Annotated in this window: 98 protein-coding genes, 1 pseudogene and 1 riboswitch (1 of these 100 running past the window's edge); of the genes and pseudogenes, 64 read left to right on the top strand and 35 right to left on the bottom strand. The window is 70.8% G+C overall.

The window, feature by feature from the left end; translation table 11 throughout:
- Positions 1–46 precede the first annotated feature (46 nt).
- Complete coding sequence (locus tag ACIQI8_RS09305; protein WP_402346472.1) at positions 47–1,108, top strand: ABC transporter substrate-binding protein; 1,062 nt, start codon at positions 47–49, stop codon at positions 1,106–1,108.
- A 54-nt stretch (positions 1,109–1,162) separates the two neighbouring features.
- Here ACIQI8_RS09305 and ACIQI8_RS09300 read toward each other — a convergent pair whose 3' ends face one another.
- The 4 genes from ACIQI8_RS09300 to ACIQI8_RS09285 form a co-directional block, all read right to left on the bottom strand.
- Positions 1,163–1,843, bottom strand: a complete 681-nt coding sequence (locus ACIQI8_RS09300) for a response regulator (protein WP_402346470.1) — start codon at positions 1,841–1,843, stop codon at positions 1,163–1,165.
- Positions 1,840–3,504, bottom strand: coding sequence for an ATP-binding protein (locus ACIQI8_RS09295; protein WP_402346468.1), 1,665 nt, complete (start codon positions 3,502–3,504; stop codon positions 1,840–1,842). The genes ACIQI8_RS09300 and ACIQI8_RS09295 overlap by 4 nt, the downstream gene beginning before the upstream one ends.
- Before the next feature lie 119 nt (positions 3,505–3,623).
- Entirely contained in the window at positions 3,624–4,565 is a 942-nt protein-coding gene (locus ACIQI8_RS09290) for a sucrase ferredoxin (protein WP_402346466.1), read from the bottom strand.
- Positions 4,566–4,618: 53 nt separating this feature from the next.
- Entirely contained in the window at positions 4,619–5,875 is a 1,257-nt protein-coding gene (locus ACIQI8_RS09285; RefSeq protein WP_402346464.1) for a citrate synthase, read from the bottom strand.
- A gap of 109 nt (positions 5,876–5,984) precedes the next feature.
- Between ACIQI8_RS09285 and ACIQI8_RS09280 the strand changes: the two genes are divergently transcribed.
- Complete coding sequence (locus ACIQI8_RS09280; RefSeq protein WP_402346462.1) at positions 5,985–7,184, top strand: citrate synthase/methylcitrate synthase; 1,200 nt, start codon at positions 5,985–5,987, stop codon at positions 7,182–7,184.
- Between the two features lie 80 nt (positions 7,185–7,264).
- Here ACIQI8_RS09280 and ACIQI8_RS09275 read toward each other — a convergent pair whose 3' ends face one another.
- Together ACIQI8_RS09275 and ACIQI8_RS09270 are read right to left on the bottom strand one after the other, a co-directional pair.
- On the bottom strand, positions 7,265–7,504 hold the full coding sequence (locus ACIQI8_RS09275) for a hypothetical protein (protein WP_402346460.1): 240 nt from the start codon (positions 7,502–7,504) through the stop codon (positions 7,265–7,267).
- A 271-nt stretch (positions 7,505–7,775) separates the two neighbouring features.
- Positions 7,776–8,327, bottom strand: coding sequence for a DUF6082 family protein (locus ACIQI8_RS09270; RefSeq protein ID WP_402346458.1), 552 nt, complete (start codon positions 8,325–8,327; stop codon positions 7,776–7,778).
- 323 nt (positions 8,328–8,650) lie between these two features.
- Here ACIQI8_RS09270 and ACIQI8_RS09265 point away from each other — a divergent pair, with 323 nt between their 5' ends.
- Positions 8,651–9,796, top strand: a complete 1,146-nt coding sequence (locus tag ACIQI8_RS09265) for a CobW family GTP-binding protein (protein WP_402346456.1) — start codon at positions 8,651–8,653, stop codon at positions 9,794–9,796.
- Between the two features lie 24 nt (positions 9,797–9,820).
- Here ACIQI8_RS09265 and ACIQI8_RS09260 read toward each other — a convergent pair whose 3' ends face one another.
- Positions 9,821–12,277, bottom strand: a complete 2,457-nt coding sequence (locus ACIQI8_RS09260; RefSeq protein ID WP_402346454.1) for a DNA topoisomerase (ATP-hydrolyzing) subunit A — start codon at positions 12,275–12,277, stop codon at positions 9,821–9,823.
- A 305-nt stretch (positions 12,278–12,582) separates the two neighbouring features.
- Here ACIQI8_RS09260 and ACIQI8_RS09255 point away from each other — a divergent pair, with 305 nt between their 5' ends.
- The 4 genes from ACIQI8_RS09255 (at position 12,583) to ACIQI8_RS09240 (ending at position 17,399) form a co-directional block, all read left to right on the top strand.
- Positions 12,583–13,956 carry a M16 family metallopeptidase gene (locus ACIQI8_RS09255; RefSeq protein ID WP_402346452.1) on the top strand — a complete coding sequence of 458 codons (1,374 nt, stop codon included), beginning with the start codon at positions 12,583–12,585 and terminating at the stop codon, positions 13,954–13,956.
- Positions 13,953–15,341: a M16 family metallopeptidase gene (locus tag ACIQI8_RS09250; RefSeq protein WP_402346450.1), complete on the top strand. Its 1,389-nt coding sequence runs from the start codon at positions 13,953–13,955 to the stop codon at positions 15,339–15,341. The genes ACIQI8_RS09255 and ACIQI8_RS09250 overlap by 4 nt, the downstream gene beginning before the upstream one ends.
- A gap of 213 nt (positions 15,342–15,554) precedes the next feature.
- A riboswitch (cyclic di-AMP (ydaO/yuaA leader) is annotated at positions 15,555–15,720 on the top strand.
- A gap of 12 nt (positions 15,721–15,732) precedes the next feature.
- Complete coding sequence (locus ACIQI8_RS09245) at positions 15,733–16,518, top strand: M23 family metallopeptidase (RefSeq protein WP_402346448.1); 786 nt, start codon at positions 15,733–15,735, stop codon at positions 16,516–16,518.
- A gap of 188 nt (positions 16,519–16,706) precedes the next feature.
- Positions 16,707–17,399, top strand: a complete 693-nt coding sequence (locus ACIQI8_RS09240; RefSeq protein ID WP_402346446.1) for a GntR family transcriptional regulator — start codon at positions 16,707–16,709, stop codon at positions 17,397–17,399.
- A gap of 160 nt (positions 17,400–17,559) precedes the next feature.
- On the opposite strand, the gene ACIQI8_RS09235 is transcribed toward ACIQI8_RS09240, so the two are convergent.
- Positions 17,560–17,841, bottom strand: coding sequence for an HPr family phosphocarrier protein (locus ACIQI8_RS09235; protein WP_123997208.1), 282 nt, complete (start codon positions 17,839–17,841; stop codon positions 17,560–17,562).
- Positions 17,842–18,023: 182 nt separating this feature from the next.
- Between ACIQI8_RS09235 and ACIQI8_RS09230 the strand changes: the two genes are divergently transcribed.
- The 4 genes and pseudogenes from ACIQI8_RS09230 to ACIQI8_RS09215 form a co-directional block, all read left to right on the top strand.
- Positions 18,024–20,861, top strand: a complete 2,838-nt coding sequence (locus ACIQI8_RS09230) for a GNAT family N-acetyltransferase (RefSeq protein ID WP_402346444.1) — start codon at positions 18,024–18,026, stop codon at positions 20,859–20,861.
- 64 nt (positions 20,862–20,925) lie between these two features.
- On the top strand, positions 20,926–21,513 hold the full coding sequence (locus ACIQI8_RS09225; RefSeq protein ID WP_402346442.1) for a DUF5998 family protein: 588 nt from the start codon (positions 20,926–20,928) through the stop codon (positions 21,511–21,513).
- Positions 21,513–22,706, top strand: a complete 1,194-nt coding sequence (locus ACIQI8_RS09220; protein ID WP_402346440.1) for an alkaline phosphatase family protein — start codon at positions 21,513–21,515, stop codon at positions 22,704–22,706. The genes ACIQI8_RS09225 and ACIQI8_RS09220 overlap by 1 nt, the downstream gene beginning before the upstream one ends.
- Before the next feature lie 42 nt (positions 22,707–22,748).
- Positions 22,749–23,393, top strand: a pseudogene (locus ACIQI8_RS09215) (thymidine kinase); the annotation flags it as partial.
- On the opposite strand, the gene ACIQI8_RS09210 reads toward ACIQI8_RS09215, so the two are convergent.
- Positions 23,393–23,878 (bottom strand): DUF4352 domain-containing protein, encoded by a 486-nt coding sequence (locus tag ACIQI8_RS09210; RefSeq protein ID WP_402346438.1) that lies wholly within the window; start codon positions 23,876–23,878, stop codon positions 23,393–23,395. The pseudogene ACIQI8_RS09215 and the gene ACIQI8_RS09210 overlap by 1 nt on opposite strands.
- Positions 23,879–23,951: 73 nt before the next feature.
- Positions 23,952–24,755, bottom strand: coding sequence for a VOC family protein (locus ACIQI8_RS09205; RefSeq protein WP_402346436.1), 804 nt, complete (start codon positions 24,753–24,755; stop codon positions 23,952–23,954).
- Positions 24,756–25,051: 296 nt separating this feature from the next.
- On the opposite strand from ACIQI8_RS09205, the gene ACIQI8_RS09200 reads away from it, so the two are divergent.
- A complete protein-coding gene (locus ACIQI8_RS09200) occupies positions 25,052–25,903 on the top strand; it encodes a sulfurtransferase (RefSeq protein WP_402346434.1) in 852 nt (283 codons plus the stop codon).
- Between the two features lie 115 nt (positions 25,904–26,018).
- Here the strand turns inward: ACIQI8_RS09200 and sepH are convergent, their stop codons facing one another.
- A complete protein-coding gene (gene sepH, locus ACIQI8_RS09195; RefSeq protein ID WP_402346432.1) occupies positions 26,019–27,056 on the bottom strand; it encodes a septation protein SepH in 1,038 nt (345 codons plus the stop codon).
- Between the two features lie 508 nt (positions 27,057–27,564).
- On the opposite strand from sepH, the gene ACIQI8_RS09190 reads away from it, so the two are divergent.
- Positions 27,565–28,344: a hypothetical protein gene (locus ACIQI8_RS09190; protein ID WP_402346430.1), complete on the top strand. Its 780-nt coding sequence runs from the start codon at positions 27,565–27,567 to the stop codon at positions 28,342–28,344.
- Here the strand turns inward: ACIQI8_RS09190 and ACIQI8_RS09185 are convergent.
- Together ACIQI8_RS09185 and ACIQI8_RS09180 are read right to left on the bottom strand one after the other, a co-directional pair.
- Complete coding sequence (locus ACIQI8_RS09185) at positions 28,268–29,587, bottom strand: D-arabinono-1,4-lactone oxidase (RefSeq protein WP_402346428.1); 1,320 nt, start codon at positions 29,585–29,587, stop codon at positions 28,268–28,270. The two genes, ACIQI8_RS09190 and ACIQI8_RS09185, sit on opposite strands and share 77 nt — an antisense overlap.
- The gene (locus tag ACIQI8_RS09180) at positions 29,547–30,794 is read right to left on the bottom strand and encodes an MFS transporter (RefSeq protein WP_402346426.1); all 1,248 of its coding nucleotides are present in this window, start codon (positions 30,792–30,794) and stop codon (positions 29,547–29,549) included. The genes ACIQI8_RS09185 and ACIQI8_RS09180 overlap by 41 nt, the downstream gene beginning before the upstream one ends.
- 243 nt (positions 30,795–31,037) lie before the next feature.
- Here ACIQI8_RS09180 and ACIQI8_RS09175 point away from each other — a divergent pair, with 243 nt between their 5' ends.
- Both ACIQI8_RS09175 and ACIQI8_RS09170 read left to right on the top strand, forming a co-directional pair.
- Complete coding sequence (locus ACIQI8_RS09175; protein WP_402346425.1) at positions 31,038–32,165, top strand: ferrochelatase; 1,128 nt, start codon at positions 31,038–31,040, stop codon at positions 32,163–32,165.
- 8 nt (positions 32,166–32,173) lie between these two features.
- Positions 32,174–32,989 carry an inositol monophosphatase family protein gene (locus ACIQI8_RS09170; protein WP_402346423.1) on the top strand — a complete coding sequence of 272 codons (816 nt, stop codon included), beginning with the start codon at positions 32,174–32,176 and terminating at the stop codon, positions 32,987–32,989.
- Positions 32,990–33,098: 109 nt separating this feature from the next.
- Here ACIQI8_RS09170 and ACIQI8_RS09165 read toward each other — a convergent pair whose 3' ends face one another.
- Positions 33,099–33,263: a hypothetical protein gene (locus ACIQI8_RS09165; RefSeq protein ID WP_185146023.1), complete on the bottom strand. Its 165-nt coding sequence runs from the start codon at positions 33,261–33,263 to the stop codon at positions 33,099–33,101.
- 450 nt (positions 33,264–33,713) lie between these two features.
- Between ACIQI8_RS09165 and ACIQI8_RS09160 the strand changes: the two genes are divergently transcribed.
- The 4 genes from ACIQI8_RS09160 to ACIQI8_RS09145 all read left to right on the top strand — a co-directional run bounded on the left by ACIQI8_RS09160 (position 33,714) and on the right by ACIQI8_RS09145 (position 37,246).
- The gene (locus tag ACIQI8_RS09160; RefSeq protein ID WP_003993508.1) at positions 33,714–34,367 is read left to right on the top strand and encodes a response regulator transcription factor; all 654 of its coding nucleotides are present in this window, start codon (positions 33,714–33,716) and stop codon (positions 34,365–34,367) included.
- A 6-nt stretch (positions 34,368–34,373) separates the two neighbouring features.
- The gene (locus tag ACIQI8_RS09155; protein ID WP_402346421.1) at positions 34,374–35,615 is read left to right on the top strand and encodes a sensor histidine kinase; all 1,242 of its coding nucleotides are present in this window, start codon (positions 34,374–34,376) and stop codon (positions 35,613–35,615) included.
- A 394-nt stretch (positions 35,616–36,009) separates the two neighbouring features.
- Positions 36,010–36,306 (top strand): DUF4193 domain-containing protein, encoded by a 297-nt coding sequence (locus ACIQI8_RS09150; RefSeq protein WP_005481602.1) that lies wholly within the window; start codon positions 36,010–36,012, stop codon positions 36,304–36,306.
- Positions 36,307–36,319: 13 nt separating this feature from the next.
- Positions 36,320–37,246 carry a hypothetical protein gene (locus ACIQI8_RS09145; RefSeq protein ID WP_402346419.1) on the top strand — a complete coding sequence of 309 codons (927 nt, stop codon included), beginning with the start codon at positions 36,320–36,322 and terminating at the stop codon, positions 37,244–37,246.
- A 42-nt stretch (positions 37,247–37,288) separates the two neighbouring features.
- Here the strand turns inward: ACIQI8_RS09145 and ACIQI8_RS09140 are convergent, their stop codons facing one another.
- Positions 37,289–37,753 carry a DUF3093 domain-containing protein gene (locus ACIQI8_RS09140; RefSeq protein ID WP_123997192.1) on the bottom strand — a complete coding sequence of 155 codons (465 nt, stop codon included), beginning with the start codon at positions 37,751–37,753 and terminating at the stop codon, positions 37,289–37,291.
- A 58-nt stretch (positions 37,754–37,811) separates the two neighbouring features.
- On the opposite strand from ACIQI8_RS09140, the gene ACIQI8_RS09135 reads away from it, so the two are divergent.
- The 9 genes from ACIQI8_RS09135 to ACIQI8_RS09095 all read left to right on the top strand — a co-directional run bounded on the left by ACIQI8_RS09135 (position 37,812) and on the right by ACIQI8_RS09095 (position 46,468).
- Positions 37,812–38,396, top strand: a complete 585-nt coding sequence (locus ACIQI8_RS09135; protein WP_402346417.1) for a PaaI family thioesterase — start codon at positions 37,812–37,814, stop codon at positions 38,394–38,396.
- A gap of 5 nt (positions 38,397–38,401) precedes the next feature.
- A complete protein-coding gene (gene dut / locus ACIQI8_RS09130) occupies positions 38,402–38,953 on the top strand; it encodes a dUTP diphosphatase (RefSeq protein WP_402346415.1) in 552 nt (183 codons plus the stop codon).
- A 1-nt stretch (position 38,954) separates the two neighbouring features.
- Positions 38,955–39,719, top strand: a complete 765-nt coding sequence (locus tag ACIQI8_RS09125; protein ID WP_123997189.1) for a DUF3710 domain-containing protein — start codon at positions 38,955–38,957, stop codon at positions 39,717–39,719.
- A gap of 180 nt (positions 39,720–39,899) precedes the next feature.
- Complete coding sequence (locus ACIQI8_RS09120) at positions 39,900–41,069, top strand: alginate lyase family protein (RefSeq protein WP_402346412.1); 1,170 nt, start codon at positions 39,900–39,902, stop codon at positions 41,067–41,069.
- A gap of 74 nt (positions 41,070–41,143) precedes the next feature.
- Positions 41,144–41,839 carry an ABC transporter ATP-binding protein gene (locus tag ACIQI8_RS09115; RefSeq protein WP_402346410.1) on the top strand — a complete coding sequence of 232 codons (696 nt, stop codon included), beginning with the start codon at positions 41,144–41,146 and terminating at the stop codon, positions 41,837–41,839.
- 135 nt (positions 41,840–41,974) lie between these two features.
- Positions 41,975–44,521, top strand: a complete 2,547-nt coding sequence (locus ACIQI8_RS09110) for an ATP-binding protein (RefSeq protein ID WP_402346409.1) — start codon at positions 41,975–41,977, stop codon at positions 44,519–44,521.
- Entirely contained in the window at positions 44,518–45,204 is a 687-nt protein-coding gene (locus ACIQI8_RS09105) for a response regulator (RefSeq protein ID WP_280879670.1), read from the top strand. The genes ACIQI8_RS09110 and ACIQI8_RS09105 overlap by 4 nt, the downstream gene beginning before the upstream one ends.
- Before the next feature lie 106 nt (positions 45,205–45,310).
- Positions 45,311–45,709: an OB-fold nucleic acid binding domain-containing protein gene (locus tag ACIQI8_RS09100; RefSeq protein WP_401721977.1), complete on the top strand. Its 399-nt coding sequence runs from the start codon at positions 45,311–45,313 to the stop codon at positions 45,707–45,709.
- 3 nt (positions 45,710–45,712) lie between these two features.
- The gene (locus ACIQI8_RS09095; protein ID WP_402346407.1) at positions 45,713–46,468 is read left to right on the top strand and encodes a DUF3159 domain-containing protein; all 756 of its coding nucleotides are present in this window, start codon (positions 45,713–45,715) and stop codon (positions 46,466–46,468) included.
- Between the two features lie 154 nt (positions 46,469–46,622).
- Here ACIQI8_RS09095 and ACIQI8_RS09090 read toward each other — a convergent pair whose 3' ends face one another.
- Together ACIQI8_RS09090 and ACIQI8_RS09085 are read right to left on the bottom strand one after the other, a co-directional pair.
- Positions 46,623–47,300, bottom strand: coding sequence for a potassium channel family protein (locus ACIQI8_RS09090; protein ID WP_402346405.1), 678 nt, complete (start codon positions 47,298–47,300; stop codon positions 46,623–46,625).
- Positions 47,300–47,971, bottom strand: a complete 672-nt coding sequence (locus ACIQI8_RS09085) for a TrkA family potassium uptake protein (protein WP_280879668.1) — start codon at positions 47,969–47,971, stop codon at positions 47,300–47,302. Before ACIQI8_RS09085 ends, ACIQI8_RS09090 begins: the two co-directional genes overlap by 1 nt.
- 400 nt (positions 47,972–48,371) lie before the next feature.
- Between ACIQI8_RS09085 and ACIQI8_RS09080 the strand changes: the two genes are divergently transcribed.
- Entirely contained in the window at positions 48,372–50,447 is a 2,076-nt protein-coding gene (locus ACIQI8_RS09080) for an APC family permease (RefSeq protein WP_402346403.1), read from the top strand.
- A 92-nt stretch (positions 50,448–50,539) separates the two neighbouring features.
- Positions 50,540–51,871, top strand: a complete 1,332-nt coding sequence (locus ACIQI8_RS09075; RefSeq protein WP_402346401.1) for a class I SAM-dependent RNA methyltransferase — start codon at positions 50,540–50,542, stop codon at positions 51,869–51,871.
- Here ACIQI8_RS09075 and ACIQI8_RS09070 read toward each other — a convergent pair.
- Positions 51,862–52,521, bottom strand: coding sequence for an SDR family NAD(P)-dependent oxidoreductase (locus ACIQI8_RS09070; RefSeq protein WP_402346400.1), 660 nt, complete (start codon positions 52,519–52,521; stop codon positions 51,862–51,864). The two genes, ACIQI8_RS09075 and ACIQI8_RS09070, sit on opposite strands and share 10 nt — an antisense overlap.
- Before the next feature lie 308 nt (positions 52,522–52,829).
- Here ACIQI8_RS09070 and ACIQI8_RS09065 point away from each other — a divergent pair, with 308 nt between their 5' ends.
- Complete coding sequence (locus tag ACIQI8_RS09065) at positions 52,830–54,191, top strand: beta-1,3-glucanase family protein (RefSeq protein ID WP_402346397.1); 1,362 nt, start codon at positions 52,830–52,832, stop codon at positions 54,189–54,191.
- 84 nt (positions 54,192–54,275) lie between these two features.
- Here the strand turns inward: ACIQI8_RS09065 and ACIQI8_RS09060 are convergent, their stop codons facing one another.
- Positions 54,276–58,547, bottom strand: a complete 4,272-nt coding sequence (locus ACIQI8_RS09060; RefSeq protein WP_402346395.1) for a discoidin domain-containing protein — start codon at positions 58,545–58,547, stop codon at positions 54,276–54,278.
- A gap of 387 nt (positions 58,548–58,934) precedes the next feature.
- Positions 58,935–59,612 (bottom strand): NAD(P)-dependent oxidoreductase, encoded by a 678-nt coding sequence (locus tag ACIQI8_RS09055; RefSeq protein ID WP_402346393.1) that lies wholly within the window; start codon positions 59,610–59,612, stop codon positions 58,935–58,937.
- Between ACIQI8_RS09055 and ACIQI8_RS09050 the strand changes: the two genes are divergently transcribed.
- The 7 genes from ACIQI8_RS09050 to ACIQI8_RS09020 all read left to right on the top strand — a co-directional run bounded on the left by ACIQI8_RS09050 (position 59,611) and on the right by ACIQI8_RS09020 (position 69,410).
- The gene (locus ACIQI8_RS09050) at positions 59,611–59,883 is read left to right on the top strand and encodes an MFS transporter (RefSeq protein WP_402346391.1); all 273 of its coding nucleotides are present in this window, start codon (positions 59,611–59,613) and stop codon (positions 59,881–59,883) included. The genes ACIQI8_RS09055 and ACIQI8_RS09050 overlap by 2 nt on opposite strands.
- A 104-nt stretch (positions 59,884–59,987) precedes the next feature.
- Positions 59,988–60,731 carry an SDR family oxidoreductase gene (locus ACIQI8_RS09045; RefSeq protein WP_402346388.1) on the top strand — a complete coding sequence of 248 codons (744 nt, stop codon included), beginning with the start codon at positions 59,988–59,990 and terminating at the stop codon, positions 60,729–60,731.
- Positions 60,732–60,735: 4 nt separating this feature from the next.
- Positions 60,736–61,953 (top strand): aspartate transaminase, encoded by a 1,218-nt coding sequence (locus tag ACIQI8_RS09040; RefSeq protein ID WP_402346386.1) that lies wholly within the window; start codon positions 60,736–60,738, stop codon positions 61,951–61,953.
- Entirely contained in the window at positions 61,950–62,624 is a 675-nt protein-coding gene (locus ACIQI8_RS09035; RefSeq protein WP_402346384.1) for a 4-carboxy-4-hydroxy-2-oxoadipate aldolase/oxaloacetate decarboxylase, read from the top strand. The genes ACIQI8_RS09040 and ACIQI8_RS09035 overlap by 4 nt, the downstream gene beginning before the upstream one ends.
- Before the next feature lie 171 nt (positions 62,625–62,795).
- On the top strand, positions 62,796–66,998 hold the full coding sequence (locus ACIQI8_RS09030; RefSeq protein ID WP_402346382.1) for a molybdopterin-dependent oxidoreductase: 4,203 nt from the start codon (positions 62,796–62,798) through the stop codon (positions 66,996–66,998).
- 216 nt (positions 66,999–67,214) lie between these two features.
- Positions 67,215–68,150: a LysR substrate-binding domain-containing protein gene (locus ACIQI8_RS09025; protein ID WP_402346380.1), complete on the top strand. Its 936-nt coding sequence runs from the start codon at positions 67,215–67,217 to the stop codon at positions 68,148–68,150.
- 105 nt (positions 68,151–68,255) lie between these two features.
- A complete protein-coding gene (locus ACIQI8_RS09020) occupies positions 68,256–69,410 on the top strand; it encodes an NAD-dependent formate dehydrogenase (RefSeq protein ID WP_402346378.1) in 1,155 nt (384 codons plus the stop codon).
- A 55-nt stretch (positions 69,411–69,465) separates the two neighbouring features.
- Here the strand turns inward: ACIQI8_RS09020 and ACIQI8_RS09015 are convergent, their stop codons facing one another.
- The 3 genes from ACIQI8_RS09015 to ACIQI8_RS09005 form a co-directional block, all read right to left on the bottom strand.
- The gene (locus ACIQI8_RS09015; RefSeq protein ID WP_402346376.1) at positions 69,466–70,077 is read right to left on the bottom strand and encodes a DUF305 domain-containing protein; all 612 of its coding nucleotides are present in this window, start codon (positions 70,075–70,077) and stop codon (positions 69,466–69,468) included.
- A 99-nt stretch (positions 70,078–70,176) separates the two neighbouring features.
- Positions 70,177–70,569: a DUF6153 family protein gene (locus tag ACIQI8_RS09010; protein WP_402346776.1), complete on the bottom strand. Its 393-nt coding sequence runs from the start codon at positions 70,567–70,569 to the stop codon at positions 70,177–70,179.
- 54 nt (positions 70,570–70,623) lie between these two features.
- Positions 70,624–71,109 carry a DUF5990 family protein gene (locus tag ACIQI8_RS09005; RefSeq protein WP_402346375.1) on the bottom strand — a complete coding sequence of 162 codons (486 nt, stop codon included), beginning with the start codon at positions 71,107–71,109 and terminating at the stop codon, positions 70,624–70,626.
- Between the two features lie 105 nt (positions 71,110–71,214).
- On the opposite strand from ACIQI8_RS09005, the gene ACIQI8_RS09000 reads away from it, so the two are divergent.
- From ACIQI8_RS09000 to ACIQI8_RS08985, 4 genes are all read left to right on the top strand, one after another.
- The gene (locus tag ACIQI8_RS09000; RefSeq protein WP_402346373.1) at positions 71,215–71,910 is read left to right on the top strand and encodes a hypothetical protein; all 696 of its coding nucleotides are present in this window, start codon (positions 71,215–71,217) and stop codon (positions 71,908–71,910) included.
- Positions 71,911–71,948: 38 nt separating this feature from the next.
- Complete coding sequence (locus ACIQI8_RS08995) at positions 71,949–72,701, top strand: YcnI family protein (protein WP_402346371.1); 753 nt, start codon at positions 71,949–71,951, stop codon at positions 72,699–72,701.
- A gap of 116 nt (positions 72,702–72,817) precedes the next feature.
- Complete coding sequence (locus ACIQI8_RS08990) at positions 72,818–73,513, top strand: hypothetical protein (RefSeq protein ID WP_402346370.1); 696 nt, start codon at positions 72,818–72,820, stop codon at positions 73,511–73,513.
- A gap of 241 nt (positions 73,514–73,754) precedes the next feature.
- Positions 73,755–74,348, top strand: a complete 594-nt coding sequence (locus ACIQI8_RS08985) for a sigma-70 family RNA polymerase sigma factor (RefSeq protein ID WP_402346774.1) — start codon at positions 73,755–73,757, stop codon at positions 74,346–74,348.
- 327 nt (positions 74,349–74,675) lie between these two features.
- On the opposite strand, the gene ACIQI8_RS08980 is transcribed toward ACIQI8_RS08985, so the two are convergent.
- The gene (locus ACIQI8_RS08980) at positions 74,676–75,194 is read right to left on the bottom strand and encodes a MarR family winged helix-turn-helix transcriptional regulator (RefSeq protein WP_402346368.1); all 519 of its coding nucleotides are present in this window, start codon (positions 75,192–75,194) and stop codon (positions 74,676–74,678) included.
- Between the two features lie 171 nt (positions 75,195–75,365).
- On the opposite strand from ACIQI8_RS08980, the gene ACIQI8_RS08975 reads away from it, so the two are divergent.
- On the top strand, positions 75,366–75,881 hold the full coding sequence (locus tag ACIQI8_RS08975; protein WP_402346366.1) for a YceI family protein: 516 nt from the start codon (positions 75,366–75,368) through the stop codon (positions 75,879–75,881).
- A 42-nt stretch (positions 75,882–75,923) separates the two neighbouring features.
- On the opposite strand, the gene ACIQI8_RS08970 is transcribed toward ACIQI8_RS08975, so the two are convergent.
- Positions 75,924–77,696, bottom strand: coding sequence for a hypothetical protein (locus tag ACIQI8_RS08970; protein WP_402346364.1), 1,773 nt, complete (start codon positions 77,694–77,696; stop codon positions 75,924–75,926).
- Positions 77,697–77,853: 157 nt separating this feature from the next.
- Between ACIQI8_RS08970 and ACIQI8_RS08965 the strand changes: the two genes are divergently transcribed.
- From ACIQI8_RS08965 to ACIQI8_RS08950, 4 genes are all read left to right on the top strand, one after another.
- On the top strand, positions 77,854–78,288 hold the full coding sequence (locus ACIQI8_RS08965; RefSeq protein ID WP_402346362.1) for a cell division protein SepF: 435 nt from the start codon (positions 77,854–77,856) through the stop codon (positions 78,286–78,288).
- A gap of 89 nt (positions 78,289–78,377) precedes the next feature.
- The gene (locus tag ACIQI8_RS08960) at positions 78,378–79,598 is read left to right on the top strand and encodes an AAA family ATPase (RefSeq protein ID WP_402346360.1); all 1,221 of its coding nucleotides are present in this window, start codon (positions 78,378–78,380) and stop codon (positions 79,596–79,598) included.
- Positions 79,595–79,936 (top strand): nucleotide pyrophosphohydrolase, encoded by a 342-nt coding sequence (locus tag ACIQI8_RS08955; RefSeq protein ID WP_402346358.1) that lies wholly within the window; start codon positions 79,595–79,597, stop codon positions 79,934–79,936. Before ACIQI8_RS08960 ends, ACIQI8_RS08955 begins: the two co-directional genes overlap by 4 nt.
- A gap of 177 nt (positions 79,937–80,113) precedes the next feature.
- A complete protein-coding gene (locus tag ACIQI8_RS08950; protein ID WP_401721892.1) occupies positions 80,114–80,584 on the top strand; it encodes a DUF6099 family protein in 471 nt (156 codons plus the stop codon).
- Between the two features lie 57 nt (positions 80,585–80,641).
- Here the strand turns inward: ACIQI8_RS08950 and ACIQI8_RS08945 are convergent, their stop codons facing one another.
- Positions 80,642–80,806, bottom strand: coding sequence for a hypothetical protein (locus tag ACIQI8_RS08945; protein WP_402346356.1), 165 nt, complete (start codon positions 80,804–80,806; stop codon positions 80,642–80,644).
- Between the two features lie 243 nt (positions 80,807–81,049).
- Between ACIQI8_RS08945 and ACIQI8_RS08940 the strand changes: the two genes are divergently transcribed.
- From ACIQI8_RS08940 to ACIQI8_RS08895, 10 genes are all read left to right on the top strand, one after another.
- Positions 81,050–81,973: an LLM class F420-dependent oxidoreductase gene (locus ACIQI8_RS08940; protein ID WP_402346354.1), complete on the top strand. Its 924-nt coding sequence runs from the start codon at positions 81,050–81,052 to the stop codon at positions 81,971–81,973.
- Positions 81,974–82,148: 175 nt separating this feature from the next.
- The gene (locus ACIQI8_RS08935) at positions 82,149–83,663 is read left to right on the top strand and encodes a 3' terminal RNA ribose 2'-O-methyltransferase Hen1 (RefSeq protein WP_402346352.1); all 1,515 of its coding nucleotides are present in this window, start codon (positions 82,149–82,151) and stop codon (positions 83,661–83,663) included.
- Entirely contained in the window at positions 83,660–86,221 is a 2,562-nt protein-coding gene (locus ACIQI8_RS08930; RefSeq protein ID WP_402346350.1) for a polynucleotide kinase-phosphatase, read from the top strand. Before ACIQI8_RS08935 ends, ACIQI8_RS08930 begins: the two co-directional genes overlap by 4 nt.
- A gap of 147 nt (positions 86,222–86,368) precedes the next feature.
- Positions 86,369–87,922 (top strand): hypothetical protein, encoded by a 1,554-nt coding sequence (locus tag ACIQI8_RS08925; protein ID WP_402346348.1) that lies wholly within the window; start codon positions 86,369–86,371, stop codon positions 87,920–87,922.
- Complete coding sequence (locus ACIQI8_RS08920; RefSeq protein ID WP_402346346.1) at positions 87,919–89,004, top strand: MoxR family ATPase; 1,086 nt, start codon at positions 87,919–87,921, stop codon at positions 89,002–89,004. The genes ACIQI8_RS08925 and ACIQI8_RS08920 overlap by 4 nt, the downstream gene beginning before the upstream one ends.
- Before the next feature lies 1 nt (position 89,005).
- A complete protein-coding gene (gene fxsT, locus ACIQI8_RS08915) occupies positions 89,006–93,451 on the top strand; it encodes an FxSxx-COOH system tetratricopeptide repeat protein (RefSeq protein WP_402346344.1) in 4,446 nt (1,481 codons plus the stop codon).
- Between the two features lie 108 nt (positions 93,452–93,559).
- Positions 93,560–94,732, top strand: coding sequence for a hypothetical protein (locus ACIQI8_RS08910; protein WP_402346342.1), 1,173 nt, complete (start codon positions 93,560–93,562; stop codon positions 94,730–94,732).
- A complete protein-coding gene (locus tag ACIQI8_RS08905) occupies positions 94,729–95,853 on the top strand; it encodes a caspase family protein (protein WP_402346340.1) in 1,125 nt (374 codons plus the stop codon). The genes ACIQI8_RS08910 and ACIQI8_RS08905 overlap by 4 nt, the downstream gene beginning before the upstream one ends.
- A 101-nt stretch (positions 95,854–95,954) precedes the next feature.
- Positions 95,955–96,179, top strand: coding sequence for a hypothetical protein (locus tag ACIQI8_RS08900; RefSeq protein WP_402346338.1), 225 nt, complete (start codon positions 95,955–95,957; stop codon positions 96,177–96,179).
- Positions 96,180–96,243: 64 nt separating this feature from the next.
- Positions 96,244–97,953: an HEXXH motif domain-containing protein gene (locus tag ACIQI8_RS08895; RefSeq protein ID WP_402346336.1), complete on the top strand. Its 1,710-nt coding sequence runs from the start codon at positions 96,244–96,246 to the stop codon at positions 97,951–97,953.
- A gap of 5 nt (positions 97,954–97,958) precedes the next feature.
- Here ACIQI8_RS08895 and ACIQI8_RS08890 read toward each other — a convergent pair whose 3' ends face one another.
- Together ACIQI8_RS08890 and ACIQI8_RS08885 are read right to left on the bottom strand one after the other, a co-directional pair.
- The gene (locus ACIQI8_RS08890) at positions 97,959–98,858 is read right to left on the bottom strand and encodes a hypothetical protein (protein ID WP_402346334.1); all 900 of its coding nucleotides are present in this window, start codon (positions 98,856–98,858) and stop codon (positions 97,959–97,961) included.
- On the bottom strand, positions 98,855–99,958 hold the full coding sequence (locus tag ACIQI8_RS08885) for an SPFH domain-containing protein (RefSeq protein ID WP_402346332.1): 1,104 nt from the start codon (positions 99,956–99,958) through the stop codon (positions 98,855–98,857). Before ACIQI8_RS08885 ends, ACIQI8_RS08890 begins: the two co-directional genes overlap by 4 nt.
- A 165-nt stretch (positions 99,959–100,123) precedes the next feature.
- Here ACIQI8_RS08885 and ACIQI8_RS08880 point away from each other — a divergent pair, with 165 nt between their 5' ends.
- Together ACIQI8_RS08880 and argF are read left to right on the top strand one after the other, a co-directional pair.
- Positions 100,124–101,347 carry an arginine deiminase gene (locus ACIQI8_RS08880; RefSeq protein ID WP_402346330.1) on the top strand — a complete coding sequence of 408 codons (1,224 nt, stop codon included), beginning with the start codon at positions 100,124–100,126 and terminating at the stop codon, positions 101,345–101,347.
- A 123-nt stretch (positions 101,348–101,470) separates the two neighbouring features.
- Entirely contained in the window at positions 101,471–102,478 is a 1,008-nt protein-coding gene (argF, locus tag ACIQI8_RS08875) for an ornithine carbamoyltransferase (RefSeq protein ID WP_402346328.1), read from the top strand.
- A 24-nt stretch (positions 102,479–102,502) separates the two neighbouring features.
- On the opposite strand, the gene ACIQI8_RS08870 is transcribed toward argF, so the two are convergent.
- The 7 genes from ACIQI8_RS08870 to ACIQI8_RS08840 form a co-directional block, all read right to left on the bottom strand.
- Positions 102,503–102,958 (bottom strand): ATP-binding protein, encoded by a 456-nt coding sequence (locus ACIQI8_RS08870; RefSeq protein ID WP_402346327.1) that lies wholly within the window; start codon positions 102,956–102,958, stop codon positions 102,503–102,505.
- Between the two features lie 253 nt (positions 102,959–103,211).
- Positions 103,212–104,411 carry a sulfate adenylyltransferase subunit 1 gene (locus tag ACIQI8_RS08865; RefSeq protein ID WP_402346325.1) on the bottom strand — a complete coding sequence of 400 codons (1,200 nt, stop codon included), beginning with the start codon at positions 104,409–104,411 and terminating at the stop codon, positions 103,212–103,214.
- A gap of 2 nt (positions 104,412–104,413) precedes the next feature.
- Positions 104,414–105,334 carry a sulfate adenylyltransferase subunit CysD gene (gene cysD / locus ACIQI8_RS08860; RefSeq protein ID WP_402346323.1) on the bottom strand — a complete coding sequence of 307 codons (921 nt, stop codon included), beginning with the start codon at positions 105,332–105,334 and terminating at the stop codon, positions 104,414–104,416.
- Entirely contained in the window at positions 105,331–105,882 is a 552-nt protein-coding gene (cysC, locus tag ACIQI8_RS08855; protein WP_402346321.1) for an adenylyl-sulfate kinase, read from the bottom strand. The genes cysD and cysC overlap by 4 nt, the downstream gene beginning before the upstream one ends.
- A gap of 149 nt (positions 105,883–106,031) precedes the next feature.
- Positions 106,032–106,850: a PaaX family transcriptional regulator C-terminal domain-containing protein gene (locus tag ACIQI8_RS08850; protein WP_402346319.1), complete on the bottom strand. Its 819-nt coding sequence runs from the start codon at positions 106,848–106,850 to the stop codon at positions 106,032–106,034.
- A gap of 15 nt (positions 106,851–106,865) precedes the next feature.
- A complete protein-coding gene (locus tag ACIQI8_RS08845) occupies positions 106,866–108,494 on the bottom strand; it encodes an AMP-binding protein (protein WP_402346317.1) in 1,629 nt (542 codons plus the stop codon).
- A 305-nt stretch (positions 108,495–108,799) separates the two neighbouring features.
- Positions 108,800–108,988: a DUF5999 family protein gene (locus tag ACIQI8_RS08840; protein WP_402346315.1), complete on the bottom strand. Its 189-nt coding sequence runs from the start codon at positions 108,986–108,988 to the stop codon at positions 108,800–108,802.
- A 272-nt stretch (positions 108,989–109,260) separates the two neighbouring features.
- Here ACIQI8_RS08840 and ACIQI8_RS08835 point away from each other — a divergent pair, with 272 nt between their 5' ends.
- The 5 genes from ACIQI8_RS08835 to ACIQI8_RS08815 form a co-directional block, all read left to right on the top strand.
- The gene (locus ACIQI8_RS08835; protein ID WP_402346313.1) at positions 109,261–109,704 is read left to right on the top strand and encodes a DUF6299 family protein; all 444 of its coding nucleotides are present in this window, start codon (positions 109,261–109,263) and stop codon (positions 109,702–109,704) included.
- Positions 109,705–109,846: 142 nt separating this feature from the next.
- Positions 109,847–111,013, top strand: a complete 1,167-nt coding sequence (locus ACIQI8_RS08830; RefSeq protein WP_402346311.1) for an NAD(P)/FAD-dependent oxidoreductase — start codon at positions 109,847–109,849, stop codon at positions 111,011–111,013.
- Positions 111,014–111,057: 44 nt separating this feature from the next.
- Positions 111,058–111,390: a (2Fe-2S)-binding protein gene (locus tag ACIQI8_RS08825; protein WP_402346309.1), complete on the top strand. Its 333-nt coding sequence runs from the start codon at positions 111,058–111,060 to the stop codon at positions 111,388–111,390.
- Complete coding sequence (locus ACIQI8_RS08820) at positions 111,353–112,786, top strand: FAD-dependent oxidoreductase (protein ID WP_402346307.1); 1,434 nt, start codon at positions 111,353–111,355, stop codon at positions 112,784–112,786. Before ACIQI8_RS08825 ends, ACIQI8_RS08820 begins: the two co-directional genes overlap by 38 nt.
- Before the next feature lie 91 nt (positions 112,787–112,877).
- Positions 112,878–113,736 carry the 5' portion of a dihydrodipicolinate synthase family protein gene (locus tag ACIQI8_RS08815; protein ID WP_402346305.1) on the top strand. It continues 59 nt past the right edge of the window, so only the first 859 of its 918 coding nucleotides appear in the window; the start codon lies at positions 112,878–112,880; its stop codon lies beyond the right edge, outside the window.

Raw genomic sequence — 113,736 nt, 5'->3', positions numbered from 1 at the left:
GCGGCTGCCTCCCTCGTACCGCCCTCTCACAAGGACGTGAACCCTCATGCGCACAACCGCCAGATACGCCGCCCTGGCCGCCGCCGGCCTGCTCGCCCTCTCCTCCCTCACCGCCTGTGCCAATGACGCGTCCAGCACCGAGTCCACGGGCTCCGGGAGCAAGGGGGACGGCAAGGGTACGAAGGTCAAGATCATGGTCGGCGGTCTCGACAAGGTCATCTACCTGCCCGCGATGCTCACCCAGCGGCTCGGCTACTTCGATGCCGAGGGCCTCGACGTGGAGCTGCTGAGCGAGCCCGCCGGCGTGCAGGCCGAGACCGCGCTCGTCTCCGGCCAGGTGCAGGGGGCCGTCGGGTTCTACGACCACACCCTCGACCTGCAGACCAAAGGCAAGGCCGTGGAGTCCGTCGTGCAGTTCTCGCACGCGCCCGGCGAGGTGGAGATCGTCTCCAACAAGGCGGCGGACGACATCAGTTCACCCAAGGACTTCAAGGGGAAGAAGCTCGGCGTCACGGGCCTCGGCTCCTCGACCGACTTCCTCAGCAAGTACCTCGCCGTCAAGAACGGCGTGAAGGTCAGCGACTTCACCCCGGTGGCCGTCGGCGCGGGACCGACCTTCATCGCGGCGCTCCAACAGGGCTCCATCGACGCCGGCATGACGACCGATCCGACCGTCGCCACGATCCTGGACAAGAAGGTCGGCAAGGTCCTCATCGACATGCGGACGCCCGAGGGATCCCAGGAGGCGCTCGGCGGTCCGTACCCGTCGTCAAGTCTGTACATGCAGACGGACTGGGTGAACGGCCACAAGGACACCGTCCAGAAGATGGTCAATGCATTCGTCAAGACGCTCAAGTGGATGTCCACACACAGCGCGTCCCAGATCGCCGACAAGATGCCCGCCGACTACTCCCAGGGCAACAGCGTCCTGTACGCCAAGGCCATCCAGAGCACGCTGCCCATGTTCACCAAGGACGGCGTGATGCCCGAGAACGGCCCGGAGACCGTCGAGAAGGTCCTCAAGGCGTTCAACCCCAACATCAAGAACGCCAAGGTGGATCTCGCCAAGACATTCACTACGGAGTTCGTGGAGAAGGCGACGGGCTGACATCCGTATGTATGGAGGGCACGGTCCCTTCCCCCGCCCCCACCCGACCGTGTCCTAGGCGCGGGCCGCCCACACGTAACGGTGTTCCGGGCGGCCCGCGTCGCCGTACTTGAGCGTGAGCCGGGCCCGTCCCGTGCGCTCCAGGAGCTTCAGATAGCGCTGGGCGGTCTGCCGGCTCACCCCGGTCCGGTCGGCGATCTCCTGGGCGGACAACGGCCCTTCGGCGTTCATCAGGGACCGGCGCACCAGTTCCGCCGTGTTCGGGGAGTGCCCTTTGGGCAGCCCCGGCTCCGACGGGGCCGACAGCGCACCGAAGATGCGGTCCACCTCGGCTTGTTCCGCCTCGCCGCCGCCGTCGAGCGTGCGGCGCAGTTCCGCGTAGGCCTCCAGCTTGGCGCGCAGGCCCGCGAAGGCGAACGGCTTGACCAGGTACTGCAGCGCGCCGTGCCGCATCGCCGCCTGCACGGTCGACACGTCCCGGGCCGCCGTCACCATGATCACGTCGGTCTGGTGGCCGCGCCTGCGCATCTCCTGGACGACTGCCAGACCCGTCTCGTCGGGCAGGTAGTGGTCCATGAGGACGAGGTCCAGCCGAGGCAGCGCCTCCAGCTGACGCAGCGCCTCGGCCGCGCTGTGCGCCTCGCCGGCGACGCGGAAGCCCGGCACCTTCTCGACGTAGGCGGCGTTGACCTGCGCGACCCTCATGTCGTCGTCCACGACCAGGACATCGATCATCGCGACTCCTCCTCGGCGGACGTGTCCGCGGTTGCCGTCAGGGCCGGTTCCGGCTCGGCCAGCGCCTCCGGCAGAACGACGGTGAACTCCGCGCCGCCGCCGTCCGCCATGCCCACCGTCGCGCTCCCGCCCTGCCGTTCGGCGAGCCTGCGGACCATGGAGAGCCCGATCCCGCGCCTGCGGTGCGCGGGCGGCTCCTTGGTGGACCATCCGTCGGTGAAGATCAACTCGTGGTTCTCGGCGGGGATCCCGGGCCCGGTGTCGCGCACCCGGAGCACGGCGGTACGTCCCTCCGCGCGCAACTCGACCTCCACGCGTGCGTGCGGAGTGCCCGCGACGGCGTCGAGCGCGTTGTCGACCAGGTTGCCGACGATCGTGACCAGGCCCCTGGGGTCGATCAGCCGGTCGGGCAGCCGGGTCCGGTCGGAGACCCACAGGGCGACGCCCCGCTCGGCCGCGACGGTCGCCTTGCCGACCAACAGGGCGGCCAGCAGCGGGTCCTGGATCTTCTCGGTGACCTGCTCGGCGGTGGTCCGGTGGTCGCCGACCACCTCCCCGACGAACTCCACGGCGTCGTCGAACATCTCCAGTTCGAGCAGCCCCAGGAGCGTGTGCATGCGGTTGGCGTGTTCGTGGTCCTGCGCGCGCAGGGCGTCGATCAGACCGAGCGTCGAGTCGAGCTCCCGGCCGAGCTGTTCCAGCTCCGTGCGGTCGCGCAGGGTGGCGACGGCGCCACCGTCGTCGGTGGGCATCCGGTTGGCGACCAGGACGCGCTGGCCGCGCACGGTGAGCAGGTCGGTGCCGGTCACCCGGCCGGCCAGGATGTCGGCCGTACGTCCGCCGCCGAGGGCCTCGTCGGGGAGCCGGCCGACGGCTTGGGCGTCGATGCTCAGCAGGCGGTGCGCCTCGTCGTTCAGGAGCCGTATGCGGCCGGTGCGGTCCAGGGCGACGACGCCCTCCCGGATGCCGTGCAGCATCGCCTCACGCTCCGCCAGCAGCCCCGAGATGTCGGAGAAGGCCAGGTCGCGGGTCTGCCGCTGGACCCGCCGGGAGACCAGCCAGGCGGCCAGCGCGCCGACGGCCAGGGCGCCGCCGGCGTAGGCGAGCAGTCCCGGTATGGCGCTGAGCAGCCGGGCGCGCACGCTGTCGTAGGCGATGCCGACCGAGACCGCCCCGATGATCCGGCCGTCGGTGTCCCGCAGGGGCACCTTGCCGCGGGCCGAGCGGCCCAGGGTGCCGCTGTCGATCTCCATGACCTGCCGACCGGCCAGAGCCTGGCTGGGGTCGGTCGAGACGGTCCTGCCGATCTGCTTCAGGTCCGTGTGCGACCAGCGCACCCCGCGCCAGTCCAGCACCACGATGTACTCCGCGTTAGTGGCCTTGCGGATCCGCTCCGCCTCCGTCTGGACCGGTCCGTCGACGGTGGGGGCGGTGTTCTGCACGTCCTCCGCGATCTGCGGCTGCTCCGCGGTCGTCTGCGCGATGGCCAGCGCGCGGTGCATCGCCTCGTTGTCGAGCTGATCGCTCAGCGGCGCGAGAAACAGCCCGGTCGCGAGCACCGCGACCCCCGCGGCGATCGCCACCTGCATCAGCAGCACCTGCGAGAACACCCGCTTCGGCAGACCGAGGCGCAGGCGTCGTGCGGGGGGCGTGGGGCTCATACCCACGACGGTACGTGGACGTGTACGGACTGCCGTAGGGGGATGTGGTGTGGATCTCTTGATCAATACGTACGGCGACCGACTCGTCCGTACGGGACCGGCCCGTGTCCGCTACCGCCTCAACCCGCGAGCGCCGACGCCGTCATCTCGCGCACCGCCACCACATCCATCCGCGCGGGCGAGCCGAGGGCCGACGTGCCGCAGGTCTCCGGCCGCGGCGGCAGGGACGCGCCCTGGGCCACCAGCACCCGCCAGTGCCGCCCGTCCGTGTGCGCGACGGTCACCTCCCAGCGCGGCGCCGCGCCCGCCGTCCCCACGACACGCAGCACGTCCGCCGCGTCTTCGCGCGCGGCTCGGCGCACGGCCAGTTCGGCCGCCTGAGCGGGCCGCTCCCACGCGGAGCGCCCGCGGCATCCCTCCGTGACGATCCGGCCCTCCTGGGTGCTGTGCAGGATCTCCTTGACGGCATGGGCCTCGGCGCGGCCGTAGGCATAGCCGTACGGCAGGACGAGCAGCGTCGGCGAGAAGCGATGTCCACCCAGATGGGTGACCTCCCAGACGCCCTCCACCCCGGAGGCGGCGAGCTCGGCGGCCAGCGGACGGCCGAGCAGCGCGCAGCAGCGGTCGCGCTTGCCGTTGGTGCAGACGAGCGCGAGCGGGTCACCCTCATGAGGCCGCGCATCGAGCACGGAGTCGAACGTGCGCTGCTCGCCCCGGCCGAGCGCGGCGAAGTCGAGGTCCAGCAGCTCCTGCGGATCGCAGGTCGTCGCGGAGTGCAGCCAGGTGCGGCCGGGCACGGTGTGGGCCGCGTAGACCTGCCGCTCCGACGGCGTTCCGCAGTCCGCGTGCCGTCCGGGTCGGCGGATGAGCGCGACGCGGACGCCCGTGCCCTGGGCGGCCGTCTCCAACGCGCGGCCCAGTGCCGGATCCAGGTGGCTCGATGTGAGCGCCTTGGCGCCCCATGGGCCGGGCTGTTCCAGCAGCAGCCAGGTGCTCGCGGTCGCGGCGGTGCCCGAAATGGGCTCGTCGAGATCCCGGGAGACTGTTGAGCACGTACTCACAGAGGTGAGCCTAACCTGACTTGAACCAGGACGACTTCGGGCCCGCCTGTCGGCTACTCCGGTAGGGGTTGGGGCGGTTTCGGACCGACGTAGTGGCCGCTCGGGCGCATGCGCAGCGGGCGCTCGCCGTACTCCTCCAGGGCGTGCGCGATCCAGCCCGCCGTGCGGGCCACGGCGAAGATCGTCTCGCCCGCGGTGGCGGGCATGCCGGCGGACGCGGTGAGCACGGCGAGGGCCAGATCGACGTTGGCGTGCAGCGGGGTGTGCCGGGCGGTGACGGTCACGATGTCGCGGGCCGCGGCGAGGGCGGGCGCGGCCTTGGGGATGTCCTCCAGGAGGTCGAACAGGACACGCGCGCGTGGGTCCTCGCCGGGGTAGAGCCGGTGCCCGAGCCCCGGGATGCGGCGGCCGGCCCGCAGTTCGTCGGCGATCACGGGGGCCGCGTCGCCTTGGTCGAGGACGTCGAGCAGCAGCCGGTGGGCGAGCCCGCTGGCCGCTCCGTGCAGCGGGCCTTCGAGCACGCCGAGCCCGGCGGAGACGGCCGCGTAGGCGTGCGCGCGGGCCGACGCGGCGACACGCACGGCGAGGGTCGAGGCGGCGAGGTCGTGGTCGACGAGCAGGGCGAGCGCGGTGTCCAGCGCCCGCAGGGAGGCCTCGTCCGGGTCCCGCCCGCTCAGCCGTGCCCAGAGGCGGTCGGCCAGTGGCCCCTTGTCGCGGTGGCCGCGCCGGGCCGGTGGGAGGGCCGTGACGAGCGTCGGGATGAGGGTGCGCGCGGTGCCGAGCACGGCGTCCTCGGAGAGGTCGAAGCGCAGCGGGTCCGCGGTCGCGGCGGCGATCGCCGCGACCCTCAACCGGTCGGTGGGGCCCGCGTGTTCGGGCAGCGCGTCGACGGCACGGCGGGCCACGGCGACGGAGGCGTCGGGTGCCGTGAACTCGACGCCGGGGCGCAGTCGGCCCGTCCACAGCCACTCCGCGACCTCTTCGTAGGAGTGGCGCGTGGCCATCAGGGTGGCGTCGACGCCACGGAAGTAGTACCGGTCCGTCTCGATCAGCGTGATGCGCGTCCGGACGGAAAGCTCGCCTCCGGAACCCGAACTCCCCGCGCTCTCCCGTCTGTTGCGCCGGGCGAGCGTCTCCACCTCCTTGGCGTCGAAGGTGCTGCCCCGGCCGCCGGGCACGCGTCGGCTGCTGAGCTGACCGCGGCTCACGTACGCGTACACGGTCTCGGACTTCACGCCCAGCACTTCGGCGGCTTCCTTGGTGGTCAGTCGCCGTTCGGCGGGACCGGCGGCGGGTTCTTGATCGCGCATGGGGTCACCGTATCGGCACAAGGACACATGGACTGGATGTATTGACTGAATCAATATTGACAGAATTTCTGTCAAGCATGGACAGTCGAATCAAGTCCAGGGAGGAATCATGTCCGTCAACAGGTCAGCAGCCACCCCCGTCGTCCCCGTCAAGCCCGTCGAGTCCGCCGCGGCCATCAACGTGCCGCGGGGACTCGCCGGCGTCGTCGTCACCGACACCGAGATCGGGGACGTCCGGGGGATCGAAGGCTTCTACCACTACCGCCAGTACTCGGCCGTCGACCTCGCGAAGACCCGCGGCTTCGAAGACGTCTGGCACCTCCTCGTGCACGGTGAACTCCCGGACGCGGCACGGCGGACCGCCTTCACCGCCGAGACCGCGGCCCTGCGCCGGCTCCCGGACGAGGTGCGCGCGGCCCTGCCCGCCATCGCGGCGGCGAGCGGCCGGTCCGGACCGCTGGCCGGCCTGCGCACCGCGCTCTCCCTGCTCGGCGCGGCGAAGGGATTCCGGCCGGTGTACGACATCGACGCGGACGAACGCCGTCGGGACGCCGTGGTCGCCGCGGCGGCCGTGCCGACGTTGCTCACGGCGTTGCACCGGCTGGGTCGGGGACTCGATCCGGTGGAGCCGCGCGAGGATCTTCCCTACGCCGCCAACTACCTCTACATGCTCACGGGTTCGGAGCCGGATCCGGAGCGGGCCAGGGCGATCGAGCAATACTTGATCTCAACCATTGATCACGGCTTCAACGCATCAACCTTCACGGCACGTGTCATCGCGTCGACGGGTGCGGACGTGGCCGCGTGTCTCGTCGGGGCCGTGGGGGCGCTCTCCGGGCCGCTGCACGGTGGTGCGCCCAGTCGCGCGCTGGACACCCTGGACGCGATCGGCACCCCCGAGCGCATCGACGCGTGGATCCGCGACCGCGTTCTCGCCGGTGACCGCATCATGGGCTTCGGGCATCCCGTCTACCGCACGGAGGACCCCCGTTCGCGCATGCTGCGCGAGCTGGCCGAGAGCTTCGGGGGCCCGCGGGTCGAGTTCGCCGTACAGGTCGAACGGCAGGTCGAGGCGATCCTCGCGGAGCTGAAGCCCGGTCGAGAGCTCCACACCAACGTCGAGTTCTACGCGGGCGTGGTCATGGAACTCTGCGGCCTGCCCCGCGAGATGTTCACGCCGACCTTCGCGGCGGCCCGGGCGGTGGGCTGGAGCGCGAACATCCTGGAACAGGCGGCGGACTCGAAGATCATCAGGCCGGTGGCGCGGTATGTGGGGCCGGGGGCGCCGGTGGCGGTGCCGGCCGCCTGACGCATGGCAGGGGGCGACTCCACGTCGTGCCATGACAAAGGCCGGCCCGGAGCGGCACCGGACCGGCCTGTTGCGCATGATCAGGCGTCAGGGATGTCGGCCTTGGCCTTGAGCAGGGTCTCGCGCGTGATCACGACGATGCGTTCGTAGTCGGCGCGCGAGGCATCCGCGGGGAGTTCGGCGTCCAGTGAGTCCGTGACATCCGTCCCGATGATGGCGAAGCGACCGTCGGACAACTCGAAGATGTCCGGGCAATTGGCTCCGCCTGCGCTGCCTCGGTCGCGTGGAGATGCCCCAAGGCGACGGATGATCTGACTCACTGTTCTGTTTCCTTTGATCTCACGGTCCTGGGCCCGTGCGCTGCGGTCGTGCGGGCCGATGCCCCCTGAAGGCGGCTTCGACCAGTGAACCCCGCGCTGAGGGGCCCGCCGCACGGCCTGGAGAGGGTGCTGCAGCAGTTAAACCTGTGACATCTGCGAAAACAGAAGGTTTGCCACTTCGTTATTACTTGAACTGACTCACTCTTGTGGGGCTTGGTGCGGAGCGGGCGGGGTTGACGTATGAGAGGCGCTCGCACCAGTGCCGACCGTGTCACTCGGCGGGCGGCTCTCCCACGACCCACCACTCGTCTATGTCCGCCTCCTCCAGTTGGCGCAGCAGATCGTCGACCAGCCGTCCGAGCCTGGCCTCGTCGGAGTCGTCCGCGATGGTGGCACGTTGGTGCTGGCCCGCGTACCAGTACTCCCGGACGATCGGGTTCTGGAGCAGGCCGCGCACGAATCCGAAGAACTCCTCGCGGGTGATGTTGCCGACCCGGTAGGCGAAGACCTGATTCGTGTACAGGGCATTGGCGAAGAGGAACTGGCGCCTGCGCTCCGGGGACATGGACCCTTTGAAGACGTCGAGCACCTCGGCCAGTTCGGGATTGTCGATCGCCTTGCTCAACAGCTCCCAGTGGAGGCGCTGTTGGGTCGCGAGGTCGGAGCGGTGCTGCGCCTGTGCCGCTTGCTCCAGGTGGTCGAGTCGCATGCGCAGGGCATCGATCCTGCGGCGCTGTGCGACCAGGGCGGCGAAGGCGCCGGCCAGCAGACCGAGGCCTGCCGCGGTACCCAGTCCACCGGTCCTGGACTTCTGTGTGGCCATGTCAACCCCCGAATCAGGCGGCCGTTCCGCCGGTCGTCGGGTTGCGGGTCGACGGATGGGGACCGGCGAGCGGTGGGCGGCGCTTGCCGTCTCCCAGGGTGCCGAGCGGCTCTGATCGGCGGGGGAGGCGGAGAGGAGGCGCACGGAGGGAAGCGAGGGTCGCACGAACCGGCGCCTTCCCCAACGTCTGCCCCGCAAGTGCTGCTAACAATCGTTCACTTCGTAGTGATTGTTCCGGCTCGTATCCTGTCTCCGCAGTCAATCTTCGTACGCGCGCCGGGACCGCGATCCGGCGTGCGCACAGGCGTGAGAGAGGTACGACGGTGAGCCGCAGCCAGCAGCAGATCCCGGTCCTCGTCCTGGCCGGCTTCCTCGGTTCGGGCAAGACCACTCTGCTCAACCACCTCCTCCACCGCAGCGGCGGCAGCCGGATCGGCGCGATCGTCAACGACTTCGGGGCCATCGAGATCGACGCCATGGCGGTGGCCGGCGCGCTCGGCGACTCCACCGTCTCCCTGGGGAACGGCTGCCTCTGCTGCGCCGTCGACGTCAGCGAACTCGATCAGTACCTCGACCGGCTGGCTCGCCCCTCCGCCGGTATCGACGTCATCGTCATCGAGGCCAGCGGACTCGCCGAACCCCAGGAACTCGTCCGCATGGTGCTCGCCAGTGAACTTCCAGGGATCGTGTACGGAGGGCTCGTCGAGGTCGTCGACGCGGCCGAGTTCGACGACACGCGCGCGAAGCATCCCGAACTCGACCGGCATCTCGCTCTCGCCGACCTCGTGGTGGTCAACAAGCTCGACCGCGCGCCCGACGGCGGCGAGCGTGTCCTCGGGCTCGTCCGGTCCCTCGTGGACCGCGCCGCCGTGATTCCTGCCTTTTACGGCCGCGTCGACCCCGAGTTCCTCTTCGACTGCCGGCCGAGCGAGGAGCGTATCGGGCAACTCTCCTTCGACGACCTCCACGCGCGCGCAGAGCACGGCGAGCACAGTGAGCACGGGGCGGACGACCACTCCGGTCACCTTCATGCCGCGTACGACAGCCTCTCCGTCAGCTCCGAAGTCCCCATGGACCCGCGCCGGTTGATGGCGCTCCTCGACAGCCGGCCCGAGGGGCTGTACCGCATCAAGGGGTACGTCGATTTCGGCGGCCACGACGCACTCAACCGGTATGCCGTGCACGCCGTCGGGCCGTTCCTGCGCTTCTACCCCGAGCCCTGGCCCGCGGGCGACGCACCACGCCTCACGCAGCTCGTCCTGATCGGCTCCGGCATCGACGCGGCCGCCCTGCGCAAGGAGTTGGAGGCCTGTACGAGCGACGCCCCGCACACCGCCGACGAGCACGGTATGTGGGGCGTCCTGCGCTACGTACAAGAACCGGAGGCCGTACAGGAACCGGACGTACAGGAACCGTACGCACAGGATCCGGGAGAGGACCCCGTAGAGCCCTCCCAGGATCTCTCCTGAACCGGTCCCTCTAGACCGGTCGCTCTACACCGGTCCCGCCACCACCGCCACCGTCTTCGCGAGCGACACGCCCGAGCCGTCGCGGCGCGGGTCGATCTCGGGGAGGTCGGCCGGGGTGCCGTTCTTCTGGGCCGCCTTGGCCGGGTTGGGGCCCGCCCAGGCCAGGGAGAGGCAGTCCTCACCCTTGAGGAACCGCTGGCAGCGGACGCCTCCGGTGGCGCGGCCCTTGCGCGGGTACTGGTCGAACGGGGTCAGCTTGGCCGTCGTCTGGACGGAGTCGTCGAGCGTGCCGCGCGAGCCCGCGACCGTGAAGACGATCGCGTCGGCGGCCGGGTCCACGGCCGTGAACGAGATGACCTTTGCGCCGTCCGTGAGCTTGATGCCCGCCATGCCACCCGCCGGACGGCCCTGGGGCCGGACGTGCGCGGCCTGGAAACGCAGCAACTGGGCGTCGTCCGTGATGAAGACCAGGTCCTCCTCGCCGGTGCGCAGCTCGACCGCGCCGACGATGCGGTCGCCGTCCTTGAGCGTGATGACCTCCAACTCCTCCTTGTTCGAGGGATAGTCGGGGACCACGCGCTTGACCACGCCCTGCTCGGTGCCGAGCGCCAGGCCGGGGGAGGACTCGTCGAGCGTGGTCAGGCAGACCACCGTCTCGTCGCCCTCCAGGGTGACGAACTCCGTCAGGAGCGCCCCGCCGGACAGGTTCGGGGCCGCCGCCGTCTCCGGGAGCTGGGGAAGGTCGACCACGTTGATGCGCAGGAGCCGGCCGCTCGACGTGACCGCGCCGATCTCCCCGCGCGCGGTGGCGGGCACCGCCGAGATGATCACGTCGTGCTTGGTGCGCCTGTCGTCGGCGTCCTCCGGGAAGGGCTCGCCGTTCGCCGTGCGGGCCAGCAGGCCCGTCGAGGAGAGCAGCACCCGGCACGGGTCGTCGGCGACCTGGAGCGGGACGGTGGCCGCGGGGGTGCCCGAGGACTCCAGCAGGACCGTACGCCGCTCGGTGCCGAACTTCTTGGCCACCGCGGCCAGTTCGGTGGAGACCAGCTTGCGCAGCTCCGCGTCCGAGTCGAGGATCCGGGTCAGCTCCGCGATCTCCGCGATGAGGCGGTCCTTCTCCGACTCCAGCTCGATGCGGTCGAACCGGGTGAGGCGGCGCAGCGGGGTGTCCAGGATGTACTGCGTCTGGATCTCCGACAGCGAGAAGCGCTCCATCAGGCGCTCCTTCGCCTGCGCGGAGTTGTCGCTGGAGCGGATCAGCCGGATGACCTCGTCGATGTCGACGAGCGCCGTCAACAGGCCTTCCACCAGGTGCAGTCGGTCACGGCGCTTGGTGCGCCGGAACTCGCTGCGGCGCCGTACGACCTCGAAGCGGTGGTCGAGGTAGACCTCCAGGAGCTCCTTGAGGCCCAGGGTGAGGGGCTGACCGTCCACCAGCGCCACGTTGTTGATGCCGAAGGACTCTTCCATCGGCGTCAGCTTGTAGAGCTGCTCCAGGACGGCCTCCGGCACGAAACCGTTCTTGATCTCGATGACCAGGCGCAGGCCGTGGGCGCGGTCGGTGAGGTCCTTGACGTCGGCGATGCCCTGGATCTTCTTCGCGCCGACCAGGTCCTTGATCTTGGCGATCACCTTCTCCGGGCCGACGGTGAAGGGCAGTTCGGTGACGATCAGGCCCTTGCGGCGGGCGGTCACGGTGTCGATCTCGACCGTGGCGCGGATCTTGAAGGTGCCGCGGCCGGTCTCGTACGCGTCCCGGACGCCGGCGAGGCCGACGATGCGGCCGCCGGTGGGCAGGTCGGGGCCGGGGACGTGCTTCATCAGGGTGTCCAGATCCGCGTTCGGGTAGCGGATCAGGTGGCGGGCGGCCGAGATGACCTCGGCGAGGTTGTGCGGCGGCATGTTCGTCGCCATACCGACGGCGATGCCCGAGGAGCCGTTCACCAGCAGGTTCGGGAAGGCGGCGGGCAGGGCGACCGGTTCCCGCTCCTGGCCGTCGTAGTTGGGGCTGAAGTCGACCGTGTCCTCGTCGATCGACTCCGTCATGAGGCTGGTGGCCTCGGCCTGCCGGCACTCCGTGTACCGCATGGCGGCCGGCGGGTCGTCGTTGCCGAGCGAGCCGAAGTTACCGTGGCCGTCGACGAGCGGCACGCGCATGGAGAACGGCTGGGCCATGCGCACCAGGGCGTCGTAGATCGACGCGTCGCCGTGCGGGTGCAGCTTGCCCATGACCTCGCCGACCACGCGCGCGCACTTCACGTAGCCGCGGTCGGGGCGCAGTCCCATCTCGTTCATCTGGTAGACGATGCGGCGGTGCACCGGCTTGAGACCGTCCCGGGCGTCCGGCAGGGCTCGTGAGTAGATGACCGAGTACGCGTACTCGAGGAAGGAGCCCTGCATTTCGTCGACGACGTCGATGTCGAGGATCTTCTCCTCGTACGAGTCGTCGGGCGGCGGGGTCTTCGTACTACGGCGGGCCATCGCTGCCGGCTCCTCTTTTCTGGTAGCTCGCCTACGGGTCGCTCACATGGGTGCCGCGCCCCTCCGGCTCACTCTTGCTGAAGCGTGAACGGTATCTGACGCGACCATTGTGGACCGAGGCACTGACAACCCGGACGAGGACCCGACATCGACCCGTGTGCCCGGCGTGCCCGCAGGCTACGCGATCCGCTCAGGGCGTACGTCCACCGGGAACTTCGCCGACCGTCCGCGCGCTTGCATACAGTGGCAGGACCGGCAGGAAAACCCCGTTTCCCACCGCAGCATTCGCGATCGAAGGGACGTACATGCCCATGGGTCACACGGCCACGGACCAGGCAGACACCGGCGGCCTGACAGCGACCGAGCACCGCCTGGCCAACGGCCTGCGCGTGGTGCTCTCGGAGGACCACCTGACCCCGGTCGCGGCGGTGTGCCTCTGGTACGACGTCGGCTCGCGCCACGAAGTCAAGGGGCGCACGGGTCTTGCTCACCTTTTCGAGCACCTCATGTTCCAGGGCTCGAAGCAGGTCAAGGGCAACGGACACTTCGAACTGGTGCAGGGTGCGGGCGGTTCGCTCAACGGCACCACCAGCTTCGAGCGCACCAACTACTTCGAGACCATGCCCACCCACCAGTTGGAGCTCGCCCTCTGGCTGGAGGCCGACCGCATGGGCTCCCTGCTCGCCGCCCTGGACGAGGAGTCCATGGAGAACCAGCGGGACGTGGTGAAGAACGAGCGCAGGCAGCGCTACGACAACGTCCCCTACGGCACGGCGTTCGAGAAGCTGACCGCGCTCGCCTACCCGGAGGGCCACCCCTACCACCACACGCCGATCGGTTCGATGGCCGACCTGGACGCGGCGACCCTGGAGGACGCGCGCGCGTTCTTCCGCACGTACTACGCGCCCAACAACGCGGTTCTGTCGGTCGTCGGCGACATCGACCCGGAGCAGACGCTCGCCTGGATCGAGCGGTACTTCGGGTCCATCCCGGCGCACGACGGCAAGCCCGTCCCCCGTGACGGCGCGCTGCCCGACGTCATGGGCGGGCAGTTGCGCGAGGTCGTCGAGGAGGAGGTGCCGGCGCGCGCGCTGATGGCGGCGTACCGGCTGCCCGAGGACGGCACGCGCGCGAGCGACGCGGCCGACCTCGCGCTCACCATCCTCGGCGGCGGCGAGTCGTCCCGTCTCTACAACCGCCTTGTGCGGCGCGACCGTACGGCCGTCGCGGCCGGCTTCGGTCTGCTGCGGCTGGCCGGCGCGCCCTCGCTCGGTTGGCTGGACGTGAAGACGTCCGCCGAGCACGAGGTGCCGGAGATCGAGGCCGCCATCGACGAGGAGCTCGCCCGGTTCGCCGAGGAGGGCCCCACCGCCGAGGAAATGGAGCGCGCCCAGGCCCAGTTGGAGCGCGAGTGGCTGGACCGGCTCGGCACGGTCGCGGGCCGCGCCGACGAACTGTGCCGGTACGCCGTCCTGTTCGGCGACCCGCAGCTGGCTCTGACCGCCGTGCAGCGCGTCCTGGAGGTGACCCCGGAAGAGGTCCAGGAGATCGCCAAGGCCCGACTGCGCCCCGACAACCGCGCGGTGCTCGTCTACGAACCCGTCGCCCCCGAGTCCGCCGAGCCCGCCGAGCCCGCCGAGCGCACCGAGCCCACCGAGAACGAGGAGGCGGCCAAGTGACCGAGCTCGCCGCGATGGAATTCCACCCGCAGCCCCAGGCCGGCGAGGCCAGGCCGTGGGCGTTCCCGGCCCCCGAGCGCGGGACGCTCGACAACGGCCTGACGGTCCTGCGCTGCCAGCGCCCCGGCCAGCAGGTCGTCGCCGTGGAGGTCCTCCTTGACGCGCCCCTGGAGGCCGAGCCGGCCGGTCTGGACGGCGTCGGCACGATCATGGCGCGGGCCTTCTCCGAGGGCACGGACAAGTACTCCGCCGAGGAGTTCGCCGCCGAACTGGAGCGCTGCGGCGCGACGCTCGACGCGCACGCCGACCACCCCGGCGTCCGGATCAGCCTCGAAGTGCCCGCCTCGCGCCTGACCAAGGCCCTCGGCCTGCTGGCCGATGCCCTGAGGGCGCCTGCGTTCGCGGACAGCGAGATCGAGCGCCTGGTGCGCAATCGCCTCGACGAGATCCCGCACGAGCTGGCCAACCCCTCCCGGCGCGCCGCCAAGGAGCTCTCCAAGGAGCTCTTCCCGGCCTCCTCGCGCATGTCGCGCCCGCGTCAGGGCACCGAGGAGACCGTCAAGAACATCGACTCGGCGGCCGTACGCGCCTTCTACGAGAAGCACGTTCGTCCGGCGACCGCCACCGCCGTGGTCGTCGGCGACCTCACCGGCATCGACCTCGACGAGCTGCTCGGCGACACCCTCGGCGCCTGGACCGGCTCCTCGGCCGAGCCGCGTCCCGTGCCGCCGGTGACCGCCGACGACACCGGGCGCGTGATCATCGTGGACCGCCCCGGCGCCGTACAGACGCAGCTGCTCATCGGCCGCGTGGGCCCCGACCGGCACGACCGCGTGTGGCCCGCGCAGGTGCTCGGCACGTACTGCCTGGGCGGCACCCTCACCTCGCGCCTCGACCGCGTCCTGCGCGAGGAGAAGGGCTACACCTACGGCGTACGGGCGTTCGGGCAGGTCCTGCGGTCCGCCCCGGACGGCACCGGGGCCGCGATGCTCGCCATCAGCGGCTCCTTCGACACCCCGAACACCGGTCCGGCGCTGCAGGACCTGTGGACGGTGCTGCGCACGCTCGCCGAGGGCGGTCTGACCGACGCCGAGCGCGATGTCGCCGTGCAGAACCTGGTGGGCGTGGCGCCGCTGAAGTACGAGACCGCGGCGGCCGTCGCGAGCACGCTGGCCGACCAGGTCGAGCAGCACCTGCCCGACGACTACCAGGCGACGCTGTACCGGCAGCTCGCCGCAACCGGCACCGTGGAGGCCACCGCGGCCGCCGTGAGCGCCTTCCCGGTGGACCGTCTGGTGACCGTGCTGGTCGGTGACGCGGCGCAGATCAAGGAGCCCGTGGCGGCTCTCGGCATCGGCGAAGTCACCGTCGTGGCGGCCGAGTAGGGCCGGGCGGAGGCGGAGCGAGCGCCACGCGCGCGTGGGGGCCCTGGTGACGGAAGCGTCACCAGGGCCCCTGTATGTCCGAATTGAGGGAGAGGTTGCCTGTCTGCCCTGTGGCATGCGCTACAAAAGCCGTGATCCGTTTGGGGATTGAAAGTTGTCCCGTTTAGCGTCATCCGGGCTGTCCGTCAGGCACCGCGCCGCATCCGCGGCACCGGGCAGTCATCGCCGAGTCCCCGTACGGCGCGAGCCAGGGGAGCCGGGGACCCATATCGAGAGTCCCTGGGGTGAATCGGACGCCCGCGCTTCGCGAGGGGGTCCGTAGGAGACCTTCCTGCTCCGAACCCGTCAGCTAACCCGGTAGGCGAGAAGGAAGGAAAGGACCACCCAGTACATGGCGTTCACCTGCGCCACCGGGAAGCACCGACGTCCCAGCCGGATGAAGCGCACCACCGCCCGTGCGGCGGGCGTCGCGGCACTCGCCACCACCGGCGTCGTCGGCACCCTGGCCGCTCCGGCGCTCGCCGCGGACAACTCCGCGGAGCACGTGGAGAGCGCGGCCGAGCAGACCGGTTTCACCCCCGTCATCACCATCGGCGACACGATCGCCGACAAGATCGACGCCCAGGCAGACGCCCAGAAGGAGGCGGCCCAGGAGGCCGCTCTCAAGAAGGCCGCGGCCGAGGCGGCACGCAAGAAGGCCGCCGCGCGGGCCAAGGAGGAACGCGAGGCCAAGGAGCGCGCCGCCCGCGCCGCCGAGCGCAAGCGCCTCAACACCTTCGTCGCGCCGATCTCGAACTCGTACGTCTCGACGGGTTACAAGAGCGGTGGCTCGCTGTGGTCCTCCGGCAGCCACACCGGCATCGACTTCCACGCGGCCAGCGGCACGACCGTCCACGCGGTCGGCTCCGGCACGGTCGTGGAGACCGGCTGGGGCGGTTCCTACGGCAACCAGGTAGTGATCAAGATGAACGACGGCACGTACACCCAGTACGGTCACCTGTCGTCCATCGGGGTCTCGGTGGGCCAGACGGTCACCCCCGGGCAGCAGATAGGCCTCTCCGGCGCGACCGGCAACGTCACCGGGCCGCATCTTCACTTCGAGGCCCGCACGACCCCCGAGTACGGCTCGGACATCGACCCCGTCGCCTACCTGCGTTCGCATGGTGTGAACGTCTGACGACGGACCGCGAGATCTTCTTCAGCCCCGGCTCCCCGAGCCGGGGCTTTCGGTCTTTCTGTCCGCTCTCTGTCCAAAAAATATCCCTCGATTCCGGCCCCCCGTCGGAAATTCCCGCTGATTGCAATAGAGTCACTGAACACACGTCAACCGGCGACGTTTCACGGGGATTAAGACGGAGGTCGGACATGCGTATTCCGGCGCACTCGGTGTGCACGGCCATCCGGGACGACATCGTCGCCGGTGTCTACGAGCGCGGCGGCCGGCTCACCGAGGAACTCCTGGCGCGCCGCTACGGCGTCTCGCGTGTCCCCGTCCGGGAGGCCCTGCGCACGCTGGAGGCCGAGGGCTTCGTCGTGACCCGGCGGCACGCGGGCGCGTGCGTCGCGGAACCGACCGAGCAGGAGGCCGCCGACCTGCTGGAGATGCGCATGCTGCTGGAGCCGCTCGGCGCGTCCCGGGCCGCCCAGCGGCGCACCGAGGCCCACCTCAAGGTGCTGCGCGGCCTGGTCAGGCTGGGCCAGGAGCGCGCCAGGAGGGGCAACAGCGAGGATCTGCGCTCCCTGGGGGGCTGGTTCCACGAGACGCTCGCGCAGGCCTCCGGCAGCCAGGCGCTGACCTCGACGCTGACCCAGCTGCGTCACAAGATCGCCTGGATGTACGCCGTGGAGGCGCCGGCCAACCCCGTGGAGTCCTGGGCGGAGCACGGCGCGATCGTCGACGCCGTGGCGCGCGGGGACGCCGAGCGCGCGCGGGCGATCACCGCCCTGCACACCGAGCACTCGACGAGTGCGCACCGGCTGCGCTTCGGCGGCGGGGAGCGCGCCGAGCGTGTGAGGAACTCGCAACATCCCGTAAACATGTCGGGTGTGCGGCATTAACACGGGCGCCGTATACAAAGAGAAGGTAATTCCAGGGGGATTATTCCTGCTGCCCGAATTCGGGAAATTCGAAGGGCTCGCCCGGTAATTCGGGCGAGCCCTTCGGAGTTGCGGGACGGCGGCGTCCAAGTGACGCGTACCGCATCCCTCAATTCGATTTTCAGACGGTCTCGGGAAGCTCCTCGAGCCCCTCGGCGACCAGCTTCGCAAGCCGGTCGAGCGCGGCGTCCGCGCCCTCGGCCTCGGAAGCGAGGACGATCTCCTCGCCGCCCTGGGCGCCCAGGCCCAGCACGGCGAGCATGGAGGCCGCGTTGACGGGGTTGCCGTCGGACTTGGCGATCGTCACCGGGACGCCTGTGGCCGTGGCGGCTCGGACGAAGATGGAAGCGGGGCGGGCGTGGAGGCCCTCGGCCCAGCCGACGTTGACGCGGCGCTCAGCCATGTGATGCTGCCCTTCAGTGTCTCAGGTTGTCTAGACCATATTGTCTAGACCAGTTTTCCATAGCGTGTCGTCGGGCCGCGGCCTCGGCCCCACTCACACCCTCCCACCGTCCCCGGCGGGCAGGCGTGTTCCCCACAGACTGCCTCGCGCCGTTGTCATACGCGAGCCGTACGCTGGGGCCCATGCAGACCTCGTCGGACCGGCACGAGTACCCCGCCCACTGGGAAGCCGACGTCGTGCTGCGCGACGGCGGTACCGCGCGCATCCGCCCCATCACCGTCGACGACGCGGACCGCCTGGTCAGCTTCTACGAGCAGGTGTCGGACGAGTCGAAGTACTACCGCTTCTTCGCGCCCTACCCGCGCCTGTCCGCGAAGGACGTCCACCGCTTCACGCACCACGACTTCGTGGACCGGGTGGGTCTCGCGGCCACGATCGGCGGCGAGTTCATCGCCACCGTACGCTATGACCGCATTGGTCCCGAGGGTACGCCCGCCTCCGCCCCCGCCGACGAGGCCGAGGTCGCCTTCCTCGTCCAGGACGCCCATCAAGGACGCGGCGTGGCCTCCGCGCTCCTCGAGCACATCGCCGCCGTCGCCCGTGAGCGCGGCATCCGCCGCTTCGCCGCCGAGGTGCTGCCCGCCAACAACAAGATGATCAAAGTCTTCATGGACGCCGGCTACACCCAGAAGCGCAGCTTCGAGGACGGCGTCGTCCGCCTGGAGTTCGACCTGGAGCCCACCGACCGCTCGCTCGCGGTCCAACGCGCGCGTGAACAGCGCGCCGAGGCACGGTCCGTACGCCGGCTGCTGGTGCCCGGCTCGGTCGCCGTGATCGGGACCGGCCGCACGCCCGGGGGAGTGGGCCGCAGCATCCTCGACAACATCAAGGGCGCCGGGTTCACCGGCCGGCTGTACGCGGTGAACAGGGCCTTCCCCGAGGACCTCAAGGAGCTGGACGGGATCGCCGCCCACCGCTCGGTGCGGGACATCGACGGACCCGTCGACCTCGCGGTCGTCGCCGTACCCGCCGACCACGTCCCGGAGATCGTCACCGAGTGCGGTGAACACGGCGTACAGGGACTGGTCGTGGTCTCCGCCGGATACGCCGAGAGCGGCCCCGAGGGACGCGACCGCCAGCGCGAACTCGTCCGCCACGCGCGCACGTACGGCATGCGCATCATCGGACCGAACGCCTTCGGGGTCATCAACACCGCCGAAGAGGTACGGCTCAACGCCTCCCTCGCCCCCGAGATGCCACGCCCCGGCCGCATCGGCCTGTTCGCCCAGTCCGGCGCCATCGGCATCGCCCTCCTCTCCCGTCTGCACCGACGCGGCGGCGGCGTCACCGGGGTCACCGGCGTCTCCACCTTCGTCTCGGCCGGCAACCGCGCGGACGTGTCCGGCAACGACGTCCTGCAGTACTGGTACGACGACCCGGACACCGACGTCGTCCTCATGTACCTGGAGTCGATCGGCAACCCGCGCAAGTTCACCCGCCTCGCCCGGCGCACCGCGGCCGCCAAGCCCCTGGTCGTCGTCCAGAGCGCCGGGTCCGCCCCCCAGGGCCACGCCGTCCAGGCGACCCGGCTGCCGCACGCCACGGTGACCACGCTGCTCCGCCAGGCCGGCGTGATCCGCGTCGACACCATCACCGACCTCGTCGACAGCGGACTGCTGCTCGCCCGCCAACCCCTGCCCGCCGGACCGCGCGTGGCGATCCTCGGCAACTCCGAGTCGCTGGGCCTGCTGACCTACGACGCCTGCCTCTCCGAGGGACTGCGCCCGCTGCGCCCCCTGGACCTGACCACCGGGGCGAGTGCCGGCGACTTCCACGCGGCGCTGCTGCGCGCGCTCGGCGACGACGCGTGCGACGCGGTCGTCGTCACCGCGATACCGGCGATCGGCGAGACCTCGGTCGCCGACGCCGAACTGGCCGAGGCGCTGCGCTCCGCCGCCGAACAGGTCCCCGGCAAGCCGGTCCTCGTCGTCCACGTGGAACTGGGCGGCCTCGCCGAGGCGTTGTCGGCCGCGGTCGCCACGGCGCCCCAGGCCGAGACCAAGCCCTCCGGCGCCCGCAGGCTCCGCCCCTCGCAGCAACTGCCCCCGCCCGTACAGGCGTCGGGGACCGCGGCCCCCGACGCGCCCTCCGCCCGCCTCATCCCCGCCTACCCCGCCGCCGAGCGCGCTGTCCGCGCCCTGGGCGAGGCCGTGAAGTACGCGCAGTGGCGCCGCGAGGCGGCGGAGCCCGGCAAGGTGCCCGAGTCCATCGACGCGGACATCGACGAGAAGGGCGCGGCCCGCCTCATCGACGGCATGCTCGCGCGCGGACAGGGCCTCACCCTCGGTACCGAGGAGACCTGCGAGCTGCTCGGGCGGTACGGGATCGCCGTGCGCAGGGCGATCCCCGCCTTCACCCCGGACGACGCCGTCAAGGCAGCCGGGACCGTCGGCTACCCGGTCGCCCTCAAGGCCACCGCCCCCCACCTCAGGCACCGCGCCGACCTGGGCGGAGTCCGTCTGGACCTGGCGGACGAGGAGCAACTGCGGCGGGCGTACGCCGAGTTGACCGAGCTGTTCGGGAAGCCGGCGGAGCTGCGCCCGGTGGTGCAGGGGATGGCACCGCGCGGGGTGGACACCGTCGTGCGGGCCGTCATCGACCCGGCGGCCGGAGCCGTGCTGTCGTTCGGGCTCGCGGGAGCCGCCTCGCAGCTGCTCGACGACATGGCGCACCGGCTGATCCCGGTCACCGACCGGGAGGCGACCTCCGTGGTGCGGTCGATCCGGACGGCACCGCTCCTGTTCGGCTGGCGCGGCTCCACCCCGGTCGACACGCCTGCGCTGGAGGAACTGCTGCTGCGGGTGTCCCGGCTCGTCGACGATCACCCCGCGGTCGTCGCGGTCACCCTGGAGCCGGTCGTCGTCGCCCCCCGTGGCCTGAGCGTTCTCGGCGCCTCCGTCCGGCTGGCCCCGCCACCGGCCCGCGACGACCTCGGTCCGCGCACGCTTCCCGTCTACTGAGACGGTCACGGAGAGGGACATGACCGGTGCCTCCCAGTCAGTCCACCCCCGTAGGATGGACATCATGGCCAAGACCAGTACGACGACCCAGGGGCTGCGAGCGGCGATCGAGCGCAGCGGCTACTACCCGGCCCTCGTGGCCGAGGCGGTGGAGGCCGCCCTGGGCGGCGAGCCCATCCGGTCGTACCTGGTCCACCAGGAGACGACGTTCGACCAGAACGAGGTGCGGCGGCATGTGACGGTGCTCGTCCTCACCGGCAACCGCTTCATCGTCAGCCACACCGACGAGCAGGCCGCGGACAGCACCTCCCCGACGCCGTACGCGACGACGTCCACCGAGTCCGTGAAGCTCGGCCGGATCTCGTCGGTCGTGCTCAGTCGCGTGGTCGCCAACCCGGAGCAGTACACGCCGGGCCAGCTGCCGCGCGAGGTCGTCCTCACCATCGGCTGGGGCGCCGTCGCCCGCATCGACCTGGAGCCCGCCGCCTGCGGCGACCCCAACTGCGAGGCGGACCACGGCTACACGGGCAACTCGACGGCGGACGACCTCAGCCTGCGGGTCAGCGAGGCCGGCGACGGCCCCGACACGGTGCGGCAGACGCTGGCCTTCGCGCAGTCGCTCTCCGAGGCGACCGCGGACGTCACCCGCTGATGTCCCACCCCGCCTCCTGGGACACCCACCCGGAACCACTCGCCGTCGACTCCGCCCCGCTTCCCGAGTACGGCAGCGGCTCCCTCGCCGACCTGCTGCCCACCCTCGCCGCGGGCATGTCCGTACCGGGCACCACCGCCGCGATCACCGAGCTGACCCCCGCCGACCGGAACTGCGTGTTCCTGATCGACGGCCTCGGCTGGGAGCAGCTCAGGGCGCACCCCGACGAGGCACCCTTCCTCACCTCACTGCTCGGCAGCTCGCGCGGCGGCACCGGCCGCCCCCTGACCACCGGCTACCCGGCGACCACCGCGACCTCGCTGGCCTCCGTCGGCACCGGCCTGCCGCCCGGCGCGCACGGCCTGCCCGGCTACACCGTGCGCAATCCGGCGACCGGCGCGCTGATGAACCAGCTGCGCTGGCAGCCGTGGACCTCGCCGGGCGCCTGGCAGCCGTACCCCACGATCTTCCAGCTCGCCGACGCCGCGGGCGTGCACGCCGCGCAGGTCTCCTCGCCCACCTTCCAGAACACCCCGCTGACCAAGGTCGCGCTCAGTGGCGGAACGTTTCACGGGCGGCTGACCGGCGAGGACCGCATGGACCTCGCGGCCGAGCAACTGGCCGCCGGTGATCGTGCCCTGGTCTACACGTACTACGCCGAACTCGATGGCGCGGGCCACCGCTTCGGCGTCGCCTCCGACACCTGGCGCGGCCAGCTCATGTACGTCGACCGGCTGGTCCAGCGCCTCGCCGAGCAGCTCCCGCCGCGCAGCGCGCTGTACGTCACCGCCGACCACGGCATGGTCGACGTGCCCTTCGACGAGGACCACCGCATCGACTTCGACGCGGACTGGGAACTGCGTGCCGGGGTCGCCCTGCTGGGCGGCGAGGGCCGCGCGCGGCACGTGTACGCGGTGCCGGGCGCGGCGAACGACGTCCTGACCTGCTGGCGCGAGGTGCTCGGCGAGCAGTTCTGGGTGGCGTCGCGGGACGAGGCGATCGCGGCGGGCTGGTTCGGGCCGAAGATCGACGAGCGGGTGTACGACCGCCTCGGCGACGTGATCGCCGCCGCGCGGGACGACGTCCTGATCATCGCGACCGAGCGGGAACCGAAGGAGTCGGCGATGGTCGGCAACCACGGCTCGATGACCCCCGCCGAACAGCTGATCCCGCTCCTAGAAGTACGCTCCTGACTCGACCCCTCCGTCCTGCCGCCGAAAGGTGCTCAACCCCCCATGCCCGAGCTGGTGTTCTTCTCCGGAACGATGGACTGCGGGAAGTCGACCCTGGCGCTCCAGATCGAGCACAACCGCTCGGCACGCGGGCTGGCCGGGATGATCTTCACCCGCGACGACCGCGCGGGCGAGGGCAAACTCTCCTCCCGCCTCGGCCTGGTCACGGACGCGGTGGAGGTCGAGGACGGCCAGGACTTGTACGCGTACCTCGTCGACCACCTCTCCCAGGGCGGCCGCGCGGACTACGTGATCGCCGACGAGGCCCAGTTCCTGGTCCCCGAACAGATCGACCAACTCGCCAGCGTGGTCGACGACTTGGGCCTCGACGTCTACGCCTTCGGCATCACCACGGACTTCCGCTCGAAGCTCTTCCCAGGCTCCCAACGCCTCGTCGAACTCGCCGACCGAGTAGAGGTCCTCCAGGTCGAGGCTCTCTGCTGGTGCGGCGCCCGCGCCACCCACAACGCCCGCACGATAGGCGGCGAGATGGTGGTCGAGGGCGCCCAAGTGGTCGTCGGCGACGTCAACCAATCCGAAGACATCGGCTACGAGGTCCTCTGCCGCCGCCACCACCGCCGCCGCATGACCTCGGCGACGACACGAGCGGCGGCACTGTCACCGGATGTGCTGCCGGTGTCGTCCTCCTATGGGACGGTCCACTCCCCGACGTCGTCGGAGAAGCCGCTGTCCATGGCGAACTGGACGGTGACGACGCGGGATCCGTCGGCCACCTCGAAGGTGATGAAGCCCAGGGCCGACTTGCCGGGCCTGATGGTGACGCTGCCGGGGAGCTCCGGGCCGGCCGTGGTGTTGGCGAAGGCGGATGAGAAGCGCTGGCCCGCCTTGTCGATCACGACGGCTCCGTTGGAAGGGGAGTCCTTGTAGACGGCCGTGCCCGTGTTCTTGAGCCGGAACTGGACCGACACGTAATGCTTCCCGGCCGAGGGTGTGAAGTAGTCGGCCGGCCGAGCTGGATCGACGACCTTGCGCACTGTGACGTCGAGCGTCTCGCCCGACTTGATCCCCGAGAGACTCAACGTGTCTCCGATCCCTGGATCGGTCCCCGGCGCCAACGCCAGCGCCGGAACCGCCAACAGACACGTCAGTAACGGTGCGGTACGACCTCGCATCGCTCCTCCCGATGTGTGGAGCAGCAGATACCTCCATGCTCCGCCCGCATCGCGCCTCGCGCGAGCCGAGGGCTCAGCGGGGGATCTGGATCAAGGAGAAGCGGGCGCCCTCCGGGTCCGCGACCGTGGCCACCCGGCCGTATGGGCTGTCCGCGGGGGGTGTCAGGACGTGGCCGCCCAAGTCCGTCAGGCGGGTGACCGAGGCGTCTGTGTCGGCGACCTCGAAGTACGTCATCCAGTGGGGACCGCGGTCGCGGGGGAGGGCGTGGCCGACTCCGTGGATGCCGGCTACCGGGTGGCCGGCGAGGTTGAGGGTGACGTAGTCGAAGTCGGCGGGGCCGGTCGGTTTCGTCTCGTAGCCGAAGACCGTTTCGTAGAACTTGATGACGCTCTCGGACTCGACTGTGACGAGTTCGTTCCAGGCGGGCGTGCCGGGGACGCCCGTGATGGCGGTGCCGAGGTGGGCGGCGGCCTGCCAGATACCGAAGACCGCGCCCGCGGGGTCCGAGCCGATCGCGAGGCGGCCCGCCTCGGCCGCGTCCAGGGGGCCGACCCCGATCGTGCCGCCGCACAGCCGGACCGTCTCGGCGGTCACGTCCACGTCGTCCGAGGCGAGGTAGGGCGTCCAGGCGATGGGCAGATGACGGTCGGGCGGCAGCTGGCCGATGCCCGCCACCTCGTAGCCGTCCAGCAGCGCACGCGCGTAGGGGCCCAGTTGGTGCGGGCCCGGCCGGAACTCCCAGCCGAACAGCGCACCGTAGAACTCCTGGGTCGCGTCCATCCCGTGCACCATCAGACTCACCCAGCAGGGTGTGCCGGGCGCCCGCAGATCGTGCGTCTCGCCGTTCGGGCCGGCCGACCCCCGTGCCTCGGTCATCGTCACTCTCTCCTCGACCCCTCGCGGTGGCCGTTCGCTTCCGCTCTCCGGATACCCCGAGCCGATGCTCGCACCACCCGAACCGTCGCGCGCCCCGGGCGCGCCGTACCTCGGACTCCGTGCCCGGAGGATGCCCGACACGCGCCATCTCGCCCGTTTCCGTGCGATTGCCGAAGGATGTCGATCAGCTGTACAGCATGTGCCCGAACCCATACGCCTCGTGATCAGGTCTGCCCGGCGGAGCAGACTAGTCGGACATCGACGACGCGGCCACCCCGTACGCAAGGATGGGGACCATGAACGCCATCATCTCCGCATCCGAACTCACGAGCGACCTGGCCGGGCAGCGGCCGCCCGTCGTGCTCGACGTCCGCTGGCAGCTGAGCGTGGCCAAGGCGGCAGGTGAGCCGCCCTTCGACGGCCGAGCCGAGTACGCCCGCGGCCATATCCCGGGCGCTGTCTACGTCGACCTCGACTCGGAGCTGGCCTCCGCCCCGGGCGACCGTGGCCGGCACCCGCTGCCCGACCCGGAGATCTTCGGCGCCGCGATGCGCCGGGCGGGCGTGTCCGCGGGCACGCCGGTGGTCGTGTACGACGGCGGACAGGGCTGGGCGGCGGCCCGCGCGTGGTGGTTGCTGCGCTGGACGGGTCACCCGGACGTGCGGGTCCTCGACGGCGGGTTGCCGTCCTGGGAGGGGTCGTTGGAGACGTCCGTGCCCACCCCGGCACCGGGCGACTTCGTCCCCGCGCCGGGTGCCGAGGGACTTCTCGGTGCCGACGAGGCCGCGGCGCTGGCCCGCTCCGGGGTGCTGTTCGACGCCCGCGCGGGGGAGCGGTACCGCGGCGAGGTCGAGCCGATCGACCGGGTCGGCGGCCACATCCCGGGAGCCGTCTCCGCGCCCACCAACGAGAACGTGGCGCCCGACGGCCGCTTCCTGCCCGCCGAGGAACTCGCCGACCGCTTCAAGGCCCTTGGCGCGAGCGAGAGTTCACCGGTCGGCGTCTACTGCGGCTCGGGTGTCTCGGGCGCGCACGAGGTGCTCGCCCTCGCGGTGGCGGGCATCCCGGCCGCGCTGTACGTGGGTTCGTGGTCGGAGTGGTCGGCGGACCCGTCCCGACCGGTCGCCGTCGGCCCCGACCCGCAGTAGCCCGGGGAGACGGATCCGCGGGGCGCACCAGAAGCGGATCCCGGGGACGTACGAGGAAGAGGGCCGCACCCGACCGGCGCGGCCCTCACCCTCGTACGAACTCGAGCGGTTCTCGCTACTCCTGCTTCTTGCGTCGTGTCCCGAACACGATCTCGTCCCAGCTGGGGACCGCCGCGCGGCGGCCGGGGCGGACGCCGTCGGCCTCGGCCTGGCGGTCGGTGGCGCCGACGAGACGGTCGCGGTGGGCGCCGACCGAGCGGGGCATCAGGACGTCCGCGTAGGCGGAACCGGCCGAGGCCGCGGGGGCCGGGGGTTCCTCCTCCGTGGGTTCGGCGGCGGGCTCCTCCACCGGAGGCTCCGGCGTCGGGCGCTCCGGGACGACGAGGTCGCCACGGAAGCTCGGTACCGCCTCCAACAGGCTGGTCAGCGAGTCCCGTTCGCTCGCCGCGGTGTCCTCGTCGGACTCGACCGGCGGCGCCGGCAGGCTCGGCCGCTCCAGAGCGCGGTCCAGCGGACGGTCGCGCGGCAGCCGGGCGATACGCGGCACGAACGGAAAGCTGGGCTCCGCCGCGGCGAGGTCCTCGGACTCGCCGATCAGCGAGCGCGCCTCCTCGTCGACGGCCTGGACGAGCCGCCGGGGCGGGTCGTAGGTCCAGCTCGCCGAGTGCGGTTCGCCCGCGACCAGGTAGACCAGCAGGACTTCCCAGGTGCCGTCGTCGCGGCGCCAGGAGTCCCACTGCACGGTGTCCTTGTCGGCACCGCGCAGGGTCAGCCGTTCCTGGACGGCTTCGCCGAGTTGGGGACCGGCCGCGTTCTCGCCGGGCCGGCGGACAGGGGTCTTGCGAGCCCGCTCGGCCATGAACGCGCGCTCCGCGAGGACGGGGCCCTCGAAACGCCGTACACGGTCGACGGGGATGCCTGCGAGCTGTGCGACTTCTTCCGCGCTGGCACCGGCACGTATACGTGCCTGGATGTCGCGAGGACGGAGGTGGCTTTCGACTTCGATCTCGATCTGGCCGAGGCGGGGACGATCGCCGCGGACAGCGGCACGGAGCCGCTCATCGATCGGAAGCGTGTACTCCGTTGAGTCGGCAGCCTTCAGCACCAGCCGTGTGCCGTCATTCGAGACGGCCACGACACGCAGTTCGGGCATGGGGACCTCCCGGGTGGTGCCTGCCGACGTCACGTGCGTCGCTGCTTCCGCTAGTCGAGTGTGGCCTGCCCGGGTGCAGCCTGCCACAACCTTGCCGAGTTGCCCGGCGTGTCGGGCACAGGCCCTGGAACGCCGTTATGGCACGGTTACCTATTCGCAACGCTAAGTGACCAACTCCGTCACCCTGTGCAACAAGCCCCCTCCGGGCGGTCCAGTAAGGCCGCGGACATCCTGGCGGGAGGCCGGGCCCAGGGCTCGCAACAGTACTCCATTTGGGCCACGTGCGTGGATTGGGACGCGGTCCAACTTCTCGCGAGAGGTGCGAGTTGGCCGCCCGTCACGCGGTTTCGGGATCTTGAAAGTGGCGTACTTCACGTAAACCCCCGAAACGGAACTATCGGTTTCGTCCGTACGTCCCTTTCTCGTGCAGTTGGTCGATCGCGGTCGATCAGCGTTGATCAAGCAGTAAAAGTCGATCAAGTACGGGAAAGGCAGGCAAGAAACCGGTATGCGTGAAAGGTCGGACGCCGAGGTCGTCGAGGTCGTCGAGGTCGCGGACCCTGAACTCGCGGAAGTCGCCGAAGTCAAGAAGAAGCGGCTCGATCTGAGCGTCCCTCAAGTCGCGGGCAGTGCCGTGGCCGCCGTGGTGGCGGCCAAACTCGCCTCGTACTTCGGGGTCTACGGCACGATCCTGGGCGCCGGTCTCGTCAGCGTCGTCGCGACCTGCGGCGGCTCGGTCTTCCAGCACTTCTTCAGCCGCACCGGCGAACAGCTCCGGGAGGTCACCGTCACGGGCCGCCCGGGTGAGAGCGCGCCGCGCGCTCCCGGCGAGTTCACCGAGGGCACCGTCTACCGCGCGCGGGTGAGCAGTTGGAAGCGGCCGGTGGTCGCGGCCGCCCTGGTCTTCGGGGTCACCCTGACCGGCATCACCACCTACGAGCTGGTGTCCGGCGACAGTTTCAGCGGCGGCGGGGGCACCACCGTCAGCGACGCCGTCACCGGCCATGACCCGTCGACCTCGAAGTCCCGTGACGACGCGCCCACTTCACCCACGGCCACGCCGACTCCGTCCACCACGCCCGACGTCGGCGCTCCTTCGGGTTCGAGCGGCACCTCTTCGGACGGGGGCGGGGCCACGACGACCGATCCGACGCCGACGCCGAGCGCCTCGGACGGCGGCGGTACCCCGACCCCCACACCCAGTGCGTCCGCTACGACCCCAACACCCGACGCAAGTAGTCGTTCTGGAAGCGCCGATCCGGGTCAAGACGGTCCCGCAGCGCCGTGAACTCGCCGAAGCGCGGGTAGACCCCGGCGAAGTACTCGGCGTCCCGGGTGTTCACCTTGCCCCAGTGCGGCCGGCCCTCGTGCGCGGTGAAGATGCGCTCGGCCTCGGTGAAGTACGCCTGGTAGGGCGTGCCCCGGAACATGTGCACGGCGATGTAGGCGCTGTCCCGGCCGGAGGCGGTGGACAGGGTGATGTCGTCCGCCGGGGCGGTGCGGACCTCGACCGGGTAGCTGATCCTGAACCTCGAACGGTCGACCATCGCCTTGAGTTCCCGCAGCGTGTCCACCAGGGCGGCGCGCGGGACGGCGTACTCCATCTCGACGAAGCGGACCCGACGGGTGGAGGTGAAGACCTTGTACGGGATGTCGGTGTACGTCCGGCTGGACCAGGCCCGGGTGGAGATCTGGGCGATGGTCGGCACGGTCGCGGGCACCGCGCGGCCGACCATGTTGACCACCTGCCACAGGCCGTTGGCCACGAACTCGTCGTCGAACCAGCTCGCCAGCGGCTTCACTGGCTGCTCCGGGCCCGCGCTGCGGTTGTTGCGCTTGGTGTTGGTGGACGCCGTGTGCGGGAACCAGTAGAACTCGAAGTGCTCGTTCTCGGCCCAGAGTTCGTCAAAGCGGCTGGTGACCTCGTCGAAGGGCATCGGCTCCTCGCGGGCCGTGAGCAGGAAGACGGGCTCCACGGCGAACGTGATCGCGGTGACGATCCCGAGGGCGCCGAGGCCGATGCGGGCCGCCGCGAAGACGTCCGCGTTCTCCTTCTCGGAGCAGGTCAGCACCGAACCGTCCGCCGTGACCAGCTCGAGTCCCCTGATCTGGGCGGCGATCGAGCCCGACTCACGGCCACTGCCGTGGGTGCCGGTGCTGACGGCGCCGGAGACCGTCTGCTCCATGATGTCGCCCATGTTCGTGAGCGACAGACCCTCGCGCGCGAGGGCCACGTTGAGTCTCTTGAGCGGGGTGCCGGCCTCGACGGTGACCGTCAAGGCATCGCGATCAATGTTGCGGATGCCGGTCAACAGTTGAGGGCGGATCAACACGCCGTCGGTGGCGGCGATCGACGTGAAGGAGTGCCCGCTGCCGACGGCCTTCACCGTCAGCCCGTCCTCGGCGGCCTGCCGCACGGCCGCCGTCAGTTCCTCGACCGAGGCCGGCGTGACCTCCCGCGCGGGGCGGGCCGTGACCGTGCCGCCCCAGTTACGCCACGTGCCGTTCTTCGCGCTCGCTGTGGTGCTCAACAACGGTGCCTCCCCGCCCCGGTGCCGGTCTGCTGAGCCGGCGGTACCCGAGGAAACCGACCGCGACCGCGACGGCCCCGGCGACCACCGGGACCCCGTACCCCGCACGCGCGCCGGCCGAGTCGATCACCCAGCCGGCGACGGAGGAGCCGAGCGCGACCCCGACCGCCAGGCCGGTGCTCACCCAGGTCATGCCCTCGGTGAGCTTCGCGCGAGGTACGTGCTCTTCTATGAGGGACATCGTCGTGATCATCGTGGGTGCGATGGACAGGCCCGCAAGGAACAGCGCCACGGCCAGAAGCGACAAGTTTCCGACCAGTAGGAGGGGGATCATACTCACGGCCATCGCGCATATGCCCAGCAGCCACCTGCGCGCGGGTGCTCCCCGGAAGCGCAGCAGCCCGAACACGACGCCCGCGGAGCATGAGCCCGCCGCGTACAGGGCGAGCACCACGCTGGCGGCGCCCTTGTGACCCTGCTCCTCGGCGAACGCGACGGTGACCACGTCGACCGCCCCGAAGATCGCGCCGGTCGCCACGAACGTGGCCACCAGCACCTGGAGACCGGCCGCGCGCAGCGCCGAGCCGCCGCTGTCGGCGCCGCGCACGCGCGGGTGCGGCTCGGGCTCGGTGGCGCGCTGCGCGGTCAGCCAGAAGACGCCGAGCGCCAGGAAGCAGGCGGCGAGCAGCGGCCCGGCCTCCGGGAACCAGGCCGTGGACAGTCCGATGGAGATGATCGGCCCGAAGATGAAGCACACCTCGTCGACGACGGACTCGAAGGAGTACGCGGTGTGCAGGTGCGGAGTGCCCCGGTACACGGCCGCCCACCGCGCGCGGATCATCGGGCCGAGGCTCGGCACCGAGCCGATGCCGGCGGCGCACACGAACAGCGTCCAGTCCGGCCACTCGAAGTGCGCGGCGAGCAGCAGTCCGGCCGAGGCGACGAGCGCCGCCAGCGTCGCCGGCCGCAGCACGCGCCGCTGCCCGTACTGGTCGACCAGCCGGGAGATCTGCGGCCCGATCGCAGCGGCGGACAGCGCGATGGTGGCCGACAGGGCGCCCGCGAGCCCGTACCTCCCGGTGAGCTGGGAGATCATCGTGACCACGCCGATGCCCATCATCGACAGCGGCATCCGGCCGAGCAGGCCTGCGGCGGCGAACCCCTTGGAGCCGGGGGCGGCGAACAGAGCGCGGTAGGGGCTGGGCACGGGGTCTCCGGAGGGTACGGCCACGCGCGCGTACGGGGCGGCTCGGGCACGGCGTGGACGAAAGTGGCTCGTAAGGCGCCGATGCCGGCTCCGTAAGGTGCCAACACGGCTGATACAGCTTACGAGTGAGGTCACCCTAATGCACCCCGTGCGCCGCCCGGAATCGGCGTCGTCGCCCGACCCGCCCCCGCTGTCCCCCTGGCCGCTGCCGGGTTGTCGGAGCGGGGTGGCAGGATCGATGTCATGCCAGACGCGCTCGATGCCACCCCCTACGACGCCCTCCTTCTGCTCTCGTTCGGCGGCCCCGAAGGGCCGGACGAGGTGGTTCCGTTCCTGGAGAACGTGACGCGAGGGCGCGGCATCCCCACCGAACGCCTCAAGGAAGTCGGGCAGCACTACTTCCTGTTCGGCGGGGTCAGCCCGATCAACGACCAGAACCGTGCCCTGCTGGACGTCCTGCGCAAGGACTTCGCGGAGCACGGCCTGGACCTGCCGATCTACTGGGGCAACCGGAACTGGGCCCCGTACCTGACCGACACCCTGCGCGAGATGGTCGCCGACGGCCGCCGCCGGATCCTGGTCCTGACGACCAGCGCCTATGCCTCGTACTCGGGCTGCCGCCAATACCGCGAGAACCTCGCCGACTCGCTGGCCGCCCTCGATGCCGAGGGCCTGCCCCTGCCGAAGATCGACAAGCTCCGGCACTACTTCAACCACGAGGGCTTCCTGGAGCCCATGATCGAGGGCGTCCTGCGCTCCCTGACGGACCTCCCCGAGGACGTCCGCGACGGCGCGCACCTCGCGTTCTCGACCCACTCGATCCCCCTCGCCGCCGCCGACACCTCCGGCCCGGTCGAGGACCACGGCGACGGCGGAGCGTACGTGGCACAGCACCTGGACGTGGCCCGGCAGATCGCCGACGCGGTCCGCGACCGCACCGGCGTCGAGCACCCCTGGCAGCTCGTCTACCAGTCGCGCTCCGGCGCCCCGCACATCCCGTGGCTGGAGCCCGACATCTGCGACCACCTGGAGGAGCGCCACGCGGCCGGCGTCCCCGCGGTGGTCATCGCGCCCATCGGCTTCGTCTCCGACCACATGGAGGTCCTCTACGACCTCGACACGGAGGCCAGGGCCAGGGCCGAGGAGCTGGGCCTGCCGATGCGCCGCTCGGCGACCGTCGGGGCCGACCCGCGGTTCGCCGCCGCGGTCCGCGACCTGGTCCTGGAGCGGGTGGCCGTGGAGCGCGGCCAGGAGGTCACGCCGTGCGCCCTGGGCGCCCTCGGCCCGAGCCACAACCTCTGCCCGGCCGGCTGCTGCCCGGCCCGCGCCCCCCGCCCCGCCGCCGCGGGTGCCGACAGCCCGTACGCGTGAGGAGCCCCGTGACCGACGCCCCGCATCAGGAACTGCTGGAGCTGGCCCTGGAGGCCGCACGCCGTGCCGGAGCACTGCTGCGGGACGGCCGGCCGGCCGACCTGGCGGTGGCCGCCACCAAGTCCAGTCCCATCGACGTCGTCACCGAGATGGACATCGCCGCGGAGAAACTGATCACCGACCTGATCTCCGCCCGCCGCCCCGGCGACGGCTTCCTCGGCGAGGAGGGCGCCTCCAGCGAGGGCACGAGCGGCGTCCGCTGGGTGATCGACCCGCTCGACGGAACGGTCAACTACCTCTACGGCCTGCCCACTTGGGCGGTCTCCATCGCGGCCGAACAAGGCGGCGAGACGGTCGTGGGCGTCGTGGCCGCCCCGATGCGCGGCGAGACGTACCACGCGGTCCGCGGCGGCGGAGCGTGGGCCCGCGGTGCCTGGGAGGGCGAACGCGAGCTGGCGTGCCGCCCGGCGCCGCCCCTGGAACAGGCGCTGGTCTCCACGGGCTTCAACTACGTCACCGAGGTCCGCGCCCACCAGGCCGAGGTCGCCCAGCGCCTGATCCCCCTCCTGCGCGACATCCGCCGCAGCGGCTCGGCGGCCGTCGACCTCTGCGACGTGGCCTCCGGCCGGCTGGACGGCTACTACGAACGCGGCCTGAACGCCTGGGACTACGGCGCCGGCGACCTGATCGCCAGGGAAGCGGGCGCCCTGACCGGCGGACGGCCCTCACAGCCCCCGTCGCCGACCTTGACGATCGCGGCGACCCCGGGAGTCTTCGAACCCCTCCAACGCCTCCTGGAGGACTTCGGCGCCTGGCACGACTGACCCAGGGGGCGATGGGCGTAAAGGGCAGGAACGACGCAAAAGGCGAGGCCCGACGCTGGATTCGTCGGGCCTCGCCCTCTCATGCGAAACGCCTGGTAGCGAGCAGACGCTAAGCGCCGACCTCCACACCGTGCTCGGCGGCGAGGCGGCGCAGGTCGTCGAGTTCGCCCTGCTCCACCTCGACGAGGAAGTCGTCGCCCTCGTTGCGAGCCCGCGTCAGGTCGGACTCGGTTGTCCTTATGCGCTGCAGAAGTCCTGCGGTGAATGCGTCCATGCTGCGCCCCCTCGTCCTGGGTCGTGGGTCGATGGCACGGGGGTGTGCCGTTCGGAAGGGGCGATCACGTCTCCAACAGGTGCCCGGCACAGCCCGCGCCGGGCGGCGACGGTGCCGGACACCCACGTCCACTCTGCGGAAAGCGGATTGCGCCGTGCCGCATGGTGTTGCGGCACTAGCAGAGCGTGATCGCGGGGTATGAACGGTCCTCCCCGCGCTTCCTTCCACGGAAACCTCAACCGGCCGAGAAAATCCCGCATTCCCGAGTCTCACAACTGTCTTTCATCCACCGCTCACTCCGCCCTCACCCGCCGCTCTCCTCCCGCCCGGCCGCCTTACAGCCGACTTATGGCCGAAAAGGGCAGGATGGAGGCACACAGTCATGGAGAACTCCGCCCACGCCTGCCCTCCGGGGCGCTACGCGGGTGGACATCAGGAAGGACAAGCGACGTGCGCGTACTCGTCGTCGAGGACGAGCAACTGCTCGCCGATGCGGTGGCCACCGGACTGCGCCGAGAGGCCATGGCCGTGGACGTCGTGTACGACGGCGCGGCAGCCCTGGAGCGCATCGGTGTCAACGACTACGACGTGGTCGTCCTGGACCGCGACCTCCCGCTCGTGCACGGGGACGACGTCTGCCGCAAGATCGTCGAACTCGGCATGCCCACGCGCGTGCTGATGCTCACGGCCTCCGGCGACGTCAGCGACCGGGTCGAGGGTCTGGAGATCGGCGCCGACGACTACCTCCCCAAGCCCTTCGCGTTCAGTGAGCTCATCGCACGCGTGCGTGCCCTGGGCCGGCGCACCAGCGTCCCGCTGCCGCCGGTCCTGGAGCGCGCCGGGATCAAGCTCGACCCCAACCGCCGGGAGGTCTTCCGCGACGGCAAGGAGGTCCAGCTCGCGCCCAAGGAGTTCGCCGTCCTGGAGGTGCTGATGCGCTCCGAGGGCGCCGTCGTCTCCGCGGAGCAGCTCCTGGAGAAGGCCTGGGACGAGAACACCGACCCGTTCACCAACGTCGTGCGCGTGACCGTCATGACCCTGCGCCGCAAGCTGGGCGAGCCACCCGTCATCGTCACCGTGCCCGGCTCCGGCTACCGGATCTGATAGCCCATGGCCGCAACACCCGCTCTCCCCACGGCACCCCCCAAGCCCACCTGGGACCCCCGCAAGCCCGAGCCGCCCTTCCCCTGGCTGCGCCCGACCATCCGCATACGGCTGACGCTGCTGTACGGCGGCATGTTCCTGATCGCCGGCATCCTGCTGCTGTCGATCATCTACCTGCTCGCCGCCCAGGCCCTGCACGAGGGCGGCGGCCAGTCGTTCACGGTGCGCGGAACCAACATCGGTATCACGAGCAGCACCTGCCCCCAGCTCAACCAGGCGACCAGCAACAGCGAGATCAACTCGATCCTGGAGTCGTGCGACGCGGTCAAGCGCCAGCACGCCCTGGACGATCTCCTCAGCCGCTCCCTGCTGGCCCTGCTCGGTCTCGCCGTGATCGCCTTCGCGTTCGGCTACGCGATGGCCGGCCGGGTCCTGTCGCCGCTCGGCCGGATCACCCGCACCGCCCGCGCGGTGGCGGGCTCTGACCTGTCCCGCCGGATCGAGCTGGACGGTCCGGACGACGAGCTCAAGGAACTGGCCGACACCTTCGACGACATGCTGGAGCGGCTCCAGCGGGCCTTCACCGCCCAGCAGCGCTTCGTCGGCAACGCCTCGCACGAGCTGCGCACCCCGCTCGCGATCAACCGCACGCTCCTGGAGGTGCACCTCTCGGACCCGGGCGCCCCCGTGGAGCTCCAGCAGCTGGGCAAGACGCTGCTGGCCACCAACGAGCGCAGCGAGCAGCTCGTGGAGGGCCTGCTGCTGCTCGCCCGCAGCGACAACCAGATCGTCGAGCGCAAGCCGGTGGACCTCGCCGAGGTCGCCGGGCAGGCGGTCGACCAGGTGCTCTCGGAGGCGGACGCCAAGGGCGTGAAGATCCGCGGCGAGCAGAGACCCGCGGTGGTCCAGGGCAACGGCGTGCTCCTGGAGCGGATCGCGCTGAACCTCGTACAGAACGCGGTGCGGTACAACGTGCCCAAGGACGGCTGGGTGGAGGTCACCACCGAGGTCCAGCACGGCCAGGCGGTCCTGGTCGTGTCGAACACGGGTCCCGTCGTGCCGGCGTACGAGATCGACAATCTTTTCGAGCCCTTCCGGCGGCTGCGGACGGAGCGGACGGGCAGTGACAAGGGCGTCGGGCTCGGCTTGTCGATCGCGCGGTCGGTGGCCCGCGCGCACGGTGGCCACATCTCGGCACAGCCGCGTGAGGGGGGTGGGCTCGTGATGCGGGTCACCCTCCCCATCTGAGAGCATGTCGCCGACACGCGGGGATGTTCGCTTTGCGCGGAATTTTCTGGGCATCGAATCGACGAACCCGTGTGTGATCGATCACAAAGGCGAATTTCCGGCCATCTACTCTCGGTGATCACAGAACCTGCCGGAAAGCCGGGATAATCCGGGTTTTTAGGGGTCTTGATCACGGGAAGTACACGGTGAGACGCCTTTGAAGTGCGGCATTGGGACCGTGTACGGTCCGCATCGCCATCCAAGCCGATCACTCGTGAGGAGTCCGGTTGGGTGTCGATTGAGTAACAGACCTTGATGTGAGGCAAAATCTCCGCCTCAGGTCGGGCACAAGTCCGGCCTCTCACGCGTTACGTGCGCTGGAGACACCGATAGACACCCAGAGGGGGAGAGCGACATGGCAACGGATTACGACACCCCACGCAAGACCGACGACGACGTTGATTCGGACAGCCTTGAAGAGCTCAAGGCCAGGAGGAACGACAAGTCGACCTCCGCGGTCGACGTCGACGAGTTCGAGGCCGCAGAAGGCCTGGAACTGCCCGGAGCGGACCTCTCGAACGAGGAGCTGGCCGTCCGGGTGCTGCCGAAGCAGCAGGACGAGTTCACTTGCATGAGCTGCTTCCTGGTGCACCACCGCAGCCAGCTGGCCAGGGAGAAGAACGGCCAGCCGATCTGCCGCGACTGCGACTGAGGCGGGGTCGGCCGTGACTGGCTCGACCCCTCCTCGGAAGCGCCGCTTCCCCCTGCCGGGAGCGGACAAGGGGCCGAAGGACGGCCCGTACGGCGCGCGTGAAGACGAGCGGGGCTCATCCCGTACGAAAGGATCCACGGGATCTGCCTCGCTCGAACCGGCGGCTGACCGGGTTGACCTCCCGGTACCGGCGGAGCAGGAAAGCGCGCCCGTCGCACGGCGACGGGCCGCGGTGATCCGGGACAAGGCCAGGGAAGGCGTCCGCAAGAGCGGCAGCCGCGCCAGGGCGGGACTGGCGTACCTTGCCGACCGGATCATCGAGAGCGCCCCGAGGATCCCCGTACGGGACCTCGCGACGCTCCGCAGGCAGTTCCCGGGCCTCGGCCCCGAGGAGCTCGCCGACAAACTCGTCGTCGGCGCGGCGAGCGCCACGGCGACGGTCGGCGCGGGGATCGGTGCGGCGGCGATGCTGCCGGTGCCGCCCGCGATGCCGACCGAACTGGCGGCCGAGATCACCGGCGTCGCCGCGATCGAGCTCAAGCTCATCGCCGAGCTGTACGAGGTGTATGGCGTGCGCCCGCCAGGCAATCTCAAAGAGCGCACGACCACATATCTGAACTCGTGGTCGGGAGAGCGCGGGATCCAGGTGACGAAACCGTCGACGGTGACGTCGGCGCTGAACGGTCACATGAAGCGCGAGCTGCGCCAGCAGATCATGAAGCGCATGGTCCGCGATCTGCCGAATCTGATGCCCTTCATGGTGGGGGCCGCCGTCGGAGCGGTCATGAACCGCAAGGACACCAGAAAGCTCGCGGGGCGCATCCGCACCGACCTCCGCAAGGTCCAGGTGCCCTGGGACGCGTTGCCCGCGCTGCCGCCCCTGGAGGCTCCGGCCGAGCCGTTGGAGCTGGGGGACGGCCGCAAGGAGCTCGGGCCTTAGCGGGCCCCGCAGGCGCCTTTCCGAGCCCGGTGCGGGGCGGCCCTACGCCGCTGTTTCCCGCGCTGTCCGCAGCGCCTCGGCCAACCGCTCCGGCTCGCGCGTCGACAGGTACAGGTAGGGGGTCGGGTCCGCGGGGTCGGTGACCTCCACGCGCAGCGCCCCGGGGATGTAGGAGCGCAGCAGGAGGAACGCGCGCGTGTCCGCCTTGTGCGTGCGCCAGGCGCGGGCCTCCTCCGCGTCCAGGACCTCGGCCTCGCCCAGCGCCGCCACCGGGATCCGGGCCTCGCCCGCGATCAGCGAGTCGCCCACCACGCGGATGCGGACCGAGCCGTAGGCGCTCGCGCAGACCGCGGCCGCCGCCGTGCCGCCGACCAGACCGCCGAGCAACGGCAGGGTGCCGAACGGCAGCAGGATCAGGGCGAAGGAGACCCCGACCAGGAAGGAGATCAGCCACCAGGTCCGGGGGGCGGTGAGGCGTTCTTCGTAAGGGGCGGCGGAGAGCTGCATGGAGCCAAGCTTGGCACGGTGTCCTGATATGGCCGACGCGCGGGTAAGGTCTGCGGCTGTGAGTGGTACTTCCGCGGCTCTTCAGCCTCCCGCCTACGCGGTGAAACCTGTGCGGCACCCGGATGCTCCCGCACCCGGTGAGCTGCTCGGTTCGCACTACGAACAGTGTTTCGGGTGTGGCGGGGGACAGGCCCACGGTCTGCATCTGGCGGCGCGGGCCGGCGAGGGCGTCACCATCACCGCCGAGTTCACCGTGCAGCCCGCCCACCAGGGGGCGCCCGGGCTCGCGCACGGCGGGGTGCTGACCACCGCGCTGGACGAGACGCTGGGCTCGCTGAACTGGCTGCTGCGGACGATCGCCGTGACCGGGCGGCTGGAGACGGACTTCGTGCGGCCGGTCCCGGTGGGGACCGTGCTGTACCTGGAGGCCGAGGTGACGGCCGTGGCCCGGCGGAAGATCTACTCGACCGCCACCGGCCGGATCGGCGGCCCCGACGGGCCCGTCGCCGTCCGCGCCGACGCGCTCTTCGTCGAGGTGCTGGTCGACCACTTCATCGACAACGGCCGCCCGGAGGAGATCCGCGCCGCCATGAACGACCCGGACCAGGCCCGGCGTGCCCGTGCCTTCGAGGTGAACCCGTGACCCCCGTGAGCCGAGAACCCCTGAACGTGCTGATCCGCCGCGTCGACGCGGACGTACCGCTTCCGACGTATGCGCAACCTGGAGACGCCGGAGCGGATCTGCGGACGACCGAGAGCCGTGAACTCAAGCCCGGGGAACGGGCTGTTCTGCCCACGGGGGTGTCTATCGCCCTCCCGGAGGGGTACGCGGCCTTCGTGCACCCCAGATCCGGTCTCGCCGCCCGCTGCGGTGTCGCCCTCGTGAATGCCCCGGGGACGGTTGATGCCGGGTACCGTGGGGAGATCAAGGTGATCGTGGTGAATCTCGACCCGCACGAGTCGGTGCGGTTCGAGCGCTTCGACCGGATCGCCCAACTGGTCGTCCAGCAGGTCGAGAAGGTCCGCTTCCAGGAGGTCGCGGAGCTTCCCGACTCGGCGCGGGCCGAGGGGGGCTTCGGGTCCACCGGTGGCCATGCCGCCGTGGGCGACGCGAGCGGCACAAGCGGTCAGGTCGCCCCGGGCGGCCTGGCGGGTGGGAATCGATACGCTTCGGTCGTATCCGACCGGGAAGGACAGTGACGTGTTCGGACGTCGCAAGAAGAGGGATGCCGCCGAGGACGCGGCCGGCGAGGCCGAGCAGGTCGTCGACAGTGTCGACACTGAGGCGGACGACGAAGAGGGCCGCCGCACGCGCGTGCGGCTCGAACCGGAGCCGCGCCCCGATGGGCCCTGGGACGACACCGAGGTGAGCGATCCGGCCGAGGGCCGGGTCGACCTGGGCGGTCTGTTCGTGCCGGGTGTCGACGGCATGGAGCTGCGGGTCGAGGTCGCGGGTGACGCGATCGTCGCGGCCACGGTGGTGCTGCGTGACAGCGCCGTCCAGTTGCAGGCCTTCGCCGCTCCCAAGCGCGAGGGCATCTGGGGCGAGGTGCGCGAGGAGATCGCCACCGGCATCACCCAGCAGGGTGGCATCGTCGACGAGGTCGAGGGCCCGCTGGGCTGGGAGCTGCGTGCTCAGGTTCCGGTGCAGCTGCCGGACGGCACGGGTGGTTTCCAGGTCGTGCGCTTCATCGGCGTGGACGGTCCCCGTTGGTTCCTGCGCGGTGTGATCTCCGGTCAGGGCGCGGTGCAGCCGCAGGCGGCCGGGCTGCTGGAGCAGATCTTCCGGGACACGGTCGTGGTCCGCGGCGAGGGCCCGATGGCGCCCCGCGACCCGATCGTCCTGAAGCTGCCCAACGACGCCCAGATGGTTCCCGAGGGCGTCCAGCAGCAGGAGGAGGGCTCGCGCTTCTCCGGTGGCATGGGCCAGCTGCAGCGCGGACCCGAGATCACCGAGGTCCGCTAGCGGGACGCTCCGCGAGGAGAACGGGTTCGAGAACCGAGTGAAGAGCCGCACCCTTCGGGGTGCGGCTCTTCGGCGTGCGTGACCTCTTGACGGCTTATTGGTCTGTACCTATGGTCTCCGCTCAACGCGTCCGTTCATAAAGGCGCTTCACGTTCACATAGGAGAACGGAAGACCCCCACATGCGCAGAACCGCCTTGATCACGACCGTTGCCGCCCTGCTGCTCGGTGCCCTCTCGGCCCCCGCCGCCCACTCCGCCCCCGCCACCTTCGTCCACCCCGGAGTCACGGTCTCCGCGGCCCAGCTGGAGTTCGCCCGCACCAAGGTCAACGCCGGCGCCCAGCCCTGGAAGGGCGCCTACGACCAGATGATGGCGAGCAAGTACGCCAGCCTGACCCGCACGCCCGCGCCCCGGGCGACCGTCGAGTGCGGGTCGTACTCCAACCCCAACTACGGCTGCACCGACGAGCGCGAGGACGCGATAGCCGCGTACACCGACGCGCTCGCCTGGTACATCACCAAGGACGCGCGCTACGCCCAGAAGGCGATCCAGCTCATGGACGCCTGGTCGGGCACGATCACCAGTCACACCAACAGCAACGCGCCCCTGCAGACCGGCTGGGCCGGCTCCTCCTGGCCCAAGGCCGCCGAGATCATCAAGTACACCTACACCGGCACCTGGGCCAACTCCGCCCGCTTCTCCACCATGCTGCGCAACGTCTACCTCCCCGTCGTGATCAAGGGCTCCAACTCCAACGGCAACTGGGAGCTGTCGATGATGGAGGCCGCCGTCGGTATCTCCGTCTTCCTGGAGGACAAGGCGTCCTACGACACCGCCATGGCGAAGTTCCGCACCCGCACGGCCGCCTACGTGTACCTCGCCTCCGACGGTTCGGTGCCCAAGACCGTGCCCAGCCAGAACCTGGACACCACCGCCAAGATCGTCTCCTACTGGCAGGGCCAGTCCACCTTCGTCACCGGGCTCACCCAGGAGACCTGCCGGGACTTCGTGCACACCGGGTACGGCATCTCCGCGATCTCGCACGTCGCCGAGACCAGCCGCATCCAGGGCGCCGACCTCTACGGCACCGACGTCGGCGAACGGCTGCGCCAGGCGCTCGGCTTCCAGTCCAAGTACCAGTTGGGCGAGGCCGCCCCGAGCTGGCTGTGCGGCGGCACGCTCACCCGGGGCCTCGGCCCGATCACCGAGGTCGGCTACAACGCCCTGCACAACCGCCTCGGCATCGCCATGGCGAACACCCAGACGCTGACCCAGAACCAGCGCCCGGCCGGCAGCAACAACCTCTTCGTGGCCTGGGAGACCCTCACCCACGGCGACAACCCGAACTGAACCGTTGAACGGCCGGGCGCCCGACCGCGATACTGGCGCCCGGTCTTCGGGGGAGACGAGACGGGGGAAGCGACATGAACAGCCAGGTGGTCACCGAGACCATGGTGCGGGTCGAGGACGTGCACAAGTCCTACGGTCAGGGAGCGGCCGCGGTGCACGCGCTGCGCGGAGTCTCCTTCGAGGTCCCGCGCGGCGAACTCGTCGCCCTCAAGGGGCGCTCGGGATCCGGCAAGACCACCCTGCTCAACATCGTCGGCGGACTCGACCTGCCGGACCGGGGACGGGTCACCGTGGACGGCCTCGACCTCTCCGAACTCGGCGAGGACGGGCTGCTGGGGCTGCGCAGGGACCGTATCGGCTTCGTCTTCCAGTCCTTCGGGCTCGTCCCGATCCTGACCGCCGCCGAGAACGTCGGCGTGCCGATGCGGCTGCGCCGGGCGCCCGTGCGCGAGCGCGAGGAGCGCGTCGAACTGCTGCTGTCCCTGGTGGGTCTCGCCGACCACGCCAAGCAGCGGCCCGGCGAGCTCTCCGGCGGTCAGCAGCAGCGCGTGGCCATCGCCCGCGCCCTCGCCAACAGCCCCTCGCTGCTCGTCGCCGACGAGCCGACCGGCCAGCTGGACGCCGAGACCGGGCACGCCGTCATGGAGCTGCTGCGCGCCGTCGTGCACAGCGAGCGGGTCACCGCCCTGGTCGCCACCCACGACGCGACCCTGCTCGACCTGGCCGACCGGGTGCTGGAACTGGGCGACGGGGAGATCGTCGAGCACTGAGCCGGCACCACTGAGCGCCCCGCGTCAGAGTTCCGTCAAAGACGGCCGCCCAGCCCCTGGCCGCCCCATTTGTCGCGTTGGCCCGCCGTAATCTCGACGCTGCGCGGTCAGCGGAGAGCGGAAGACAATGGGGCCATGGGACGCGGCAAGCTTCGGATCTACCTCGGTGCGGCACCGGGCGTCGGCAAGACGTACGCGATGCTCTCCGAGGCGCACCGGCGGGTGGAGCGCGGTACCGACGTCGTCGTCGCCTTCGTGGAGCACCACGACCGGCCCCGCACCGAGGTGATGCTGCACGGCCTGGAGCAGGTGCCCCGCAAGGAGCTGGAGCACCGCGGGGCCGTCTTCTCCGAGATGGACGTCGACGCCGTGCTCGCCCGCCACCCCCAGGTGGCCCTGGTGGACGAACTCGCCCACACCAACATCCCCGGCTCGCGCAACACCAAGCGCTGGCAGGACGTCGAGGAACTGCTCGCCGCCGGCATCGACGTCGTCTCCACCGTGAACATCCAGCACCTGGAATCGCTCGGCGACGTCGTCGATTCGATCACCGGCGTACGGCAGCGCGAGACCGTGCCGGACGAGATGGTCCGGCGGGCCGACCAGATCGAGCTGGTCGACATGTCGCCCCAGGCCCTGCGCCGCCGCATGGCGCACGGCAACGTCTACAAGCCCGACAAGGTCGACGCGGCCCTGTCCAACTACTTCCGGCCCGGCAACCTCACCGCACTGCGCGAACTGGCGCTGCTGTGGGTGGCCGACCGGGTCGACGAGTACCTGAAGCAGTACCGCAGCGAGCACCGGGTGTCGAAGATCTGGGGATCCCGAGAGCGGATCGTGGTCGGCCTCACCGGCGGACCCGAGGGCCGCACCCTCATCCGACGGGCCGCCCGGCTCGCCGAGAAGGGCGCCGGCGGCGAGGTGCTGGCCGTCTACATAGCCAGCAGCGACGGCCTGACCGGAGCCTCGCCCAAGGAACTCGCCGTCCAGCGCACCCTGGTCGAGGACCTCGGCGGCACCTTCCACCACGTCGTCGGCGACGACATACCAGCCGCCCTGCTCGCCTTCGCGCGCGGGGTCAACGCCACCCAGATCGTGCTCGGCGTCTCCCGTCGCAAGACCTGGCAGTACGTCTTCGGACCGGGCGTCGGCGCCACCGTCGCCCGCGACTCGGGACCCGACCTCGACGTCCACCTGATCACCCACGGCGAGGCCGGCAAGGGCCGCGGCCTCCCGGTGGCCCGCGGCGCGCGGCTCGGCCGGTCCCGGATCATCGCCGGCTGGATCGTCGGGGTGCTCGGGCCGGTGCTCCTTGCGCTGCTGCTCAACGCCGTCGACCTCGGCCTCGCCAACGACATGCTGCTGTTCCTGGCGCTGACCGTGGCGGCCGCCCTGCTCGGCGGACTGCTGCCCTCGCTGGCCTCGGCCGCGGTGGGCTCGCTCCTGCTGAACTACTACTACACGCCGCCGCTGCACAGGTTCACCATCGCCGACCCCAAGAACATCGTCGCCATCGTGATCTTCGTGGGCGTCGGCATCTCGGTCGCCTCCGTCGTCGACCTCGCCGCCCGCCGCACCCACCAGGCGGCCCGGCTGCGCGCCGAGTCCGAGATTTTGTCGTTCCTCGCGGGCAACGTGCTGCGCGGCGAGACCGGCCTGGAGGACCTCCTGGAGCGGGTGCGCGAGACCTTCGGGATGGAGTCGGCGGCCCTGCTGGAGCGCACCGGCGAGCACGACCCGTGGACCTGCGCGGGCCGCGTCGGCACCGGACCGCCCGTCGCCCGACCCGACGAGGCGGACGTGGACGTGCCGGTCGGCGACCACATGGCGCTCGCCCTGACCGGCCGCGTGCTGCCCGCCGAGGACCGCCGCGTGCTGGCCGCGTTCGCCGCGCAGGCCGCCGTCGTCCTGGACCGCCGCCGCCTCCAGGAACAGGCCGACCGGGCCCGCACCCTGGCCGAGGGCAACCGCATCCGCACGGCCCTGCTGGCCGCCGTCAGCCACGACCTGCGCACCCCGCTGGCCGGCATCAAGGCGGCCGTCTCCTCGCTGCGCTCCCACGACGTGGCCTGGTCCGAGGAGGACAGGGCCGAGCTCCTGGAGGGCATCGAGGAGGGCGCCGACCGGCTCGACCACCTCGTCGGCAACCTCCTGGACATGTCCCGCCTGCAGACCGGCACGGTCACCCCGCTCATCCGCGAGATCGACCTCGACGAAGTGGTGCCGATGGCACTGGTCGGGGTGCCCGAGGGCAGCGTCGACCTGGACGTCCCGGAGACCCTCTCCATGGTCGCCGTCGACCCGGGGCTCCTGGAGCGGTCGGTGGCCAACCTGGTGGAGAACGCCGTCAAGTACAACCCGCACGGCAAGCAGGTCCTGGTGGCCGCCAGCGCCATCGCCGACCGGGTCGAGGTCCGCGTGGTCGACCGCGGCCCCGGCGTACCCGACGACGCCAAGGACCGTATCTTCGAGCCCTTCCAGCGCTACGGCGACGCCCCGCGCGGGGCCGGTGTGGGTCTGGGGCTCGCGGTGGCGCGCGGCTTCGCCGAGGCCATGGGGGGCACCCTCAACGCCGAGGACACGCCCGGCGGCGGCCTCACCATGGTCCTCTCCCTGCGCGCGGCAGGATCGGCCCCGCAGGAGCTTCGACAGCAGGCACAACCCGAGAGGCAGGTCCAATGACCCGGGTGCTCGTGATCGACGACGAGCCGCAGATCGTGCGCGCCCTCGTGATCAACCTCAAGGCGCGCAAGTACGAGGTCGACGCGGCGCACGACGGCGCCACCGCCCTCCAGCTGGCCGCCGCCCGCCACCCCGACGTGGTCGTCCTGGACCTGGGCCTGCCCGACATGGACGGCGTCGAGGTGATCCGGGGCCTGCGCGGCTGGACCCGGGTGCCGATCCTGGTGCTGTCCGCCCGGCACTCCTCCGACGAGAAGGTCCAGGTCCTGGACGCCGGCGCCGACGACTACGTCACCAAGCCCTTCGGCATGGACGAACTCCTCGCCCGGCTGCGGGCCGCCGTCCGCCGCGCCGAGCCGGTCGGGGTCGGCGAGGACGAGGTGACGGCGGTGGAGACCGAGGAGTTCACCGTCGACCTGGCCGCCAAGAAGGTCCACCGCGACGGCAGGGACGTACGCCTGACGCCCACCGAGTGGCATCTGCTGGAGGTGCTGGTCCGCAACACGGGCCGGCTGGTGAGCCAGCGGCAGCTGCTCCAGGAGGTGTGGGGTCCGTCGTACGGGACGGAGACCAACTACCTCCGCGTGTACATGGCCCAGCTGCGCCGGAAGCTGGAGGCGGACCCCTCGCACCCCAAGCACTTCATCACGGAGCCGGGGATGGGCTACCGCTTCGAGAAGTGACGAGTGATGACGGGACGTGACGACAAGTGACCGGACGCGGGGCGCCTGTTCGAACGCCCGGGCTCGCGGGTACGTACGTGTCAGTGCACCCCGGTACGCTTCAGATATGAGTGCTGTTCCTCGTTCCGAAAAGGCGGTGGGCCGCTTCCGGCGCATGCTCGACCGGCTCTCCTCGTCCCAGGAGGACCTGGAGTCGGAGGAGTTGCGCGAGGACGCGGAGACCGCGGGCTGCGTGCGGATCGGTGACTGCCACGACCGACAGATCGTCACGGTTACTGGTACCTTGCGCACGGTCACCCTGCGCCCGCGCGCGGGGGTCCCGGCCCTGGAGGCCGAGCTGTTCGACGGCTCCGCCGCGCTGGACGTGGTGTGGCTGGGCAGGCGCTCCATCGTGGGGATAGAGCCGGGACGCAGACTGATCGCATCGGGCCGGATCTCGATGAGCCGAGGCCGCCGGGTGCTGTTCAATCCGAAATACGAACTCAGACCCCTCGGACGGGAGTAGCCGGTGACGTCGCTCGACAAGCCGACCGAAGACACTCAAGCCGACGATGCGCGGGCGGTGACGGAGGCCGCCCTGTTCGAGGCGTTCGGTGGAGTGCGGGGCATGGTCGAGACCGTCCTGCCCGGCCTGCTGTTCGTCACCATCTTCACGATCAACAAGGACCTGCACTGGGCGGCCATCGCCGCTCTCGCCGTCTCCCTGGCGCTGGTGGTGGTCCGGCTGGTCATGCGGGACACCGTCAAGCACGCCTTCAGCGGTGTCTTCGGCGTCGCCTTCGGTGTCGTCTTCGCGATGATGACCGGCAACGCCAAGGACTTCTACCTCCCCGGCATGCTCTACACGCTGGGTCTGGCGCTGGCGTACATCATCACGACCCTGTGCGGGGTCCCGCTGATCGGCCTCATCCTGGGCCCGGTCTTCAAGGAGAACCTCTCCTGGCGCACCCGCAACCCGGGCCGCAAGAAGGCCTACGCGAAGGCCAGTTGGGCCTGGGGCCTGATCCTCCTCGCCAAGTGCGCGGTCCTCTTTCCGCTGTACTGGTGGGCCAACACCGCGCAGCTGGGCTGGGTCCTGGTCGCCCTCAAGATCCCGCCCTTCCTGCTCGCGGTCTGGCTGACCTGGGTCTTCCTCGCGAAGGCGCCCGCGCCGATCGACGTCTTCGCGGAGATGGAGGCCGAGGAGCAGGCCGAGAAGGAACGCAAGGCGGCTGCGCCGGCTGAGCAGGGTGAGGTTGCCGGAAGGCACCGTCGCGAGGCGTAGCACCCGGCGTTGGCGCGGGCCTCGCTGGGGGCTGCGCCCCCAGACCCCGCTTCGGCCTGAACGGCCTCGTCCTCAAACGCCGGACGGGCTGAAAAATGAAGGGCGCCCCGAGACATCGGGGCGCCCTTCATCGTCGTACAGGCCAAACCGGTCGCTAACCCGCCGCGTCCTCCTTGCGGACCGACAACAGATCCTCCAACTGCTCTTCCCTCGCCTGGGCCGCCACGAACAGGAGTTCGTCGCCTGCCTCCAGGGAGTCCTCGCGGGACGGGGTGAGGACCCGGGTGCCGCGGATGATGGTGACCAGGGACGTGTCCTCGGGCCACTCCACGTCGCCGACCTGGGTGCCGGCCAGGGCCGACTCCTCGGGGAGGGTCAGTTCGACGAGGTTGGCGTCGCCGTGGCTGAAGCGGAGCAGGCGGACCAGGTCGCCGACCGACACCGCCTCCTCGACCAGGGCCGACATCAGGCGCGGGGTGGAGACGGCGACGTCGACGCCCCAGGACTCGTTGAAGAGCCACTCGTTCTTCGGGTTGTTCACGCGGGCGACCACCCGCGGGACGCCGTACTCCGTCTTCGCGAGCAGGGAGACGACGAGGTTGACCTTGTCGTCGCCGGTCGCGGCGATCACGACGTTGCAGCGCTGGAGCGCGGCCTCGTCCAGGGACGTGATCTCGCAGGCGTCGGCCAGCAGCCACTCCGCCTGCGGGACGCGCTCGACCGAGATGGCGGTCGGCGCCTTGTCGACGAGCAGGACCTCGTGACCGTTCTCCAGCAGTTCGGCCGCGATCGAGCGGCCCACGGCGCCGGCGCCGGCAATGGCGACCCTCATCAGTGACCGCTCTCCTCTTCGGGACCCTTGGCGAAGGACGCCTCGACCTTGTCGACCTCGTCGGTGCGCATCATCACGTGCACCAGGTCGCCCTCCTGCAGCACCGTCTGGGAGCTGGGCAGGATGGCCTCGCCGAGCCGGGTCAGGAACGCCACGCGGACGCCCGTCTCCTCCTGCAGCGTGCTGATCTTGTGGCCGACCCAGGCCGCGGAGGCGTGCACCTCGGCGAGCTGGACCCCACCGGTGGGGTCGCGCCACAGCGGCTCCGCGCCGGAGGGGAGCAGCCGGCGCAGCATCTGGTCGGCGGTCCAGCGGACCGTGGCCACGGTGGGGATGCCCAGGCGCTGGTAGACCTCGGCGCGCCGGGGGTCGTAGATCCGGGCAGCCACGTTCTCCACGCCGAACATCTCGCGGGCCACGCGGGCCGAGATGATGTTCGAGTTGTCGCCGCTGGAGACGGCGGCGAAGGCGCCGGCCTCCTCGATGCCGGCCTCGCGCAGGGTGTCCTGGTCGAAGCCGACTCCGGTGACCCGGCGGCCGCCGAATCCGGGACCGAGACGACGGAAGGCGGTGGGGTCCTGGTCGATCACGGCGACCGTGTGCCCCTGTTGCTCCAGGGTCTGGGCAAGAGCGGAACCCACTCTTCCGCAGCCCATGATGACGATGTGCACGACCGTCCTTCCGGTGTCCTAAAACTACTGCTCAGCCAAGGGTCTCAGACCGACGCCCAAGCTACACACGCGCGGTAGGACGTCGGCACCCCTGTGCACGGTTGCCGTGCGCGTCCGTGACCTCAGCGACGGCTGATGCTGCGGACACTGGCGAGGGTGAGGAGTCCGAGGCCGACGAGAGTCACCGCGGCGCCGATCAACTCCGCTGTGGCGTGCATGGAACCTCCGGGTCATGGCAAGGGGCGGCAACGGCCGGGGAATGGGGCGGTGTTAGTCATATAGACATGGGGAGCGGGCTACCTGCGGAATCCGTCGCCGGGCCGCCTCAGAGTTCACCCGTAGAGCAGATGCGGGGTGGCGGGTGGTTGTGCACCCGTTCGAACGCCTACGATGCTCAGTTGTGTCCAAACTGACCGACGTGCCCAAGCGGATTCTGATCGGGCGCGCACTGCGCAGTGACCGGCTGGGCGAAACGCTCCTGCCGAAGCGCATCGCCCTCCCCGTCTTCGCCTCCGACCCGCTCTCCTCCGTGGCCTACGCCCCCGGCGAGGTGCTGCTGGTCCTGTCCATCGCGGGTGTGTCGGCCTACCACTTCAGCCCCTGGATCGCCCTCGCGGTCGTCGTGCTGATGTTCACCGTGGTCGCCTCCTACCGACAGAACGTGCACGCCTACCCCAGCGGCGGTGGCGACTACGAGGTGGCGACCACCAACCTGGGCGCCAAGGCCGGGCTGACCGTCGCGAGCGCCCTGCTCGTCGACTACGTCCTCACCGTCGCCGTCTCGATCGCCTCCGGCATCGAGAACCTCGGCTCCGCCATCCCCTTCGTGGTCGAGCACAAGGTCGCCTGCGCGGTCGGCGTGATCGTGCTGCTGACCCTGATGAACCTGCGCGGGGTGAAGGAGTCCGGGAAGCTCTTCGCGATCCCGACGTACGTCTTCGTCGCGGGCGTCTTCATCATGATCGCGTGGGGCGCGTTCCGCGGCCTGGTGCTCGACGACACCATGCGGGCCCCGACGGCCCACTACACGATCAAGGCCGAGCACCAGGGCCTGGCCGGATTCGCCCTCGTCTTCCTGCTGCTGCGGGCCTTCTCCTCGGGCTGCGCGGCGCTCACCGGTGTCGAGGCGATCTCCAACGGCGTGCCGGCCTTCCGCAAGCCCAAGTCGAAGAACGCGGCCACCACGCTCCTCGCGATGGGCCTGCTCGCGGTCACCATGTTCTGCGGGATCATCGTCCTGGCCCTGACCACCAAGGTCCGCATGGCCGAGAACCCGGCCACCGACCTGCTCAAAAACGGTGCCGAGGTCGGCTCCGGCTATGTCCAGAACCCGGTCATCACCCAGGTAGCCGAGGCCGTCTTCGGCAAGGGCAGCTTCCTCTTCGTCATCCTCGCCGCGGCCACCGCGCTGGTCCTCTTCCTGGCCGCCAACACCGCCTACAACGGCTTCCCGGTGCTCGGCTCGATCCTCGCCCAGGACCGCTACCTGCCCCGCCAGCTGCACACCCGCGGCGACCGCCTCGCCTTCTCCAACGGCATCGTGCTGCTGGCCGGCGCGGCAATGCTGCTCGTGGTCATCTACGGCGCCGACTCGACCCGCCTCATCCAGCTCTACATCGTCGGCGTGTTCGTGTCCTTCACGCTCAGCCAGACCGGCATGGTCCGGCACTGGAACCGCCACCTGGCCACCGAGAAGGACCCGGCCAAGCGCCGGCACATGGTCCGCTCGCGCGCCATCAACACCTTCGGCGCCTTCTTCACCGGCCTGGTGCTGGTCGTCGTCCTCGGCACCAAGTTCACCCACGGCGCCTGGGTCGCCCTGCTCGGCATGGTCATCTTCTACGCGACGATGACGGCGATCCGTAAGCACTACGACCGGGTCTCCACCGAGATCGCGGCCCCCGAGGGCCCGAGCGACGACAGCGTACGGCCCTCCCGCGTGCACTCGGTCGTGCTGATCTCCAAGATCCACCGGCCCACCCTGCGCGCCCTCGCGTACGCCAAGCTGATGCGCTCGGACACGCTGGAGGCGCTCAGCGTCAACGTCGACCCGGCCGAGACCAAGGCGCTGCGCGAGGAGTGGGAACGGCGCGGGATCGACGTACCGCTGAAGGTGCTGGACTCGCCGTACCGCGAGATCACGCGGCCGATCATCGAGTACGTGAAGGGGCTGCGGAAGGAGTCGCCGCGCGACGCGGTGTCCGTGATCATCCCCGAGTACGTGGTCGGGCACTGGTACGAGCATCTGCTGCACAACCAGAGCGCCCTGCGGCTCAAGGGCCGGCTGCTGTTCGTGCCGGGCATCATGGTGACGTCCGTGCCGTACCAGCTGCAGTCCTCGGAGGCGGCCCGCAACCGGGCGCGCAAGCGGCAGGACTGGAACGCGCCGGGTGCGGTGCGGCGGGGTCCGGCGCAGGTGCGGCCGAAGGAGCCCACCGGCACCGGCACGGGCCCGGGCACCGGCGGCAAGGGCTGACGTTCGTTGGTCGGCGGCCGGGCGGCACCCACGTAGACTGGTGGGCTGTTGTCCGGCCGTATTTTCTTTCGATGTTGTGGAGTCACCCCGCCATGCAGGCAGAACCGAAGAAGTCGCTGGTCGGGGAGGCGTACGAGGTCGAGATCGGGCCCGTCGCACACGGCGGGCACTGTATCGCCCGTACCTCCGAGGGCCAGGTGCTCTTCGTCCGGCACGCGCTGCCCGGCGAGCGGGTCGTGGCCCGGGTGACCGACGGCGAGGAGGGCGCCCGCTTCCTGCGCGCGGACGCGGTCGAGATCCTCTCGGCGTCCAAGGACCGCATCGAGGCGCCCTGTCCCTACGCCGGTCCCGGCCGCTGCGGCGGCTGCGACTGGCAGCACGCCAAGCCGGGAGCGCAGCGCCGGCTCAAGGGCGAGGTGATCGCCGAGCAGCTCCAGCGGCTCGCGGGCCTCACCCCGGAGGAGGCCGGCTGGGACGGCACGGTGGTGCCTGCCGAGGGCGACAAGCTGCCGGCCGGGCAGGTGCCGCAGTGGCGTACGCGCATGCAGTACGCGGTCGACGTGGACGGCAACGCCGGTCTGCGCAAGCACCGTTCGCACGAGGTCGAGCCGGTCGAGCACTGCATGATCGCGGCGGCGGGCGTCAGCGAACTGGGCATCGAGGAGCGGGACTGGGCCGGTATGGCGTCGGTCGAGGCGATCGCGGCGACGGGATCCCAGGACCGCATGGTGATCCTGGAGCCGAACCCGGGCGCGCGTCTGCCCCTGGTCGAGCTCGACCGCCCCGTCTCCGTCATGCGCGTCGAGGAGCACGACGGCGGTATCCACCGCGTCCACGGGCGCGGATTCGTGCGCGAGCGGGCCGACGGACGCACCTACCGCGTCGGCAGCGGCGGTTTCTGGCAGGTCCACCCGATGGCCGCCGACACCCTCGTCAAGGCGGTCATGCAGGGCCTGATGCCGCGCAAGGGCGAGATGGCGCTCGACCTCTACTGCGGCGTCGGCCTCTTCGCCGGCGCCCTCGCCGACCGCCTCGGCGACAAGGGCGCGGTCCTCGGCATCGAGTCCGGCAAGCGGGCGGTCGAGGACGCGCGGCACAACCTGGCCGGGTTCGAGCGCGTACGGATCGAACAGGGCAAGGTCGAGGCGGTCCTCCCGCGCACCGGCATCACCGAGGTCGACCTGATCGTCCTCGACCCGCCCCGTGCGGGGGCGGGAAAGCGGACGGTCGAGCACATGGCGTCGCTGGGGGCGCGGCGGATCGCCTATGTGGCATGCGATCCGGCCGCGTTGGCGCGGGACCTGGGGTACTTCCGGGACGGGGGGTACAAGGTGCGGACGCTGCGGGCGTTCGATCTGTTCCCGATGACCCATCATGTGGAGTGCGTGGCGATTCTGGAGCCGGCCTCGCGCCCTCAGACGTAGCGGAGTTCGGCCTGCCACTGGTCCCGCGGCTGGTGATGCAGGTCCAGGTAGGCCGCGGCCAGGTTCGCGGGGGAGAAGCGCGGGTCGTCGCCACCGATGAAGCCGCCGATCGTCACGGTGGTCGCGTGGACGTCGGAGCCCTGCTGCTGCTTGTGGAGCGACTGGACGTACGACCGCAGCGCCGCCTTGCCCACCGACAGGGACGTGTACGCGGGCGCGGGGTCCAGCGCCAGACCGCCACCGGTGAACAGCAGGCTCCCTCGGCCGTCACGCAGGAGCGGGAGGACCGTCCGGGCCGCGACGACCGCTCCGGTGACGTTGACCGCGAGGGTGTGCGCGAACTCCCGTGCGTCCAGCTCGGTGGGCGTGTCAGGCCTCACCAGGGCCGCGTTGTACACGAGCACGTCCGGCGCCCCGAGCTCGTCCGCGGCACGCGTGAGCGCAGCCTCCAGGGCCTCGGGATCGGCCGCGTCCACCGGGTAGGCACGCGCCGCTCGGCCCTCGGTGGCCAGCTCGGACGCGTACTTGTCCAGCCGTGCCGCGTCCCGCCCGAACAGCGCCACGGCGTGGCCGTCCGCGGCGAAGGTCTCCGCGAGGGCCAGACCGAGGCCGGGGCCGACTCCGACGATGAGTGCGGGTCCCTTGGTCATGATCGCTGCTCCTTCTGTTGAGTGTTGAGATCAACAACTCGGAGGAGGAGCTTGTTCCGGCACCCGACCTCCGCGCAGGTCCGTACCGGATGCGTCAACTGATGCATGAACCGACCCGGTTGAGGCGACGGCCGTGGTCGGGTTCTGAACGGATCCCCGGTGTCACGTGTCCGCACCGGTGAACAGCTGTGGATTCGGCTTCAGTTGTTGACGTCGGGACAGGGCGGGGCTACAACCCGGGGAGAGCGCTCTCACATCTGCTTCAGCTCCTACCCCCCGCACGCCGAACCGGCTTGAGGAGACTCTCCATGCAGACTTCCGCCGGCGTACCCGGCACACTCGGCAGACATCCGGCCCGTGTCGTACGCCCCCGTACCGCTCTCGGACTCGTCGTCATCCTGATCGTCGCCTGCTTCGTCACCCTGACCTCCTCGCCCGCCCACGCCGCCGAACAGCTGCTGTCCCAAGGAAAGCCCGCCACCGCGTCCTCGACCGAGAGCGGGGCCTTTCCCGCGAGTGCGGCCGTCGACGGGAACACCGGTACCCGCTGGTCCTCGGCCTTCTCCGACCCGCAGTGGGTGCGGGTGGATCTCGGGTCCGTGCAGCAGCTCACCCGGGTCGCCCTGAACTGGGAGGCCGCCTACGGCACCGCCTACCAGATCCAGACCTCGACCGACGCGAACGCCTGGACCACCGTCTACTCCACCACCACCTCCACGGGTGGCAACCAGAGCATCAACATCACCGGCAGCGGGCGCTATGTGCGGGTGAACGGAACCGCACGGGCCACCCAATGGGGCTACTCGCTCTGGGAGTTCCAGGTCTACGGGCCCGGGAGCACGACTCCGCCGGACTCCTTCTGGGGGAGCACCACCGACATTCCCCCGGCCGCCAACGCCGTCGAGGTGAAGATCCTCAACCGGACCAACGGCAAGTACCCGGACAGCCAGGTGTATTGGAGCTTCAACGGGCAGACGCACTCCATCGCCGAGCAGCCCTATCTGGACATGCCGGCCAACTCCGCGGGCCGTATGTACTTCTATCTCGGCTCGCCCACCAGCTCGTACTACGACTTCATCGAGTTCACGGTCGGCAACAACGTCTTCAACGGCAACACCACCCGCGTCGACGCCTTCGGGCTCAAGCTCGCCATGCGGCTGCACAGCAAGGACGGTTACGACGTCGAGGTCGGTGAGAACCGGCAGACCTTCGCCGAGGATCGTGCCACCACGTTCCAGCGGTTCACCGACGCGGTGCCCTCGCAGTTCAAGGTGCTCACCCAGACCCAGGCTCCGTACCGGATCATCGCGCCCGGCAGCGACCCGAGCTTCCGTGCGGGCGGGGTCAACGCCAACTACTTCACCTCGTACGCCCAGTCGGTCGGCGTGAACGCGGCCACCTCCGACATCTTCGGCTGCGCGGGCTCGTTGGCCGCCAACCCCGACATGTGTGCCGCACTCAACCGTCATGTGGCCACCCTGCCGGCCTCGCAGCAGTCCGACCCCGCGCAGTTCTACAAGGCCGCGCCCGCCAACTACTACGCCAAGTTCTGGCACGACAACGCCATCAACCAACTCGCCTACGGCTTCCCCTACGACGACGTGGCGGGACAGTCCTCCTTCATCTCCCACGCCAACCCGCAGTGGCTCCTGGTCGCCGTCGGCTGGTAGGCATGTGACACATGCCGAACGGGGCCGCCCCTGTCAGGAAGGGCGGCCCCGCTTCATGCGGTGATGGTCTGCGCTACTCGCTCGCTACTCGATGTTGATCGTGAAGGTGGACGTCGTGTTGCGGATGTCCTGGAAGTTGCCGCTCATCCGCAGGTTGCGGAAGGTGGCCGAGCCGACGGCGGGTCCCTGACCCGGTTCCGGCAGCTCGTTGGCCCAGATGCCCCATCCGGACTTGGCGTCGAACGCGTCTCCGCTCTTCTTGGAGTTGGTGATGGAGATGTCGGTGAAGATCGTGTCCTTCACCGGGAACTGCGGCTGGCCGCCGACGTAGTTGGTCTGGAACATCACGCCTCCGTAGGTGGAGTCGTCGATGTCGACGTCGTTGACCCGGATGCCCTGGAAGACCTTCGAGGCCGAGAACGCCCAGATCGCGGGGAAGACCTGGGAGCCCCAGAAGTGGCCGCCCGTTCGGTCCAGGGAGACGTTCTCGATCGTCGTCGGATCGGTCCCGAAGCCGTTCATCGGGTAGCCGAAGTCCAGCGAGGAGATCGTGATGCCGGAGTAGACCAGGGTGTCGGCGACCCTGATGTTGCGGAAGGTGTTGTTGAAGCCGCCATAGACGGCGATACCGGCCGCACGCCAGGTGAGCGTCGACGTCAGGTTCTCGTACAGGTTGTTCTTCTCGTCGGCGCCGCCCGCGTCGATCGCCGAGAAGAGGGCGAAGCTGTCGTCGCCCGTGGCGCGGGCGTCGTTGTTGACCACGTGGTTGTCCGTGGAGCCGTTCGTCATGTTGATGCCGTCGGCGAACGTGTCACGGATGCGGGAGTTCTTGATGGTCATGTTGTCGGTGTTGGCGCCCCAGTAGAGGCACACCATGTGCTCGACCCAGATGTCGTCGATGGTGATGCCCGAGACGTTGGAGAAGTCGAACACCTTGCCCGGACCGTCGATCCGGGACGTGTAGTTGCCGAAGTAGGAGAAGCCGGTGAACGACGAGCCGTTCGCGGTCGCCTCGGCCCGGAAGCCGACGTCGGTGTTCTCCTGCGAGGAGGGTGCGTGGAAGCGGGTGAACCACGACCCGGCTCCCAGGACCTTGACCGCCTTGCCGTAGACCTGGAACTTGCTGGAGGTCTCGTAGTCACCGGCGGGCAGGTAGACGCCCACGAGCTTGCCCGTGGTGTCCATGCGGACCTTGTCGAGCGCGTTCTGCACGTCCTGGTGCGAGAAGCCGGCCGGGACCGTGTAGGCGGCCGGGTCCGGGTTCGGGACCGCCGTCGCCTGTTCGAGGTTGATGAAGTCGACCGCGTAGGTGGAGGTGTTGGCCGCGTCCTTCTGGAGCCGGATCTTGGAGCCGGCGGGCACGGTCTTTCCAAGCTGGACGTTCGCCTCGTCGTAGATGTGGCGCGGGGCACCGGAGCCGGGCGAGTTGCCGGGCGCGGTCTCGTTGCCGTACAGCCAGGCGTACTTGGAGGTGAGGTCGATGGACTTCAGGAACTGGCCGTCGACGTAGATGTTGAGTGTGGTGTCGGTGCCGTCGGGGATCTCGAAGCGGGTGACCAGGGTGTTGGTCGCCGCCCGGGTGGTCCACTCGACGTACTGGCCGGTCGCGGAGAGGGTGACCGCCTTGCGGCCGCTGGCCTCGCCGGCGATGTCGCCGATGGTGCGGTTGGGTCCTACGACCTTGGCGCCGCCGCCGACGGTGCCGTCCTCGGCCTCGTACATGTCGTAGGGCATGTCCGCGCCGCGGCCGACGAACAGGTTCTGCGTGGTGGTGTTGTTGGTCCGCTTGACCGGCAGTTCGTTGGCGTCGTCGGCGATGACCGTGGTGACGGTGAACTTGCCGTTGGCCGCCGTCCACGAGCCGAGGGCGACCGGCGCGGTCGTCTGGCCGGACGCGATGGCGCCGTTGTAGGTGCCGGTGAGCGTCTTGACGGTGCCGCCGTTCGCGTCCTTGACCGTCAGCGTGACGCCGTGGGCGCCGGAGGCCGAGGCCACCGAACCCTGGTTCTTGATCGCCACGGTGAACGAGACGTTGTCACCCGCGGAGGCGCTGGTCGGGGTCCAGGCGACCGGTGCGGCGACCAGGTCGGAGCTGGAGACCGGCTTGACCACGAGGGCGTCGGAGCGGGTGAAGACGTTGTTCGCCTCGTTCTGCTCGATGACCTTGTTCGTCGGGTCCACCTCGGCGCCGACCGCGTAACTGCCCGCGTCCCGGGTGCCGATGCTCGCCGTGACCGTGGTGGACTGACCGGCCGTAAGAGCCGGAACGTCCGCCGTCGCGGCCTTGGTGCCGCCGAGCGTGAAGTTCAGGTCGGTGGCCTTGGACGCCTTGCTGCCGCTGTTGGTGACGGTCGCCGTCAGGCTGATGGCATCCGACTCGACAGGAGCCGCAGGGGAGTTGGTGATACCGGTGACCCTGAGGTCCGGGTTGGCGGCCGGGGTGCCGATCACCTGGAACTCGGCGACCTGCGCGCCGGGGGCGCCGGTGTTGGAGGTGAACTTGAGCTGGATGTCGGCCGCGGCTCCGGAGACCGGGATGGTCACCGTATTGCCGCTCGAAGGATTGAACGTGTAGTCCTTCGCCGCGGCGAGACTGGTGAACGCGGTCGCGTCCTGGTCGCGGCCGAGCACCTGGATGTTCTGGGTACGAGTGGACCAGGCGGCGTCCGGGTTGAGCTTGACGACGACCTGGCTGAGGTCGGCGTTGGCGCCCAGCTTGGTGGTGAGGGTGGCCGGGTAGGCGCCGCCCCCGCTCTCCCAATAGGTGCTGACCTGGCCGTCGTTGGCGTTCGCGGCGACGTAGGTGAAGGTGTACGAGGAGGCCTCGATGGGCTTGCCCTGGGCGAGGTCGGAGCCGCCCCCGCTACCGGCCCGGGTGACGCTGTTGCTCGCCACCGACACGTTCCCGGCGGCGTCCTTGGCCTTCACGGTGTAGACGACAGTGGCTGACGGCGACGGGGTGTCGGTGTAGGTCAGGACGGTGCCCGCCACGGAACCGACGACCTGCGCGCCCGCGTAGACGTCGTAGCCGGTGACACCGACATTGTCGCTCGACGCCTGCCAGGTGAGCTTCACGTCGTTGCCGGTCTGCGTGTAGGCGAGGTTGCCCGGCGCGGTGGGTGCCTGGGTGTCGCCGCCCGATCCCGTGCGGGTGACGCTGTTGCTGTTGGCGGAGACGTTGCCCGCCGCGTCCTTGGCCCGCACGAAGTACGTGACGGTGGTGCCGGCCGACTGCGTGTCGGTGTACGTCAGGACGTTCCCGGCGACGCTCGACCTCAACTGCCCGTTGGCGTAGACGTCGTAGCCGGTCACGGCCGTGTTGTCGGTGGCCGCGTTCCAGGTCAGCTTGATCTGGCCGGTGGCCGGCTCGGTGTAGGCCAGGCCCGTCGGCGCGGTGGGTGCCTGGGTGTCGCCGGTGGCCGGTCCGTAGACCTCCAGCTCGGACAACTGCCCCGCCGGCCAGCCGGTGTTGGCGGTGATCAGCACGCGGACGTACCGCGTGGTGGTCGTGTCAAGGGCGATGGTCGTCGACTGGTCGTTGGAGCTGTCGAAGGTGTACGCCTTCGACGCCGTCAGGTCGGTGAAGTTCTGGTTGTCGGTCGAGCCCTGGACCTTGAGGGTCTGGCTGCGGCTCGGCCAGCCGCTGGGCAGCCGCAGGGTCACCTGGTTGATCTGGACCGACGAGCCGAGGTCGACCTTGACCCACTGCGGGAAGGCGTTGTTGGTGCTCTCCCAGTAGGTGTTGCGGTTGCCGTCACCGGCGTTGGCCGCGCCGTAGACGTCGGCGTGCCCGCTCTCGGTGAAGGGCTTGCCCTGGGCGAGGTTGGGGGTCGCGGCGGCAGCCGTGAGGACCTGCAGCTCCGCCAACTGGGCGGTGCCGGCTATCGAGTTGGCGCTGAAGTCGGCCCGTACGAACCGGGCGAGGGTCGCGGGGAAGGAGACCTTCACCGTGTTGTCGTTGCCGGGGCTGAAGACGTACTGCGCCGACGACTTGAGCGTGGCGAAGCTCTTTCCGTCGGCGCTGGCCTGGAGGGCGAGCGTCTGCTTGCGGGTCTGCCAGTCCTCGGGCAGCCGCAGCACGACCTGGCGGACGCGCTCGGTTCTGCCGAGGTCGGTCTGCACCCACTGGGCCGACTTCTTTCCGGCCTGCCAGTAGGTGTCGGTGTCGCCGTCGGTGATGTTGCCGGCCTTGTGCGCGCCGCGGGTGCTGCCCGCGGTGGTCCTGGCGTCCGCGGCGGCGTTGGGGCCGCCGGCCGCGTGCGCGCCGACGGCGGGCAGGCCCAGAACCATGACGGCGGAGGCGAGCGCGGCGGTCGCCGCGCGGCGCCTGGTGGATCTCTGCTTGTGTCGAATCATGCGGGGTCGCTTCCTGCGGAGGCTCGCGCGCCGGTGGGGGCGGCGAGGGCGGCTCATTCCTGGCGGAGTGGTGCAGAAAGGTGCAGGACGATCAGAGAGGTGCGATGGGGGGCGGCTCAGGCGAGAATTTGCATTGTTTCATCGAAATATTGCAGAGCGAAGTGGATGGGTCTACAGCCCGAACAGCACAATTTTCACCAGAAGCACTCACCCCTCGGGGTCGGCGGCGGCGCGGAAGCCCCTCGCGGGCCGCTGAAGTGGCTGAACGGCGGGGCGCAGGGCGCTCCTTGTGGGCCCGCGTAGCCCGATCTGCGACTGAAGAGCAGTGGGGAACTTGCGTTCCGAGAGCGCAAGCGAACGCAAGCAATGCAAATTCTTGCGTGATTCCTACGTCCTCGCACTCCCGGGAAGCGGGGTCCGCGCGGGCCTGCCGGCCAGGACGTCGAGGATGTTGTCGACCGCCAGATCGACCATCGCGGCGCGGGTGGCCTCGGTCGCCGAGCCGATGTGGGGGAGGGTGACGACGTACGGCTCCGCGACCAGCGGGGACAACTCCCGTCCCATCGGCTCGTGTTCGTAGACATCGAGGCCCGCGGAGTGCAGCCGGCCCTCGCGGACGGCGTGGAGCAGGGCGTCCTCGTCCACGACGCCGCCGCGGGAGGTGCTGACGAGGGTGGCGGTGGGCTTCATCACGGCCAGTTCGCGGGCACCGATCAGGTGCCGCGTCTCCTCCGTGAGGGGGACGTGCAGCGACACGACGTCGGACTCGGTCAGCAGCGTGGGCAGATCCACCGCGGTCGAGAGGTCGTCGTCGGGGGCGTACGGGTCGTGGTGGAGTACGCGCATGCCGAAGCCGTGGGCCCGGCGCGCGACCGCGCGGCCGATCTGGCCGTAGCCGATCAGGCCGAGGCAGGCGCCGTGGACGTCCTGGCCGAGGTGGTCGTGCATCCGGAACAGGTCCCAGGAGCCGTCCGCGAGACTCGCGGACGCGGCGCCGAGCCTGCGGCGGGCGCTCCTGATCGGCACCGGCAACGTGGCCCTCGCCGTCATCGGCGCCTGCGTCATGGCAGTTGTGTTTGCCGGCCACACAGGGGTCATCCACATCCTGCTCGTCGAACTCTTCCCGACGCGCGTGCGCTACTCCGCCTACGGCCTGGGCTACAACGTCTCCTCCGCCCTCTTCGGCGGCACCGCCCCGCTGCTCATGACCTACCTGATCGACCGCACGGGCAACGTCAACATGCCTGCCTTCTACGCCGTCGTCACCGCACTCGGCACGCTCATCGCCGTCTCCCGAGTGACGGACCGGGCGCATCTGCCCCTGCGCGACGCCTGACCGCGCCAGGCATTCAGGCCCCGGGCACCCGCACGCCCGCACCCACGCACGCCCGCACCCGCACGGCCCGTACACCCCACCCCGCACAGCAAGGAGCCCTCAGCATGCCCATCTCCGACTACAGGACGGCCCTCGTCACCGGAGCGTCGACCGGCATCGGAGCCGTGGTCGTCGAGCGCCTCGCCAAGCGCGGCCTCGAAGTCCACGCCGTGGCCCGCAACGCCGACCGGCTCAACACCCTTGCCGACGAGACCGGTTGCGTCCCCCACGCGGTCGACATCACCGACACCGAGGCGCTCACCGCCGTCCTCGACGGCCTGGAGATCGACGTCCTCGTCAACAACGCGGGCGTCTCCCGTACCGGCAACATCCTGACCGCCGACGAGTTCGCCGTCGACGAGCAGATCGCCGTCAACATCCAGTCCGTGCTGCACCTGGTCCGGCTGCTCATGCCCGGCATGGTCGAGCGCGACCTCGGCCACATCGTCAACATCAGCTCCATCGCCGGTGTCTACAACTTCGGCGGCAACACGATCTACCACGCCACCAAGGCCGCCGTGCACACCCTCTCCCGCCAACTCCGGGTCGACGGCTACGGCCGCCGGGTCCGCGTCAGCGAGATCTGCCCCGGCCGCGTGGAGACGGAGATCTTCGGCCGGCTCCTCGGCGACATGGAGGCCGCCCGGCGCGAGTTCTACGACGGCTACGAGTCCCTCAAGCCCGAGGACATCGCCGACGCCATCGAGTTCGCCGTCGACGCGCCCCGCCACGTCAACATCGGCCACATCGAGATCCTGCCCACCTTCCAGGTGCCCGGCGGCCTCAACTTCGAGCGCAGGGAGGGCTGAGCCGATGCCCGCCAACACGGCACAGCGCGTACGCCGTATCAACCCCTCGCCCAGCACGGCCGCGGCCCAGCGCGTGCGCGAGCTGAAGAGCCAGGGCCTCACCGTCTACGACCTCACGGTGGGCGAGCCCGACTTCGACACCCCCGACCACGTCAAGGCCGCCGCGATCAGGGCGATCGGGGCGGGCGAGACCAAGTACACGCCGGTGAACGGCACTTCGGCCCTGCGTGCCGCGATCATCGGCAAACTCCGCGAGCGCCACGGCCTGGAGTGCACCGACGCCCAGATCACCGTCGGCGGCGGCGCCAAGCAGGTCATCTTCCTCGCCCTGATGGCGACCCTGGACGAAGGGGACGAGGTCATCGTCCCCGCCCCGTACTGGGTGTCCTACCCGGACATGGTCCGCGCCAACGACGGCACGCCGGTCATCGTCGACTGCCCGGAGACGGACGGCTTCAAGCTGACCCCGGAGCGACTCGCGGCCGCGATCACCGACCGTACGCGCTGGGTCGTCCTCAACACCCCCGGCAATCCCACCGGATCCGCCTACACCACCGCCGAACTGCGCGCACTCGCCCAGGTGTTGCTGGCTCACCCGCGCGTCCGCGTTCTCACCGACGAGATCTACGACGAGATCTGGTACGGCGACGAGAGCACCCCCTCCCTGGCGGCCGCCGAACCCCGCCTGGCCGACCGGGTGTTCCTCACGAACGGCGTCTCCAAGACGTATGCGATGACCGGCTGGCGCATCGGGTACGGAGTCGGTCCGGCGGACCTGGTGACCGCGATCAACACCCTCCAGTCCCAGACCTCCTCCTGCCCTTCCTCCATCAGCCAGGCCGCCGCTGCCGCCGCACTCACGGGACCGCAGGACTTCGTACGGGACACCGTGCGCGTCTACCGCGAACGCCGCGACGCGACCGTGAAGCTCATCAACGATGTACCCCAACTCAGGTGCACCGTCCCGGACGGAGGCTTCTACCTTCTGGTCAACTGCCGGGCCGCCATCGGGCAGTTGACACCGGAGGGCCGCCCGATCGAGGACGACGAGGACTTCGCCCGTCACCTGCTCGACCACCGCCAGGTAGCGGTGATCCACGGAGCCGCGTACGGCGCGCCCGGCTACTTCCGCATCTCGTTCGCGACCTCCACGGAGATCCTCGCCGAAGCCTGCACACGTATCGCGGCCGCCTGCGCGGCCCTCTCGGGAAGGTCGTCATGATCCGCGTCAGCACCAAGTTCGAGCGGCCGGAACCCTCCGTCGTCAGGCAGTTGAGCGCCTTCTCCACGGCCACCATCCACGAGGCACAGGGCCGGCTCGGCGCGCTGGACTCGGCGATCAAGCCGGTCGACCACCGCATGTCGTTGTGCGGACCCGCCTTCACCGTCCAGTGCGCCCCGCGCGACAACCTCATGCTCCAGACCGCCATCGCCTATGCCCGGCCGGGTGACGTCGTGGTCGTGTCCGCCGGCGACTACGCGGAGGCGGGCTCCTTCGGTGACGTCCTCGCCAACGCCTGCCAGTCCAAGGGCCTCGCCGGCCTGATCACCGACACCGGCGTCCGGGACACCGAGGACCTGCGCGACCTGGGCTTCCCGGTCTTCTCCCGCAGCGTCTCGATCAAGGGCACGGTCAAGGAGACCGTCGGGCCGATGTGCGAGCCGGTCACCATCGGCGGGGTCCTCGTCCGCCCCGGCGACGTGATGCGGGCCGACGCCGACGGCGTGGTCGTCGTCCGCCAGGAGGACGCGGCCGAGGCGGTCGCCGCCTCGCAGCGGCGGGTCGACACGGAGGCGGAGTTCATCGCCGCGTACCGGGCGGGCCGCACGGTCGTCGAGATCTGCGGTCTCGAACCGCTGCTGGCGGCGAAGGGCCTGGTCATCGAGGACTGACCCCGCCCCGACCCACTCCTGACCCGCCCTCCTGGCCCCTCTCACATCGCCCACCCCACCCCTGTGCGTCCCGCGTAACCCCGGCCGACCGGCCCAGGAGACACCCGCGTAATGGGCATTTCGTACGGTCACGGAAGCTCCACCCGCACGGGACGATCAGGAGAGGCAGGGATGCCCGTGGCCGCGCCGCACACGGGGAACGCCGGCACGAGGAAGGTGCGCACGGTCTGCTCGTACTGCGGAGTGGGCTGCGGCATGATCCTCGACGTCGGCATGGGCCCGGACGGACGGCGTACGGTCCTGAAGGCGTCCGGCGACAAGGCGCACCCCGCGAACTTCGGCAGGCTGTGCACCAAGGGCGCGACCACCGCCGACATGCTGGCCGCGCCCGGCCGCCTCACCACCGCCCTGCGCCGGCCCGAGCGGGGCGCGCAGGAGGAGCCCGCCGCGCTCGGCACAGCGATCACCGAGACGGCCCGGCGGCTGCGCGCGATCATCGACGAGCACGGTCCGGACGCGGTTGCCTTCTACGTCTCCGGGCAGCTGGGGCTCGAAGCCCAGTACCTGGCGAACAAGCTGGCCAAGGGGTTCGTGCGGACCAACCAGATCGAGTCGAACTCGCGGCTGTGCATGGCCAGCGCCGGCACCGGCTACAAGCTGTCCCTCGGAGCGGACGGGCCGCCCGGTTCGTACCAGGACCTCGACCGCGCCGACGTCTTCTTCGTCATCGGCTCCAACATGGCCGACTGCCACCCGATCCTGTTCCTGCGCATGATGGACCGGGTGAAGTCGGGCGGCGCCAAGCTGATCGTCGTCGACCCGCGCCGCACCACCACCGCCGAGAAGGCCGACCTGTTCCTCCAGATCAAGCCGGGCACCGATCTGGCGCTGCTCAACGGGCTGTTGCACCTGCTCCACGAGAACGGGCACACCGACCCCGACTTCATCGCCCGCCACACCGAGGGCTGGGAGGCGATGCCCGCCTTCCTCGCCGACTACCCGCCCGCCGCCGTCGCCGAGATCACCGGCCTCGCCGAGGACGACCTGCGGGAGGCCGCCCGGCTGATCGGCGAGGCGGGGGAGTGGACCAGTTGCTGGACCATGGGCCTCAACCAGTCCACGCACGGCACCTGGAACACCAACGCCCTGGTCAACCTGCATCTCGCGACGGGCGCGATCTGCCGCCCCGGCAGCGGCCCCTTCTCCCTCACCGGCCAGCCCAACGCCATGGGCGGCCGGGAGATGGGATACATGGGGCCGGGTCTGCCCGGGCAGCGGTCCGTACTCGTCGACCAGGAGCGGGCGTTCGTCGAGGAGTTGTGGGGACTGCCCGCCGGGAGCGTTCGCGCCGACGGGGTGGGCAAGGGCACCGTCGAGATGTTCCGGAAGATGGCCGACGGCGACATCAAGGCCTGCTGGATCATCTGCACCAACCCGGTCGCCTCCGTCGGCAACCGCAAGACCGTCATCGAGGGCCTGGAGGCCGCCGAGTTCGTCGTCACCCAGGACGCCTTCGCCGAGACCGAGACCAACGCGTACGCCGACGTCGTGCTGCCGGCCGCCCTGTGGACCGAGACCGAGGGCGTCCTCATCAACAGCGAACGCAACCTCACCCTCGCCTCGCCCGCCGCCGACCCGCCCGGCGAGGCCACCGCCGACTGGCGGATCATCGCGGCCGTCGCCCGGGAGATGGGGTACGAGGAAGGCTTCTCCCACGACAGTGCCGAGGAGGTCTTCGAGGAGCTCAAGCGGGCCTGGAACCCGAAGACCGGCTGGGATCTGCGCGGAGTGACCTACGAACGGCTGCGCTCCACGCCCGTGCAGTGGCCGGCCCCGACCGAGGACGGGCCCGACCGCAACCCGGTGCGGTACGTGAACGAGGACGGCTCGCTCACCTTCCCCACCGCGAGCGGCCGTGCCGTCTTCTTCGCCCGCCCGCACATCCCGGCCGCCGAAATGCCCGACGACGATTACCCGTTCGTCCTCAACACCGGTCGGCTGCAGCACCAGTGGCACACGCTCACCAAGACCGCGAAGGTGCCCAAGCTGAACAGGCTCAACCCCGGGCCCTTCGTCGAACTGCACCCACAGGACGCCGCCCACCTCGGTGTCGGCGACGGTGACTCGGTGGAGGTCGCCTCACGGCGGGGGCGTGCCGTGCTGCCGGCCGTGGTCACCGACCGCGTACGGCCCGGGAGTTGTTTCGCGCCCTTCCACTGGAACGACGTCTTCGGGGAGTACCTGAGCGTCAACGCGGTCACCAGTGATGCCGTCGATCCGCTGTCCTTCCAGCCGGAGTTGAAGGTCTGCGCGGTGTCGCTGACGAAGGTGTCGACGCCGGTGACGGTGCGGACTCCGGGGCCGGGCGTGGTGAGTTCGAGCACGGAGAGGCGGGATACCGAGAGGTCGGATTCGGAGACGCCGGATACCGAGAGGCCGGATACCGAGAGGTCGGATTCGGAGACGCCGGGCGCGGCGATCATGCCCTCCGGCGGGCCCTTCGGTCTCCAGCCCGGCCCCCCGCCCCAACTCACCGCCCTTGAACGGCAGTACCTCGTGGGTTTCCTCGCCGGCATCTCCTCCGGCGCCCCGGGCGTGCCCGTTCTCCCGCCCTCCGCGCCCTTCAGCCCCGAACACGCGCTTTGGGTCAACGGTGTGCTGGCCGGCATGTACTCGCGGGCGACGCCGGGCGCCGAGACCGCCGTACCCACGCCGGCACCCGGCCGTGAGGTGGTGATCCTGTGGGCCTCGCAGACCGGCAACGCCGAGGAGTTCGCCGCCGCGATCGCCGCGCGGCTCAAGGCGGACGGTCACGCTCCCTCTCTGCTCGGGATGGACGAGACCGACCCTGCCACCTTGCCGCCCGGCGCCGATCTGCTCCTCGTCACCAGCACCTTCGGCGACGGCGACGCCCCCGACAACGGCACCGGCTTCTGGGAGACCCTGGCCGCCCCCGACACCCCGCGCATGGAGGGCCGCCGTTACGCCGTCCTGGCCTTCGGTGACTCCTCGTACGACGACTTCTGCGGCCATGGCCGCCGCCTGGACCAACGCCTGCGGGAGTTGGGCGCGTCGAGCCTCACGCCCCGCACGGACTGCGAACCGGACTACGAGGACGCGGCGCACGAGTGGCTGGACCAGGTACTCGCCGCGCTCGCCGGGACACCGGAAGGGGAGCCCAAGGCCGCGGCCATGCCCACCGCCATGCCGACGGCCCCCGCCCCGACCGCGCCCGCAGTGGCACGTACACGAAGGCCCGCCCCCGTCACCGCCCGTCTCACCGGCAACCGCCTCCTCAGCCGCCCCGGCGCCGGCAAGGAGGTCCGCCGGTTCACCTTCGACACCCGCGACAGCGAGACCCCGCTCGTCTACGAGGCGGGCGACGCGCTCGGCGTCCGGCCGCTCAACTCCCGCGCTCTGGTGGGGGAGTGGCTAACTGTCACCGGCCTCGACGCGGACACGGCGGTCGACGTGAACGGCGTAGGTGAGATGCCGCTCGGTGAGGCGCTGCTGCGGCACCTCGACATCACCCGGATCACCCCGGGACTGCTCCGCTTCCTCACCGAACGGGTCGGCGACCCACGGGAGTTGAAGAAGCTGCTGCGCCCCGACAACAAGGACGGTCTGGCGAAGTGGTGTTGGGGCCGGCAGGCCGTCGACGTGGTCGCCGAGCACCCGGTCCGGGCCGGCGCACAGGAGTGGACGGACGTCCTCGGCCGCCTCCAACCCCGCCTGTACTCCATATCGTCCAGCCCGCTGACCGACCCCCACCAGGTCTCCCTCACCGTCTCCGTCGTGCGCTACGAGAACCTGGCGGGCCGCCCGCGCCAGGGCGTCTGCTCCCCGTTCCTCGCCGACGCCGAACCGGACACCCCCGTACCGGTGCACGTCCAGCGCTCCCCGCACTTCCGCCCGCCCGTCGACCCCGCCACCCCGATGGTCATGATCGGCCCCGGCACCGGAGTCGCCCCCTTCGTCGGCTTCCTCGAACAGCGCCGTGCCCTCGGCCACCGCGGCCCCAACTGGCTGTTCTTCGGCGAACAGCACCGGGCCACCGACTTCTACTACGAGGACGAGCTGACCGGTCTCCTCGCCGACGGCACCCTCGACCGCCTCGACACCGCCTTCTCCCGCGACCAGCGCGCCAAGGTGTACGTCCAGGACCGCATGCGCGAACACGGCCCCCTGCTCTGGTCCCGCCTCCAGGAGGGCGCCCACCTCTACGTGTGCGGTGACGCCTCCCGCATGGCCAAGGACGTCGACCGGGCCCTGCGGGACATCGCCGCCCTGCACGGCGGCCTCGACGAGGCCGGAGCGACGGCGTACGTGAAGCAGCTCGCGGCGGACAAGCGGTACGTCAGGGACGTGTACTGAGCGGCTCCCGGCCGGAGGCGGGAAGCAGCTCCCGACAGAGGCGAGCGGGAGGGCAGATGCGCCCCGCTCGACGGCGCGGGCCCGCAACCGGTCCTCCCGCAGGACCGCTGCGGTGCCCGCTACATCAGCGGTATCAGCGCGATCCGCGTCGAGGGAGACTACGTACGCCGGTGAACCGGGGTTCGCACACGCCCTCGCGCAAGGCACCCTGAGCACATGCTGCTCCGCAGGCTCGAATACCTCGTCGCGCTCGCCCGGGAACGTCACTTCGCCCGCGCCGCGGCCGCCTGCTACGTCTCGCAGCCGACCCTGTCCGCCGCGATCCGGCGCCTCGAACACGAACTGGACGTCCCGATCGTGCGCCGCGGCCGACGGTACGAGGGCCTCACCCCCGAGGGCGAGGTGGTCCTGGCGTGGGCGCACCGCATCCTCGCCGAACGGGACGCCCTGCAACAGGAGTTGTCGGCGCTGCGCGACGGCCTGGCCGGCACGCTGCGGCTCGGTGTCGTGCCGACCGCGCTGCCCGCCGCCTCCCTGCTCACCACCCCGTTCTGCGACCGCCACCCGCGCGCCCGGGTCGCCCTGGAGTCGCTGTCCTCCGTCGACATCACCCACGGGCTCACCGAGTTCGAGCTGGACGCGGCGATGACCTACCTCGACGACGACACCCTGCGTCACGTACGCCGCTTCCCGCTGTACGAGGAGCGGTACGTCCTGCTCACCCCTGTCGGCGGCGCGCTCGCCGGCGTCGCGAAGGCCCGCTGGTCCCAGGCCGCCCAACTGCCGCTGTGCCTGCTCAACCCCCGGATGCGCAACCGCCGCATCATGGACGAGTGCTTCGCCGCCGAGGGCGTGACAGTCACGCCCGCCATCGAGTCGGACAGTGTCGCGGGGCTCTACGCCCATCTGACCGGCGGCCGTTGGTCCAGCGTGATCTCGCACGCCTGGCTGTACATGTTCGGCGTCCCGGACGGCATGCGGGTCATCCCGCTGGAGGGGCCCGCGCACGGACCACGGGTCGGCCTGGTCGTCGCCCGCAGCGAGCCGCAGTCCGTCCTGGCCGAGGCGCTGTTGAAGGTCGCGCGGGAGGCCGGGGTGCGGGACGCGCTGGACGAGCTGCTGCACACCTACCTGGGCAGCGCCGACCGCTGATAGCCGTCGGCTATCCCGACATCACAAAGAACGCTTTGACCAGGGCGATCGCCCGCGAGCATCGTGAACAGCACCTTCCCGCAACGCCAGTTGAGGAGCCGCGACATGGCCAAGGTGCTCTGCGTGCTGTACGACGACCCCACCGACGGATACCCCACCACGTACGCCCGCGACGACCTCCCCGTGATCGACCACTACCCCGGCGGCCAGACCACCCCGACCCCCGAGGCGATCGACTTCACCCCCGGCCGGCTCCTCGGCAGCGTCTCCGGCGAACTGGGCCTGCGCTCCTTCCTGGAGAAGGCGGGCCACACCCTCGTCGTCACCTCCGAGAAGGACGGCGCAGGGTCCGCCTTCGACCGTGAACTGGCCGACGCGGACGTCGTGATCTCGCAGCCCTTCTGGCCGGCGTACCTCACCCCGGAACGCATCGCCGCCGCGAAGAACCTCAAGCTCGCCGTCACCGCCGGCATCGGCTCCGACCACGTCGACCTGGACGCCGCGATCGCGCACGGCGTGACGGTCGCCGAGGTGACGTACTGCAACAGCATCAGCGTCGCCGAACACGTGGTGATGATGACGCTGTCGCTGGTGCGCAACTACCTGCCCTCGCACCAGGTCGTCCTCGACGGCGGCTGGAACATCGCGGACTGCGTGGAGCGTTCGTACGACCTCGAAGGCATGCAGGTCGGCACGGTCGCCGCCGGGCGGATCGGGCTCGCGGTGCTGCGCAGGCTCGCCCCCTTCGACGTCAAGCTGCACTACACCGACCGCCACCGGCTGCCCGAGGACATCGAGCGCGAACTGGGCCTGACCTGGCACGAGAGCGCCGCCGCCATGGTGCCGCACTGCGACGTCGTCACCGTCAACGCGCCGCTGCACCCCGAGACGGAGGGCCTGTTCGGCGACGAGCTGATCGGCTCGATGAAGCGCGGCGCCTATCTCATCAACACCGCGCGGGCGAAGATCGCCGACCGGGACGCCGTCGACCGGGCCCTGCGCAGCGGGCAGTTGGCGGGGTACGCGGGTGACGTCTGGTATCCGCAGCCCGCCCCCGCCGACCACCCCTGGCGGACCATGCCGCACCACGGCATGACCCCGCACATCTCCGGCTCCTCCCTCTCCGCGCAGGCCCGTTACGCGGCCGGCACCCGGGAGATCCTGGAGTCGTTCTTCGCGGGCCGGCCGATCCGCGACGAGTATCTGATCGTGGAGGGTGGCCACTTGGCGGGCACGGGCGCCCACTCGTACTCCGTGTAGGGGGGCGGGAGGATGGGCGGGCCGGTGCCAGGCACCGGCCCGCCCACCAGCGCACTCAGCCCTTGCCGAGGAGCTTCTTCATCTCGGCGATCTCGGCGGTCTGCGCGGTGACGATGTCACCGGCGAGGTCCTTGGCGGGACCGTAACTGCCCTTGTGCTGCTCGGTGTTGGCCATGGTCACGGCACCCTGGTGGTGCTCGGTCATCATGGTCAGGAACATGGTGTCGAAGCCGCTGCCGGACGCCTTCTCCAGCTCGGTCATGTCCTGGTCGGCCATCATCCCCGGCATCCCGGAGTGCTCCGAGTGGTTCATGCCCGGCTTCTCGCCCCAGGCCTTCAGCCAGCCGGACATCGTCCTGATCTCCGGGTCCTGGGCCTTCTCGATCCGCGAGGCGAGGCTCTTTACCTGGGCCGACGAGGCCCGGTCGGCGGCGAGCGAGGCCATCTTCAGGGCCTCCTGGTGGTGCGGGATCATGCCCTGCGCGAAGGCCACGTCCTGGGCGTTGTGTCCGCGGGCGCCGGTGCCCGCGCTGGTCGAGGACGCGGTGGAACCGTGGCCGCTGTCACCGTCCTCACCGCCACAGGCGGCGAGAACGAGCGCGGCGGACAGGGCCGCGGCGACCAGGGCGACCCGGCGGATCGGGGACGTACGAAGGGTGTTGCGCATACGGGAACTCCTGCTGTGCGAAAGGGATCTGGCGTGTGAGGGCGTGCGCGAGCGCACCGCGTCGCCCCGGCGACGGGAGCGCGGTGCGGGCAACGGCCTCTAGATCCGCAGGAGTTGGAGTTCGGCCAGATCGGGCGGCGCACGGCCGCCGTCCGGCGCGGTGACGGCGTACGAGCGCGGCGCTTCGGCCGGTACGGCGGCGGCCACCGGGTCGGGCACGAGCGCGGGCAGCGCGGGCCCGCCGCTCACGGCCCCGGACACGCAGGTCCGGTCGGCGTGGTGCATCTGCCCCGAGCCGCAGTCGTCGCCGGCACAGTCCCCGTGCGCGGCGGCCGCGACCGTCGTGTGCCGGTCGGCGGAGTGCTCGTGCATGCCGCCGCCGGGAGCCAGCGAGTGCATGCCCAGCAGCCCGACGAGGAGCCCGAGCACGAGCAGCGCCCGCCACCGCACGGGGTGCGGCGGCGCGGTGCGTTGCTGTGCGCGGGCTGTCACGCGGTTCATGCTCGCACACCGTTGCGGACCGTCGACGGTCACCCTCGGCGAGGGTCACTTCTGCTCGGCGCTGTCGCTCTCCGCCGTCCAGACGATCCGCGGCGGCACCACGCGCGCGCAGAGCGGCCCGCCGCGCGCGTCCGTCAGCCCGAGCCGCCCGACCAGCAGCCCCTCGCGCACGGCGGCGTCGAGCACCTCGCCCGGCACCGCGTCGAGCATCAGCTTGGCGCGGCGGAACATGGTGAAGGCGCCGCCCTCGTCGACCGACCCCCACGACAGATAGACGAACCGGCCGCCCGGCCCGCCCTGCACATACGGCCCCTTCACATCCGTGCTGTCCGCTGAGACGACGGCGGTGCACTCCAGCCGCCACCTCGCGGACCCGGCGTCCCCGGGCGTGGCACCGAGCAGCTCGGCCGGACGGTTCCGGCGCTGCACGGCGACATGGATGTTCGTGTACGACGGGACGCCCTCGGCGGGTCCGCAGGCGCGGCCCGGCAGGTCGACGGCGTCGATACGGATGTGCAGACCGGCCGTCATGCCGTCACCGCCTCGGTTCGTCGCGCTGTCGTTCTCCAGTGTGCGGCCGCGGGCTTGGGGATCCGCGGGGCGGGGCCCTACCGGCGCGTGGCAGGATCGGGCGCCATGACGGCGTCTCCTTCGGTACGCATGCTGCGCGCGGCGGTCTTCGCCGCGCTGTGCGTGCTGCTCGCCGCCGGAGGACACGCCCTGGCCACCGGTGCGGCACCGCCCGTGTGGGCGCAGGCCGCCGGGTTCGTACCGGTCTTCGGGGCCGGGTACCTGCTGGGCGGCCGGGAGCGCTCGCTGGCCGCCATCGGCGCCGGCACCCTCACGGCCCAGGGCGGACTGCATCTGACCTTCGACGCGGCCCGTTCCCATGGCCTGGGCGGCCTGGGCTCCCTGCGCTCGATGACCTCCCTGCAGGGCATGACCTCCATGCAGGGCATGACGTCGATGCCGGGGATGCAGGGCATGGTGTCCGCGCACGGCATGCGGATGGCCGCGCACGCGCACGTCCACAGCCACGCCCACGCGCTGACCCCGCACGCCACCGCCGCCCACGTCACGGCCGCGGTCCTGCTCACCTGGTGGCTGCGGCGCGGCGAGGCCGCGCTCTGGTCGCTGCTGCGCCGGGCCGTCACGCTGGTGCCGGGGCTGGTGGCCTGGTGGCGGGTCCGCGACGGGGCGCGGGGCGTGCCGGCCGCACCGGACGCCGTAGCCCTCTGCGCGGTCGGGCCACGACCGCTCGGCGGGCGACTCCTTCTGCGCCATGCGGTGCAGCGGCGTGGGCCGCCGCCGGGGACTTCGTACGCGAACTGACCCCAACACACCTTTCCAGTACGGAGATCGGCCCACCCATGTCCCCAGTACGCACCACCCTGCGCCGCGCCGGAATCGTCACCGGCCTCGCCGCCACCGCGATCATGACCGCTGCGGGTATCGCCTCCGCGCACGTCACCGTCCACCCCGAGAGCTACGCGAAGGGCGCCACGGACGGTGTCCTGACCTTCCGCGTGCCCAACGAGGAGGACACCGCGAGCACCACCAAGGTGCAGGTCTTCCTGCCCACCGACCACCCCGTCCTCGGCGTGCTCGTCTCCCCGCACGACGGCTGGACCGCCAAGGTCACCACCACCAAGCTCAAGACGCCGGTCAAGACCGACGACGGCACCATCACCGACGCGGTCTCCGCGGTCACCTGGACCGGCGGGAAGATCGGCGCCGGACAGTTCGAGGACTTCGACGTCGCCTTCGGACAACTGCCGGACGACACCGACCAGTTGACCTTCAAGACCCTCCAGACGTACTCCGACGGCAAGACCGTCCGCTGGATCGAGGAGGCGCAGTCGGGCGACGAGGAGCCGGAGAACCCGGCACCGGTCCTGAAGCTGACCGCCAAGGGCGCCGCGGAGGACGGCGATTCGGAGGCGGCGCCGTCCGCGTCCGCGACCGCGCAGGCGTCCGCGTCGGACGGTTCGAGCAGCTCCGACAGTTCCGACGCCAGTGACTCCACCGCGCGCGGGCTGGGTATCGCCGGTCTCGTCGTGGGCGTACTGGGCCTGGCGGTGGGCGCGTTCGCCGTGGTGCGCGGCCGCCGCTCGTCCTCGTAGGCGATGGCCGTTCTCGTCCTCGTGTCCTGGGTCACAGCCTGTGGTTTGAGTGTGGTGGCCTGTGCGCTTCCGTACTCACCCTTGCCGGTGACGACCCGGATGCGAGGATGAGGCGCATGAGGCCAGGGTGGGTTTCCCGCACGCTGCGGACCGCGGTGTTCGCGGCCGTGTGCGTGCTGCTCGCCGCCCTGGGCCACGTGATGATGTCCGGCACCGAGGTGCCCCTGTGGGCGCTCGTCGCCGGCACGGCCGCGACCGGCGCCGCCGGCTGGTGCCTGACGGGCCGTGAACGCGGGCTCCCGCTGATCGTGGCCGTCGTGGTCACCGCCCAGACCCTGCTCCACTCGGCGTTCTCGCTGGCACAGTCGGCGCACGCCGAGGCGGGGCACACCATGGACTCCATGGACATGGGCGGGATGCACATGTCCTCGACGGACTCCATGGACATGGCCTCCATGGATGCCACGGCGTCCATGTCGGCGGGCTCCGGGGGCTCAACGGGTTCCATGAGCATGGCCAACTCCATGGGCGGCGGCACCTCGTCGTCCCTCGGCATGCTCGCCGCCCACCTGCTGGCCGCGCTGCTGTGCGGTCTGTGGCTGGCGTACGGGGAACGGGCGGCCTTCCGCATCCTGCGGGCCGTCGCCGCCCGACTGGTGGCCCCGCTCCGGCTGCTGCTCGCGCTGCCCGCCACCCCCGACCGGCCGCGGGTACGCCCGCACCGCCGGCGCTCCGACCGGGCGCCGCGCCTGCTCCACCTCACCCACGCGATCACCTCTCGGGGGCCGCCCGCGGCCACGGCTGTCGTCTGACGACAGCCGGCTCCCGGGGCGGCCCCTGCGCACGCCCCGATCACGGCCGTACGCGCGTCGACGCCGTAGGCCGCCCTCCCCTTCCACCGGACCGCCCGCGCCCTCGCGCGCCCGCGATCCGGTTCGCGGATCCCGAGAAGGACCCCAGGTGATCACTCCTGCCCTGCCCGCGCCGCGCGCGGAAACCGACGTCGAAGCCGACGTCCTCGACACCGCCGGCGCCCCGAGCGACCCGGCCGACGTGCTCGTCCCCTTCGACACGTTCGACACGTTCGACACCCGCGACGAGTCCATAACCGCGTGGGCCCTCGCCGCCCGGACCGGCGACCGGGCCGCCGTCGAGCGCTTCGTCCACGCCCTGCACCGCGACGTCCGGCGTTACGTCGCCCATCTGTGCGCCGATCCGCAGGCCGTGGACGACCTCGCGCAGGACACGTTCCTGCGGGCGCTCGGCAGCCTGCACCGGTTCGAGGGCCGCTCCTCGGCCCGTTCCTGGCTGCTGTCCATCGCCCGCCGCGCGGTGATCGACGGCTACCGGTACGCCGCGGCACGCCCCCGGCAGTGCGACGCGCCGGACTGGGAGCCGGCCGCCGAACGCGCCCAGCCGCGGGGCCTGCCGGGCTTCGACGACGGTGTGGTCCTGCTCGACCTGCTGTCCGCGCTGCCGGACGAGCGCCGGCAGGCCTTCATCCTCACCCAACTCCTCGGCCTGCCCTACGCGGAGGCCGCCGCACTGAGCGACTGCCCGGTGGGAACGGTCCGCTCACGAGTGGCCCGGGCGCGAGCCGCGCTCGTGGATCAACTGATCGGCGCGGACGCGGTGTTGATGGCTTGAGGCGAGTGTGGCGTCCGGTGTGCGGTGGCTGAGTGAGTTTGGCCATGCGCGGGCCGGGCGGCGCGGGGCTTGCCGTGGGGCGGCCTGAGTGCGGGGTCCACGGTGCGGCGGCCTGGGCGCGAGCCACGCTCGTGGATCAACTGACGGACGCGGACGCCGTGTTGATGGCTTGAGCCGAGTGTGGCGTCCGGTGTGCGGCGGCTGAGAGGGTTTGGCCATCCCGCAGACCGGGCGCGGCGCTTGCCGTGCGGCGGTCCGTGCGGCGTTCGCCCATGCGGTGGCCCGACCGCAACCCCGCCCCCCGGCGGGGCCCCACGACACCCCCCGCTACTCCGCCGTCGGCGTTCCGCTGTCCGACCTCTCCGCGAGGTCGGGCAGCAACCCGCACACCGCCTCCCGCTCCGCCGGCCCCACGAAGCGCGCGAGCGCCTTGCTGACGGTTTCGGCGAGGACTCCCGAGGCTCCCTGGAGGAGGTCGCGGCCCTTCTCGGTGAGGGCGACCTGGACGCCCCGCCGGTCGCCGGAGACCGATGTGCGGGTGACCAGGCCGGCGTGCTGGATGCAGGCGATCTGGTAGGTGAGCCGGGTCTTCGGGCGGCCCAGGAGCTCCGCGATCTGCGTCATCCGCAACCCCGTCCTCGGCTGCTCGGCGAGCAGGCACAGGATCAGGAACTCGTCGTGCGAAACATCGAGCCGCTCCTTCACGACCGACCGCAGCTGCTGCTCCACCGCCCCCGTGGCCGCCAGCAGCACCATCCACGCCCGAAGCTCCGGGGGCAGCAGGCCCTCGCCGCTCGCGGACGGGCATTGCGGCAGCTGGGCGGAGTGCTCCTCGGGGTCGGCCATGGCATCGAGTCTACCTGTTGTCCAATTTTGGACAGCGGGCATCGCGGAGGGCGTCACGACTGGTGTCGCTGAGGGCGTCGAGGGGTTGTCCATTTTTGGATAATGGGCTAGTGTCACAGTCATCCAAATTTGAAGCAACCAAATTTGAACTACCCGGACTGGAGAACGATCATGACCGTCGCCGTGGAAACAGGCCTGTGGCAGCTCGACACCACCGCCTCCACCGTCGCCCTGCGGCACAAGACGATGTGGGGCATGGTCACCGTGAAGGGCACCGTCGACGCCGTCGCAGGCCAGGGCGAGGTGAGCGCCGCCGGATCCGCGACCGGCACCGTGACGCTGAGCGCGGCCTCCATCGACACCAAGAACCGCAAGCGCGACGAGCATCTGCGCGGCGCGGACTTCTTCGACGTCGAGAACCACCCCGAGATCACCTTCGCCGTCCGCACCGCGGAACTGCGTGACGGCGAGACCGTCGAGGTCGCCGGTCAGCTGACCGTGCGCGGCATCAGCCGCCCGCAGCCCGTGACGGCCAAGCTGACCGGCGCGAGCGCCGACGCGCTCACCCTGGAGGCGGAGTTCACCGTGGACCGCGCCGAATTCGGCCTGGGCTGGAACCAGATGGGCATGATCCGCGGCCTGACCACGGTCACCAGCACGCTCCGCTTCGTCCGCGCACAGGCCTGACGCCCGTCAACCACCCTTTCCCCGTACGGGACTGACGTACCGTCAATCCCCGTTGTGGGCCTGCGCGACGGCCCCCCGGTCGACCAGGTGCACGTACACACTCGACAAGGTCTGCGGCCCCGCGGTGAACGCCCGCAGCCGTATCCGCGCACTCGGCTTCGTCGACAGCGTGAACTTCCCCGCGGCCGGTCTGATCTCGACCCGTTCGGTCCGGTGGGCCGGGATCGTGGCCGGGCCCGTCACCACGGACCAGTACGTGCTGGAGCCCTGGCTCATGGTCAGCATGTAGTGCGGGGTGAGCGCGGTGCCGTCCCTGTTGGTGACCCGCAGGGTCAGCCGCGTCAGGACATTCGCCCGGATCCCGTGCGCCGCCGCCCGGCCCACCGCCGCGACCCGCATCTGCAACGGCGCCGAACCACTCACCGCGAGAACCGCGCTCAGCAGCGCCGGCACGAGCGCGAGCACGGCCGCGGCCCCCAGAGCCGTACGCCGGTGCGGACCGGACAGCGGGCGCGGGCGCGGCTGCCAGGCGCCCTCGAACTCCGCCGGGGGAGCGGTCACCGCGGCCGCCAGCCACAGCGGCGTCATCAGCAGGTAGTAGCCGTCCTGCGAGCGGGTCGCCAGATAGAAGGCGCACCAGGGCAGGACGGTCGCCGCGGGCCCGAGCCGGCGCATGAACAGCACCATCAGCACGAGCAGCCCCGCCGCGAGCAGCACGCTCGCGTGCCCGTACCAGTCGAGACGGTCGCTGCCGGCGGTGAAGTAGAGCGAGATGTCCACGAGGCCCTGGCCGTGCAGGGTCGCGCCCTGGGTCAGCGGCAGCGCGACCCCCCTGATCCAGGTGCCCGGCTCGCTCACGATGAAGTACGTGTTGATCAGCAGCCACACGGTGGCCACGATGCCGGTGATCCGCAGCACCAGCAGCCCCGCCACCCGGCCGCCCAACTCGCCCCGGCGTACCGCGTACACGCCCGCGAGCAGGAACGGCGCGAGGAACCACGGCAGTTGCTGTGCCGCGCACGCCGCGCCCAGGCACACGGCACGGGCGATGCCGGCGGCGCCGAGGCGTCCGCCGCGGCCGATCCGGGGCCAGCGGACCACCACCGGGATCAGCAGGGCCAGGGCGGTGATCGCCGGGTAGCCGAGCCGTGCGTACATCGGCAGGAAGCCGAAGCCGAGGCAGGCCATGGTCGCCGCCGAGCGCCACGGCACGGGCAGCATCCGCCACAGCACGACCGTGCCCACGAGCAGTGCGCCCGTGCCCACGGCGGTCGCCGGGATGGCGCCGTGGCCCAGCCACAGCAGCGGCGCGGTCAGCAGCGGGACCAGCGGGGGATAGCCGTACGTGAGGTCGTAGCCGCCGCTCATCGTCGGGGTGAGGCCGACGCCGTGGCCGAAGAGCCAGGGCCAGGACTGTCCGTAGACGGGGTGGCCCGCGACGAGTGAGCGGGCGGCCTGGGTGGACAGCAGGGCCTCGTCCGAGCCGCCGTGGTTCATGAGCCAGGTGCACAGCGCGAGCGTAATCGCGGTCGCGAGGACGCACAGGTCCAGGCGGGCCAGCGAGCGGGTGCGGCGGACCACCAGGGCCAGCACCCCGGACACCAGGATCGAGACGTAGCAGAGCGAGACCACCGCGGCCACGGGGAGGCGGTGGCTCGCGCCCTGGGTCCACACCGAGCGGGCGCCGATGAAGAGGCTGATGTCGGCGAGCAGGGTCAGGACGCGGTGCCACTGCGCGGGGGCTTCCGGGGCGGCGGACACCGCCGACCGGGCCCGCCGACCGGGTGCCACCAGCTGCGTTTCTGCCAAGTGCACGTCACGGGAGGCTAGTCGCGCCCGGTGAGCGGGGCGTCGCCGGAGGTGAAGAGTCCGGTGTGAGGCCGGTAAGGCTTGCTCCGGGGCCTGTGTGCCGCCCTTCCACCGGGTCGCGGACCGTGTCGCTGTTAGGCCGAACGGGTGACATGGCGTAAGAATGGCTGGTGCAGCAGTTGAGGACGAGTCAGTTCGGGGGGAGCCGGTGAACAGCCACGACGTCACCGATGAACAGTGGGAAGGGCTCGCCCAGGTCGTGCCACTGCGAGGCCGGGACGCGTGGCCGTCGTCCGTGGACCACCGCTCGCTGCCCGACGCGGAGACGGAGACCCGCCGCCGCTTCGTCGTCCTGCGGGTCAACATCTTCGCCGACGCCCGCGAGGTCGCCGAGACCCTCATGGCCGGCATCCCGGTCCTGCTCGACCTCAGCGGCGCGGAGACCGAGGTCGCCAAGCGCGTCCTCGACTTCAGCACCGGCGTCGTCTTCGGCCTCGCCAGCGGCATGCACCGCGTCGACCGCAACGTGTTCCTGCTGACACCGGCCGACACCGAGGTCACGGACCTGATCGAGGACGCGGGGGCCGCGGGCTCCTGACCCTGTTCCGCCGGGACGTGGTCCCTCGATCGTAGGAAGGTCTCCCGGGCAAAACGGTTCGCCTCCAGGCGGAGTCCTACGGTCCGGTCATGACCGTCCCTTCCACGCGCCCCGAACCGGACGCGGCGCCTGCGCCCATCGACCTCGCGAGCGACGCCGTGGCGTCCGAGCCCGTCTCACCCGCCGGCCGGGCGCACCCCGTCCGCCCGTGCGTCACCGAACTCCGGCTCTCCGCGTTCGCCGGGCACCGGCAGGCCGGGCTCGCCCTCGGGCCCGTCACACTGTTCGCCGGGCCCAGCGGGGCCGGCAAGACGACGGCCCTGCGGGCGTACGAGGCCTTGGCGCGCCTCGGCGGGGGCGGCGCGGTCGGCGAGGTGTTCCCCGATGCCGGGGACTGCGTGCCCGAGCGGGCCCGGCCCGACGCACAGCGGCGCCGGGGCTTTCGGATCGGATGCACCGTCGACGGACCGGAGGGGCCTGTCAGGCTCGACGTCGCCGTGCAGGCCGAGCCCGAACTGCGCATCGTGGGCGAGCGGTTGACGGCCGGCGGTCTCGTCCTGCTGGAGACCGCGCTGCGCGATCCGTCCCGACCGTTCGTGCAGGCGGCCTGGCACACGGCGGGCTCGTCCCCCGTGACCCGCGCCCCGCTGCCCGACGACCGGCTCGGCACCGCGCTGCTGCCGTTACGTGTGGCCGGCAAGACCGACGGCCAGCGCCGCGTGCTCGCCGCAGCCGAGCAGATGGTGGTCGCCCTGCGCTCCGTCTTCGCCTGCGACCCGGACCCCGGCCGTATGCGGGCCCCCGTGCCGACCGGCTCCGGCCGCCTGCTCAGCGGCTGCGACAACCTCGCCGACGTCCTGTGGCGCACCCAGGCGGAGTGCGGCAGGCGGCACGCCCAGCTCGTCGCCGCGGTCCGCGGCGGCTGCGCCGGCGCCGTGACGGACGTACTCGCCGAACCGTTCGCCGACGGCGCCGTCCGCGCGCTGCTCGACCGGGGCGACGGACACCGCACGGCCCTGCGCCGGCTCGGGGACGGCGAGTTGAGATACCTGGCCCTCGCTCTGGTCCTGCTGACCGGGCCCGGGGTGCTGGAGGTGGACGCGGCCGGTGAGGTGCCCGCGGCGATGCAGGCGCTCACCGTGCTCGCCGACGGGTTCGACCGCTGCCTCGACCCCGGCCAGCGGAACGAACTGCTGCGGCTGGCCACGCGGATGGCCGCCCGCGGACACATCCGGTTCGTCGCCGCGGTGAGCGACGCGTCCTGGGCGGAGGGGACGGCCGGAGTCACAGTGGTACACCTGGAGCCGTGACAGAACCACTCGACCCCGGGCCCCTCGACGTGCCGAAACTGCAGCGCAGGCTGGCCGACTTCGCCGCCGCCCGCGACTGGCGGCAGTACCACACCCCCAAGAACCTCGTCGCGGCCCTCAGCGTGGAGGCCTCCGAACTGGTCGAGATCTTCCAGTGGTTGACGCCGGAGGAGTCGACGCGGGTGATGGACGACCCCGAGACCGCTCACCGCGTCACCGACGAGGTCGCCGACGTCCTCGCCTATCTGCTCCAACTGTGCGAGGTGCTCGGCGTCGATCCGCTGGCGGCCCTGGCCGCGAAAATCGACCGCAACGAGCGGCGGTTCCCGGCCTCGTAAGGAGCCGTTCGATCCGTTTTCACTCTCCGAAGTCGAAATCCCGCTCGAAATCGATTTGTTGTCCGCAGATTTCCGCCTTCCTCTGGCTTTTCGCCCCGCACGCGCTCACGCTGGGTAGTGAATGGCGGGGTTCGAGTCGGCGTGCGGACAGCGCGTCGTGGCAGACGGGGACAGCGCATGGACGCGGTGCGGCTCATCGTGACGAGCAGACGTGCCCTGGCGGGATCCGGCGGTACGCCGGAGACCTTGACGGAGGTGTGGCAGGCACAGGCACTGGCACAGGCGATAGGCAGTCGCCTCGCGGTCTACGGACCACCCGAACTACGCGGCGAGGCACTGGGGTTGACCGAGCTGGCGGGCCGGGGCTGCGGCGTCCTGGACGCGCCGCAGCTCGCCACGGAGGATTTACGAGCCGCCCAGCTCACCGAACTGGGCGACGCAGGACAGGCGCTGCGCTACCTCGGCGGCCTCCTCGGCGAGGTGGGCATCGCCCTCGTGGGCCTCGCCTGCGCCGCGGACGACGAGGGCACCTACTGGCAGTGCATGGAGGCCATCGACGCGGCGGACGAGTCCAGGGACCGGGTCCGGGAGATGCTGCGCAAACTCACGGACGCGGAGCAGCGGCTGACGGAGAAGGAGGCGGGTTAGCTTCGCGGGCGGTCGGCCGCGAGCGGCGGCGGGTCTCCCGGCCGGCCGGCGATCCGGTCAGCCCGCTTCGGGCTCCTCGCCCGTCCGGCCCGCCGACTGCAGGTCCGCGTCCAGCGCCGACAGGTCCGCGTTCAGCGCCGCCATGAGCTCCTCCATCTGCTGCAGCAACCCCTTGGGCTGGCCGGTGCCCCCGCCCTGCTGCGGCACGGATTCTTCGGACATGACGGCCTCCTAGGCCTGCCGGCCCCCGGGGAGGCCGATGCGGGTGACGCGCCGGTGACGACGACCGACCGGTGCGGGTGCCGGTCGGCCCGGCTCCGCTCCGGCCAACGATCACTGTCGGGCCGGGTCACTGGCACGAGCACCCCGCGTGCACGCCGTTGACGCAATTTCACCCGACCGGGGACGGCCGTGGCCAGGGGGACCGGTGGGGTTGACCGGCACCGCAGCGTGCAGGATGGAGGCATGGATCTTCGCATCTTCACAGAGCCCCAGCAGGGCGCCACCTACGACACGTTGCTCGCCGTGGCGAAGGCCACCGAGGACCTCGGGTTCGACGCATTTTTCCGCTCGGACCATTACCTCCGCATGGGCTCGTCGGACGGTCTTCCCGGTCCCACCGACGCCTGGATCACCCTTGCCGGACTGGCCCGCGAGACCAAGCGGATCCGCCTCGGCACGCTGATGACCGCCGGCACCTTCCGGCTGCCCGGCGTGCTCGCCATCCAGGTCGCCCAGGTCGACCAGATGTCCGGCGGACGTGTCGAACTCGGCCTGGGCGCGGGCTGGTTCGAGGAGGAGCACACGGCATACGGCATCCCCTTCCCGAAGGAGAAGTTCGCCCGCCTGGAGGAGCAGCTGGCCATCGTCACCGGACTGTGGGAGACGAAGCTCGGCGACACCTTCGACTTCCACGGCACCTACTACGACCTCAAGGACTCGCCCGCGCTGCCCAAGCCCGCGCAGGAGAAGATCCCGGTCCTGATCGGCGGCCACGGCGCCGTCCGCACCCCGCGTCTGACCGCGCGCTTCGCCGACGAGTTCAACATCCCCTTCGCCTCCGTCGAGGACAGCGAGCGCCAGTTCGGCCGGGTGAAGGCCGCCGCCGTCGAGGCCGGGCGGCCCGCGAACGACCTCACGTACTCCAACGCGCTGGTCGTCTGCGTCGGCAAGGACGACCAGGAGGTCGCCCGCCGTGCCGCCGCCATCGGCCGCGAGGTCGATGACCTCAAGGCCAACGGCCTGGCCGGCTCCCCGGCCGAGGTCGTCGACCGGATCGGCAGGTTCGCCGAGATCGGCTCCCAGCGCGTCTACCTCCAGATCCTCGACCTCTCCGACCTGGACCACCTGGAGCTGATCTCCTCGCAGGTCCAGTCGCAGCTGTCGTAGCGACGATCCGGCGCGGCCTCGGACGGCCGGAATAAACAAAGGCGCCGGTCGGTGCCGTGTGCCAAGGTGAGACGGTCGTCCTGACGGCCCCCAGGATCACCCCCTGGGGGCCGTCGCGCGTACGGCACCACACCAGTCTGTCGACCGTCATCCACCCGGCCGGAGAGGCCCGCGCATGTTCCTGACCATCACCACCACCGGCACCCCCGAACGCCCCGCCACCGACCTCGGCTACCTGCTGCACAAGCATCCCGACAAGGCGCAGGCGTTCTCCACCTCCTACGGCACGGCGCACGTCCTCTACCCCGAGGCGGACGCCCAACGCTGCACGGCGGCGCTGCTGTTGGAGGTCGACGCGGTGGCGCTGGTGCGGCGGGGGAAGGGCAAGGGCCGCGGCGGCGCACCCGACGCGGCGCTCGCGCAGTACGTCAACGACCGCCCGTACGCGGCCTCTTCGCTGCTCGCGGTGGCGCTGAGCGCCGTCTTCTCCAGCGCGATGAAGGGCGCCTGCCAGGCGAAGCCCGAACTCCCGGCACAGGCGCGCCCGTTGCGCGTCGAGGTGCCCGCGCTGCCCGCTCGCGGCGGCCCGGATCTCGTACGGCGGCTGTTCGAGCCGCTCGGCTGGACGGTCACCGTCGAACCGATCGCCCTGGACACGGAGTTCCCGGAGTGGGGCGACTCGCGGTACGTGCGGCTGCTCCTGGAGTCCGAGGTGCTGACCCTCGCCGCCGCCCTGCGCCACCTCTACGTGCTGCTCCCGGTGCTCGACGACGCCAAGCACTACTGGGTCGCCCCCGACGAGGTCGACAAGCTGCTGCGGGTCGGCGAGGGCTGGCTGCCGGAGCACCCGGAGCAGAAGCTGATCGTCGGCCGCTACCTCTCGCGCCGCTGGTCGCTGACCCGGGAGGCGATGGAGCGCCTTGAGCTGGTGCGGCTGGCGGAGGCCGACGACAGCGAGGTCGAGGACATCGACAACGCCGTCGAGGCGGAGACCGAGGCGGAGCAGAAGCCGACCCCGCTCGCCGTGCAGCGCCGGGAGGCGATCCTCGCCGCGCTGCAGGCGTCCGGCGCGGCCCGCGTGCTCGATCTCGGGTGCGGACAGGGCCAGTTGGTGCAGGCGCTGCTCAAGGACGTGCGGTTCACCGAGATCGTCGGCGTCGACGTGTCGATGCGCGCGCTCACCATCGCCTCCCGGCGGCTCAAGCTGGACCGCATGGGGGAGCGGCAGGCCTCGCGCGTCAAGCTCTTCCAGGGCTCGCTCGCGTACACCGACAACCGGCTCAAGGGGTACGACGCCGCCGTGCTCAGCGAGGTGATCGAACACCTCGACCTGCCCCGGCTGCCGGCCCTGGAGTACGCGGTGTTCGGCGCGGCCCGCCCGCGCACGGTCCTGGTGACCACACCGAACGTCGAGTACAACGTGCGCTGGGAGACCCTCCCGGCCGGCCACGTCCGGCACGGCGACCACCGCTTCGAGTGGACCCGCGAGGAGTTCCGCGCCTGGGCGGCCACGGTCGCCGAACGGCACGGCTACGCCGTGGAGTTCGTACCCGTCGGACCGGACGACCCGGAGGTGGGCCCGCCCACGCAGATGGCCGTGTTCAAGGCCGAGAACGCGAACGAGAAGAACGACAAGAGCGTGAAGAACGAAGAGAACGACAAGAGCGAGAAGGAGGCGAAGGCAGCATGAGCGAGGCAACCGAGACCCAGGTGTCCCAGAAGAGGGGGCGGGTCCTCCCCGTCACCGACCTCTCCCTCGTCGTCCTCGTCGGCGCCTCCGGCTCCGGCAAGTCCACCTTCGCGCACCGGCACTTCAAGCCGACGGAGATCATCTCCTCCGACTTTTGCCGCGGCCTGGTCTCCGACGACGAGAACGACCAGGGCGCGACCAAGGACGCCTTCGACGTCCTGCACTACATCGCGGGCAAGCGCCTGGCCGCAGGCCGCCGCACGGTCGTGGACGCGACCAGCGTGCAGCAGGACTCGCGCCGCCAACTGATCGACCTGGCCAGGCAGTACGACGTGCTGCCCATCGCCATCGTGCTGGACGTACCGGAGGAGGTGTGCGCCGCGCGCAACGCGACCCGCACCGACCGGGCCGACATGCCCCGTCGGGTCATCCAGCGACACATCCGCGAACTGCGGCGCTCGGTACGGCACTTGGAGCGCGAGGGCTTCCGCAAGGTGCACGTCCTGCGGGGCGTCGAGGACATCGAGGGCGCCACGGTCGTCACCGAGAAGCGCTTCAACGACCTGACCCACCTCACGGGACCTTTCGACATCATCGGCGACATCCACGGCTGCGCCGCCGAACTGGAGTCGCTGCTGGGCAAGTTGGGCTACGCCGACGGGGTCCACCCGGACGGACGTACCGCCGTCTTCGTCGGCGACCTGGTCGACCGCGGCCCGGACTCGCCGGGTGTGCTGCGCCGCGTGATGTCCATGGTCGGCTCCGGCAACGCCTTGTGCGTACCCGGCAACCACGAGAACAAGTACGGCCGCCACCTCAAGGGCCGCAAGGTCCAGCACACCCACGGCCTCGCCGAGACCATCGAGCAGATGACCGGCGAGAGCGACGAATTCGTCACCCAGGTAAGGGAGTTCATCGACGGGCTGGTCAGTCACTACGTACTGGACGGCGGCAGGCTGGTCGTCTGCCACGCCGGCCTGCCCGAGAAGTACCACGGCCGCACCTCCGGCCGGGTCCGCTCGCACGCCCTGTACGGCGACACGACCGGCGAGACCGACGAGTTCGGGCTGCCGGTGCGCTACCCGTGGGCCGAGGACTACCGGGGCAGGGCGGCAGTCGTCTACGGCCACACACCGGTCCCGGAGGCCACGTGGCTCAACAACACGATCTGCCTGGACACGGGCGCCGTCTTCGGCGGCAAGCTGACCGCGCTGCGCTGGCCGGAGCGGGAACTGGTCGACGTACCGGCCGAGCGGGTCTGGTACGAGCCGGCCCGCCCGCTGCGCACGGAGGCACCCGGCGGACACGACGGCCGCCCGCTCGACCTGGCGGACGTGCACGGCCGCCGCGCGGTGGAGACCCGGCACGCCGGCCGGGTGGCGGTGCGCGAGGAGAACGCGGCGGCGGCCCTGGAGGTCATGAGCCGCTTCGCCGTCGACCCGCGCCTGCTCCCGTACCTCCCGCCGACCATGGCGCCGACGGCGACCTCGCAGGCGGAGGGCTTCCTGGAGCACCCGGCGGAGGCGTTCGCGCAGTTCGCGCAGGACGGGGTCGCGCGGGTCGTGTGCGAGGAGAAGCACATGGGCTCGCGAGCGGTGGCACTGGTGTGCCGGGACGCGGAGGCGGCGGCCAAGCGCTTCGGCGTGGACGGCCCCACCGGCTCCCTCTACACCCGCACCGGCCGCCCCTTCTTCGACGACCGGTCGGTGACCGAGGACATCCTCGGCCGCCTTCGCACGGCCGCCACCGAGGCCGGCCTCTGGGTCGAACTCGACACGGACTGGCTCCTGTTGGACGCCGAACTGATGCCGTGGTCGCTGAAGGCGTCCGGTCTGCTGCGCTCGCAGTACGCGGCGGTCGGCGCCGCGTCCGGGGCGGTGTTCCCGGGTGCGCTCGCCGCACTGGAGGGCGCGGCGGCACGGGGCGTACAGGTGACGGACCTCCTCTCCCGCCACCGCGAACGAGCCGCGGACGCGGCGGCGTTCACTGACGCGTACCGCCGCTACTGCTGGCAGACGGACGGCCTGGACGGCGTACGCCTGGCACCCTTCCAGGTCCTCGCGGTCCAGGGCCGCAGCCTCGCCGCGCTCCCGCACGACCGGCAACTCGCCCTGCTCGACCGGCTGGTGGAGCACGACGGCAGCGGCCTGCTGCAGACCACCCGCCGCCTCTACGTCGACACCGCCGACCCCGAGTCGGTCCGGGCCGGCGTCGACTGGTGGCTGGAGATGACCGGCCGCGGCGGCGAGGGCATGGTCGTCAAGCCCCTCGACGCGCTGACGCGCACCGCGGAGGGCCGTCTGGTCCAGCCCGGCATCAAGTGCCGGGGCCGCGAGTACCTCCGGATCATCTACGGCCCGGAGTACACGCGCCCCGACAACCTCGACCGACTGCGCCGCCGCTTCCTCAACCACAAGCGCTCCCTGGCGATCCGCGAGTACGCCCTGGGCCTTGAGGCCCTGGACCGGCTGGCGGAGGGGGAGCCGCTGTGGCGGGTGCACGAGGCGGTGTTCGGGGTGCTGGCGTTGGAGTCGGAGGCGGTGGATCCTCGGTTGTAGGCATCCGCCGACGGTGGGGAGGCGACGTGCCGGCCTCTCCACCGGAATTACTGGTCCGCAGCCTCAAAGGTCCCTGGTTAACCGTGAGTTGCCATGCTATCTTCGCAGGTCGGTCCAGCAGGCATACCGACTCATGGGGGACAGTCGGTGGAGACAGGCGCGGGGCTCGGCGAGCCCGGGAGCGATTCCAGTCGTGCGCGGGGACTTGAGCTGCTCGCCCAGCTGACCGAAGCGCTGTGCGAACTCAGTTGCCTGGACGATCCGCAGACGCGCGTACAGTTCGGGAACCTCCTCGCAGAGCACCTGAACAAAGCGGTCGACGTGCGCGGTGTCAAACTGCGCGACGACGCGGCCCTCTTCGCCCGTTCCTCGTTGAGTGTGACGGGTGGAGAACGCGTACTGCTGTTGGTGGTGCGTGTATACGAAGGACCCATGGCCGCGGCCGAGTTGGAGCGACTGTTCATCCCTGCCGCCAGGCTGCCGTCCGACCAGGTGCTGTCCGGTCCGCTGTCCAGGTACGACGAGCGCGCCGCGCGCGGCCTGCTGGACGCCGCCAAGGGTGAGGTGCCGTCGGTGCGTCTGCGGGACGAGCTCCTCGCCGAACTGGATGGCGTCGACCTCCCCATGGGCCTGTCACCCGAACAACTCTTCACCTATGTGGTCGAGTTGAACGTCCAGCCGGACGGTCTGCCTCCCGCCGTCCTGCTCATGGAACAGGCGGCCCTGCTCGCCGCGACTCCTGATCACCGGACCGCGCTGGCCACCTGGGCCAAGGCCTGGGCCCAGCACGCGGACCTGTCCGAGGAACTGGAGCGGCGCCGAGTCCGACGTGCCGCGGCGGCGTACGACCCGGGGATACCCCGCTGCCTGGTCGTGGCCGTCGAACCCGCTCGGGACGGCTCGGGCGAGGTCCTGGTCCGGCCCTGGCTCAACACGGCACCCGGCCGGTGGAACCCCCAGCCCGGCGAACCCGGGACGACCAGCCTCGACAACCTCGGCCCGGCCGTCCAGCAAGCACTGCGCCAGGGTGACAGTTTATGGACGACGCAGCAGGAGTCACCCGCGGGTGGACGGGAACAGACGCCGCCGTACGTCGAGTTCGTTCTTCCGTACGACCTCCTCAACCACGATGTGGCCGGATTGAAGTTCCGGATCGGCGACGGGAGACCGTTACCGCTCGCCCTGAAATACGCAGTGCATCTACGCAGTCTGGAACGCATGCGTAGCACCGACGTACAGGTCCGTCGGCAATGGCGGACACGGTGGCGCGCTCTCGTCGAGCAGGGTGTCGTGGTGCACGGCTGGAGCGAACCTGACGCCGAGCGGCTCGACGAGTGGGAGACCGCGCTGGCCGGGGAAGGCAGACATACGGCGGTCGTCATGGACGCTCCCGGGTCCGCGTCGACCCTTGCGGCGCTCAAGGCGGCCATCGCCGAGGGAATCGGACTGGCCCTTTGGGATCGCCGCGGTGTTTTTCCCGACGAACGCCGGGAAGTGGTCAGTGCTGTGTTTGCGTCAGTGCCGACGCCCGCACAGATCCCCATGGCCATCCACCGACTGCGTATGAAGGCCGAACTCGACGGCAGCGGCCCCTATCTGGTGGGGCGCCATATCGCCTTCTTCTGGGACGACCCGAACCGACTCGTCGACTTCCACGACTTCGACCAAGGCGATCTCGCCAACGAGGAGGCACCGGCATGAGCACGCGGGAGCAGACGGACCCCGGTGGTTGGCACGTGTTCCATGCCACCGGGCAGGTCCCCGGCGGTCCGCCGCCGCGATTGCCCGAGCCTCCACCGTGGCGGCAGTTCCGTGGTGGCCCGTCCCAGCCCCCGCCGCCGGACGGCGAGGAGTCCGCGCTGCGCCGACTGGGACCCGGCGACGTGATCCGGCAGCTCGGCTCCGACGAGACCGACATCATCAACGCGGCGCTGCTGCTGCGCAGGCCGCTGCTGATCACCGGTCCGCCTGGTATCGGGAAATCCACTCTCGCCTTCCTCATCGGACGTGAACTCGGCCTGGGGCGCGTCCTGGAGTGGAACATCGTCAGCCGTACGACACTGCGCGACGGACTCCACACATATGACGCGATGGGGCGGGCGCAGGCCATCGCCGCTTGGCGGGCGGGAGTGCGGGAAGCGGCCGTGGCGGGGCTCGACGACGGCGCCGACGAGACGGGGTCCATATCCCCGGCCGGCCGCCAACAGGCCCCGACACTGGGGGAGTTCGTGACCCTGGGTCCTCTGGGCACCGCCCTGCTGCCCTACGATCGTCCCCGTGTCCTGCTCGTCGACGAACTGGACAAGAGCGACATCGACCTGCCCAACGACCTGTTGCACGCCCTTGAGAACGGAAGCTATGAGATCCCCGAGCTGGTGCGCGACGCCGCGGAGTCGGCCCGCGTGCACACCAGCGACCCCGGCGGACATGCGGTGGTGCACAACGGGCGGGTTGAGTGCAAGGAGTTCCCGGTCGTGGTGATCACCAGCAACGGGGAGCGGGAGTTCCCGGCCGCGTTCCGCAGGCGCTGCCTGCCCCTGGAGCTGCGGCCGCCCAACCGGGAGCAGCTTCTGGCCATGGTGGAGAGCCATTTGAGGATGCGCCCGGAGGGGGCGGAACGCCTGGTGGATGACTATCTCCACCGCGTGCGGAGCGGCGGTACCCACTCACTCGATCAGTTGCTGAACGCAGTACAGCTGACTACTCTGGGTGGTTTCCAGGCCGAAGCCGACGGCAGTAAGCTCGTCGAAACGCTGCTCCGCGATCTCGCGAAGGGCCGCTGAATTGACCGGCGTTCACAGGGAGCGCTCATCCGAGCACGGCGACGGGGACCCTATCACTGGGACGTCGTCCCTCTCGTCGTTCCCTGAAGCCGACGCGGACGGGGCACCTCACTGGGAGGAACTCGCCGATGCCGTCTGGCTGGCCGCCTACTGGCATCGCAAAGGCCACGACGCGCGCGCGAATATCCATGCGGCGCCGGGCTCCGCTGGCACGGCCACGAGCCGCCCGCACCGCGGCCCCGCTCCCTCCACCGCTGTGCAGGAGCCGGCCGCGGACGCCTCCGGTGACGTGCCCGACTCCGGCTCCCCGTCCGCTCGCCGGTCGGCCGTGGCGTCGGCTCGCGGCGCGCTCGGCGGCATGGCGCCGCAGCCCCGGCTGTTACCCGATCCCGAGGGAACCGTGGTCGCGCGCCCCGGCCGACCCCTGCTGCCCGACACGGAGACGTCGCCGGGGACGCCGGGTCCGGGCCGGGAGACGGCCCGACTCGCACGTGCCCTGCACCGGCTCGCCCGCCGTGTCCCGTCCCGGGTCGCCAAGGAACTGGACGAGGAGACCACCGCGGAGCGCGGCATCGTCGACGGGCTCTGGATGCCCTTTCTGCAGCCGTCCCTCACCTCGGCGTTCGACCTGGTCCTTCTGATCGACGACGCGCCCACGATGCGGATCTGGGAGAACTCCACCGCCCGTCTGGCCGAGGCCGCAGAGCAGAGCGGGGCGTTTCGCGCGGTCCGCGTCGTACGGGTCACGGTGCCACGCACCGGAGCGCCCACCGTGCGCCGCGGCCCCGAGCAGGTCGCCACCGATCCCGCCGAGCTGCTCGACGGAAGCGGCAGCCGTGTGTTCCTCGTCGTCACCGACGGTCTGGCGCACGGCTGGGCGGGCGCCGCGGCCGACACCCTGTTGGGCCGTCTGGGGCGGGCGGGGCCCACGGCCCTGGTCCACCTGCTGCCGCCCCACCTGCGCCACCGCTCGTCCCTGTACCCGTTCCGGGCGGAGCTCGGGGCGGGTGGTTTCGGCGCGACCAACGAGAGCCTCGAACACCCGCCGCTGTCCGACGGCCCCGACCCGATGCGCTCCCTGCCGGAGGGCGGCGACGGGTCCGTGCCGGTGCCGGTGCTGTCCCTAAAGCCCGGATCGATCGCCGCGTGGGCCGAACTCGTCACGGGAAAGCACGGAGTACGGCGGGAACTGCCCGTAGTCCTGGCCGGCACTCTGGCGAAAGGCGCTCCCGCACAGGGGCTGAACGCGCCGCGGCTCCCTCGCGCGGCGCGGGCCGCCGTGCGTCGGTTCTTGACTCTCGCCACTCCGTCGGCGAGTCGACTCGCCAGCCAACTGGCGGCCATTCCCTTTGAGTTCGAGTTGGTCGACCAGTTGCGCAGGCGGATCATGCCGGAGACCCGTCCCGAGCACCTCGCCGAGATTTTGATGGGCGGCCTGATCGACTGGAACGGGGCCGGCGAGGGACAGCCGGAGTTCGCCGAAGGTGTGCGCGAGGCGCTCCTCGCCACCACGACCCGGACCCGGCTCACGCTCACGGTTGACGCGGTGGGTGACCTGCCGGCGGCCGGTCAGCGAGGCGTCGCGTTGCGTGCAGCGCTGCGCGACCCCGAGCGCGCCACGCTGCCCGACCCGGCAGAGCGTGGTTGGGCGCGCAGTGAGTTGGCAGTCATGCGAGCGCTGTCCGGTCGTTACTCCGAACGTGCGAAGCGTCTGGAACCGAGTCTGCCGCAACGTGCACCCGGTGCGGCGAATACTCCGGGATTTACCGGAATCAGTGGGTCATTCGGCACAGGAGCGGGCAGTGAGAAACCCGAGTCCAGAGTCCCTGAACCTGATCCACTTGGAGAACGTGTGGCGAGTCCGGCGACCGAAACTTTCCGACCCGAGGCCCCGGAGGATGAGTCTCCCATGACGAGCGCCAAGACCGGAAAACCGGCGAACGGAGCTCCAGCTCTGATGGTGAATCTTCCGCTGCGGAACAACTCGTTCGTGGGTCGGACGGCGCTCCTTCAGGCCGTGGAGGAGCAGTTGGGGGCCCAGGACACCGCGGCCGTGCTGCCGCACGCCCTGCATGGCCTGGGAGGCGTGGGCAAGTCTCAGCTCGCCCTTGAGTACGTGTACCGCCACCAATCGGACTACAAGGTCATCTGCTGGATCCCGGCCGAGCGGGAGAGTCTGATCCTCACGGCGCTGGCGGGCTTGGCGGCGCGCCTGCGTCTCATCCCGGCCGGCCAGGACGGCGGCGGCGCTCCGGCTGCCAATACGGCCGTACCCGCTGTCCTTGAGGCGTTGCGTACGGGAGCGCCGTACGACAACTGGCTGCTGATCTTCGACAACGCCGAGAACGTCGACGTAGTCCGCACGTTCTTCCCGGCCAACGGTCCGGGAAAGATCATCGTCACGTCCCGCAACCGGGACTGGGAACGCGTGGCGACACCGCTGCCGGTGAACGTGTTCGAGCGGGAGGAGTCGATCGAGCTGCTCCAGAAGCGCTCGCCGGACCTCTCGCCGGTCGACGCGGACCTGCTCGCCGCGGCCCTGGGTGATCTGCCGCTCGCCGTGGAGCAGGCAGGGGCCTGGCGCGCTGTCACGGGAATGCTCGTCGACGACTACCTGGATCTGCTGCGGCAGCGCAGCCCGGAGATCCTCCACCTCGACCCGAACCCCGACTATCCGGTTTCCGTCGCGGCCGCTTGGGACATCTCGCTGGGGCGGATCAAGGAGAACAACCCCGGAGCACGCGAACTCCTGGACATCTGCGCCTGTATGGCTCCCGAACCCGTCCCGCTGTCGATTCTGCGAAAGAGTCGCGGGATCGACATCACGCCCAACGTCGACCCCATTCTGGGCGAGGCGATCAAACTAAGCCGTGCCATTCGCGCCCTGACTCAGTTCTCCTTGGTGAAACTGGACCTTCGAACCGACACCCTGCAGATGCACCGCCTGTTGCAGAACGTGCTTCTCGCCAAGCAGGGTTCCGAGGAACGTGAGCGCATGCGAAACGCGGCCCACCAGCTCCTGTCAGCGGCCAAACCCGGCCACTACGCCTCCTCTCAGGAGTGGCCTGCCTACCAGGCTCTCCTGCCGCACGTATTGAGTTCCCAGGCGGTGACGAGCAGCGACGCGTATGTGCGTGAACTGGTCTACGACACTGTGTTGTTCCTCTACTACTGGGGCAACCACACAGGTGCGGCCGATCTCGCGCGAGAGGCCTACGGCGCGTGGCTCGCCGCATCCGGCGAGGAGAATATTCACGTCATCCGCATTTCCAAGATCCTGGCATTCCTGCTGCGCATCGTCGGTGAGGCCGAAGAGTCCATCCAGCTCAACGAAGAAGCGCTGGAGCTTTCGCGTCGAGTGGAGGTCGCCCCGGAGGACCTCATTGACTCCATGATCGAGTTGGCCGACGCCCGGCGGTTCCAGGGCAGGTTCGCGGAGGCCCGTGACCTGGGGAAGGAAGCCACGGAACGGGCCGGTTCCCTGTTGGGGCCGGACGACACGATCACCCTGCGGGCCGCGCACAGCTGGGGCGTCGACCTACGGCTGTGCGGTCAGTTCCGTGAGGCTTTGCCCATGGACCAGGAGACGGCACGGCTGCGCGACGAAGTGTTCGGTCCGGCCAGCTCTCTCACGCTCAACACTCTGAACGCCGTGGCGACGGACATGAGAGAGAGTGGTGACTATCCCGGCGCGCGTACCTTTCAGGAAGATGTACACCGACAGGCACGCGCGGCGCTCGGCGACGACAACTTCCTCACTCTGCGCATTGCCGGAAACCTGGCGGTCTGCCGACGTCGTGACGGCGCGATCACAGATGCCGCCAAGCTCTCCGACGAGACGCTGAGCAGCTTCGTCGTAGCCCTCGGTCGCCATCACCCGGACTCCCTGTCGATGGCAATCAACGTCAGTATCGACCGGCGTCTCACCGGCGACCTCGATGGCGCGCGCCGACTGGGCGAGCAGACCTTGGAGGGCTGCACCAAGCGCTTCGGCCCCGAGCATGCCTACACCTTGCTCATGAAAGCCAATCTGGCCGCTACGCTGCGTGCCCTCGGAGAACTCACCACCGCGCAGGAATACGAGGACGACCTCGCCGCGAGGCTCCCCCAGGCGGTCGGCCCCCGCCATGTGACGACGCTGACGGTGGCGATCGGCCGGGCGAACACAGCTCACCAACTGCTCGACTTCGACCGGGCCCGCGAGATCGACGAGGCCAATCTCCCGCTGTTGACCGAGGTGGCGGGACCGGACCACCCACTGACTCTGTCCTGCGCTTCGAACCTGGCACTCGATCTACGGGGACTGGGCCGAGGTGCGGAGGCGGACGAGTTGGAACGGCGGGCGGTGGAGGGCTTCCGGCGGGTGGTCCGCGAGGATCACCCCTGGCTCCTCGCGGCCGGCCGGCGCCGACGGATCGAGTGCGACATCGCGCCGATGCCGCTGTAGGACGACGTTCCGGCCGCGCCCGGCACACGGTGCCGCACGCGGCCGGAACACCGCGGCGGTCACATCGGGCAAGCGGCACGGGAACCTTGAGCGGTGTCAGGGGGGCACATGCCGACGATCGTCTTCATCCACGGGACAGGGGTGCGCGAGCCTGGCTTCTCGGCCCTGGCCGGGCGGGTCGCCGCCGGCCTCGGCGCCCTGCGCGAGGGACTGCGCGTCGTGCCGTACTACTGGGGAGGCCCGTACGGTGCCACGCTGGCCGCCGACGGGGCGAGCCTGCCGCCGGAGACGGGAGCGAGCCGTGGCCTCGGCGAGAGTCCGGCCGGGTCGGAGACGGACGACGAGTCGGCTGCCTGGGCCGTCCTGTACGCCGACCCCGACGCCGAACTAGCCCTGGCGGCCGCAGGAGCGGCGTCCACCACCGAACGCCCGCCGGGATCCGTACCGGCCGAGCAGAAGATGCAGGCACTCCTGGCCGAACTGGCAGCGCGGGGGGACGAGTTCACCGCCGAGCTGGGTCCGGGTCTGGCACGCGCCGCGTCGGACCTGGCAGTTCACCCGTCGCTGGGCCCCGCGGCGGCCGTCCTGAACCCCGACGAACTCGCGGTGGTCGCCGCGCGTCAGCTGGTCGCGCGCCTGATCGCCGAAGCGCTGGCCGCCGACAATCCGCTCATTCCGGTCGGTGGCAGCCGGGACACCGTGGTCGACCGCGTCGCGCAGGCACTTGGCGCCCCGCCCCGAGGCGCTGAACGCGGAGTGGGAGCAGGGCTGTTGAGGATCGTGGGCCGCGGTGCCTCCCGCGCCGCGGTACGCCGTCGACGGGCCCTGACCGAGGCCGCCCACCCCGCGGCCGGTGACATCCTGCGCTACCTCAGCAGAGGCGAGGCGGTCCGCACCGACCTGCGGGAGGTGGTCGCGGGGCTCGAACCGCCCGTCACCCTCATCGCTCACAGCCTCGGGGGCATCATCGCTCTGGACACGCTGGTGACCAATCCGCTCCCACAGGTCCACCTGCTGGTCACCGCCGGCTCCCAGAGCCCCTTCCTCTACGAACTGGGTGCCCTGCCCTCTCTCGTCCACCCCGAACCCCTGCCCTCGCACGTCCCCCACTGGCTGAATCTGTACGACCGTCGCGATCTGCTCAGCTACCTCGGCGCGGGCCTCTTTCCCGGACGCGTCACCGACATCGAGGTCGACAGCCGCCAGCCGTTCCCGGCGTCGCACAGCGCCTACTGGACCAATCCCGCCGTGTACCGGCACATCGTGGACCGGCTCCCGTGACCGGCGCCGAGCCACCGGTGCGGAGGCAGGACCCGGCCCGGGTGCACGCTCTGATCGTCGGCATCGAGAAGTACGACGCGGGCGTCGCCTGGGACCTGCCCGGGCCCGCCAGGGACGCTCTCGCGTTCCATCGGCTGCTGAGTGACGCCGGGGTACCCGAGTCCCAACTGCACCTTTATCTCGCCCCGTTGCCTCCGTTCGCCCCCGACACCCCTTATCGGCCCGCCGATCACGCCACCCTGCGTCGCGCCCTGGTACGGGAACTCCCCGCTGCCCAGGGCGATGTGCTGTGGGTGTGGTGGGGCGGCCACGGGGTCCTCGACCGCGCCGAACACCTCAGACTGCTGTGCTCCGACGCCACCGTCGGCGACAAGGTCGCCCTCGACCTGGACTCGGCTCTGGCCCGCTTCGCCGGGGACGCCGTGCCGGGGTTGAGGGAGCAGTTGTGGCTCGTGGACGCCTGCGAGACCTTCGAGGAGGCACTGGCCTTCCGGGTCCCGCTGCCCGCCGATGCCCTGCCCGTCGGACAGCGCAATCTCGCGCACTGGCAGTCCACGCTGCGTGCCGCCGGACGCGGCCGGGCCGCCGCCAACGATCCCGTGCGCGCCACCGGTCTCTTCTCGGAGGTCCTGCTCGACCTGCTCAGGGATCGCGCCGCGGTGCTGCCCGGACTGCCCGACCCGGAGGAGCTCTTTTCCGCCGTACGCGTGCGGATGGACACCCTGCGGGAGGCGGGCCGGACACTGCAACAGCCTGAGATCCGGCTGCAGAGCCCGCAGCGGACCGAGACACTGGCCCCAGCCGAGGGACGGACGCTCTCCGCGCTCGGCCGTGCAGTGGACGCACTCATGGCCTATCCGTGGACGGCCGATCCCGTCGAACGGCAGGCCGTCGTAGGCGCGCTGGACCCGCGCGTTCGCGGGACGCTGCCCCGCCACCACAGGGCCCGCACCGATGTCACGGCTATCCTCACGGCGCTCGGACGTCGCCGACCCGAGGACCTGTGGGAGCTGTTCGACGCTGTGGTGACCCTCGACGACGACCCCGACAGAAGGGCCGAACTCGCCGACGCGCTGCTGGAATTCGGGGCATTCCTCACCCAACGGCGCCGTCTGGGCTGATCAGGTGGCGTGATCGTACGGGTTTCCGTCAAGGCCTGTGTTCGTCATGATGGACGGTATGCGGGGCATCGAGTGCCACTGCGTGAAAAGGGGGATGCACCTTGGACCAGCCGCCTGCTCTGTACGAGGCCCACGCCGCCGCCCGCGAGGCGGCCGTCGCGGCAGATGGGCTCGACTGGGAGTCGGATCTGGCGGACCTCACCACGGTGCCGTTGGCCGCTCTGGACCATCTCACCCCGCTCTCCGCCGATTCCCGCATCCTCACCGAGGTCCTGCGGGCGCGGAGCAGCACGAGAGGCGGCCCAGAGCCAGGCAGAGCGGAGTGACGAACAGTGGTCGCGCATGCCCCGTCCCTTGTGAGCCCGCACGCTCCATCGGAGGTCCCCGGCCATGACCAGCGAGCAGCTCACGTCACCGCTCCGCATGCCGAGGCATCTTTTCGAGGAACTCGCCGTCGGCGAGGGCTCGCCCGAGGCCCTCGCCTTCCTCGCCCGGAGCGAACGCGCGCGCAGGCTGCTCCTCCTGCGCACCTTGCTGGCCCGCCTCGACGCGCTGGCCACGCCGCTCGATGCCCCTGTCGAGGCATGGCGCACCATCAAGCGCGCGGCCGGCGCGGCTCCTGTGCCGGTCGAGCGATTACTTCTCGCACCACAGACCGGCGGCTGGCTCGCCCATCTGCTGCGCCGCCTGCACGGCACCGCTCCAGGACCGGAACTCTGGTCCGAGGCGGGCCACTTGTCCGCCCTGGCGATCTCGGCGACCCTGCAGGCCGGCACCGACACGGACCTTCGCGTTCCCCTCGTCGACGGTGCCCTGTTCCTCCCAGGACTGGGCCTGGCACAGCTGCCGGGCGCGCCGCGAGGTCTGTCGATCGGCCGGGCCGGTGTGAGCCGCGGCGAACTGACCCTCGCGTCCGAGGCGTTGGACGTACCTCCGCTCGTCCTTCGGCACCCCGCCGCCGTCCCCGTGCACACCGAGGGAGCAACGCCGGACACCGTCCCGCACTGGCTGCCCCTGCGCACCCTCACGTTCCCCGGGCCATCGGGAACGGTGGCCGTTCCCCTGGACGATCTCGACCCCTACCGTGACCTCGACGACCCGATACCCCCGGCCCGGCTCGACGCGGAGGAGGCGGCGGAATGGCAGCGGCTGTTCGGTGCGGCCATCGGCATCGTCACCGCGCGGGGCACGGAGGGCCCGGGCCGCCTCGATCCCGCCGAGATACGGGCCGTCGTGCCATGGGGCCGTACGAGCGTGCTGCCCCCGGCTCCGCCGACCGTGCGGCTCTCCGCCTCCAGCGGTGACTCCTACGCCGCCATGGTCATCGCCCGTCCCGCCGGCGCCCTCGCTCTCGCCGAGACCCTGGTCCACGAGTTCCAGCACAGCCGACTGGCCGCTCTGCTCCACCTGTTCCCGCTCCTCGACGACGACCGTGAGGAGCGGTACTACGCTCCATGGCGTGGGGACCCTCGACATCTCACGGGACTTCTGCACGGGGCGTACGCGTTCACCGGTGTCGCCGGTTTCTGGCGGGACCGGATGGCCGAGGCGCGGGAGCCCGAAGCCGCGGAGGTGGCCGGCTACCACTTCGCGCTGCGCCGGACGCAGAGCCGCCTCGTCGTGCGGACCTTGCTGGTGAGCGGTCGGCTGACCGTCCAGGGCACGGTGTTCGTGACAGGGCTCGCGCGTACGCTGGACGGCTGGCTGCGCGAGCCCGTTCCGGCGGCGGCCCTGGCCCGGGCCCGTACCGCCGCGGCCCTGCACCGCACCGAGTGGCGGCTGCGCAATGTGGTCCCCACCCGTGACGTACCGACCGCGCCGGACGCCTTGGTCTTCCGGACCGACCGGGCGTCCTGGCTCGACGACCGTACCTACGCCTTCGCCGCGCCGTCCGGCACCCCGCGCACCGCGGACGAGTACCTGGCCGCCGGTGACCCGGCGGCCGCTGTCGCCCGCTACGCCGACGTGCTCACCACCGACCCGGCCGAACCCCACGCCCTCGCGGGCTGGATCGTCGCCCGGGCAAACCTGGGCTCGGGGCGGGTGTCCCGTCGGATGCTGGCCCGCCCGGAACTGCTCCAGCCCCTGCGCAGCCGCTGAGCACCTCACCCCACCAACCGCAACCGCTCCCCGCAAACCCCCACCCGCACCGTCTGCCCCCAAGTCAACTCCACCGCGTCCCCCTCCATCCCGTCCCCGAACGCGATCAGCCGCTCGGACTCGACGGTCAGGGTGAGGTGGGACGTGGCCGAGAGGTGGCCGGCGACCCGGGAGGTGCCCGTGGCCGGGGAGGGCCAGGCCTCGCGGACGAACCACACCAGGCGGGGGTCGGTGGGGCGGGGCAGGGGCAGGTCGCTGCCCCGCTCCTGCCACACCGACCGGAGCCAGCCCGTCGACCCGGTGCCGGTCCCCACCAGCACCCCGGAAGAAGCCTGGGCCTCGACGACACCCCCGTCGCCCTCCAGGCCCAGGCGGTATCTGGCCGTCTGATGTCCGACGGCTCCGACATAGATCTCGTTCAGCGCCACCAGACGCTGGGTGTCGTCGGCGACGGCCTCGACCATGGTGAGTTCGTCCACGCCGGTGCCCGCCGCGTGGGCCGACGGCAGCAGGGTCGCGGCGGCCGACGGGCGGTGGCGGACCAGGACGCCGGGGTTGCGGCCGGGGTCCGTGTCGAAGCCCAGCACCGGCTGGCCGGTGAGGTACTTGGCGACGTTCGCCACCAGGCCGTCCTGCCCGACCACGACCACGACGTCCTCCGGGGCGAACAGGAAACGGTCCAAGTCGGCCCGCTCGACCCGGGCCTGACGCCACGTCAGCGGGATCGCCGAGGAGACCTCGGCCAGCGCCCGCCTGGTCGCGCGGTGCCGTTCGGCGATCTCCTCGATGTCCCGTCCCCGTGAGGCGAGGAAGAAGGCGGCCTGGCCGTGCGTGCCGTGATGGGCCACCAACTCCTCGTACTCCGTGGTGCGATGGACGAGGACGACCCGCGGTGCGAGACTCACGCCCGCTCGCCGCCGCCCAGCCTGGCGAGCAGGCCCGTCAGGACGTCGGGGGAGATGGTGACGCTGTCGATGTTGGGCAGGTTCTCCGCCAGGCGCGTCCCGGTGAGCGCGTTCAGAGTCGCCACGTCCACGTCGCCGTGCACCCGCAGCCACGCCGCCTGGGCCTGCGCCCGTGCCTCGCCCACCTCTCGGGCGCTCTCCGCCTCCGCGCGGGCCAGTCGCACCGACCGGGCGGCCTCGGCGTCGGCCAGCTTCACCGTGCGCGTCGCCTCCGCCTCGGCGAGCTTGACCGAGCGCTCGGCCTCCGCCTCCGCGAGCTTCACCGACCGGGCCGCCTCCGCACTCGCCCGTACCGCGTCCGCCGCCGCGTGCTCCTCCGCCTCGCGGCGAGCGTTGGTGCCGCGCTGGTCGACCAACTGCTCCTCGCGGCGGGCGAGTTCGATCTGGCTGGCCAGTTCGTTCTCGGCGATGGTGCGCTCCCGCTCGACCGCCACCGCCCGCCGCTCGTAGGTGGCCCGGTCGGCCTCCTGCTGGATCTGCTCCCTCGCCGGCGTGCGCAGTGCCCGCTCCACCTCCGGCTCGGGGCGCAGCGCCACCACGCGCACCGCGACCACCTCGATGCCGGTGGCCGGCAGACGGGGCTCCGCGGCAAGTCCGGCGGCCACCCGCTCGCGCACCGACGCCACCCCGTCGACCAGCGCCGCCGACAGCGTCGTACGGGCGAGTACGTCGAGCGCGTGCTGCTGGGCCGTCTCCGTCATCAGCGTGCCCAGCTGCTCCAGGGGCGCGCCGCGCCACACCCCGGTGTCCGGGTCGATGGAGAAGTCGAGGCGGGCCGCGGCGAGCGCCGGGTCGCTGACCCGGTAGGTGACCGTCGCCTGCACCGCCACGTCCTGGAAGTCGGACGTGCGGGCGTGGAAGGTCATCGCCAGCTCCCGGTCGTCGACCGGTACCTCGGAGAGCGCCGCGGTCAGCGCGCGGTACCAGAAGCTGAGCCCCGGCCCGTCGTGCAGCAGCTTCCCGTCCCGGTGGTGGCGGACGTGTGCCGTCGGCGCTCCGCGCAGATGGCGCCAGCCCAGGCGCCGGGTGATGTCGGCCATGTGTGTGCGACCCCCTCGCTGTTTTTCGTCACCACGACGATAAGCGCGCCCACGGGTAATCGTCAAGGGGACGAGAATGGTGAATCGTATAAACGACGCGGAGCCGACCGCGCGGAAACGGTCGAGTGGTGGGTGAAGTCGGTCATCGATGGTCAGGATGGAGGCATGGGATTCCATGTCGACTCCGAGGCCGGGCGGCTGCGCCGCGTCATCCTGCACCGGCCGGATCTAGAGCTCAAAAGGCTCACCCCCAGCAACAAGGACGCTCTGCTCTTCGACGACCTGCTCTGGGTGCGCCGGGCGCGCGCCGAGCACGACGGCTTCGCGGACGTCCTGCGCGACCGAGGGGTCACCGTCCATCTCTTCGGCGACCTGCTCACCGAGGCCCTGGCGATCCCGGCGGCCAGAACGCTCGTCCTGGACCGGGTCTTCGACGAGAAGGAGTACGGCGTCCTGGCCACGGACCACCTCAGGGCCGCCTTCGAGAACCTGCCCTCGCCGGATCTCGCCGAGGTCCTGATCGGCGGGATGACCAAGCGCGAGTTCCTGGACGCGCACCCGGAGCCGACCTCCGTGCGCTTCCATGTGATGGACCTCGACGACTTCCTGCTGGGCCCGCTGCCCAACCACCTCTTCACCCGGGACACCTCCGCCTGGATCTACGACGGCGTTTCCATCAACGCCATGCGCTGGCCGGCCAGGCAGCGCGAGACGGTCCACTTCGAGGCGATCTACCGGCACCACCCCCTCTTCCGTGACGAAACGTTCCGCGTCTGGTCCGAGGGGCAGGCCGACTACCCCTCCACCATCGAGGGCGGGGACGTCCTCGTCATCGGCAACGGCGCCGTCCTGATCGGTATGAGCGAGCGCACCACGCCCCAGGCCGTCGAGATGCTCGCGCACAAGCTGTTCGCCGCGGGGTCCGCCCAGACGATCGTCGCCCTGGACATGCCGAAGGCGCGCGCGTTCATGCACCTCGACACCGTGATGACGATGATCGACGGCGACACCTTCACCCAGTACGCGGGCCTCGGCATGCTCCGCTCGTACACGATCGAACCGGGCGTCGGCGACAAGGAGCTCAAGGTCACCGACCATCCGCCGGAGCACATGCACCGCGCGATCGCCGCCGCCCTCGGCCTGAACGAGATCCGCGTCCTGACCGCCACCCAGGACGTGCACGCGGCCGAGCGCGAGCAGTGGGACGACGGCTGCAACGTCCTGGCCGTCGAACCGGGCGTCGTCGTCGCCTACGAGCGCAACGCCACCACCAACACCCATCTGCGCAAGCAGGGCATCGAGGTCATCGAGATCCCGGGCAGCGAACTGGGCCGGGGGCGCGGTGGACCGCGCTGCATGAGCTGTCCGGTCGAACGTGAGGCCGTATAGCGGTCCTGCGGCACCCCGTACCTGCCGCGTACCTGCCACACAGTCGTCGTATATAAATGCGAATCGTCGTATAGACTTCCAGGGTTCCTGTTTCCGCAGTCCCTCGCACTCCTGGAGCGCCCCATGGCGACAGTCCCGACCGCCCTCGCCGGCCGCCACTTCCTCAAGGAGCTCGACTTCACCGCGGCGGAGTTCGTCGGCCTCGTCGAGCTGGCCGCCGAGCTGAAGGCGGCCAAGCGGTCCGGGACCGAGACGCGGTACCTGAGCGGCAGGAACCTCGCGCTGATCTTCGAGAAGACCTCGACGCGCACCCGCTGCGCGTTCGAGGTCGCCGCCGCCGACCAGGGCGCCTCGACGACGTATCTCGACCCGTCGGGCTCGCAGATCGGCCACAAGGAGTCCGTGAAGGACACCGCGCGGGTGCTGGGGCGGATGTACGACGGGATCGAGTACCGCGGGGACAGTCAGGTCAAGGTCGAGGAGCTGGCCGCGTACGCGGGCGTGCCCGTCTACAACGGGCTGACCGACGACTGGCACCCCACCCAGATGCTCGCCGAGGTGCTCACCATGACCGAGCACTCCGCCAAGCCGCTGACCGACATCGCCTACGCCTACCTCGGCGACGCCCGCTTCAACATGGGGAACTCGTACCTGATCACCGGTGCCCTGCTCGGCATGGACGTGCGGATCGTCGCCCCGAAGTCCTACTGGCCCGCCCAGGAGATCGTCGACCGCGCCCGTGAGCTGGCCGAGTCGAGCGGCGCCCGGGTCACCCTCACCGAGTCCCTGGCGGACGGTGTCCTGGGGGCCGACTATGTCGCCACCGACGTCTGGGTCTCCATGGGTGAGCCCAAGGAGGTCTGGGACGAGCGGATCACCGCTCTGGCCCCGTACGCCGTGACGATGGACGTCCTGCGTGCCACCGGCAACGCGGACGTCCGGTTCCTGCACTGCCTCCCGGCCTTCCACGACCTCGGCACCAAGGTCGGCCAGGAGATATACGAGACCCATGGCCTCGACTCGCTCGAAGTGACCGACGAGGTGTTCGAGTCGGTCCACTCGGTCGTCTTCGACGAGGCGGAGAACCGCCTGCACACGATCAAGGCCGTGCTGGTGGCGACCCTCGCCTGACCTGCGGCGACCCTCAGGTCACGGTCACGCGGAACGCCGCTGCGGCGGCACCACCGGCAGCCTGAACCAGACCGCCTTGCCCGACTCGGTCGGACGGTGTCCGCAGGAGGAGCTGAGAGCGCGGATCAGGAGCAGTCCGCGCCCGTGTTCCTGCCACGGGTCGAGCTCCCCGCGGTCGGGCCGGGTCAGGTCCCCGGGCGGTGCCGGGTCGGGGTCGTGCACCTCGACCTGACAGCCGGAGGGCATCAGCTCCACCACGAGTTCTATCGGGGAGTCGCCGGCGGTGTGCTCCACGGCGTTGGCGACCAGCTCGGCCGTGAGCAGCTCCGCGGTGTCACTGTCGGCCCCGTTCTCCAGCTCGGTCAGCGCCGTGCGCACCAGCGCACGGGCGACGGGCACGGCCGCGGCGGAGTGCGGCAGCGCGATGCGCCAGGAGGCGGCGGAGGCGGAGGGGCGATCGTACAAAGCGGTTCCGTTCATGAGCAGGCTGTCCTGCTTTCAACCTTATGTATGGTACGGCGCCGCCCGGCAGAGTCGTCCGACGGGCACCGTGCGGGACCTTCGACCCCGTACCGAGCGGCTTACCCAGTCCAACGCCCCGCCTCGCACGAGTGAGCCCGTTGTTACCGCGTTATTGACGAGCGGTGACAATGGCGAATCGCGAAGGTTTGTATCGTCATTCTGACGACAGTCAGGATGAAATGCTGACTCGGTTGCTGTGGTGCGGGCTGTTCTACAGCTCGACCATGCCCGCCGTCAGTGTCGACCCGTCCGCCGGGTCGATCACGAGGAACGCGCCGGTGTGCCGGGAGACCGTGTAGTCGTCGAGTGCCAACGGCTCCGCCGTACGCAGACCGATCCGCCCCAGATCGTTCGCGCCCAGCTCGCTCGCCCCGCCCAGATCCTTGACGATCGCCTTGACGGTCCTGGTCGTGTGCCGGACCAGCACCCGGTCACCGACCCGCAGCGGCTGATCGGCGAGATGGCAGACGGCCGCCCGGACCTCCTGCGTGAGGGCGGGGACGTCCACGCCGGTCGTGAGCATGTCGCCGCGCGAGATGTCGCGCTGATCGGCGAGGCGCACCGCGATCGACTGCGGCGCGTACGCCACCTCCGCCTCGGTGCCGAGCACGTCGATGCCGGTGATCTCGGAGCTCGCCCCGGAGGGGTGCACGGTGACCCGGTCACCGACCCGCAGCGAGCCGGACACCAACTGGCCCGCGTAGTAGCGGAGTTCGCCGTGGCGCATCACGTACTGCACCGGGAAACGGGCGGGCGCGTCGGCCGCCTCCGTCCCCACGGGCACGTTCTCCAGGAAGTCCAGCAGGGACGGACCCCGGTACCAGTCCATGTGCGCCGAACGCTCCACGACGTTGTCACCGACCAGCGCCGAGACCGGTATCGGCGTGAAGCCGGGCAGCCCCAACTCGGCGGCGTGGCCCGCGAAGTCCCCGACGATCCGCCGGAAGTCCTTCTCCTCGTACCCGACCAGATCCATCTTGTTGACGGCGAGGACGACGTGCGGGACGCGCAACAGGGCGGCCACGGCCGCGTGCCTACGAGTCTGCTCCACGACGCCGTTGCGCGCGTCGATCAGCACGACGGCCAGCTCGGCGGTGGAGGCACCGGTGACCATGTTGCGGGTGTACTGCACGTGGCCGGGGGTGTCGGCGAGGATGAACCGCCGCTTGGGGGTGGCGAAGTAGCGGTAGGCGACGTCGATGGTGATGCCCTGCTCGCGCTCGGCGCGCAGCCCGTCGGTCAGCAGCGCGAGGTCGGGGCCCTCCTGGCCCCGGCTCAGGGAAGCCCGCTCGACGGCCTCCAGTTGGTCGGTGAGGATCGACTTGGAGTCGTGCAGCAGCCGTCCGACTAGCGTCGACTTGCCGTCGTCGACCGAACCCGCGGTGGCGAACCGAAGCGTGTCCACGGCCATGACTAGAAATACCCCTCGCGCTTGCGGTCTTCCATCGCGGCCTCGGACAGCTTGTCGTCGGCCCGGGTCGCGCCGCGCTCGGTCAGCCGGGAGGCGGCGATCTCGGCGATCACCTTCTCGATGCCGTCGGCGTCGGAGTCCACGGCGCCGGTGCAGGACATGTCGCCGACCGTGCGGTAGCGGACCTGCCGTTTCTCCACGCTCTCCCCGGACTTGGGGCCGCCCCACGCGCCGGCGGTCAGCCACATCCCACCCCGGTCGAACACCTCGCGGTAGTGGGCGAAGTAGAGGTCGGGCAGCTCGATCCGCTCACGGGCGATGTACTGCCAGACGTCCAGTTCGGTCCAGTTGGAGAGCGGGAAGACGCGGACGTGTTCTCCGGGGGCGTGGCGGCCGTTGTAGAGGTTCCACAGCTCGGGCCGCTGCCGCCGCGGGTCCCACTGCGAGAACTCGTCCCGCAGGCTGAACACCCGCTCCTTGGCCCGGGCCTTCTCCTCGTCCCGCCGCCCGCCACCGAAGACCGCGTCGAACTTCTCGGCCTGGATCTTCTCGGTCAACGGCAGCGTCTGGAGCGGATTACGGGTCCCGTCCGGACGTTCGCGCAACACGCCTCGGTCGATGTAGTCCTGCACGGAGGCCACATGCAGCCGCAGCCCGTGCTTGTCGACCGTGCGGTCCCGGTATTCGAGGACCTCGGGGAAGTTGTGTCCGGTGTCGACGTGCAGCAGCGAGAAGGGAATCGGCGCGGGCGCGAACGCCTTCAGCGCCAGGTGCAGCATGACGATGGAGTCCTTGCCGCCGGAGAAGAGGATCACCGGCCGCTCGAACTCGCCCGCCACCTCGCGGAAGATGTGCACCGCCTCGGACTCCAGCGCGTCCAGGTGGGAGAGGCTGAAGCCCTGCGCGGGCCTCGCCGCGCTCACACCAACCCCCGCTCCGCCAGCAGCGCGTGCACCGCGTCCGCCGACTCCTCGGGCGTCTGCCCCTGCGTCGGCAGCACGAGGTCCGGGTCGAAGGGCGGCTCGTAGGGGTCGTCGATGCCGGTCAGGCCGGTCAACCGGCCTGCGGCCTGGCGGGCGTAGAGGCCCTTCACGTCCCGTTTGCTGCACACCTCGATCGGGGTGGCGACATGCACCTCGATGTACGGCGTCGAGCTGGCCTGGTGCCGCTTGCGCACGGCCTCGCGGCTGTCGGTGTACGGGGCGATGACCGGGACGAGGGACAGGACGCCGTTGCGCGCCAGGACCTCCGAGACGAGGCCGATGCGCTGCACGTTGGTGTTGCGGTCCTCTCGCGAGAAGCCGAGGCCCGCGGAGAGGAAGCGGCGTATCTCGTCACCGTCCAGGACCTCCACGCGGTGCCCCTCGGCCTTCAGCCGATCCCCCAGGTGACGGGCGATCGTCGTCTTGCCCGCGCTCGGCAGCCCCGTCAGCCAGACCGTGGCTCCCTGAGCCCTTGGCGTGGTGGTCATGCGCAACAGTCCTCTTTCCTACCCGTCGTGCGACCCGTGGAACGGTAGGTAAGAAGTCTGAGAGGAGGTGTTGAGGAGCCTGAGGTTTGGCTGAGTGACTCATGGGACGCCTCTCATGCACCCGAGAGGAGGCGCCCGCCCGCATCCCCTCACACGCCCGCGAAACCGGCCCCCGCGGCCCTGAGCCGCTTGTGCAGCCCCCGGAACACCGCCGCCGAGCGCGCCCCCGGCCAGTCCTCGGGCAGCAGCCGGGCGGGCAGCCCGGGGTCGATGTAGGGCAGGTGGCGCCAGGAGTCCAGGGCGAGGAGGTAGTCGCGGTAGGCCTCCTCGGGCCGGGTGTCGGCCGCCGGGCGCTCCTGCCACTGCCGCAGCACGCGCGCGTGGCGGTCGAGGAACGCGTCGTGCTCCTTGGCGATGGCGGCCAGGTCCCACCAGCGGGCGACCGCCTCGACGGTGGGAGCGAAGCCGAGGTGTTCGCCGCGGAAGAGGTCGACGTACGGATCGAGCCGCAGTCGTACGAGGGTGTGCCGGGTCTCCTCGTACAGCCGGGCCGGGGCGATCCACACGCCCGGTGCCGCGCTGCCGAAGCCGAGGCCGGCCAGGCGGGAGCGCAGGACGTGTCGCTTCTGCCGCTCCGACTCCGGTACGGAGAACACGGCGAGCACCCAGCCCTCGTCCTCGGGCGGCACCTCGGCGTAGATGCGTCGGTCGCCGTCGTCGAGCAACTGGCGTGCCTCAGCCGAGAGTTCGTACCCCGCCGTGCCCTGGGCCGTGCGGGCCGGCAGCAGCAGCCCGCGCCGTTTGAGACGGGACACCGAGGAGCGTACGGAGGGCGCGTCCACGCCGACCGCGGCGAGCAGCCGGATCAGTTCGGCGACGGGCACGGGGCCCGGCACGAAACGGCCGTACGCGCCGTAGAGCGTGACGATGAGAGACCGTGGGGCAGGCTGGTCGGACACGTTGATCATCTTAGGTCGTCGACATCACTGCTGGTCACCATCGGTGTCATCACCGACGCGATCTTCGACGTGATCTTCGGCGCGCAACCTGAACCGCTGGAGCTTGCCGGTGGCCGTGCGCGGCAGCGCGTCCAGGAAGACGATCTCGCGCGGGCATTTGTACGGCGCCAGCTCGGACTTGACGAAGACGCGCAGGGCCTCGGCGTCCCGTTCGGCGCCCTCCTTGAGGACGGCGTAGGCCACCACCACCTGACCGCGGGCCTCGTCGGGCCGCCCCACGACCGCCGCTTCGACCACGTCGGGGTGACGCAGCAACGCGTCCTCGACCTCGGGTCCCGCGATGTTGTAGCCGGCCGAGATGATCATGTCGTCCGCGCGGGCGACGAAGCGGAGACAGCCGTCGCTCTCGCGCACGTAGGTGTCACCCGTGACGTTCCAGCCGCCGCGCACGTACACGCGCTGACGCGGGTCGGCCAAGTACCGGCAGCCGACCGGCCCTTGGACGGCGAGCAGCCCCGACTCCCCGTCGGGCAACGGGGTTCCGTCCGCGTCCTGCACGCGCGCGTGCCACCCCGGCACCGGCTTCCCGGTCGTGCCGGGCCTGATGTCGTCGTCGGCTGCGGAGATGAAGATGTGCAACAGCTCGGTGGCGCCTATGCCGTTGATGATCCGCAGCCCGGTCCGCTCCCGCCAGGCCTGCCAGGTGGCGGCGGGCAGGTTCTCCCCGGCGGAGACACAGCGGCGCAGGGACGAGAGGTCGTGGGCGTCGACCTCGCCGAGCATCGCGCGGTAGGCGGTCGGCGCGGTGAACAGCACCGAGACCCGGTGGGCGGCGATCGCGGGCAACAACTGCTGGGGGCCCGCCTGTTCGAGCAGCAGCGCACTCGCGCCGACGCGCATCGGGAAGATCACCAGACCGCCCAGGCCGAAGGTGAAACCGAGCGGCGGACTCCCCGCGAAGACGTCGTCCCGCCGCGGCCGCAGCACATGCTTCGAGAAGGTGTCGGCTATGGCGAGCACGTCCCGGTGGAAGTGCATGCACCCCTTGGGGCGGCCGGTGGTGCCGGATGTGAACGCGATCAGCGCCACGTCGTCGGCCGCGGTGTCGACCGCCGGATACGGGGTGTCGGGCGCCGGACGGTTCAGGAGGTCGTCGGGTGCGTCACCGCCGTAGGTCGTGACGCGCAGCCCCGGTATCTCCGCCTTGGCGAGGTCGTCGACGGCCCGTATGTCGCACAGGGCGTGGCCTATGTCGGCGATCCCGCACATCGTGGCCAGCTCGTGCGGCCGCTGCTGCGCCAGCACTGTCACGGCGACCGCGCCCGCCTTCAGCACCGCGAGCCAGCAGGCCACGAGCCACGGTGTGGTCGGTCCGCGCAGCAGCACCCGGTTCCCGGGGACCACACCGAGGTCGCCGGTCAGGACGTGCGCGAGCCGGTCGACGCGGGCGCGCAGCTCGCCGTACGTCCAGGAGGGTCCCGCGGGGGTGTGGAACGCCTGGCTGTCGGCGTCCTGGCCGGTCAGGAGCTCGGCGGCACAGTTCACCCGATCGGGGTACCTCAGCTCCGGCAACTCGAAGCGCAGCTCCGGCCACTCCTCGCGCGGCGGGAGATGGTCACGCGCGAAGGTGTCGACATGCGCCGAGTCGATCATGGCGGTACGCCCCCTTGCCTGATGGGCGGGGTGTGGGCTCGCGCATCGAGCGTATCGCCTTGGTGACGACAGTCAATGTGGCGCGATACCGCCGGGGCGGGGAGGCCGTGCGTCCGCGAGTGCGGAGGGTGTGTGCGGAGGGGTCCGGCGACGTTCGCATTCTCGCTCGAACCGTGCCGGGCCGCCTGGTGACGCCCGCGCCCTGCGCCGGGGGGATCCGCTCGGACACCTCTACCGAGGAGAGGTGCGGGGGCCGGCCAAGTTCAACGCGGGCTCATCGCAAAGGAGTTGTACGTGAACGTTGCTCAGGCGGCCATCGTCAGCGAAGCGACCCGGTGCGGCGCGACCGCGCGGCCGTCGGGGGTCAGCTCACCGGAGTCGTCGAACACGATCGCCCCGTCGCACAGCAGGCTCCAGCCCTGCTCGGGGTGGGCGGCGACGACATGCGCGGCGCTGTTGTCGGAGGAAGAGCACGAAGGCTGGTGGGAACACATGTCGCACCTCCACGTCGGTGGGGTTTCCGCCGGTCGGCGTCCCCGTAGTAGAGACCATCCTCCCGCCGTGAACTCATCGGAACCGCGCGCCGGGAAGCGTGACAACACGCGGACAACTCCCGGACGGTTCCACGACCGTCGGTGCGGACTCGCCACCGAAGGAGTGACGGGCGTGACCATCGGTGTGGACTCGCCACCGAAGGAGTGACGATCACGGCCGTGGAGGCGTGCGCCCGGTACCAGTGGAGGCCCCACACCCAGGAGGTTTCCCCATGTCTCTGCGCCCCGCGCTCCGCTCCGCCCTGCGCCCCGCCGCCTGTGCCGCGCTGTTCCTGCTGGCCGCCGCCCCCGCCGCGCCCGCGTCCGCCGACCCGTTCGAGACCGTGACCGTCGACCCGACGGGGTACATCGCGCCCGACGGCACCGTCACCCTCTCCGGCACCTACCGCTGTCTCGGCAGCTCCGGCCCGGTCTTCGTCAGCTCCTCGGTCGCCCAGAGCTCCCCGAACGTCCGCCACGGCATCGGCGGCACCCGCGCGGTCTGCGACGGCATGGAGCACCGCTGGCAGAACACCGGCAAGAGCTCGTCGGACAACCTCGAACCCGGTGCGGCGAACGTCGAGGCGACGCTGATGGAACTCAGCGCCCAGGGCGGCCTGCCGCTGCCCCGCTTCCACGCGGCCCAGCGCGAGGACGTCACCCTGACCGAGGGCTGACCGCCCCGACAGGCGGATGGCCGCGCGGCGCCGGTGGGCGGCCGACCGCGCGGCTCCCGGTGGCGGAGGGCGGGTCCCTCGGCCACCGGGCCCCTGTGGGCGACCCCTTGGCGAGCACAGAAACATGTGACATAGTACTGACGTGAGCAGCGCACTGACCTGCGACGTCGTAGTCATCGGGGCCGGCATGGTGGGCGCGGCCTGCGCCCTCTACGCGGCCCGGGCAGGCCTGCGGACCCTCCTCGTGGACCGCGGCCCCGTGGCCGGCGGCACCACCGGAGCGGGCGAGGGCAACCTGCTCGTCTCCGACAAGGAACCGGGCCCCGAGCTCGCCCTCGCCCTCCTGTCCCGACGCCTGTGGACCGACCTCGCCGCCGAACCCGGCCTGGCCGAGGCCGTGGAGTTCGAGCCGAAGGGCGGAGTCGTCGTCGCCTCCTCGCCCGAGGGCATGTCCGCGCTGACCGACTTCGCCGCCGGACAACGGGCCGCCGGAGTCGACGCGCGGCTCGTCGCCGCCGACCAACTCGCCGAACTGGAGCCGCACTTGGCCCCCGGCCTCGCGGGAGGCGTGCTCTACCCCGAGGACTGCCAGGTGATGCCGACCCTGGCCGCCGCCCATGTCGTACGAGCGGCCCGACGCGCCGGCGCCGACCTGCGCACCGGCACCGCCGTCACCGACATCCTGCGCGCGAAGGACGGCTCGGTGCGCGGCGTACGGACGGCGCACGGCGACCTGCACGCCCCGGCCGTGATCAATGCGGCCGGCACCTGGGGCGGCGAGGTCGCCGCGCTGGCCGGCGTACACCTGCCGGTGCTGCCGCGCCGCGGCTTCGTCCTGGTCACCGAGCCGCTGCCGCACGGGGTGATCCGGCACAAGGTGTACGCCGCCGACTACGTGGCCGACGTCGCCAGTGGGGACGCGGGGCTGCAGTCCTCGGCGGTCGTCGAAAGCACCGACGCGGGACCGGTGTTGATCGGGGCCAGCCGCGAACGGGTGGGCTTCGACCGGACGTTCTCGCTCCCGGTCGCGCGCAGGCTGGCCGCGCAGGCCACCGAGCTGTTCCCGATGCTCGGCACAGTGCACGCGATGCGCGGCTATCTCGGCTTCCGGCCCTATCTGCCGGACCATCTGCCCGCCATCGGGCCCGACCCCCGGGTGCCGGGGCTCCACCACGCGTGCGGTCACGAGGGCGCGGGCATCGGACTCGCGGTCGGCACCGGCCACTTGATCGCCCAGACCTTGACCGACCGGAGACCGGACCTCGACCTGACGCCGTTCCGCCCGGACCGGTTCGAGGAGGGGCAGTGAGGCGAAAACCAGGCGGTATCAAGGGCGTTGGCCGAGGCGAGGCCTTGCGCGGTACTCCGCTGGAGCTGGCCCGAGCCCACCCCGGGCCGGCCTTCACCGTCACCGTCGACGGCCGCGGGATCGACGCCCTGCCAGGACAGACCGTCGCCGCCGTGCTCTGGGCGGCCGGCATCACCTCCTGGCGCGGCACGCGAGGGAGCGGCGCACCGCGCGGGGTCTTCTGCGGCATCGGCATCTGCTTCGACTGCCTCGTCACCGTCAACGACCGCCCGAACCAACGGGCTTGCCTCGTCCCGGCCGAGCCCGGCGACACGATCCGCACGCAGGAGGGCACCGGCCATGACGACCTCGCTGGGGACGACGGCGGCCATGACTAGGGCCGACCTCGCCGTGATCGGCGCCGGCCCCGCCGGGCTCGCCGCCGCGCTCACGGCCGCCGACCGGGGCGTACGGGTCGCGCTGCTGGACGCGGGTGCGCAGGCGGGCGGGCAGTTCTACCGGCAGCCCGCGGCCGGGCTCGGCGCCCGTCAGCCGCAGGCGCTGCACCACGCCTGGGGCACCTGGGAAGCGCTGCGGGATCGACTCGCCGCCCATGTCGAGGCGGGCCGCATCGTCCACCTGGCGGACCGTCATGTCTGGTTCGTGGAACCGGAGTTCAGGCCAGGAAGCTTCGGCGTCCACGCCCTGCTCGGCCCCGACCAGCAGACCTCGGAGACGATCACCGCCGAGGCCGTCCTTCTCGCCACCGGCGGCTACGAGAAGGTGCTGCCCTTCCCCGGCTGGACGCTCCCCGGAGTGGTCACCGCGGGTGGTGCCCAGGCCATGCTCAAGGGCGGACTCGTCCTGCCGGGGAGCACGGTGGTCGTCGCCGGGACCGGCCCGCTGCTGATGCCGGTCGCGGCCGGGCTCGCCGCGGCGGGCGCCGAAGTCGTCGCGTACGTCGAGTCCGTACGGCCCGCCGCTTTCGTACGCCATGCGGCGACCCTCGTCGCACACCCGGGCAAGGTCGTCGAGGCGGCGGGGTACGCCTCCCGACTCCTGCGCCACAAGGTCCCGGTGATGGTCCGTCACGCTGTTGTGGCGGCCCACGGCGGCGACCGGGTCGAGGCCGTCACCGTCGCCGCGCTCGATGCCGCCGGCCGGGTCAGGCCTGGCACAGAGCGGCGGATCGCCTGCGACGCCTTGGCCGTCGGACACGGCATGCTCGCGCACACCGACCTCGCGGAGTCCCTGGGCTGCGCGATCGACGACACCGGTGACACCTTCGTGGTGACCGACGCCGAGCAGCGCACGGACGTCGACGGCGTGTGGGCGGCCGGTGAGGCCACCGGGATCGGGGGAGCGGTGCAGGCGCTCGCCGAGGGGGAGATCGCCGGGTACTCGATCGCCGCCCGCCTCAAGGGAGTTGAACCCCGGCCCGCCGGCTGGGCCGCGGCTGCCCGCACTCGGGCCCGGATGCGGGACTTCTCCACCGCCCTCGCCACCGCCTACGCCCCGCCCGCCCACTGGGTGGACCAGGTCACCGACGACACCGTCGTCTGCCGTTGCGAGGAGGTCCCGGCGGGCGCGATCCGCACGGCCACCGCCGAACTCGGCGCCACCGATCTGCGTACCGTCAAACTCCTCACCCGTGCGGGTATGGGCTGGTGCCAGGGCCGGATCTGCGCGCCCGGCGTCGCGGGAGTCGCCGGCTGCGCGCCGGGACCGGCCAGGCGGCCCTTCGCCCGGCCGGTACCGCTGGAGGTGCTGGCCCGGGACCCGGAGGAGCCCTGAGCGGCGCCCATGGCTGACCAGCCCTCCCGACCTCCGTCACCCAGGACATCCGTCAGCGATTCGTCACCCCCATCGGAAAGTTGAGGCTCCCATGACCGGCACGTCCCCTCACCCCGACTCCCGTTCCCACCCCGTCTGGCGCGGCGTCCTCGTCGCGACCGCCCTCCCCCTGCACGACGACCTGAGCGTCGACTTCGACGGGTTCGCGGACCACTGCCGGTGGCTCGTCGAGAACGGGTGCGACGGGGTCGTCCCCAACGGCTCGCTCGGTGAGTACCAGGTGCTCACCGACGAGGAGCGCGCCCGGGTCGTGGAGACCGCCGTCGCGGCCATCGGCGGCGACAAGGTCATGCCGGGCGTCTCGGCCTACGGTTCCGCCGAGGCCACCCGCTGGGCCCGGCAGGCCAAGGAGGCGGGGTGTGCCGCCGTCATGCTGCTGCCGCCCAACTCCTATCGTGCCGACGAACGTTCGGTGCGCGCCCACTACGCCGCCGTCGCCGAGGTCGGCATCGACATCGTCGCCTACAACAACCCGCACGACACCAAGGTCGACCTCACCCCCGAACTGCTCGCCGAACTGCACGCGGCCGGGCTGATCAAGGGCGTGAAGGAGTTCTCCGGCGACCCCCGCCGCATCTACCAGATACAGGAACTCGCCCCGGAACTCGACGTGTTGATCGGTGCGGACGACGTCCTGCTCGAGCTTGCCGTGGCCGGCGCCAAGGGCTGGATCTCCGGCTACCCCAACGCCCTGCCGAAGTCGACGGTCGAGCTGTACCACGCGGCGGTCAAGGGCGACCTGGCCACCGCCGTGCCCCTCTACCGGCAGCTGCACGCGCTGCACCGCTGGGACTCCAAGGTGGAGTTCGTCCAGGCGATCAAGCTCTCCATGGACATCGTCGGGCGGCGCGGCGGCCCGGTCCGGCCGCCCCGGGTGCCGTTGCTGCCGG

This window comes from Streptomyces sp. NPDC092369, assembly GCF_044755245.1.
GTDB lineage: Bacteria > Actinomycetota > Actinomycetes > Streptomycetales > Streptomycetaceae > Streptomyces.
This window is presented reverse-complemented; position numbering and strand designations above follow the sequence as displayed.

Bases quoted from the DNA above. Each gene is read 5' to 3' on its own strand.
- ACIQI8_RS09305 (WP_402346472.1), top strand. From the start codon at position 47: ATGCGCACAACCGCCAGATACGCCGCCCTGGCCGCCGCCGGCCTGCTC.
- ACIQI8_RS09300 (WP_402346470.1), bottom strand. From the start codon at position 1,843: ATGATCGATGTCCTGGTCGTGGACGACGACATGAGGGTCGCGCAGGTC.
- ACIQI8_RS09295 (WP_402346468.1), bottom strand. From the start codon at position 3,504: ATGAGCCCCACGCCCCCCGCACGACGCCTGCGCCTCGGTCTGCCGAAG.
- ACIQI8_RS09285 (WP_402346464.1), bottom strand. From the start codon at position 5,875: ATGCGCGATCAAGAACCCGCCGCCGGTCCCGCCGAACGGCGACTGACC.
- ACIQI8_RS09280 (WP_402346462.1), top strand. From the start codon at position 5,985: ATGTCCGTCAACAGGTCAGCAGCCACCCCCGTCGTCCCCGTCAAGCCC.
- ACIQI8_RS09270 (WP_402346458.1), bottom strand. From the start codon at position 8,327: ATGGCCACACAGAAGTCCAGGACCGGTGGACTGGGTACCGCGGCAGGC.
- ACIQI8_RS09260 (WP_402346454.1), bottom strand. From the start codon at position 12,277: ATGGCCCGCCGTAGTACGAAGACCCCGCCGCCCGACGACTCGTACGAG.
- ACIQI8_RS09255 (WP_402346452.1), top strand. From the start codon at position 12,583: ATGCCCATGGGTCACACGGCCACGGACCAGGCAGACACCGGCGGCCTG.
- ACIQI8_RS09245 (WP_402346448.1), top strand. From the start codon at position 15,733: ATGGCGTTCACCTGCGCCACCGGGAAGCACCGACGTCCCAGCCGGATG.
- ACIQI8_RS09240 (WP_402346446.1), top strand. From the start codon at position 16,707: ATGCGTATTCCGGCGCACTCGGTGTGCACGGCCATCCGGGACGACATC.
- ACIQI8_RS09235 (WP_123997208.1), bottom strand. From the start codon at position 17,841: ATGGCTGAGCGCCGCGTCAACGTCGGCTGGGCCGAGGGCCTCCACGCC.
- ACIQI8_RS09230 (WP_402346444.1), top strand. From the start codon at position 18,024: ATGCAGACCTCGTCGGACCGGCACGAGTACCCCGCCCACTGGGAAGCC.
- ACIQI8_RS09225 (WP_402346442.1), top strand. From the start codon at position 20,926: ATGGCCAAGACCAGTACGACGACCCAGGGGCTGCGAGCGGCGATCGAG.
- ACIQI8_RS09220 (WP_402346440.1), top strand. From the start codon at position 21,513: ATGTCCCACCCCGCCTCCTGGGACACCCACCCGGAACCACTCGCCGTC.
- ACIQI8_RS09210 (WP_402346438.1), bottom strand. From the start codon at position 23,878: ATGCGAGGTCGTACCGCACCGTTACTGACGTGTCTGTTGGCGGTTCCG.
- ACIQI8_RS09205 (WP_402346436.1), bottom strand. From the start codon at position 24,755: ATGACCGAGGCACGGGGGTCGGCCGGCCCGAACGGCGAGACGCACGAT.
- ACIQI8_RS09200 (WP_402346434.1), top strand. From the start codon at position 25,052: ATGAACGCCATCATCTCCGCATCCGAACTCACGAGCGACCTGGCCGGG.
- sepH (WP_402346432.1), bottom strand. From the start codon at position 27,056: ATGCCCGAACTGCGTGTCGTGGCCGTCTCGAATGACGGCACACGGCTG.
- ACIQI8_RS09190 (WP_402346430.1), top strand. From the start codon at position 27,565: ATGCGTGAAAGGTCGGACGCCGAGGTCGTCGAGGTCGTCGAGGTCGCG.
- ACIQI8_RS09175 (WP_402346425.1), top strand. From the start codon at position 31,038: ATGCCAGACGCGCTCGATGCCACCCCCTACGACGCCCTCCTTCTGCTC.
- ACIQI8_RS09165 (WP_185146023.1), bottom strand. From the start codon at position 33,263: ATGGACGCATTCACCGCAGGACTTCTGCAGCGCATAAGGACAACCGAG.
- ACIQI8_RS09155 (WP_402346421.1), top strand. From the start codon at position 34,374: ATGGCCGCAACACCCGCTCTCCCCACGGCACCCCCCAAGCCCACCTGG.
- ACIQI8_RS09150 (WP_005481602.1), top strand. From the start codon at position 36,010: ATGGCAACGGATTACGACACCCCACGCAAGACCGACGACGACGTTGAT.
- ACIQI8_RS09140 (WP_123997192.1), bottom strand. From the start codon at position 37,753: ATGCAGCTCTCCGCCGCCCCTTACGAAGAACGCCTCACCGCCCCCCGG.
- ACIQI8_RS09120 (WP_402346412.1), top strand. From the start codon at position 39,900: ATGCGCAGAACCGCCTTGATCACGACCGTTGCCGCCCTGCTGCTCGGT.
- ACIQI8_RS09115 (WP_402346410.1), top strand. From the start codon at position 41,144: ATGAACAGCCAGGTGGTCACCGAGACCATGGTGCGGGTCGAGGACGTG.
- ACIQI8_RS09110 (WP_402346409.1), top strand. From the start codon at position 41,975: ATGGGACGCGGCAAGCTTCGGATCTACCTCGGTGCGGCACCGGGCGTC.
- ACIQI8_RS09105 (WP_280879670.1), top strand. From the start codon at position 44,518: ATGACCCGGGTGCTCGTGATCGACGACGAGCCGCAGATCGTGCGCGCC.
- ACIQI8_RS09100 (WP_401721977.1), top strand. From the start codon at position 45,311: ATGAGTGCTGTTCCTCGTTCCGAAAAGGCGGTGGGCCGCTTCCGGCGC.
- ACIQI8_RS09090 (WP_402346405.1), bottom strand. From the start codon at position 47,300: ATGAGGGTCGCCATTGCCGGCGCCGGCGCCGTGGGCCGCTCGATCGCG.
- ACIQI8_RS09075 (WP_402346401.1), top strand. From the start codon at position 50,540: ATGCAGGCAGAACCGAAGAAGTCGCTGGTCGGGGAGGCGTACGAGGTC.
- ACIQI8_RS09070 (WP_402346400.1), bottom strand. From the start codon at position 52,521: ATGACCAAGGGACCCGCACTCATCGTCGGAGTCGGCCCCGGCCTCGGT.
- ACIQI8_RS09065 (WP_402346397.1), top strand. From the start codon at position 52,830: ATGCAGACTTCCGCCGGCGTACCCGGCACACTCGGCAGACATCCGGCC.
- ACIQI8_RS09060 (WP_402346395.1), bottom strand. From the start codon at position 58,547: ATGATTCGACACAAGCAGAGATCCACCAGGCGCCGCGCGGCGACCGCC.
- ACIQI8_RS09050 (WP_402346391.1), top strand. From the start codon at position 59,611: ATGGCAGTTGTGTTTGCCGGCCACACAGGGGTCATCCACATCCTGCTC.
- ACIQI8_RS09055 (WP_402346393.1), bottom strand. From the start codon at position 59,612: ATGACGCAGGCGCCGATGACGGCGAGGGCCACGTTGCCGGTGCCGATC.
- ACIQI8_RS09045 (WP_402346388.1), top strand. From the start codon at position 59,988: ATGCCCATCTCCGACTACAGGACGGCCCTCGTCACCGGAGCGTCGACC.
- ACIQI8_RS09040 (WP_402346386.1), top strand. From the start codon at position 60,736: ATGCCCGCCAACACGGCACAGCGCGTACGCCGTATCAACCCCTCGCCC.
- ACIQI8_RS09035 (WP_402346384.1), top strand. From the start codon at position 61,950: ATGATCCGCGTCAGCACCAAGTTCGAGCGGCCGGAACCCTCCGTCGTC.
- ACIQI8_RS09030 (WP_402346382.1), top strand. From the start codon at position 62,796: ATGCCCGTGGCCGCGCCGCACACGGGGAACGCCGGCACGAGGAAGGTG.
- ACIQI8_RS09025 (WP_402346380.1), top strand. From the start codon at position 67,215: ATGCTGCTCCGCAGGCTCGAATACCTCGTCGCGCTCGCCCGGGAACGT.
- ACIQI8_RS09020 (WP_402346378.1), top strand. From the start codon at position 68,256: ATGGCCAAGGTGCTCTGCGTGCTGTACGACGACCCCACCGACGGATAC.
- ACIQI8_RS09015 (WP_402346376.1), bottom strand. From the start codon at position 70,077: ATGCGCAACACCCTTCGTACGTCCCCGATCCGCCGGGTCGCCCTGGTC.
- ACIQI8_RS09005 (WP_402346375.1), bottom strand. From the start codon at position 71,109: ATGACGGCCGGTCTGCACATCCGTATCGACGCCGTCGACCTGCCGGGC.
- ACIQI8_RS09000 (WP_402346373.1), top strand. From the start codon at position 71,215: ATGACGGCGTCTCCTTCGGTACGCATGCTGCGCGCGGCGGTCTTCGCC.
- ACIQI8_RS08995 (WP_402346371.1), top strand. From the start codon at position 71,949: ATGTCCCCAGTACGCACCACCCTGCGCCGCGCCGGAATCGTCACCGGC.
- ACIQI8_RS08990 (WP_402346370.1), top strand. From the start codon at position 72,818: ATGAGGCCAGGGTGGGTTTCCCGCACGCTGCGGACCGCGGTGTTCGCG.
- ACIQI8_RS08980 (WP_402346368.1), bottom strand. From the start codon at position 75,194: ATGGCCGACCCCGAGGAGCACTCCGCCCAGCTGCCGCAATGCCCGTCC.
- ACIQI8_RS08975 (WP_402346366.1), top strand. From the start codon at position 75,366: ATGACCGTCGCCGTGGAAACAGGCCTGTGGCAGCTCGACACCACCGCC.
- ACIQI8_RS08965 (WP_402346362.1), top strand. From the start codon at position 77,854: ATGGCTGGTGCAGCAGTTGAGGACGAGTCAGTTCGGGGGGAGCCGGTG.
- ACIQI8_RS08960 (WP_402346360.1), top strand. From the start codon at position 78,378: ATGACCGTCCCTTCCACGCGCCCCGAACCGGACGCGGCGCCTGCGCCC.
- ACIQI8_RS08950 (WP_401721892.1), top strand. From the start codon at position 80,114: ATGGACGCGGTGCGGCTCATCGTGACGAGCAGACGTGCCCTGGCGGGA.
- ACIQI8_RS08945 (WP_402346356.1), bottom strand. From the start codon at position 80,806: ATGTCCGAAGAATCCGTGCCGCAGCAGGGCGGGGGCACCGGCCAGCCC.
- ACIQI8_RS08940 (WP_402346354.1), top strand. From the start codon at position 81,050: ATGGATCTTCGCATCTTCACAGAGCCCCAGCAGGGCGCCACCTACGAC.
- ACIQI8_RS08935 (WP_402346352.1), top strand. From the start codon at position 82,149: ATGTTCCTGACCATCACCACCACCGGCACCCCCGAACGCCCCGCCACC.
- ACIQI8_RS08930 (WP_402346350.1), top strand. From the start codon at position 83,660: ATGAGCGAGGCAACCGAGACCCAGGTGTCCCAGAAGAGGGGGCGGGTC.
- ACIQI8_RS08920 (WP_402346346.1), top strand. From the start codon at position 87,919: ATGAGCACGCGGGAGCAGACGGACCCCGGTGGTTGGCACGTGTTCCAT.
- ACIQI8_RS08910 (WP_402346342.1), top strand. From the start codon at position 93,560: ATGCCGACGATCGTCTTCATCCACGGGACAGGGGTGCGCGAGCCTGGC.
- ACIQI8_RS08895 (WP_402346336.1), top strand. From the start codon at position 96,244: ATGACCAGCGAGCAGCTCACGTCACCGCTCCGCATGCCGAGGCATCTT.
- ACIQI8_RS08885 (WP_402346332.1), bottom strand. From the start codon at position 99,958: ATGGCCGACATCACCCGGCGCCTGGGCTGGCGCCATCTGCGCGGAGCG.
- ACIQI8_RS08880 (WP_402346330.1), top strand. From the start codon at position 100,124: ATGGGATTCCATGTCGACTCCGAGGCCGGGCGGCTGCGCCGCGTCATC.
- argF (WP_402346328.1), top strand. From the start codon at position 101,471: ATGGCGACAGTCCCGACCGCCCTCGCCGGCCGCCACTTCCTCAAGGAG.
- ACIQI8_RS08870 (WP_402346327.1), bottom strand. From the start codon at position 102,958: ATGAACGGAACCGCTTTGTACGATCGCCCCTCCGCCTCCGCCGCCTCC.
- ACIQI8_RS08865 (WP_402346325.1), bottom strand. From the start codon at position 104,411: ATGGCCGTGGACACGCTTCGGTTCGCCACCGCGGGTTCGGTCGACGAC.
- cysC (WP_402346321.1), bottom strand. From the start codon at position 105,882: ATGACCACCACGCCAAGGGCTCAGGGAGCCACGGTCTGGCTGACGGGG.
- ACIQI8_RS08850 (WP_402346319.1), bottom strand. From the start codon at position 106,850: ATGATCAACGTGTCCGACCAGCCTGCCCCACGGTCTCTCATCGTCACG.
- ACIQI8_RS08845 (WP_402346317.1), bottom strand. From the start codon at position 108,494: ATGATCGACTCGGCGCATGTCGACACCTTCGCGCGTGACCATCTCCCG.
- ACIQI8_RS08840 (WP_402346315.1), bottom strand. From the start codon at position 108,988: ATGTGTTCCCACCAGCCTTCGTGCTCTTCCTCCGACAACAGCGCCGCG.
- ACIQI8_RS08835 (WP_402346313.1), top strand. From the start codon at position 109,261: ATGTCTCTGCGCCCCGCGCTCCGCTCCGCCCTGCGCCCCGCCGCCTGT.
- ACIQI8_RS08820 (WP_402346307.1), top strand. From the start codon at position 111,353: ATGACGACCTCGCTGGGGACGACGGCGGCCATGACTAGGGCCGACCTC.